A 111443-nucleotide genomic window follows, 5' to 3' on the forward strand; every position below is an offset into this window, starting at 1 on the left:
TCACGCTCGTCCCGGAACTGACCGGCAAGCTCTGAACCCCACTCGACCACAACGCCACGCTGGAGTGTTTCCCCGGGAAACACTCCAAATGGGTTAAAGGGGTAACGTCAGGCACTGGCTGAAATCGTCCAGCACGTATTCCGCAAAGGCCTCGCAATTGACGAAGCCGTGCTTGCGATAGAGCCCGAGTGCCGGTTCGAAGGCTGGGCCTTGGCCGGTTTCGAGGCTGACGCGGGCATAGCCGCGCTGCCGCGCAACCGAAAGCAGGCGTAGCAGCATGGCTTCGCCGATTTTCTTTCCCAACCAATCACTTGCGACACGCATGGACTTCAGTTCGCCATGCGTGGGATCGAGTTCGCGGATCGCGCCCATCCCGGCAAGCGCATTTCCGACCCACGCCGAATAGAAGGTAACGCCGGGCTGGCGCAGCTTTTCAACCGGGAGGGCGTGGACCTTGCAGGCAGGTGAGTTGGCATGCATGCCCGAGAGGTGGAAGGCGACAAGTTCGCGGATTGCCTCTCCGGAAAGATCGTCTTCGAGGATCCTGACGCGCTCCATTGGGCCCCTCCCTTCCAGTAACATTGACTTCTGAGCACGAATGGGCGCAGTCTCGCAATGCTTGAGATGAGCCGTGAATGGGTCGCCCCACCCAAGCACATCCGCACCACCGATCATCGGTGGGAGCGATAAAGGGGACGATGCCATGAAAAAGCTGATGATCCTGCCGGCGCTTGCGCTCGGCGTTGCCACGCCGTTGGCGGCGCAGGAATATCCGGTTGTGCCGGGAGATTACGTTACGGTCTCAATGATTTCGGTCGAGGATGGGCACGATCTCGAATATGCCAATCACCTCGCCGGAATGTGGCGCAAGGGCCAAGACTTTGCGGTCAAGCAGGGCTGGATCACCGGCTATGAAATCCAGACCAACGAGAACAAGCGGCCGGGTGAGCCCGACTTCTTCCTGATCACCCGATTCGCCAAGTTCGCCGAACCGGCGCAGGAAGATGCGCGGGAGAAGGCCTATAACGCGTTCATGGCGACTACAGCCGCGCAGATGCAGGCCGCATCGGGCGAACGTGCCAAGTACCGCAAGGTCATGGGTTCAATGCTGCTGCGCTCATGGAAATGGCGTAACTGATCCGAAAAGCGAGTCTCCGGCTTGTAGGCCGGGGGCTTGCGCTCAGGTGTGCTTGTCGGCCTTGCGACGCCCGAAGCGCATGCCGGTTTCAAGGCGTGCGCGCAGCTGGGCGTAATAGGCTTCGAGGAAAGCACGTTCGTCGCCCGCGCCTGCGTTCCAGCCGATCTTGCCGCAGATCGTGCGGGCCACATCACGCAGGGCTTCCTCGCGGTTCTCTCGCAGCACGCGCTCGAGCACCTGCAGTTCGTATTCTCCATAAACGGCAAGGTCGGCGTCGCTGAAGCGATACTGCACGCCGGTTGCCTGCGACAGGCCGCGCGCACCTTCGCCAACCGATAGCGCCTGTTCCAGCTTGCGCTTGGGCGCTTCGACCACCCAGGTTCCCGCGATCAGGTCCCCGCACCGGAGCCTGTCGCGATTGAAGAACGGAAACAGCGCAAAGAGCAGGAACCAGACGAGGCCCGCCCAGGCCGCCATCTCGGTATCGCCGCCTTCGACCGAGGCGACGACGATGAAGATCGCAGGCATGAACAGTTCGATATCGCGCACGAGGTTGCGGGCGATAACCGCTTCGGTGGTCAACCGCGCGCCATCCTTGCCACGCGCGCGGGCGGCGACGCGGATGCCGGTGATACGCTTGCCCGGCGTAGCGCCGCGCGGGCCGAGTTCGAAGAACAGGAACCAGGCGTTGCGAAACAGGAACAGCGCGATGATCCAGACGACTACCAGCGCCTGCACCGCGCGCCCGGCGGGGCTGTCATCATCATTGAAGTTGATGCCCACTGCATTGGCGACATAGGCAATGAGCAGCGTGGCGCCGATGATCGCGCCGACGATCATGGCCAGATCGAGGAAGAGTGCAGCGGCGCGCGCTCCGCGCGAGGCCAGGACGAATGGCAACGCCACGCCTTCAGGGGTGACGACCATACGGCGGCGGCGGTCCTGAAGCGCCTGCGGAGTACGGGGCGCGGACTTGGCGTCACGGCGGAAGGGCAGGCGTATCGCCATCAGCGGGCCTCACGCCGGAAGGCGAAGAAATAGCCGATCCACAGCACCAGCATGAAGCCTCCCACGGTGAGGCGCGATGGGGTGGAATCTATGAGCTGACGCCCGAAGCCTTCAAGCAGGGCGGCAAGGATCAGCATGAGGACCACGCCGGTCATGACCTGCGCGGCGCGGCGGCCGGCCGCGGCGGCGGCATCCATGACAGACATGTTGCCGGGGAAGGCCATGGCGCGCCCGATATGAATGCCGGCTGCGCCCGCCAGCAGGATCGCGAACAGCTCTGTCGTGCCGTGAATGGCGAGCCACCCGACAAAATCGAGCAGCAGGCCCTGTCCATGATATAGCCACAGCATCGCGCCAAGCAGTGCCGTGTTGTGAACCAGCAACAGCATGGTCGGCAGCCCGAAGGCAAAGCCCAGCGCGAAGCACATGATCGAGACTTGCGCGTTGTTGCTGAACAGGCCGGCGGCAAACACGCTCATCCCGCTCTGGTCCTGGTTGCCGAACAACGTTCCGTGCAAGACTTCGCGGCTCGCGCCCGGCACGCGGACATCGGCCATGCCGCCAGGGACCAGCGAATAGTACCATTCGGGGTTCGACGCCACGAGCAGCCAGCCGACCGCAGTGCCCGCAACCATCAATGCGAGCGCGATCAGCAGATCGATGCCGAGCCCGCGCACGCTGGCGCTCCATCCGCCGCCGATGAAGCCGCGAAACCATGACCACAACGAGGCGCGCGGGCCATAGACGAGGAACCAGGCACGCTGGGTCAGCGCTTCGAGATAGGCGACGAGCGCCGCGTCCAACGAGGTTTCGCGGGCGATCGAAAGGCTGGACGCGGCGGTGCGATAGAGCGCCGGAAGGGCGAGCAGGTCCTCATCCGAAACGCCGCGCGTGCGCCCGGCCTCCATGCGCTTGAGCACCGCTTCCAAGCGCTTCCAATCGGCTTCGCGTTCAAGCCGGAAGCGATCGGAACGCAGGGCGGCGTGTTCAGCCGCAACAGCGGCCTCCGTCGGCCGGGCAAACCAATTGCCGATCTTCTGGGCAATTCCTGTGGTGACAGCGTTCATCCGATGCGTCCCTCGCGCTTGATCGCGAGATAGGAATCGAGCAGCCGCGTGCCGATCTGGTCATGCGGCGCTTCTAGCACGCGCACACCGAGGTGGCGCAGGCGCTGGAGCACGATCGCGCGCTGCCTGGAAAGCGTGGAGGCGGTGACCGCTTCGGCGACGGATTGCATGTCGGTGACGGTGGCGGTTGCAAGGCCGGCGAGTTCGGCATCGGCCATGACCACGAACAGCACGAGGTGGCGCTCTACCAATCGGCCCACGTTCTCGACCATCAGCTCGGCGCTGGTGGGGTCGGAGAAATCAGAGAACAGCACGATCAGCGAACGGCGCTGCAGCCGTGCGGCGAGCGTGGACAGGGCGAGCGTGAAGTTGGGCTCGCCGGGATGGTAGTCGAGCCCGGCGGCGGCGCGCTGGAGGCGGACGAAATCGCGGCTGTCGGTGACGAACGGGGTGGCAACTTCCGGGCGCGCAGCGAAGCCGAACAGCGCGACGCGATCTTGCGCCTTGAGTGCGACATAGGCGGTGGTGAGTGCGGCGGTGACGGCGCGGTCGATCCGGGGCAGGCCGTCGATCGGTTCGCACATCGCCTGTCCGCAATCGAACGCGAAGACGATCTGGTTGTTGCGCTCGACCTCGTATTCCTTGGCGAAAAGGCGGGCGTGGCGGGCCGAGCTTTTCCAGTCGATCCGGCGGCGGTCCATGCCCGGTTCGTACTCGGCAAGTGCTTCGAATTCAGTGCCCTCGCCACGGATACGCCGCGCGATCAAGCCGAACTGGGCATCGCGCAGGAATATCTGCAGTGCCGGGCTGCGTACCGGGGCGATGTTCGGCCAGACCCGCACTTCGGCCTCAAGATCGCGGGTGGCCTGGCGGTGGGCGAGGCCGAGCGGGCCGCTCCAGCGCAGCCACAGGCGAGTGAGCTGGCCGGTGCCGCGGCGGGTGGGGGCGATCGTGGTGCTGCCACTCCATGCGCCGTCCGCGAAGGTGAGCGGCAGGGCAATACGGCCCCCCTCGGCAAGGCGAGAGTCGCATGCGATTGCCGCGTCGGGGCGGATGCCGTTGCGGACACGGGCGAGTGCGGCGACCACCGTCAAAGTGGCAGGTTCGCCGACCTCGCTATCGGACGGCGTGTGGATCTGTACGTCCTCGAGGGAGCCGGCGAAGAGGCCGTCGAGCAGGATCAGCACGAGCAGTGCGCCGCCCAGCGCAGGTGCGGCGATCCAGGCCGCAGGAGCGGCCGCGGCCAGGACCAGGGCCAGCGGGGCGAGGCCTGCAAAGAGCAGGACTGCACGGCCCGAGGGCAGGATGGCGGCAGGCTTGATCAACGGGGGGCTTCCGTGCCTTCTACCAGCGCAGCAACGATGGTCTCGACCTGCTTGCCTTCGATCTCGGCAGCGGGGCTGAGCATCAGGCGGTGGCGCAGGACGGCAGTGGCGAGCGCCTTGACGTCGTCGGGGATGACGTAATCACGACCATCGAGCGCGGCGCGTGCGCGGGCGGCCCCGGCCAGCAGCACGGCGGCGCGGGGGCTGGCTCCGACGACCAGATCGCCGCTTTCGCGCGTGGCGCGAACCAGGCGCACGATGTAGTCGACAATCGATTCAGCGAGCGTGATCGAGGCGATGGCGGACTGTGCGCGGCCAAGCTCTGCCGCAGTGGTCACGGAAACGACGCCGAGATCGGCGGGCTTGGGTGCGCCCTTGCCTTCGCCGTAGCGGGCAACGATGCGGGCTTCCTCCTCGATGGAAGGATAGCCGACGAGGAGCTTGAACAGGAAGCGGTCCAACTGGGCTTCGGGCAGCGGGTAGACGCCTTGGCTTTCGATCGGGTTCTGCGTGGCGACCACGGTAAAGCGTTCGGACAGGGCGTGGACCTCGCCGTCGAGGGTGACGCGGCGCTCCTGCATGGCTTCGAGCAGGGCAGCCTGCGTCTTGGGCGGGGTGCGGTTGATTTCGTCGGCCAGCAGCAGTTCGTGGAAGATGGGCCCGCGCGTGAGCGTGAACTGGCTGGTCTGGAAATTGAACAGGTTGGAGCCGAGGATGTCGCCGGGCATCAGATCGGGAGTGAACTGGATGCGCCCGAAATCAAGGCCGAGAGCGGCGGCAAAGGTCTGCGCGAGGAAGGTCTTCGCCGTGCCGGGAGGGCCTTCGAGCAGGACATGGCCGCCTGCGAACAGCGCGACGAGCAGGTGATCGAGCACCTCTTCCTGCCCTACGATCGCCTTGCCGACTTCGGCGCGGATCCGGCCGGATAGCGCGCCGAGCTCGGTCAGGGACATTTCGGGGGTCGTCTCGGTCACTTGAGGTGCCTTTCTATCTGCTGCAGCACTTGGGCGCGCTTCGTCAGTTCATGGGGCTTGCGGGCGTCGCGCAAGTGGCGAGCGGCCTGGGAAAACGGAGGGCCGGCGATGGCACGGCGGAGTTGCGCAGCGTCGATCAGGTGCTCGGTCTCCTGCGGGTCAAGGCCCTTGGGCAGGCCCAGCGCCAAGGCAATGCGTTCGCGCGTGGCATCGGCATAGGGCGCGGCGGCGAGGTGGACGCGGCCGGCGCGGCGGATGAGCCCCGCAGCGTTGGCGACCAGGGCGGCCTTGCCAAACGCGATTTCCTGCCCCTGCACCAGCGCCGGTCCGAAGCGATTGAGCGCGCGCCAGGCGATCGCCAGCGCGGCGAGCAAAAGGCAGATCGTGGCGGCAAGGAAAGGTGGCTCGAACGCGAGGGTCAGCAGATTGCGGCTGGCGCCGAAGCCGTTGAAGGTCATGTCGAAGACGATTGGTTGGCTGCGATCATCCGCCGTGGCGAGCACGAGATCGCGGGCAAGCATGGCGGTGTTGCGGTCGGCCAAGCCCCAGTTGTCGAGCAGGTCGGGCTCGAACACGAGGACGACAGGGTAGAGGTCTTCGTCGTCGCCGCCGTAACCAGGGTCGATCCCGGCAAAATTGTTGAGCGCGGGATAGTAGCCATCGTCATCGAGAAACGCCGCGAGCGTCTTGCCGCTGCCGGTGGTGAGTAGGGGGACGAGGCCCTTGCCGGAACCGGTTTCGATCTGGCGATCGTCAGGGAACTTGCCGCGGCGGTCACCAAGCTTCCAGCCACCTGCGGGAGGTGAGTCTTCATTGCCGATCTCGACCGTGACGTTGTCGGCAAAGCCCTTCCATTCAGGCGCCTGCGTGCCGACCATCTGCACCCAGCCGCGCTTGGCGGCCTTGGCGTTGACGCCCATCGCCAGCCACTTGGGGGTGACGACGATCGTCGGGCCCCAGTAGCGGTGGGCATCGACGATCCTGGCGATCTCCTTGCCATCGGCATCGACTGGCGGGGTGAGGATGAGCAGGCCCGGTGCGTTTTCCAGCGCGCGGCGGTTGCGCTGGCGCTGGACGTCAAGGCCTTCGGCTTCGAGCATCCGCGCAAGGCCTGCAAAGCCATTGAGGCCTTGCCCGCCGACATGCGCGCCGCCGTTGTTGCCATTGCCGCCGGTGCCGTTGCCAAGGAACCAGAGCAGCGCGACGAAGGCGAGCGCGCCGACCAGCAGCATCCCGGTCAGCGTGCCGCGCGAGAACGGGGTTGGTGCGGCATTGCTCATTGCGCAGCGACCGTCAGCGGCGCGATGGCAAAGCGGGAATAGGCTTCGCGCGCCGTGCTCCATTCGTCTGCCCCCAAGGGCCGCAGGGCATAGCGCGCGCGCTCGACCAGGCTGGCGATGGTGCCGAAGGCGGCGCGCGCTTCTCCGGGTAGCCCGGTGATGGTGCCGATTTCGCGCGCGGTGCTGGAGGGGGCCAGCCAATCGGGCCGGGCGCGGGCGATCTGGCCAACGCTGCGCTTGAGCAGGAGATGCGCGGCCTCGCCATAGAGGCCTTGCGCGGCAAGGCGGTCAGCGTCCTCGAGCAGGGCGAGCGCTTCTTCGCGCAGCGGCGCCCATTCAGGCTCTGCCACTCTCCGGTGGGTGCCACGTTCGCGCCACAGCGGCCAGAGCAGGCTCCATGCGATCCACAGCACGCCGAGCCCTGCGCCGACCAGCATCAGCATCTCGATCACGCTCCAGCTGCCGCCGAGCAGGCGCCCGAGCGGTGAGAGAAGCCATTCGAGGAAGCGGCCAAGCGCCTTGAGCCAGTCCGGCGTGACGGGCATGGGATCGGGCGGGACAGGTGCGAGCTGGATATCGCCCGATTCGCGGATCGAGCGCCATGCAGCCTCGGCTGCGGCCGCATCATTTGCTGGTACTGTTGCCGAAGCCGGTGCCGTCACCCGCGCAACCTTGCACGCGGCAGGCGACGGGGCAAGCACAAGTCACCGTCCTTTTGAATACTCTTACTGGCCGCGGATGCGTTCCAACGGGTAAGTCCCAAGTATTCGCAGGTTCTTGGCAAAGAAATCGAGCTCTTCGAGCGCGAGATCGACGGGGCGTTCACCCGGCGCGCCGACGATATCGGCATAGAATTCGGTGGCGGCAAAGCTCGCGCCGCGCTGATAGCTTTCCAGCTTGGTCATGTTGACGCCGTTTGTCGCAAAGCCGCCCAGCGCCTTGTAGAGCGCAGCCGGGATATTGCGCACTTCGAATACGAACGTCGTCATCGCCGGGCCGGAGATGGTGGCCGGATCGCGCGGGGTCCTGGACAGGATCACGAAGCGGGTGGTGTTGTCGTGCGCGTCCTCGACGTTGTCCTCGATCACCTTCAGGCCATAGAGTTCGGCGGCGATGCGCGGGGCAAGTGCGGCCACGGTCGGATCGCCCAGTTCGGCGACATAGGCAGCGGCCCCGGCGGTATCGGCATAGCTCATCGGCACGATGCCGCGGTCACGCAGATAGAATCGCGACTGGCCGAGCGCCTGCGGGTGACTGTATGCGGCGGTGAACGGACCATCGCCAAGCGCCATCAGGCTCGCATGGATCTCGAGGAAGTGTTCGCCGACAATCGAAAGGCCGCTCTCGGGCAGCAGGAAGTGGATGTCGGCTACGCGCCCGTGCTGCGAATTCTCGATCGGTATGATCGCGTGGGCCGCGCGGCCTTCCTTGACCGCGTCGAGCGCGTCTTCGAACGAGAAGCATGGCAGCGGCAGGCAATCGGGCAAGGCCTCGAGCGCGGCGCGGTGGGAGTTGGCGCCCGGCGCCCCCTGGAACGAAACGGCGCGCGCAGGATCGGCGGCTGCAGCGGCAGCCATGTTCTCGACAAGGGCAAGCGCGGGGGCGGGATAGCTCTGCATGATGGCTCGCGCGTTAAGCCGCTCTGTTCTTTCGGGCAAGGGAGATCGAATTTGCGGCGCAAACCATCTTGCGCTGCCGCATGGCCCTGACTAGAGGGACCCCGAACTCGCGCGGGTGTCGGCAAGGTGCTGACGTTGCGCCTATGGGGCTCGTAAATGGACGATCGTTTCAATACCATCGCCGGATGGACCTTGTTCGGGGGCATCGTGGCTCTGGGGCTCTCCAGCCTGTCGGCGCACTACTTCCTGGCCGACAAGGAGCACCGTCCGGAAAAGATGGGCTACGCGATCGAGGGCGTCGTCGAAGAAGGTGCCGAGGGTGGCGGGGCGGCTGAGCTGCCGCTGGCGAATCTCCTCGCTGCTGGTGACGTTGCCAAGGGCGAAGCCGTTTTTGCCAAGTGCAAGGCCTGCCACACCGCCGAGCAGGGCGGCGCCAATGGCATCGGTCCGAACCTCTATGGCATCGTCGGCAAGCCGGTCGGCAAGCATGCTGCGGGCTTTGCCTATTCGGCTGATCTCGCTGCCAAGGGCGGCAACTGGGATTTCGCCACGCTTGATGCCTGGTTGAAGAACCCCAAGGCCTTTGCCGCCGGCACCAAGATGTCATTCGCCGGTCTGCCCAAGGGTGAAGACCGCGCCAACGTGATTCTCTATCTCAACTCGCTCGGCTCGAACCTGCCGCTGCCTGCGCCTGAAGCCGTTCCGGCAGCTGGTGCTGCGCCTGCCGAAGGTGCTGCCGTTGCTCTGGTTGGCGATGCCGCCAAGGGCGAGGCAGTCTTTGCCAAGTGCAAGGCTTGCCACACCATCGATCAGGGCGGTGCCAACGGCATTGGTCCCAACCTGTTCGGCGTTCATGGTGAGGCCGTGGCTGGCGATCGCGGCGGTTATGCCTTCTCCGACGCGCTCAAGGGCAAGGGCGGCACCTGGGACGATGCCACGCTCGATGCCTGGCTGAAGAATCCCAAGGCCTTTGCCGCTGGCACCAAGATGACCTTCGCCGGCATTGCTGACGATCAGCAGCGTGCGGACGTGATCGCCTACCTGAAGTCGAAGAAGTAAACTTCGCTTTCAGACGAAATTCAAAAGGGCGTCCGGAGCGATCCGGGCGCCCTTTTGATGTCTTCGGTACCTATTGCGTTTGCGCATGAGCCGCGCAGAGTTGCGCTTTAGGAGAAACCGATGCGCCTGTTTACTGCATTGCCGCTTCTGCTCGTCATGACTCCGGCCGGTGCGGCGGAACCTCCCGCCGCCATGCAGGGCAACTGGACCGTTGATTTGTCAGCCAAGCCGGACGAGCCTTACACAAAACCGATGGTGCTACAGCTGCAGGCCGATGGCACGGTCAAGGGCAGCTTCTACGAGAGCGAAATACTGGCAGGACGCTGGAAGACCGACCGCGCGCGGACTTGCGTGAGCTTTCGCACCACCGATGGCGCCGGGCCCTATCACACGGCGGCGTGCCTGGTAGGCGATCACATAGAGGGCCAGACCTGGGCGGAGCATCGCAGCTTCCTGTTCAACTGGAACGCGAAGCGCTGACCGTCAGAGGTGGCAGGCCTCGGCCATGATCGCTGCATTTAGCGTCTCTGGCTCAACCGGGGCGTACTGATCGGCACTGTCGGCGGCAACGGCGTTGCGGGACAGGATCTCGCCGGACGTCGCGTAGTCCGTTGCCGCGGCAATGAGCACGCGCTTCGCGGCGCAGTCATAGCGGAACAGGATGATCTTGCGCCCGGTGGCCAAGCTCGCGGCGGGGGCAAAGTCGAAACCTGCCCAGACCTGACGGACGGCAAAGCTACGAGCCGGGCTGGGCGGCAGTTCGCGGACTGATTCGGGACGCACGAGCACTTCGGTGCGGTCCTCGGCCACGCCGATGACCTTCCAGTCGGCAGACCATCCTCTTGCTGCGATGTCTTCTGCCATTGCCCTGCCGGAGAAGCCGAGGAAGGCGAGAGGGAGCAGCAGGCTGCGGATGGAGGTCATCGGGTGGCTCCGGAGTGCTTCGGTTAAGGTGCTGATAACCATGCCCGCCAGGCGCGCCCAGCTAGGGGTTTGTCCTGAGTCCCGCGATGCGACAGCAGGCTAGTCGTCGGTTAACGCAGGCTCGCCCGCACGGCCCTTGAACCCTTGGGCAATCACGTACCACTCCGAGGAATCCTTGCGGCTCGAGGGCGGCTTGGCGTGCTTTACAGTCGTGAAGTTCTTCTTGAGGATCTTGAGGAGTTCGCCATCGGTGCCGCCGGCAAAGACCTTGGCGACGAACGCCCCGCCGGGGGCCAGGGTCTGGACGGCAAAGTCTACAGCCGTCTCGACCAGGCCCATCGTGCGCAGGTGGTCGGTCTGCTTGTGGCCAACGGTGTTGGCGGCCATGTCGGAGATCACGAGATCTGGGGGACCATCCAGCGCACCTTGCAGAGCTTCCGGCGCCTCATCGGCCATGAAGTCCATCTGGAAGATGGTCACGCCCTCGATCGGATCGGTGGGCAGGAGATCGATGCCAACGATCTTTGCCGCCGGCGACTTCTTGCGCACGACCTGGCTCCACCCGCCAGGCGCGATGCCGAGATCGACGACACGCTTCGAGCCTTTGAGCAGGCCGAACTTCTCATCGAGATCGATCAGCTTGAATGCCGCGCGGCTGCGCCAGCCTTCGGCCTTGGCCTGCTTCACGTAAGGGTCGTTGAGCTGGCGCGACAGCCAGCGCACCGATGAGGCCGAGCGGCCCTTGGCGCTCTTGAGCCGCTCGTTGGGATTCTTTCCGGAACGACTCATGCTGCTTCCGTTTTCCTGGGCCCGCGCGGATCGGCGCCGGTGGCCATGAGGCTGCGCAGGATGCCTTCGCGAATGCCGCGATCGGCAATGCCAAGGCGCTCTGCCGGCCAGATGTCGAGGATCGATTCGAGGATGGCACACCCGGCGACGACGAGGTCCGAGCGTTCGCGCCCGATGCAGGGCACGGCAATGCGCTCCGCCGGGGTCATCGTTGACAGACGGCGCGAGATGTCGCGCATGGAATCGGCCGGCACGATCAGGCCGTCGACTGCGCGGCGATCATACTGCGGCAGTTCGAGATGGAGTGATGCCAGCGTGGTGACGGTGCCGCTGGTGCCCAGCAGGCGGATGCTGCGCTCGCCCTGCGCTGCGTGCCGGATCGGCGTTACGCGGGCGGTGAAATCGGAAAAACCTTCGTCCACACGGCGGCGCATCTCGGCATAGGCGACCGCGCGGGCATGCGGATCGTCGGCAATCGCGCCGATGCTCTCGGTCAAAGAGACGACGCCCCATGGCACCGACTGCCAATCGAGGATGCGGGGCACGGTTTCGCCGGTTTCCACCAGCACCATCTCCGTCGACCCGCCGCCGATGTCGAAGATCATCGCCGGGCCGTTGCCCTGTTCGAGCAGAATGTGGCAGCCGAGCACGGCGAGGCGTGCCTCTTCCTGCGCGGTGATGATATTCAGGTGGATGCCGGTTTCGTTGCGAACGCGATCGATGAAGGCCTGTCCGTTGCTCGCACGGCGGCAGGCTTCGGTGGCAACCGAGCGGGCAAGATGCACGTTGCGCTTGCGCAGCTTGTCGGCACAGACGTGCAGGGCGCCAAGCGCGCGGTCCATGGCCTCGTCGGAAAGGCGCCCGGTCTGGGCCAGTCCCTCGCCCAGGCGGACCACGCGGCTGAAGGCGTCGATCACCACGAAATGCTCGCCCGAGGGCCTTGCGATCAGGAGACGGCAGTTATTGGTGCCCAGGTCGATCGCGGCATAGGCCTGGCGGTGATGGGGCAGCGGTTTCTGCCAGGTGCTTGCACCCTTCTGCCAGGTGCTTGCACGCTCAAACGCGGGCGGTGCGGGAGATTCCGCCACCACAGCCGGAGTTGCCGCGGCGATAGCCTCGTGCGTGCCGCCACCGCGTGCTGCGGGCGGACTGGTCTTGCCGGCCGACTTGGGTGGGACACCGCTCCCGGTCTTGCCGCGTGGCCGACGGGGCTTTTTCCTTTGCCCCTTCTTGCCGCCTGCCGTCTTCCCGTTGGCCGGCTGGCCGTCCGGTCGCGCGCCTTGCCCATTTGCCGGCGGAATGGAACCCGCCATGAATCGTATTCGCTTATGTTTTCCCGCGCCGCCTGATGCAGGCCGGGTACTTGATGCCAATGCTAGCGATGTGCCGCCCCGCCCGCAAGACCGGCACCAAAAATGCCCATTGAACCGCTTGACTTGGGCGCACTCGCCCCCTAGTTGCGCGCCTCACACTGCCCCGTCGTCTAATGGTAAGACTACGGATTCTGATTCCGTCTATCGAGGTTCGAATCCTCGCGGGGCATCCAGCTTTCCAGACTTTCTGCCTGCCATGAGCAGCCCCCAGGTGATCGCCAGGACGAAAACCTGCGCCTCGATGACCGCGGTGAGCCCCCGTGCAGTCGTTGTAAGCCCCTGTTCGCCAAGCAGGTTGCCAATCCTGTCGACATCGAGCTGCATGCCCGCAACTCCCAGCTCGAGAGCCTGGAGTGAGCCTGCCAGCAGAACTCCGCCGGAAAGGTAGATCAGGAGGCCCGCCGTCCCTCCCGCGCACAGTGCGGCGGCAAGCACGACACGTCGGCTTTGGCCGGTGCACGCGGCCCACGAGGCCAGACCTGCCGCAGAGCCAAGAATTGCGCCCTCAAAAGGTCCGGTGACGTAAAGGTCCGATACGCCGGACAGCAACCCCACGCCTTCCCGGCCCAAGAGGTTGCCCAGAGCGCCAGTCGCGAGGCCGCCCAGTGCGGCGCCGGCAACGATCAACCAATCGGCATTCTGGCGCCAAGCCACGGTGGCAGCCATTCCCGCGCCCAGACCTGCACCGGCGAGAAGACCGAGGACACCGATCATCGCGGACAGAACAAGCACCTGACCGCCACCGCCAGTCCCCGCGATGATGCCATAGCACAGCCCGGCGGCGGCTCCGGCCACGAGTCCCGACAAAGTGCAGGCCGCGGCGATACGCGACGCTCGCGCCATTGGTTCGGCAGCATCCGCTTGCTGCGGCATCGCAGCAATGAAGCGGTAGCCGTGTTTCGGCACTGTCTGAATGAAGCGGGGATTGGCCGCATTGTCTCCCAGCGCGCGGCGCAGGGTGCGGATACACTGTGTCAGCGCCTCGTCTGTAACCGGGATGCCCTGCCAGACCTCGTCCATGAAGCTGTCCTTGCTCACCAGTTCGCCCCGCCGCGCGACCAGCAGCGCGAGCGCATCGAAGTAGCGGCTGCCGAGCTCGACCGGTTTTCCGTGTTGCAGCAACTGCCGGTTCTCGCAGTCGAGCTCGAAGTCCCCGAAGCGCAGAATCTGTGCGTGTCTTCCCATTGCGTCCGGGTCTGCTGCCATACCGGAGCATTGGCAAGCGCTTGGCGTGTTGTCAGCAATTGCTCATCTTTTCCTCATGCCTTTCAGACCGCGCCGCCTCATCAATCGCCGCCATAAATGCGCAAGGAGGCTCGATCATGACCAACGCCCATACTTCGAAGACTGCCAATGGCTGGCGAATTGCCGGATGGGGCAGCCTCCTGGCACTGCTCCTCCTTCCCGCCCTGGCGATGCAGCTGACCCCGGAGGTGAATTGGACTGCCGGGGACTTCGTGTTCGCCGCACTGCTGCTAGGCTTCATCGGCGCCGTATGCGAACTTGCGGCCAGATATGCTCAGGCAGGAACACAGCGCGTGGGTTACATCCTCGCCGGTGTTGCAGCCTTCCTTACCGTCTGGTCGAACGCTGCCGTTGGCATCATTGGCGATGACAATTCCGTCAACGCGCTCTTTTTCCTCATGGTTGTTGTCGGGATGGCGGTGGCGGTGGCTTGTCGGTTCCGCCCCCGCGCCATGCGCTGGATAGCGTTGTGCCTTGCCGCAGGCCAGTATGCCGCCGGTGTCGTCGCCCTCAACCAGATGCCGGGGCACGCTGTCGAATGGGGCGTCCTGACGTTCTTTGCCTTGCTGTGGCTTGCAGTCGCCTGGTGCCATCATCGCGCTGAACTGGCCTAGCACCGCCGCATACAGCTTGCGGGGCCCACCAGCGCGGACCGGCGTGTGCGGCAATCTTTCCTTGCACGGTTCGGGGGTTGCGCTTTCCGGCATGGTGACCGACCTATGCAGGCATGACTGAAGAAGAAAAGCAGCACGAGCTGACCAAGCGCAAGTTCTACAAGGCCGAGCAGGAAGCCGGTTTCGTCGAGAACCACCCCAAGACCACCCCCCAGCAGCAGGACCCGGCCTACCGGCTGGCCTTCCGTGACACCGACTTCCTCCTGCGCGAGGAATTGCGACCGGTGCGGTTCCAGCTGGAACTGCTCAAGACCGAGATGCTGCTCGACGAAGCGGACATCGGATCGACGCTGGTTGTCTATGGGTCTGCGCGCATCCCTTCGCCCGACATGGTCGAAGCGGCGCTCGCGACGGCGACCACGCCCGAGCGCAAGGCGGTGATCGAGAGCCTTGTTGCCAAGGCCAAGTACTACGAAGAAGCGCGTAAGCTGGCCTTCACCGCCAGCAAGTGCGGGCTGGTGGAAGACGGCAAGCGCCAGTTCGTGATCTGCTCGGGCGGCGGGCCATCGATCATGGAAGCGGCCAATCGCGGGGCGCACGATGCTGGCGCCGAATCGATCGGGCTGAACATCGTCCTGCCGCACGAGCAGGCACCGAACAGCTATGTCACGCCGCACCTCTCGTTCCAGTTCCACTACTTCGCGCTGCGGAAGATGCACTTCCTGCTGCGGGCGCGGGCGGTGGCGGTGTTCCCGGGAGGCTTCGGCACTTTCGATGAGTTCTTCGAACTGCTGACCCTGATCCAGACCGGCAAGATGAAGCCGATCCCAATCCTGCTGTTCGGCGGTGATTACTGGAACCGCGTGGTGAACTTCCGTGCGCTTGCCGAGGAAGGCGTAATCAACTTCGAGGACCTGGAGCTGTTCATTCCGGTGGAGACAGCCGAGGAAGCCTGGGACCACATCGTCAAGTTCTACGATCTGGACTGCTGACCGATGATCCGGACCTCGCGGCTGCTGTTGCGACCGGTGCGCCCGCAGGAGGACCTTGCGGCGATGCACGCGATCATGCGGCAGCCGCGTGCCATGGCCTACTGGTCCACACCGCCGCACGACAGCGAGGCCGTGACAGCGGAATGGCTTGGCAACATGGCGGACATCCCTGACCTGGAGGGTGAGGATTTCATCGTCGAGCATCAGGGCCGCGTCATCGGCAAGGCGGGATTCTACCGCTTCCCCGACCTCGGCTACATGTTCGACCCGGACGTCTGGGGGCAGGGCTTCGCACGTGAGGCAGTGGGCGTGGTGATAGCGCGCGGCTTTACCGTCCATCACCTGCCGCGCATCCTTGCCGACGTCGATCCGCGCAACAAGGCTTCCATCCGGCTGCTCGAACGGCTCGGTTTTGCCGAGACACACCGCGCGGCGCGGACGTGGCTGGTCGGCGAGGAGTGGTGCGACAGCGTCTACTTCGCGCTAACGCGCGAGGATTGGGATCAGCGCACCGCCTGATGGCCGAGCGGGCCGTGGCCAGCGCCGAAGCCGGGCGCGGCCAGCAGGGCAGCGCGGACGAATTCTCTGGCGTCTTCCACCGCCTCTTCGAGCGACGCGCCGCTGGCGAGCAGCGTGGCGATGGCGCTCGACATCGTGCAGCCGGTGCCGTGGGTGTGGCGCGTCTCGATGCGCGGTGCGGTCCAGACGCGCTCGGACTGCCCTGGAATGACCAGGCGGTCGATCACTTCGGGACCGTCGGCGTCCCCGCCCTTGGCGATATAGGCAATGCCCCGCCCCTGCATCGCGGCATCGCCACCAAGCGCTGCGAGCTCAGGTACGTTCGGCGTTGTCAGCGTGGCGAGCGCCATCAGTCGTTCGAAGGCAGCAATTGTAGCTGCGTCAGCGAGCGCTGCACCGCTGGTGGAGATCATCACGGGGTCAAACACGATGGGCACGGACAGGCATTCGAGCCGGTCTGCTACCACGGTCGCAATCTGGGGTGAGCCGAGCATGCCGATCTTCACCGCATCTACGCCCAGATCGTTGAGGCAGGCGTCGATCTGCGCGGCGACCATGGCGGGATCGACCGGGAGGACGGCATGGACGCGGGTGGTGTCCTGCGCGGTCAGGGCGCAGATCGCGGTCATCGCATAGCCACCAAGCATGGTGATCGTCTTGATGTCGGCCTGGATGCCGGCGCCGCCGCCGGAATCCGAGCCTGCGATCGACAGGACGCGGGGTGGCCTCATCCCTTGAACTTGCGCTCCGTTGATGGCGGGTGCTTGGCGTGGAGCGCCTTCGCCCGCGTCGGGCGGTCCATAAGTTCACCGCCGCAGTTGGGGCAGCGATCGTCGAGCTCTTCGGCGCATTCGGCGCACCACGTGCATTCGAACGAGCAGATGAAGGCGCCGGGGGCTTCGGCCGGAAGATCCGCGCCGCAGCGTTCGCAATCGGGGCGCATTTCCAGCATCAGGCAGCCTTCCTGACGGCATCGCAGATCTGGTCGACCACAGCCTCGACTTCGCCGGCGTCGTCACCCTCGGCCATCACGCGAATGACCGGTTCGGTGCCGGATGGACGGATGACGAGGCGGCCCTTGCCGATCAGGCGCGCCTCGGCATCAGCGATCGCCTGCTTCACCGTCTTGTCGTCCAAGGGCTTGCCGCCAGCAAAGCGCACGTTCTTCAGCAATTGCGGGACCGGGTCGAACTGATGCAGCAGCTCGCTGGCCGGCTTGCCGCTTTCGACCAGCGCGGCCAGCACCTGCAGGGCCGCGACCGTGCCGTCACCAGTGGTGGCGTGATCGGTCAGGATCATGTGGCCGGACTGCTCGCCACCGACATTGAACCCGCCTTCGCGCATGCGTTCGAGCACGTAGCGGTCCCCCACTGCGGTGCGTTCGAGTGTCAGGCCCTTGCCATTGAGGCAGCGTTCGAGGCCGAGGTTGGACATGACAGTGGCCACCACGCCGCCGCCGCGCAGCTCTCCACGCGCGGCAAGCTGGGTGCCGATCAGTGCCATGATCTGGTCGCCGTCGACCGTCTGGCTTTTCTCGTCGACCACGATCAGGCGATCGGCGTCGCCGTCGAGGGCAATGCCGATATCGGCCCGCACTTCGCGAACCTTGGCCTTGATCGCATCAAGATGGGTGGAGCCGACCCCGGCATTGATGTTCTTGCCGTTGGGCTCGACGCCCATGGCGATGACTTCCGCGCCCAGTTCCCACAGCGCCGAGGGCGTGACGTGGTAGGCTGCGCCGTTTGCGCAATCGATCACGATGCGCAGGCCATCGAGCCGCACGTTGTCAGGCAAGCTGGCCTTGACCGCATGGATATAGCGGCCGCGCGCATCCTCGATACGACGGGCGCGCCCGACTTGCGTGGCGTCGGCGAGGGCAAGATCCTGGGCCAGCATGGCTTCGATGCTGAGTTCAGCATCGTCCGAAAGCTTGAAGCCGTCCGGCCCGAACAGCTTGATGCCGTTGTCCTCGAAAGGGTTGTGGCTGGCCGAGATCATCACGCCAAGGTCCGCCCGCATCGAGCGGGTGAGCATGGCGACCGCGGGCGTCGGCATCGGTCCGAGCAGGACGACATCCATGCCAACCGAAGTGAACCCGGCGACCATCGCGCTTTCCATCATGTAGCCGGACAGGCGCGTGTCCTTGCCGATCACGACGCGATGGCGGTGGTCGCCGCGCTGGAAGTACGTGCCTGCCGCCTGCCCGACCTTCATTGCGGTCGCGGCGGTCATCACTCCGGCGTTGGTCCGGCCCCGGATGCCATCGGTGCCGAAGAACTTGCGTGCCATGAAACGGCGTTTCCCTCTTTTTCGTGCGCCCGATCCCGGGCGGCATGCGTTGCCTTGCCGTGCAACCTAGCTAGAGTTGTCTCAAGATGACCTTACCGCCTTCTGAAAATTCGTCCATCACGCAACCGCCGATCCCGACGATCCGCGCAGGCTGGATCTTTGCCGCGCTTGTCGGAGGGCTTGCGTTGGGCCTTTCCCTGGCGTTTCTTGACCCGGCGCTGCTTGATCCCGTGCTGGTCGTGGCACAACCTGTCGGTACGCTGTGGCTGAACGCCTTACGCGCTACGATCGTGCCGCTCGTGGTTTCGCTGCTGTTCACCGGCATCGCACAGACGGTGGCCGCAGCGCGTGCGGGGGCGCTGGCAAGACGGGCGTTGCTGTTCTTCTTCGCGATCTTGGCCGGCGGAAGTGCAATGGCGGGACTGCTGATCCCGGCGATCCTTTCCGTTTTCCCGATGCCGACCGCCGCTGCAGCAGCCTTGCGGGCCAGCGTCGCGCAGATTCACGACAAGGCGACCGTGCCCGGCTTTGGCGCCTTCCTGCAATCGCTGGTGCCCACCAACGTGCTGCAATCGGCTGCCACGGACCAGATCCTGCCGGTCATCCTGTTTACCGCCGTGTTCGGCCTTGCCGCCACGCGCCTTGCCGAAACGCAACGGCGGTCGCTCGCGACATTCTTCGAGGCCGTCGCCAATGCGATGCTGGTGGTGATCGGCTGGGTGCTTCTGGCCGCTCCCCTCGGCGTGTTCTGCCTCAGCCTTTCGGTTGCGGCGCAGAGCGGGACTTCGGCCATCGGCGCGCTGGCGCACTACGTTGTGGTAGTGACGTCGGCCGGCACCGTGATCTTCCTTATGGCCTATGCCGTTGCCGTGTTCGGCGCGCGTCTGCGGCTGGGCGAGTTCGCCCGCGCTGTGCTGCCGGCGCAGGCTCTGGCACTTTCGACGCAGTCCTCTCTCGCAACGCTTCCCGCAATGTTGACGGTTTGCCGCAAGCTGGGCGTTCGGGACCAGACTTCAGACCTTGTGATGCCACTTGCCGTGGCGCTGTTCCGCGCGACCGGGCCAGCGATGAACTTCGCTGTCGCCATCTACGTTGCGCATTGGTTCGGCATGCCGATCACGCCTTCGATGCTGGTTGCGGGCTGCGTGGTGGCAACGCTGACGACACTGGGCGCGGTCAGCCTGCCCGGCGCAATCAGCTTCGTGACCTCAATCGGCCCCATCTCCATCGCGATGGGCATACCGGTGGAGCCACTCGCCATCCTGGTTGCCGTGGAAGTCCTGCCCGACCTCATGCGCACGCTCGGCAACGTGACGATGGACGTCGCGGTGACGGCGGCGGTCGACCGCGCACACAGTGAACCTGCGCGATAAGTGCAACTGCTGTTTCGATAATTTCAACGACCTTGGGGCGGGACGACTTCGCAACCAACGACTACCTCGCGCGTTGGTCTGCGACGCAGATTTCCAAGCAAGGACGTTGACTATCATGGCGATTACACTTCCCCCGCTTCCTTATGCCGATACCGCACTCGAGCCGAGCATCTCGGCGACGACGCTGCAGACGCACCACGGCAAGCATCACAAGGCCTACGTCGACAAGACCAATGCCGCGATCGAGGGCACGGACCTGGCGGACAAGAGCCTCGAGGAAGTCGTCGCCGCTGCCGAGGCAAAGGGCGACAAGGGCCTGTTCAACAATGCTGCGCAGAGCTGGAACCACGCCTTCTACTGGAATAGCCTGACACCGACCTCGTCCGAGCCGACCGGCGATCTTGCTGCAGCGATCGAAGGCAGCTTCGGCTCGCTCGACCGCCTGCGCGAGGAACTGGCGTCACAGGGCGCGGCACACTTTGCCTCGGGCTGGGTCTGGCTCGTGGCCCGCGGCGACAAGCTGGCTGTCGAACAGACGCATGACGCGGCGACCTTTGCCACCGGCGATGCCAAGCCGCTGCTGGTCATCGACCTGTGGGAGCACGCCTACTATCTCGACCACAAGAACCTGCGCCCCGAATATCTCAAGGCGGTGATCGAAAAGCATCTGAACTGGGAGTTTGCCGCGGAGAACCTCGGCCGCGATGGCACCTGGACCTATCCGGCCTGATTCGCATCCGCTTGCCCGTCCTCGTCGATACCGGCGAGGCGGGCAGGTTCGAAAAGAGCCTCGCCAAACAGGAAGCCGACGAGGTTCGGCCTGCCGATATGATCAAGCAGCGCGGCGATGGTCAGCAGGATCGGGACCGAAAGCAGTGCGCCGAGCACGCCCCAGATCCATGAAAAGTAGCTGATCGACAGCAGGATCGCGACGGGATTGAGGGTGAAGCGCGCGCCGAGGATCGACGGGGTCAGCACATTCGATTCGATAGCGTGGAGCACCAGGTAGGCAAGAACCGGCACCAGACCCACCGCCACGCTACTAGCCGTGCCGAGTCCCACCAGTGCCAGCAGTCCCATCATCACCAGTGGTCCCAGGTAGGGCAGAAAATTGAGCACGAAGGCAAGGCCGCCCCACATGACCGGCGCGGCGAGACCAAAGCCCCATGCTCCCAGCGCCACGACGACCCCGACGCCGAAGTTCACCTGTGCCACGGTAAGGATGTAGCTCGCGACACGCTCCTGCACATCGCGCAGGACCCGTGCGAGGCGGACTGAGGCGTTGAAGGAATGGCGATCCAGCAGGATGCGTCGCTTCATGCGAATGCGCGATTCGATCATGAAGAAGGTCATCAGCAGGGTAAGCAGGGTTTCCAGGATCACGCTCGGCGTGGCAAAGGCGACCTGTTCGATCACTGACGGACTGGCGACAACCACTTCGCGTGTGGCCGAATGCCCGGTGATCCGGGCAAGCTGCCGGTTCACATCGGCGATCCATGAAAGGTTTCCGCGAAGCTCGGCAAACCGTCCGGCAACCTGCCGGGCCAGGGCCGGGACCTGATCCACCATCACGAACGCGGGCTGCAGGATCAGCAGTAGCGCCATCAACACGACTGCGATCAGCGCGCAGATCGCGATGAAGGATGCCAGCATGTTTGGCAGGCCCAGACGGGTCAGTCGGTCGGCAAGCGGCGACATGACGATCGTGAAGATCATCGCCGTCACCGGAGGGAGAAAGACCACCGACCCGATGGAGAGCACGAACGGCAAGGCAAGGAACAGCCCCAGCCCCAGCAAAAGGACAATGGCCGATTGCAGCCGTGCACGACGATCCGCCGGATCGTCGACGTCCAGCGGTCTTTCCAGCATTTCTGACGGCTGTTGATTCACGCAAACGGGCCTGACGGAGGTTTCAGTGTTCCATCCACCGTTGTCAGGCGCTGATCAATAGCCTTGGCAGGAGGCCGCGTGAATTTGCAGGGGAGTGTTGCTGCTCCGACAGAGCAGTCCGTCAGGACTGGCTGCCGGCGTGTACGGTATGATCGAGTTCGCTCATGATTGCCGAGTGGGCCACCGCATCATCAGTGCTGCGGCGCGGGATTTGCCCATTCTCGATCATTTGCGACAGTGCTGCGCGGGCGCGACCAACGCGGCTCTTGATTGTACCCACGGCACAACCGCAAATCTGGGCGGCTTCCTCGTAACTGAAGCCGCCTGCGCCCACCAGCAGCAATGCCTCGCGCCGTTCGGGCGGAAGCGTGAGCAAGGCTCGGTGCATGTCCGAAAGGTGCATGGGCCCCTCCTGCGCGGCGGGGGCGACCAGGATCCGTTCAGCTACGGTTTCATCATAGTCGGCGCGGAAGCGGTTCCGGCGCATGTCGGTCAGGTAGGCATTGCGAAGGATCACGAAAGTCCATGCACGCATCGAGGTGCCCGGCTCGAACCGCTCCTGCGCGGCCCAGGCCTTGAGCAGCGTTTCCTGTACCAGATCATCGGCAAGATCCGGCCTGCCGCAAAGACCGCGCGCGAACGCGCGAAGGTGGGGGATGACGCCGGTCAGTTCGCGTTTGAACGTGACCGGATCGCTGGCGGGGCGAGGCGTCTTGTCGATGTCAACACCGGCAGCCTTCGGAGCAGCTTCAGCCATTGGACGGATCGTCCAGCTTGTTCAGCAGATCGGCAAAGGTGTCTGGCAGAGGTTCATCGAGTACGGAATCGTAAAGGCGCTTGAGCCCATCTGCCCATTCGGGCGGGCGCGGTTTTCCGCCTTTGCGGCGCTGCTGACCCGGATTCATTGGTTGTTCTTTCGACATTCGCTCTGTCAACGCCTCCCCCTCCAGGGATAAATCCAAAGTGTGACCGCAACGGCGCGGCAGATGCGCATTTCTGAATGCATCGCGCCCGTCCACTGAATTGCTTTCATCAGAAAGCGATCAAGGTAAACGGCAAAGCGCGCGACGCGAGGTTTTGATGTGGAACGATATTGGCTCCTGTCGGTTCCCGAGCTGATGCTTGCAGCGAAATTTTCGCTTCGCGGGCGTTTGGCTGTATCGGGGGAAGCGGGTTTCTTGGTGAAACCTGCAATGGAAGGGACAACGGGCGCGCGATGGAGAAATTGCTTGCCCAGAAAAAGCTGACGTCCAGATGGTACGAGCGCTTTCCCCGCGCCCTGCCCGTCGGTATTTTTGGCCTTACCATGGCAGTCACGGTCATTAGCGTCGCAGCCATCGAAACTGCCGAAGATCGTCGCCAAACCGCCACCACGGCGCAACTTGCCCAGTCCGTCGCGTCCGGTCTGGAGCGGCGGTCCAACGCCAATGCCGCCTATCTGCGTTCAAGTGCAGCGTTGTTCGCGACACAGCAGATGGTCGAGGCACCGCTGTTCCGTACCTTTATCCGCCAACTGCATCTTGATGGCCGATATGTCGGATCCGATGGGATCGGCTGGGCGATGAAGGTTAACAGCGCCGACGTACCGACGGTTGAAGCGATCATGCGGAACGGAGGGGTGAGCGATTTCGCGATCCGGCCACAGCCCGGTGCGGAACGACCGTTTGTGGTCCCTGTGATGTATCTTGAGCCGAATACCCTGCGCAATAGACGCGCAATCGGCTTCGATATGTTTTCCGAGACCGTGCGGCGTGCCGCGATGAAGTCAGCCGAGCGTGCCGGTCAGCCAACCGCTTCTGGTGCGGTCGTGCTCGAGCAGGAAGGTCACGAAGCGCGTCAGCCGGGCTTCCTCGTCTACATGCCGGTGTACACGCTGAACAGCGACCCGAGCCCGCGCGCCCTGCGCGGGTATGTGTATTCTCCCTACAATGCGCAGCGCTTCCTCGAATCGTCCATCGACGCCAACCACCTTGGGGGCGCTGGCGTGCGATTGTTCGATGAGGATGCATCCGGCAAAAGGCTGATGGCCGAGGTCGCGCCGGTCGGAGCATCAGGACGGATCATTCGCCAGGCGCTCGACATTGCCGGGCATCGCTTCATTCTGGAAATCGAGGCACCGACAACCCCGATGCTTTCGATCATGTCGGTCATGTCGCTGCTGTTCGGCCTGCTTGTTGCGACGCTGCTTCTCGTCCTCGCCCGCCTGCTGACTCAGCAGGCCGTGGAAGACCGCATCGCCCTCGCCTGGTTCGAGCAGCAGTCCTCGATCCGCAACTCGTTGACGCGCGAACTCAACCATCGCGTCAAGAACACTTTGGCCAACGTGCTTTCGATCATCTCGCTGACGCGTCGCCGTGCGACGAGCCTGCCGGAATTTGCCGACAGCCTGGAAATGCGCATTCGCGCGCTGTCTGCAACTCACGATTTGCTGACGCAGTCCGATTGGGGAACGACGCCGGTCATGGCTGTCGTAAGGGCCGAACTCGCGCCCTATGCGCAAGATGCCCAACGCCATCTCGTTATCTCAGGCCCTGACGTGGAACTCGCGCCGAACGATGCCTTGTCGCTGGGGCTTGCCATCCACGAACTGGCCACAAACGCGGCAAAGTACGGGGCGTTAAGTGTCGAGACCGGGCAAGTGTCGGTCACATGGGATATGGCCGGCGAGAACCTGGCGCGCATCGAATGGGTCGAGCGGGGAGGCCCTGCGATCGACACCACCGTTCGCCGCAAGCGCGGTTTCGGCACAGAACTGGTAGAGAAGATCGTTGCGCACGAATTGCGCAATCCGGTCGACCTGAAGTTCGAGGCCGAAGGCGTCCGCTGCAGCCTGCTCATTCCGGTCAGACGGCGCGGCGATTTCGCCATACGACAAGGGCGCGGCTGACACCGCGCCCTTGGCTTGGTCACTCGGCCAAAAGCCTTTCAGAGCGGACGACTTGATCCGAAGAACAGCGCCTGGCTGATCGCGGTGCGCACGGTCTGCTCCTGGAAGGGCTTGGTGATGAGGTAGGTCGGCTCCGGACGATCGCCGGTAAGCAGGCGCTCGGGATAGGCGGTAATGAAAATGACCGGCACGGACCCGATGCGCAGGATGTCGTCCACGGCGTCAAGGCCCGAGCTGCCATCGGCCAACTGGATGTCGGCAAGCACCAGGCCGGGCTGTTCGCGCTGGACGATCTCAAGCGCCTGGGTGCGTGTAGCCGCCATGCCGCAAACATCGTGGCCGAGCGAGCGGACGAGGTCCTCGAGCTGCATCGAGATGAGCGGCTCGTCCTCGATGATGAGAACCGACGTGGCAGATTCGCGGTCGATCTCGGCAACGGCATCCTGAACCAGCAGTTCGACATCAGCCGGCTCGCGACCCATGATGAAGGCTGCTTCCTCGATGCTGAAGTCTTCCAGCGTGGTCAGCAGCAAGGCCTGGCGATTGGCGGGCGTCATGGCCGCAAGCCGTTCCTGCGCAGCGGCTTCATGATCTCCGAGCAAGCCGCTCGACCGGTCCACCGTGTCAACATAGGCCGTCGACCACACCCGATTGAACGCATGATAGAGCTGCGGACGCCCTTCGCCGATCATCGCACGCAGGGAGTCGTCAGCAAGCGCCGCTTCCAGAGTTGCGCGCACGAACGAATCGCCCGCGCTCTGGCTTCCCGTCAATGCGCGCGCGTAGCGGCGCAGATAAGGGAGTTGATTGGCAACCTTGGCACCCAGAGTCATTCGCACCCCTTCCCGGATAGTAACGTGCGATCAAACGCACCATAACGTCATCCGGTTCCCGATCGGGAACAAGAGGAAAAATGCGCTTACCCCGCCTGCGATGCGGGCAGCGTCTGCAATGTGGTAACGACCCAATCGGCAAGAAGGTCCGGCGAAGTGGGTTTGCGGAACTGGATGGCAAATCCGTGGCTGTCCGGCACCGATCCGGAATCCAGCCCGGAAGTGATGGCCACTGCGCAGCCCGCTTCATACAGGCGCGATGCAAGTTCCAGCGAGTTGCCGTCGGGAAGCTGCAGATCCAGCAACGCGACTGCCGGCAGGCCTCTCGCCACAAGGTCCGTTGCCGCTTCAATGGTGGAGGCAACAGCCACCGTAAGTCCGCGTTCCATCAAGGAATCTTCGATGGCCATGGCGACGAGAAGGCTGTCTTCGACAACGAGGACAAGATCCTGACCGTGTCTGACGGCAGCTTCGTTTTTCGGTTCCATCCGGGAACCCTAAGGCACATCACGGGAACAAACCCTGTCTTTTGACATAGCAGGTCCGGCGGACTGATGATGAAAGGCTTGGGTATGGGCAGGGACGATGCAGACTACGGCGCCGGGCGGGAAGTCGGCGCAATGGTGCAGGATCAAGGTGGAGGAGGGGGGTACTTGATGCTGAACGGAGGACAGCCGTGCCTGGCGTGCCCGCTGGCTGATTGCGAGGCTTTGCATCAGCCCCCGGCAGATGTCCGCCAGTGGATTGCCGCGTTCCGCCACGGTGAAATGCGCTTCACCCGGGGCGAGCAGGTTTTTGCACAGGGGACGCGGCCGACGTTCCTCTATACCGTGCTCTCGGGGGTCCTCATGCGGACACGCCTGCTTGAGGATGGCCGGCGCCAGATCATCAATTTCATGTTCCCGGGTGACTTTCTCGGGCTGCAGGCGGCACTCGATGCGGAAATGAGCCACACTGTCGAGGCGCTGACCAATGCCACCTTGTGCACTTTCGTACGCGAGAAGTTCTTCGATCTGGTTGCCCAGCAGCCAAGACTGTCGTTTGACCTGACCTGGCTTGCGGCCCACGAGGAAGCGGCGCTGGAGGAACACCTCGTCTCGCTCGGCCAGCGCAACGCGCGCGAGCGGATGGCAGCTCTGGCTGTGTTTCTTGTCCAGCGCGGCATCGATACGGGAATTGCTCCGGGCGGTGTCCTGACGCTGACGATTACGCAGGGGCAGATTGCCGATATGCTGGGGCTGTCGCTGGTGCATACCAACCGCACCTTGCAGACTCTCAGGCGCATGGGGCTGGTCGACTGGACCCTTTCGACCATCAGCGTTCCCGATATTGCCGCGGCAAAAGCCTACGCAAAGATCGATGGCAGCACATTTTCTTCGCGGCCTTATATCTAGCGACTGATTTTAAACGGAAAAAATTTTTTGAAGCTTTGGAACCGCCTTCAGGGACGCTCGTTTAGGGTATGTCACCGCCGAGACCCCCCCTCCCGTCCAAGCGGCTGGTGATACGATCCCGAAAGGTCCCCGATGGAAACGTCGGGGACCTTTTTTTGGTTGATCGGCCCCGGCTGCGCTCCCCGCGCGGCTGGGGCTTTCGTTTCCGAGGGTTGGGAGGAATTCGCTCAACCGGACTTATTGGCCAGCCAGGGCGCTCCGGATGCGGCCCAGAATGCCACGTGGCCGTTCCTGCTGTATCAAGGATACCAGTGCGGCAGTGCTGAAGGGCTTGGGCAGGACGCGGCCAAGCCCTGCGGCTGTATCGGGGATGGCTTCAGGCGTCGCGGTGGTGAAGATGATCAGCGGCGAGTTCTCGCCCAATTGAATGGCCAGTTCTGCCAAGGCCCAGCCATCGCCCCTGTCTGCAAGGTGCACGTCGAGGACCAGGATCGATGGAACAGACTGTTCCAGCTGCGCCATTGCCTCCGCAACGCTGGCGCAAGTCGTTACCGGTGCTGCACCCGCTTCGCCAAGAGCGTCGGCGATGTCCATGGCAACCAGGCCATCGTCTTCCACAACCAGAGCAGGACCAAGCGCACGGCCAGACTTTCGTCGCGCCGTCTTCTTGTTGTCCTGTGTCGTAGTCGGCACCGTCTGTCGCACCCTGATCTGACCTGTCTCGATGAACGCGGGCAGCCAAGCAGCGTTCCACCGCCCGTCCCGCCCGCCATGTTGACGGGCGCGAACAGGCCGGCAGGCTCAGACTAGAGGCTTGTCGTAAATCACGTAAGTCTTGTTGACGTGGCTGTCGATCGCTTCGGCGATGGCGTTCATCCCCTGATTGTCGTCGAGAATCCAGCCGATCTCCCCGCGCGAGGCGCCGTAGTCGCGCACCGAGTTGAGGCGGATCGCCTCGATCATCATGAAGGCCAACTGGCTTGCCAGGCGCGAGGCCTGGAGGCGCTTGCGCACACCCATCAGCGGCACGCGCATGGTGCGCACCCGCGGCTTGCGCAGCCACAGCAGCAGCTTGGCCCAGTTGAACGGGAACAGCTTTCCGCCCATCGGCTTCAGCACTTCGTTGAGATCGGGCAGTGTCATCATGAAGGCCACCGGCTCGCCCTCGTACTCGGCGATCATGATCAGGTCTTCGCGCACGATCGGCTTGAACTTCTTGCCGGCATACTTGATCTCGGTGTCGGTAAACGGGACAAAGCCCCAGTTGTCCGACCAGGCATCGTTGAGGATGTCGAGGATCAGCGCGGCTTCTGCATCGAACTTCGACTTGTCGACATTGCGGATGCGGATCTTGGCGTTCTTCTCGCCCGATTGGACAATGCGCTGGATCAGCGGCGGGAAGCCCTTGGTGATGTCGAGCTCGTAGGTATTGAGCGTCTTGGCCGGCTGGTAGCCCAAGGCCTTGATATAATCGTCATAGCGCTGCGGCTGGTGGCCCATCATCACTGTTGGTGGATGATCAAAGCCCATGGTCAACTGGCCCGGCTCTTCCCAGATCGACATCGACAAGGGCGCTAGCACGCGGGTCATGCCCTTTTCGCGCAGCCAGCCTTCAGCGCGGCCGATCAGTGCCTGCGCGACGGCCTCGTCCTCGGCCTCGAGCAGGCCCCAGTTCCCCGTGCCCGGCCCCATGCCCTGCCTGGGATCCATGGCGATCGCCAGATGATCGATGTGGGCGGAGATACGACCCACAACAGCGCTGCCCCGGCGAGCAAGGAACAGTTGCACGTCGGCATGTTCGAAGAACGGGTTCTTGCCGGGCGTGATCAGCTCTTCGGCTTCCATCCGCAGCGGCGGTACCCAGTTGGAGTCACCGGCATTGAGGCGATACGCAAGGTCGACGAAGGCCTTTCGGTCAGCCTTGCCGGAAACCGGTGTGATGATTACTTCGCCTTGAGCCACGATCTTGCCTTTGTTTGCGGATATGGGGTCGTTGCCGATGGGACTGCGGTCCCGACCGGCGCATTGTCAAGCCGCAGGGCGCGGTGTGGGGACGCCCAGAGGCTATTGCTTGGTGCAAAAAAAGCCGGCCTGAGCCGGTAGATACGGGTCATACTGGAATTTGTGGCATGATTGCGACCGATACGCTTGAAACTCCCCGCGACGTGGCTCCTGCCGGTGCCGAAGCTGCCAAGCTTCCCCGCGGCCTGGCAGGCACGCCTGACGACAAGGAAATGCTCCGCTCCGCCGTCGAATTGACGCGCGATATCGCGACCGCGCGGCCCGAGATCTACTGGCCCGACATGCTGGGCTCTGCAGCCCTTGGTTACGCCGCGCTGGCCGGCGCGATCCTGATCGGCAATCCGCCCGTCGCCGCGCTGTCCGGCGTGGTCGCGGCGCTCGCGCTCTACCGCGCCTTGCTGTTCATCCACGAACTCACCCACATCCACAAGAACGCGCTGCCGGGCTTCCGCTTTGCGTGGAACCTGCTGGTCGGCATCCCGATGCTGACGCCCTCGCTCATGTACGAAGGCGTCCACACGCTGCACCATGCGCGCACGCGCTATGGCACGGTCGAGGACCCTGAGTACCTGCCGCTCGCGCTGATGAAACCGTGGTCGCTGCCGCTGTTCGCGCTGGTCGCCCTGCTGCTGCCGATAGGTCTGCTGATCCGCTCGGCAATCCTCGTGCCGCTGGGGGCGGTCATCCCGCCACTGCGCCGCCTGGTGTGGGAGCGTGCCTCTGCGCTCTCGATCAACCCGGAATTTCGCCGGCGTCCGCCCGAAGGCGAGTTTGCGCGGCAGGTGTTCTGGCAGGAACTGGGTGCATCGGCCTGGGCGCTGTTCGTGTTGTGGTGGAGTGCGACGCATTCTTGGCGTCCGCTGCTTATCGGCATTGCAGTGATCTCGCTGACCGCGCTGCTCAACCAGATCCGTACGCTGGTGGCGCATCTGTGGGAGAACGAGGGCGAGGCCATGACCGTGACCGGCCAGTACCTCGATTCCGTCAACGTACCCCCGCCCGCCTGGCTGGCGCCGCTGTGGGCGCCGGTTGGTCTGCGCTACCACGCGCTGCACCACTTGCTGCCCTCGATGCCCTATCACTCGCTGGCCGAAGCGCACCGCCGGATCGTGGCGCACCTCGGCACTGGCTCGACGTATGAGAAGGGCAATTACAACGGCCTGCTGCCGCTTGTCGGCAGGCTGGCGCGCAGCACGATGATGCCGCGCTGAGTGGAAAGGCCACGCTGCCTCAGGCGGCGCGGCGGTTCCACGGCATCAGGCCAAGCAGCCTGGCCATGCCGCACCAGCCGGTTGCCCCGGCCATGAACAGGCCCGCACCGACGAATGCCGAAAGCGCGACGAAGCCCTGCGCCACGGTGAGCGAAAGCGCCACGCCGGCAAGGATCAGCAGCCCTGCGATCATCTGGACCTGCCGCATGATCTCGAGTGGCGCCTTGGCATCGGTCTTCACCGGCAGGCCGGCCGAGCGCCAGCCGTCAATGCCCCCTTCCAGAAGGTAGCCGGGACAGTCGGACACGGCGGCGAGCCGATCGGCGTTGGCAGCGGTGCGCATGCCCGAACGGCAATGCCAGATCACCGCAGGATGGCCGGATACCGGCTCCAGCGCCGACAGCGGCATGTTGGCCGCGCCCGGAATGCTCTGCCGGCGATGTTCGTCGGCGTCGCGGATGTCGATGAGCCGGGCGCCCTCGTCGAGCAGCGCCTTGGCTTGTGCAGGGGTGATGGTTGGAAGCGTCATGGCCTCCATATATTAGATATTACGAAAATTAGCAATATCTAATTCTAAGGTCTATTCCTCGGTCCGGATCAGCACCGTCTCGCCGATGAGGAAGAACAGGACGAACGGTGCCCACGCGGCCAGCAGCGGCGGGTAAGCGCCGAAATTGCCCATGGCCAAGGCCGCGTTGTCGAATACGAAGTAGGCGAAGCCCAGCGCCATGCCGATCACCGCGCGCACGAAGAGGTGTCCTGATCGCGCCAGGCCAAATGCTGCCACGGCACCGAGAAGAGGCATGAGCAGCGCTGAAAGCGGCCCAGAAAGCTTGTGCCACCACTTGCCATCAAGCTCGGTGGTGCGAAAGCCTGCCTCTCGGATGGCGGCGAGCGAACCCGATAGCTGGGTCAACGATTCCGCGTCGGCATCGACCCGGCTGATCGTGACCTGGACCGGTTCCACCGTCTTGGCAAAGACCTCGTCGCGGCCGATCGACGTCTTTCGGGCAGATTGTACATCGAACACAACAGGATCGCGGAATTTCCAGCCCGGATTGGCATAGGCCGCCGAGGGCGAAGTGACGATTTCGGTCACCATCCCGGTTGGGTCGCGGCGATACCAGCTGACTCCATCCATCCGCATAGACTTGCCTTCGCCGGCAACCGAGCGGGCGAACAGGATGTTCGGACCGTCCTGTAGCCAGACATTGGATTTGATCGCCGATTCCTGCGGGATCGGCCCGTATTCCACGTTCTGCCAGGCTTTGAGCGTAGCAGTCGACCGTGTGACGATGCGTTCGTTGAAACCGAAGGTCACCGCGGAGGTGACCGCCGCAACGAGAAACAGTGGTGCCAGCACCTGATGCGCGGAAAGGCCCGCCGCCTTCATCGCGATGACCTCGCTGTTCTGGTTCAGCGTCATCAGCGTGATGATCGTGGCCAGCAGCACCGAATAGGGCAGGAACCGGCTTATGAGTTGCGGCATGCGCAAGGACACATACGTCAGCAGCTCGCCCTGTCCGTTTCCGGGCGCTGCCAGCACCTTGCCGCTCTCGCTCAACAGGTCGAGCATTTGCAGGACCAGTACCAGCATCAGCAGCACGGCGACAATGCGCACCGCAAACATCTTCGCGATGTATTTCGCCAGAGTGCGCGACGGGAAGAATTCAAGCTGCATGGGCGGCATCTTCCTCGACAAGGGCAGGCTCATCGCGCAGCCGCTTGCGCTCGAACAGCTTGCGGATCGAACGCGAAACCTTGGCAAAGCCGGTTTCGAGGGCACCGATTGGCTGGCCACCGGGAACGTAGGCGATCTTCCAGTACATCCACAGGATCAGGGCTGAAAAGACCACGAACGGCCCCCAAAGGGCGAGCACTGGGTCGATCCGGCCAAGGCTGGCCACGTCCTGCCCGTACTGGTTGACCTTGTGATAGGCGACCACGAGCACGATCGACAGGAATACGCCCAGTGCCGAAGTCGACCGCTTGGGCGGAACCGCCAGCGCCACTGCCAGAAGCGGCAGCAGGAACATCATCACGACCTCGACCAGCCGATAATTCAGGCTGGCCTTCGACTGATTGCGAATCTCTTCGGAATAACGGTCGTTCCAGCCGATCTGCAGCAACTCGGGGAGAAAATACTCGCGGTCGGCATCGCCGCGCTGGCGGAACTGCTCGATCCTCGGCAGGTCGATCGGCAGATCGTGGCTGGCAAAGGTCAGCACGCGCGGCGAGGCAATGCCCGGTCCGTCCTGCACGATCTGACCGTCGGTCAGGCGCAGGATCACCGTGTCCGGGCTTTCCTTGTTCGCAAAGAAGCGTCCCTCTCGCGCCGAGATCACCATGACCTGCCCATTCGAGGTCTGCAGGCGGGCGAAAATGCCGCGCAGGTCACGGCCTTCGTCGCGGCTCGAATCGACGCGCAAGGCGGTGCGGTCCTGCAGCGAATTGAACTCGCCGACCTTGATCGACGCGCCTAGTGCGCCCGAGCGCAGCTCGAACTGGAGCTGTTCGTAGTAATAGCGCGATAGCGGCTGGAGATAGCTGACGATCAGCAGGTTCAGCGCCGCAAGCCCGATCGCGAACATGTAGGGCACGCGCAGCAGGCGGGTATAGGACAACCCGACCGCACGCATCACGTCGAGTTCGGAACTCATCGCCAGCTTGCGGAAAGCGAACAGGATGCCGAGCATCAGGCCGAGCGGGATGGCAAGGCTGGCATATTCCGGCAGCAGGTTCGCCAGCATCTTGAACACGACACTGACCGGTCCGCCCTCTGTCGCCACGAAGTCGAACAGCTTCAGCATCTTGTCGAGGATGAGCAGAGACGCGGCGAGGACGAACACCGACAGCATCGGCACGAATACGAGCCGGGCAATGTAGCGATCGGTGGCGGTAAGGAACTTCACGTGGCGGGTGCTGGCGTCTTTTCGTGGATCGATATTCGGCGGGGCCTGGGCCTTGCCCGAGTGGCTGCCGACAGGTGAACCAGCCATGAGCTTTTACGGACTAGCGCTTCGCACGGCTTCGTGGAAGGGAAAACCGGCGCGACTTTCGCAAGTCATAACGAAAGTTATGGAATTGCCTCGCTGAAAGTCATAGAAATAATGCCAGTGCCAGTGAGGGAAAGTTCGAAGATGTCGCATGAGCAAACCGGTAGTGCGTGGTTCGCAGGCTTTGCCGGCGGTCAACCCGATCCGGAAAGGTTGAGCGCGCTGGCGCGCTGGTGCGAGCAACTCGCCCCCACCGAACAGCGCAAGGGATTCGAGCGGGTTCTTCTCGAGATTGCTTCGCCGCACACCGAGGAAGAAGGCGGACGCCTGAATGCCGCGTTCGACTGGATCGGAGTCCTTGCTGATTCCGGCGCGTTCGAATCGGCCGCGGTGGCGCTGATCCCGCGTGATGCCATCTTCACTGGCGGGCGCCTCAAGGACGGTTCGTTCGTCGCGCAGGTGATTCTCGATGGCGGCGTCGGCGCGCATTCGCGTGAGGCCCAGAGCCTGGCCATGGCTTGGATCGCGGCGCTGCTGCGTGCGTTCGCCCGCCAGGCTGTGGAAACCGGAGCCTTGACGGCACACTGACGGCCTTCGCGATCTGGCGCTTTGCGTCAGGTCAGCGGTGGCTTTACGCCTTTTCCAGCGTGCATTGCAGCGGATGCTGGTTCTGCCGGGCGAAGTCCATCACCTGGTTCACCTTTGTCTCGGCGATCTCGTAGGGATAGACGCCGCAAACACCCACGCCGCGCTGATGGACGTGGAGCATCACACGCGTTGCCTGTTCCAGATCCATGTGGAAGAAGCGCTTCAGGACCATCACCACGAATTCCATCGGGGTGTAATCATCGTTCAGCATCAGCACCTTGAACTGGCTGGGCTTCTTCGGCTTGGCGCGGGTCTTGGTAGCGATGCCGACCTGATCGTCTCCGCCCGGACCACGTGTGTCGTCACCCTCTGCACAGCGCAGCGGAACGGACAGGTCCGGTTGATCGAAAGGTTCGGCTCTCATGATGCCTCGAATATCGCACTCACCGGCCCGCTTCACAAGGGGCACGAAGGGGATGGTGGCACGAGGATGGCGAATTGTGGCGCTGATACGACAGCACGACAGCATCAGAACGGCAAAAGGGCCGGCGGGAGAACCCGACCGGCCCTTTATCTTGTGGCTGGCAGCGCGGTTGGCTGCCGGTCAGGCTCAGGCGGCCTTCTTGATCTTTTCGACCGCGAGGCTGACGCGGGTCGAGATCGGCTGGAAGGCCTCGTTCGCGAGCTTCAGCATGGCTTCGCTGTTCTTCGAGCTGGCGGCAACCGCAGCGTCGAAGTTCTTGCGGAGCAGGGCTGACTGCTTCTCGAAGAATTCGGTAGGCGACTTGACCGTGGTCAGTTCCTTGACGTCAGCGGTCATCGCTTCGAAGACCGACTTGGTCTCGGCAACATAGCCCTTGGTCATTTCCTGAAGGCCCGAAGCCAGGATCTTGGTCGATTCGACCACGGCTTCGACGTTGCCCTTGGCAAACTCGCCGGCGTCGCCAAAGGCGGCCTTGGCCTTGTCCTGAGCGTCCTTGAATGCAGCGGTCATCTTTTCGGTCATTTCGGTGGTGGTAGCCATTGCGAACAGTTCCTTTCTGGGCGCCGCATTCTTGAGGGCGGCGCTTGTTTTCTTCACGCTTGGAATGGCGGTGAAAGGACGCTTGGCTGCGGGCTTCACCGCGGCCGTCGGAGCGGCCACCACGGGTGGCTTGGCCGGACGGGCCTTGGGGGCAGGCTTGGGAGCCTGACGAACGGGCTTCGCCTTTGCGACCTGGGGCTTGCGTGCCTTCGGTGCAACCAGCTCTGCCACGGCAGGTGCTTCGACCGGAGCAGCTTCAGCATCCACGACCGGCTTGGCAGCGGGCTTGGCCTTGCGCGGCCGCGAAGCCTTGGGCTTCTCGGCGGCAACCGGCTCGACAACTTCGATCTCGGCAGTTCCGGCGACGGCTTCGGGCGCGTCGGCCAGCGCGACGGGCACGTCCACCACGGGGGCGGAGGTTTCCGGGCTTTCCTTCGTTTCTTCAACCATCCTGGCGACTCCTGCTTGCGCACGGGACGGGTTGAACCGTCTCTTGCTGCACTGCACAAAATAGGAGTCGACCGCAAAATGTCAAGAAAATTGTGCGGTGCACAAATTCCGTATTTGACCAATTACCAATGCCGCGCGCCGTTAACGCTCAGCGGCTGCGGACATAGCGTCCCGGCGCATCCTCGATAACGCGGTCGCCCTTGCCACCCGGAATGCGCTTGCCCTTGGCGGCCACGCGCTTGGGTGCCTGTTCGGCCATCCACTCGATCCAGTCCGGCCACCAGCTGCCCTTGGTCTCCGTGGCGCCGGCCACGAACTCCTCCAAGCTCGCTGGATCATTGGGATTGAGCCAATACTGGTACTTGCCCGCTTCGGGCGGGTTCACCACCCCGGCAATGTGTCCCGAACCGGCCAGCACGAACTTCCACTTTCCAGACAGATGGCGCGTCAGTTTCCACACGCTGTTCGGCGGCGCAATATGATCCTCGCGGCCCGCCTGGATATAGCATGGCGTTGCAATGCGGCGCAGATCGACCGGCGTATCATCGACCACCATTGCATCCGGAATGATCAGGCGGTTGTCGCGATAGAGGTCGCAAAGATAGGCCTGATGCCACCGCGAGGGCAGGTTGGTCGTATCTCCGTTCCAGTGCAGCAGATCGAACGCCGGATAGTCCTCGCCCAGCAGGTAGTTGTTGACGACGTAGTTCCAGATCAGGTCCGTGCCGCGCAGCGCGTTGAACGTGGCCGCCATGTAGCGCCCATCGAGGTACCCGTCGGTGGACAGGCTTTGCAGCATCTTCAACTGCCCGTCGTCGATAAAGTTCTTGAGATCGCCTGCGTCCTCGAAATCGACCTGCGCGGTAAAGAACGTGGCGCTGGCAACCTTGTCGGCCTCGCCCCTGCGCGCCAGCACGGCCAGCGTGGCCGCCAGCGTGGTGCCGGCCACGCAATAGCCGATGGTGTGGACCGCCGGAACCTTGAGCCGCTCGCGCACATGATCGATAGCCTCGATCTGGGCGCGAACGTAATCGTCCCACATCACATCGGCCATGGAAGCATCGGCCGACTTCCAGGAAACCACGAACACCGTCAGCCCCTGCGCCACGGCCCAGCGAATGAAGCTCTTCTGCGGGTTGAGGTCGAGAATGTAGAAGCGGTTGATCCACGGCGGGAAGATCAGAAGTGGCGTCTCGAACACCTCGTCGGTCGTCGGCGTGTACTGGATCAACTGGAACAGCGGCGTTTCGTGCACCACCTTGCCCGGCGTGACCGCGATATTGCGGCCCAGTTCGAACGCATCGGGATCGGTGTGGGTGAGCTGCCCCTTGCGCAAGTCGTCGAGCAGGTGTTCGACACCCTTGACCAGGTTCTCGCCCTTGGTCTCCATCGTCCGCTCGATCACCACAGGATTGGTCAGCGGGAAGTTGGCCGGTGAAAGCGCATCGGTCACCACCTTGGTGGCAAAGCGCAGCTGCTCCTTGCGCTCGGGGCTGAGCCCTTGGGCCTCGTCGGCCATCTGCTGCAGCTTTTCCGACAGGAGCAGATAGGTCTGGTGGATCAGCGCGAAAGCGGGCTGTTCGTGCCAGCGCTTGTCCTTGAACCGCCGGTCCTGCCGCGGCAGCTGAGGGGGCGCGGCATTGCCGGTTCCGGCCGAGACGAACTGTCCCATGACCGAGGACCACAGCGCCACGCTTTCGTTCCACAGCTTCGCCTGTGTTTCCGCGTGCGCGATGGGCAATTGCCCGGCCATGGCCATGAACGTCTGCGTCCACTTGCCAATGTCGCCCAGGCGGCCCAGCATCGGTTCGACCTGACCGGCCTGCTCGGCGCTGAAATCGAGCCACATCTTCTGCAGCTTGGCAGCGGACATCGCCCAGTGCTGAAGATCGGCCGGATCGGTCGTAACGGCTTCGGCGCCGGGCACCAGCGGCGCGAACATCGCGCGCATCGCTTCGCCCTGCTGGCGGAACAGGTCTTCGAACACGACTGAATCCGCTGGCGAATCACCCAGGTTCTTGTTCGTCATCTTCCGTTCCCTGCCGTTACGTCATGGCCTTGTCTCAGCAGTCTATACACGCCGTGTGACAGCTTGTTAGCCTGCAGATGCATCCGCCGATCACGATCATGCTTCCATCGACAGCAAGGTTTCCACAACTGGGCAATTGGCGTAAGGGCTGCGCTGCGGCGATCCTGCCGCGCCTTTTCGACGAGTATTCAACCGTGGATGAAGAATTCTACCGCATGAAGCGCCTGCCGCCCTACGTCATTGCCGAAGTCAACGGCATGCGGGCCGCCGCGCGCGCCGCCGGTAGGGACATCATCGACCTCGGCATGGGCAACCCCGATCTCCCCCCGCCCAACCACGTGATCGAGAAGCTGTGCGAAGTGGCGCGCAAGCCCGACGCCCATGGCTATTCGGCCTCGTCCGGCATTCCGGGCGTGCGCAAGGCGCAGGCCAACTACTATGGACGCCGCTTCAACGTCGATCTCGACCCCGAGACTGAAGTGGTGATGACGATGGGCTCGAAGGAGGGCCTCGCCAGCCTTGCCACCGCCATCACCGCGCCCGGCGATGTCGTGCTCGCGCCGAACCCGAGCTATCCGATCCACACCTTCGGCTTCATCATTGCCGGGGCCACCATCCGGTCCGTGCCGACCACGCCGGACGAGCGCTATTGGGATTCGCTCGATCGCGCGATGAAGTACTCGGTGCCGCGCCCGTCGATCCTGATCGTCAACTACCCGTCGAACCCGACGGCCGAGACGGTCGACCTTGCCTTCTATGAACGCCTCGTCGCCTGGGCGAAGGAAAACAAGGTCTGGATCCTGTCCGACCTCGCCTATTCCGAGCTCTATTACGACGGCAATCCGACCCGCTCGATCCTCGAAGTGCCGGGCGCAAAGGACGTGGCGGTGGAGTTCACCTCGATGTCCAAGACCTTCTCGATGGCCGGCTGGCGCGTGGGCTTTGCCGTGGGCAACGCACGCCTGATCGCTGCGCTCAAGCGGGTGAAGTCCTACCTCGATTATGGCGCCTTCACGCCGATCCAGGCCGCGACTTGCGCCGCGCTGAACGGGCCGCAGGACATCGTCGTCAAGAACCGCGAGCTATACCAGAAGCGCCGCGACGTGATGGTCGAAGCCTTTGGCCGCGCCGGGTGGGAAATTCCCAGCCCCAAGGCCTCGATGTTCGCCTGGGCCCCGCTGCCGCCCGCGCTCAAGCATCTCGGCAGCCTCGAATTCTCGAAGCAACTGCTCACCCACGCCGAAGTCGCGGTCGCCCCGGGCGTCGGTTACGGCGAGGATGGCGAGGGCTTCGTGCGCATCGCCATGGTCGAGAACGAACAGCGCCTCCGCCAGGCCGCGCGTAACATCAAGCGCTACCTGCAGTCGATGGGCGTCAATTCGTCGGCTGCCTGACGCGCGATTGATCAGCATGACGACGCGGCCCTCTCCGCCTTTGCGGACGGGGCCGTTGCCGTTTCGCGCGATCCGTCAAATCAGGAAGCTGGACCGGGAGCGAGCGCTCGGGCACCTTGGCCCCGACGAACCAGAAAACGGATGCCAGCAATGAACTTCCACGACCGCGTCACCGTCACCATCGAGGATCACGTCGCCCACGTGCTGCTTGATCGCGCCGACAAGATGAACGCGCTCGACGATGCCATGTTCGAAGCGATCATCGCAGCCGGGCACCATCTCGGCCATGAGCGCGGCGTGCGCGCGGTGGTGCTTTCTGGCGCAGGTCGATCGTTCTGTGCGGGGCTTGATCTTTCCAGCATGGGCAACACCAGCCGATGGAAGGACGATGGCGAGGGCGGTGGTCTCACTGCCCGCACCCACGGCAACGCCAACCGCGCCCAGCAGGCGGCCATGGTCTGGCGCAAGCTGCCGATGCCGGTGATCGCGGCTGTCCACGGCGTATGCTTCGGCGGTGGCCTGCAGGTGGCGAGCGGTGCGGACATCCGCTTCATCGCGCCCGATGCGCGGCTGGCGGTGATGGAAGTGAAGTGGGGCCTCGTCCCCGACATGGCCGGATACGCCCTGTGGCGCGGCAATGTGCGCGACGACGTGCTGCGCGAACTGACCTATACCCACCGCGAGTTCAGCGGCGAGGAAGCGGTGCAGTTCGGCTTTGCCACCCATGTCAGCGCCGACCCGCTGGCCGATGCCATGGCTCTTGCCCGCACGATCGCATCGAAAAGCCCCACTGCCGTGCGCGGCGCCAAGCTGCTGTCCAACCGCACGCCCGACATGACCGTGGACGAAGTGCTGATGGCCGAATCCGTGGCCCAGCACGAGCTGATGTTTTCGAAGAATCAGCTGGAAGCCGTGCGTGCGGGCATGGAAAAGCGCGCCGGAGAATTTGTCGATCCGTAACAGCCTGCTAGGCGGCGTGGACAAATTCCACAGCGCCACGGCTGGAGGCAAAAACCGCCAGTTCAAGGAGGCAAGGAAGCGCAATATCGGGAATATTGCGCGACGAGCCGACGCCGAAATGGCGGTTTTTGGTCCAGCCCCGCAGGGGTTGACCTGTAAAAGGCCTTGGCAGCGTTGCTCGGCCTTGAAAGAGACCCACTCTTCCTGCGTCCTCGCGCCTCGCTAAGGCCTTCTACAGGGCAACCGTGGCGTTGTGGAATTTGTCCACGCCGCCTAGGTCTCGTAGGATGAAGGCCATCCATGATCCGTCCGGTGCTCTTGCCTCCGGTCTCGCCGCCATCCGCCAGCAGTTCCAGGTGCCCGAAGGCTTCCCGCCCGAAGTCCTCGCTGCGGCCGCACTGGCGGCGGCAAGGACACCGGGGCAAGAGCACGTGGATCGCACCGACGAGCCCTTCGTCACGCTCGATCCGGCAACGTCCACCGATCTTGATCAGGCCTTCCATATCGAAGCATCCGGCAACGACCTGATCCTCCACTACGCCATTGCCGACGTGGCCTGGTTCGTGGTCGATGGCGATCCGGTCGACGCTGAGGCGTGGAAGCGCGGCGAAACGCAGTATCTCCCCGATGGCAAGGCCGGGCTCTACCCGCCTGCCCTGGCCGAACGCGCCGCGAGCCTCCTGCCCGATGGCCCGCGCCCGGCCGTCGTGTTCACCGTTCGCCTCGGCGCCAATGGCCAGGCGCGGCTCGATGCCGCCCGCCGCGCTATGATCCGCAGCCAGGCCAAGCTCGCCTACGACAGCGTTCGCCCCGACCAGCTCCCTGCCGACTTCGCCCGGTTTGCCGAACGCATGAACGCCGCCGAAGCTGCGCGCGGCGCCGCCCGCGTCGATCCGCCGGAGCAGGAAGTCGAAGCGCTCGGGGGTGGACGCTACGCCCTGTCCTTCCGCCCCTTGCTTGCTTCGGAACGGGCCAACGCCACGCTCTCGCTTGCCGCAAACCTCGCCATTGCCGAAGCGTTGCACCAAGCAGGGACCGGCCTGTTCCGCGTCATGGCAGGCCCGACAGCAGCGGCAATGGCGCGTCTGCGCAGCACGGCGGCCGGTCTTGGCCTCGACTGGCCGGAACATGTCGACCTCAAGGCCCTCGAACGCACGCTCGACCAGCGCAATCCCGACCACGCCGCATTCATGCTCGCGGTGCGGCGCGCAGGTGGCGGCGCTGGCTATGCCCCGTGGATACCTGGTGTCACGCCATGGCACGAAGCCATCTCCGCCACTTACGCCCACGCGACTGCGCCCTTGCGCCGCCTCGCTGACCGCTACGTGATTCGCGCCGTGCTTGCCATCGCCAACGGCAAGGCCGTCGAGCTGGAAGTCGAAGCTGCGTTCCAGCGCCTCCCTGCGGTCATGGCCAAGGCCGAAGCGCTCTCCGGCCAGATCGAACGCGCAGTCATCGACCTTGCCGAGACAGTCATGCTCCAGGGGCGCGAGGGTGAGACCTTCCGCGCCTGCGTGACCGACACGGACGGCGATTCGGCGCGCGTGCAGCTGCTCGACATGCCCGTAGTGGCCCGCGCCCGCATTGCCGGTGCTGCGCCGGGCCAGCGCGTGGACCTGAGCCTTGCCGGTGTCGACAGCAAGCAGCGCCGTCTCCAGTTCGCGCCGGTAAGCTGACCCCTGCACAAGAACCGCTTGCGGCAGCGCGATCTTCCGGCTAACCGCGCCGAACCACGCAGCTCCTGCGATCGAGGCCCGATGGCGGAGTGGTTACGCACCGGATTGCAAATCCGTTTACGCCGGTTCGATTCCGGCTCGGGCCTCCAATATTATCCCTGCAAATCAGCAGTTTATGTGGAGGCGCAGCGCTGCCGCGCATTGCTCTGTGTTGATGCTAAAAACCGCCGAATCCCGCCGATTCCGCGCCCTTCCGGCTGCTCCATGCAACATGGATGCAACATGGATTAGTGCCGTGCACAGTTCCGTTCTATGTGTTTCTCATCACGGCGGAGTTGTTTCCCTTTGACTTCTAACGAGCGCCTTGATTCAAGAGCGTAACGTCTAACGTAGTCGTTAAGGGGAACTGCATTGGCAATGGCTTTGCCGCAACTCGATCGCGTTGTGATCGATATCGTCAACAATGCCGAAGAAACTCTTGAGCAGCATCTTGATTGCGATGTGCTCTACTACTTTGGTGAATTGCGGCGGGGGCTAATTACACCGTTCCGTGAAGCGATTGAGCGGATGGCTGCGCAGCCCACAAAGAGAGAGGCACTGGGTGTGTGCATGACCACCCCTGGCGGTGAAGCAGAGGCGGTCGAGAAGATGGTGCAGATCGCTCGCCACCACTACGATCAAGTTTACGCGATTGTTCCTCAATCCGCCATGTCGGCAGGCACAATTTTTTGTATGGCTTGCGACCGTATCTACATGGACTACTCGTCGTCCTTGGGGCCTATTGATCCACAAGTGCCCGACCGAGAAAACAAGTTTCTTGTCCCTGCGCTCGGCTATCTCGACAAAGTTGGAGAACTGATCGCCAAGAGTGCCAATGGAACTATCTCACCTGCGGAATTTGCGATCCTCCAAGCGCAGGATTTGGCAATGATTCGGTTCTATGAACAGGCGAGGGACCTCTCCATAAGTCTCTTGAAGCAGTGGCTCACGCGATACAAATTCAAAGACTGGACAGTGCATCGGACGAACAATGTCGGAGCACAGGTCACGCAGGCGGAGAAAGAGCAACGTGCCGAGGAAATCGCCAAGCTGCTCTCTGATAACGGCCATTGGCATTCACATGGACGTATGATTGGTATAGAGACATTACGGCAAACGCTGAGACTGCAAATTGACGATTTTGGCGAGAATGCAGCGCTGAGGGACGGGATACGGCAGTACTGTGATACGTTGTCAGACTACCTTGCGCGCGCAAACGCGGCATTCTACGTGCACAACCGCAACATTTGAAGGGTATAACATGTCGATTGAGACCGCGCTCCTCGCAGCGCTCGATACCCCAACAAACAATGCGGCGGCCGATCAGATTGGTCGCTTTCGGGAGTTCGAGCGTAAGCTCAAAGAGTCTGGCTTTGAAATTCAACGGCAGACCTTCAATATCCCGCTCATGGGGCGGGTGACGTCGGGCCACCATCAAATTTGACAGATGGTAGGAGCAGATACAGCGTCAATTTTTCACGGTGATTTTACCCATTCGCAAGCCTACCCACCAGTCGCCCATATCCTAGGGCTGAGAATGGTTTTACAAAGTTTCTCTCCAACTCGGTGAGAAAACGTGACCCAGCACACATACTTTGTGCGTCACTGCCCCGCACGCCCTGTTTCCTCAAACAGGGGGAAAACCATGATTCGCTTTCAGGTCGCCGCCGCAATGGCGCTAGTTGCAACGCCGTGCCTTGCTCAAACAGCCGCAGTCACCACACCCACCCCAGCCACCGCCGTTGTGCTGGCACCCGCGCCGACAAATGTGCTGCGCGCCGGGACAGAAATTCCGCTCATTACCCGTGAGGAACTGACGACCAAGAAAAAGCAGGTGCGTGTCGGGCAGCGCGTGCAGCTTGAAGTCGCCAGCAATGTGACTGCCAATGGGCTTACGATCGTGCCAGTCGGAACCCCGGCAGTCGGCGAAGTGACTGAGGTGCGCAACAAGGGAATGTGGGGCAAGTCGGGCTACATCGCCGTGCGGCTGCTCTCGATGCGCCTCGGAGATCGTCAGGTGCGCCTTAGCGGTACGTTTGACGACAAGGGCGTCACCGGAACTGGAGGCGTCGTTGCGTCGATTGCTCTTGTACCGCTGGCTGGCTTTTTCACCACCGGCACCAGTGCTAATATTCCCGCAGGATCAGGGACCAAGGGCTTCCTTGAAGAGGATATTGCATTTGTCCCGCCCGCACCCGCCGTTGCTGTAACGCCCGCAGCCGTCACAGGGCCAGTGACCAACTAACCACTTTGAGCCGGAGGGGAGATCATGAAGCGCAGAGACCTTCTCTCCGGCATTTTCGCGGGCATTGTTGTCGGATTGCCTGTCGAAGCTGATGCTAGGCGCGGCAAAAGGCGTAGACGGTCAGGCCGAGGAATGTCTGGCGGCACGCCATCACGCGGGACCGCTGATGACGGCGAGTGCCCTTGCAACGGAGGCAAGGTATGCGTTGGCAAGCGAGGCGGACGTTACTGCATAACCAGTAGCGGGCGGAAACGGTACGGGGTTTGAATCAAGCAGTGTAACCCTGCGTTACAATTGAACGACCTCGCACATTTCGTCCCCGAAGTCATGCAGCGAAATGTCTTCCACGCCGTCAGCGCTTACCTTCGTGAGCAGAATTTCCCCGGCCACCGCGCAGTCAAAGGCGTCAAATTTGTGCCGCCGCTGAGCGTGCACTAGATCCATGAAGTCGGCGTGAGGATTGAACTGCGCGGGGTCAGGCAAGTTGCGCTTGATGTGCGCCCCCCAGACCTCCGTAGGCGGCACCATCGGCATGATGATCGTTCGTGCAGGATACCAGGTCCAAGGCTCCCGGCCCGAAGCCTCGCCGTCCTTCGCATGGGTAAACATCGAGAAGCCAAGAGGTCGCCCCAGCTGGCGTGAATAGTAGGCCGCAACCCAGCGCGAATAGTGCGCATCCTGATCAAGCCCCGCGCCTTCGTGAACCTCCCGAACGAAATCGCGGAAGGCATCCAGCGAGAACCCCTCAGACGAGCTAGCCCATGGGTTCAGGCGAAAGACATCAATGAGTGTATTGCCACTCCCGACGCACGCCAGGGCAATTGGAACGTCTGGTAGAACGATCGACTTGGGCAACTTACCGATGAGCCGGCCATCGGCTCCGAAAAAGCCAGAGTCGGTCACAATGTAAGCAGCGTCAGGCTGCACCAGCAGATTGGCAATGCTCACAGATAGCTCTCGCTTTCGCCAATGAAGTCGCGGCTTGCGGTCGCGGGTATGTATGCACTCTCGATGCCTTGCGCTTGTGCAGTCTGGGCCACCAGATTTGCAAAGCCTACAGGGTCGCGCTGGCGAAATTTGCTGGCTGTCGCGGCTCGCTCGATCTGGTCAAGGAACCCCGCAGTCTGCTGAGCCTCTTCGGCATCCCTGACACGCCGTTCGATGCGCGCCTGCGCCCGAGCCGTCTCAGGCGCTTGAGCCTTGCTTGCGAGCGCTGATGCACCGCCAAGGGCACCAGACATCACAAGAACGCCTAGCGCCGTCTGATAGGCCGCTGCAGGCCTCTCAGCGAAGTACTGGCCCCAAGTCTTGTCTGGGTTCGCAATGGCCGTGTCTACCGCATCCTGCGCGATCGTCGTGGCTTGTTCCGTCGCCATCTCCTTGACGAAGATCTCCGCGAGGAACTTGCTGGTCGCACCCTTGCCGAATCTGGACACGACTGCCCCCATGGGGATCGCCTCAAACCCGGCTTCGATGGTTCCCTCAAGCAAACCACCTGTAGTCGCTTCGTTCACGGTCCCGCCGCGCACGCGATACTTGCCGTAAGCCGTCGTTCCCACCTGCGCGCCCGCAATCGCCATAGCAGGGACCGGAGAGCGCGTCAGGATCGATGCACCTATTCCGGGTGCCATCTGTGCCAGCGAAGCAAAGCCGCCATAGATGCCGCGTGCAGTCTCAGACTTGAAAGCTGGCGTTGCTTTTTCGACGTTATCCTGCGCCTGAACAAAATCCGCTTTGAGCCGGTCGGAATATGCCTTTCCGCCCTGCATCCACTTCGGAGCTTCAACCCGGTCATCAATCATCATGGACAACGCGGTGTCCATTTGCTGCCAGCCCCCCACAAGGCTCTGCCAAACGCCCTTGGCACTGTTCCAGAGTGAAGGCTCGACAGGCTTCGGAGCGCTGATCGAATAGCCTCGAGAAAGGTCGCGTTCGGAGAAAGCATGGCCAAGCATGCCCAGTGCCTTCGTATCGTCAGCCGCCGCCGCCGCATCGCGAGGGTTCGCCTCTGCCCACGAACCAATGTGGGGGAACAGCCGCGTCATGTTCAGGAAGTTGGTAGCTTGGTCAGCAATCTGCAGAACCTGAAGCTTGGGATCAACCACAGCGGCAGGCAAGCCTCTTGCCCGCGCTATGCGGTTGGCCTGCGCAGCCTGGTCGGGGGCAGGGGATGCGCGCAGGGTCGCGCCGAGCATGCGCCCGCGCCGCCGCTGGATTATCGCGTCGAATTCGTTCCCGTCCGCCTCCGCCTTGATTGTGGTGACCGGCTCAGGTGCGGGCCGGAAGGTGTTGAAGGGGCGTTCACGCTTGCGGCGCACGATTTCATCGAAGGGGTTTTCACTCACCGTCCGGAAACTCCTTCGACGTAAAGCACTATGCGGTTGGCGTCCGTGACCGGGAGGCCATTGCGCCGGAGCGCGGCATCAATCTGACCGAGGGTCGCCTGCGGGATATCCGACACGGTAAGGTCATGGGCGGGAATGGACTTTTCGTTCGTGCCCCACAGCAGCCCCGGACGCTTGGCCACGACAGTGCGGGTTGCGAGCGAGAAGGCGTCTTCCAGTTCCTTGTCGGTTGGCATCCGCTTGCCCCCCGTGGCCTGAAGGATATTTGCCTGCATGAGGCCGAAGGTTTCGATGAAGTCTTCTTTGTTCTTGTCGCCAGTGAGGTGCATGTCGGGCGTCGCGAACGTGTTGATGTGACCCGCGATTGCCGAGCGGATGCTGACTTCGTTGCCACCGCGCTGAATCTTCGCCTGGTCCGCATCGAGGCGCGCCAGTTCCCCCGGCGTAAGGCGCGAGGCCGAGCGCGTCAGATCCAGACCCGCGAACTGCTCCGGCGCTTCGATGGCGAGACGCTGCAGCCGCAGGAATTCGGCACCGTTGGCCGCGACTGGCTTGGGAGCCGCGTTCGCCTTCGCCATGTCAGAGAAGGACGCGGTCGCATCGATGCTCATCCGGTCCCGAACAGCCTTGGGTATTTGATCGAGCGACTTGAAGTTGTCGCCCAGGCCGAGCACCACCTTCTTGGCCTGTTCGTCGGCTTCACGTTCCTCGCGAGCGTCGATCGAGTCCTTCCGCGAGAACTCCCGATCAACCCATTCCTTCGCACGCTGCTTCCGCTCAAACGACCAGTCAGGATTGTTGTCGATCGCGGCATAGGCCGAGCGCTTGTCCCACTCTCCCGCAGCCTGAGACGACGGCGCATTCTGTCCGATGAACTGCAGAGGGTCGACCGGCTTCCCATTCTGGCGGGCAACAACGTGCACGTGCGGACCGGTTGTGTGGCCAGTCATGCCTACAGGTCCAAGCTTGGTCCCTGAAGTCACACGATCGCCGCGCTGGACGCTGTGCGTGCCTAGGTGAGCGTAGCTAGTGGTCAGCCCGTTGCCATGGTCGACAATCACGAAGTTGCCCGATCGCGCATCCGAGCCGACCGCAACAACCACCCCATCGCCCATAGGTGTAACCGCCGAACCTTCAGGTGCAGCGAAGTCGACGCCGTTGTGAGAGCGGCCTTTGCCACGATCCACACCGTAGGTAGACGTTACCCGGCCATTTTGGACAGGCGCGCTATACTTGGCTCCCGGCTTGGCCGCAGGAACAGGACCGCCTTGCGATATCGCCCAGTCGGCATCGCCCGCCGCTTGTCTGGTTTCGATCGCACCCCGCAGCGTTGCCGAGACAGCCGTCTTGTCGGCCAGCGTCATCTTGCCAAGGTTCGCCCGACCGTAGTCTAGTGCCCCGTCGACATCGCCTTGAGCGTTGCGCTCTTCGACGATGCCGCGATGCACCGAGCTTTCGTATTCGTGTTCGGCTTCGCTGATCGATGCTTCGTCGCGACCGAGAAGCCGTTCCTTATCCCGGATGGCACCCCGACCGAGTTCGATCTGTGCATTGACGGCATCGATCGACAGCCACTGCCGCGCCGCTTCCTCGCGCGCTTTCGTGGCCTGGCTGATGTAGCTTTCTTCTGCAGCTTCCCGCGTCTGGGTGATTTCGTGCTGCGCCAATTCCGCTCTGTACGTGGCGAGGAAACCATCGGTGCGCGACTTGAGCAATTCGCGCGCACGTGGGCTGCGAGACTGCCCAAGCATTTGCTCGCGCGCTTTGAGAAGCTCCTCTTCCGCCGACTTGTAGGCCGCACCGGCATCGAAGCCCCGCGATGCTTTGGCCTTGGCCAGTATCTGCCCCGCTGCGTCCTGAAATGCGACCGCATTGGTTCCGGCGTCGGCCTTGTCCTGTTCGATCGCCAGCGCGTTCTTGACCTCCGCGTGACGCTGCAGGGCTTGCCCGACACCATCGAGGGCACGGGCAACCATCTCGCCGCCCGTCGGGCCTGAAGGGGCACGAAACCGCGCCTCTATCGGCGCAACACCCTGCGTAGTCGGGCTATAGACCGGAGCGCGGGGCATCAGAAGATAACCGGGTTGCTGAGGATCGTGCCCCTAGCGCTAGGCGTCAGCCGTGACACGTTCTGCCACTTCTTGGCGTCCTTCATCTGGCCGTATTGCGAAGCCCCGCCAAGGATTGTTGACCCCATGTCGAGTGCACCACCGATCAGCGCGCCGGTTGCCTGCGACCGCGCCATGTTGGCCTGAGCGGTGAAGTTCGACGCGCTGATGTCGCGGGACTTCACGGCACGGTCCCCCGCTGTGTAGATGCGCTGGACATCTTCGCGGCCAAGCATCTCGGTATCGGCGACCACGTCTGAAGCGGTCCCGAAATCTAGACCGACACCGTTTGCAGCGGCAGCGAGACGTTGCTGTCCCTGTACCTTCGAAATCTCACGATATCGGGCAAGGGCCGCAGTGCGGGTATTCGCCATCTCTTCTTGTGCCGCGTTGCGCTCCATGGCGGCGTTGCGGTCAGCAATCTTTGCCTGCGCACGCGCCTGCTGTGATGCCATGACCGCGCCGACACCAGTCGACACGGCAGACAAGCCCGCCGCCACCAAGGTTAGCGTCGCCGGGTCACACATTGGTCGCACCCCATCCCGAGGGGGGCAGCGCCACTGCCGAAACAGGGACGCTGCCGGGGGGAAGGGCTTGCTCTGCGGTTTCGAAGACACCGGAAATGTTGTTGCGCCGACGTTCATCTTCGACGCGCTCAGGCTGGGCCGTTCGGGCTTTCCATTCGGCCCGCTGATCCTCGTCGAGAGGCTCAAGCTTCCAGTCTGGCTTGCCGTCGTAGTCAACCTGCTGCTTCGGATACCAGAACGCCCCGTCGGGACGCTGCATGGTAACAAGAACCGTGTGCGTTGCCATGGCTCAAGCCTCCTTCGGTGCGAGGCGTGCGACATTGTCGCGAAGCTGCTCAGCGAACCGCTTTTCCAGTTCCGCCGCTGATCGTTCGCGGAATGCGCCGACCGTGCCCGAAAGCATCGAAGCGGGAACCTGATGATCTGCCATCGTGCAAGCTGCAATCCCGTAAGGCGACGGACCGTTCTGCAGATTGAGGTTGATGCCATCGAGAACAGTCGAGCCGCCATGCTTGTTGACGAATGCGTGCAGCACCTTGCGGATGTCGGCGGTTGCTTCCTGATGATCGGTGATCGCCTTGGCCAGCGCTTCGGCATGCTTGGCGACAGCATCGACCAGCGCGCCACGACGCTTGATGAAAGCCCCCACTTCAGACTGCAGGCTCTTGTGCGCCGCCGCCTTCGCTGCGCTTGCATTCTGCTGCCTTGCCACCTGTGCACCACGCTGCGCGGCTTCCAAATCGGCAAGCTTAGCCTTCATGGCCTCATAGTGGTCCTTGGCTTTCTTGGCATCGTCGGCACTTCCTGCGCCGGTCTGAGCCTTGAACGCCGCATGATCGCGCTCTGCTTCTGCGTAGCTGATGGCGCGCTCCAGATCGCGGCGCTGCGCCTGATAGTCCGTTTCAGTGAGAAGGGCAGTCATGGTATTCCCCCGATCGTCCACAGCCGGGCACCGCGCCAAGCCATTGAACATCCGAGGGATGTTGGGGCCGTTTTCCGCCTCTTTGAATCGCGGCTAGTCGATCGCCTTGAGGAACTTTCGAACGTCGGTCGCATTGCGCGAGGCTTGGCGGACGAGACGCCGCATCTCCTTCATCTCAGCCGTATACATCCCATGTTTCAGGGCGTTCTGATTGCCGCGCTTGGCACCCGGCGACTTGCCGCCATGTAGGTTGCAGCGACCATTTTTCATCGGTGCGCGACCACATGGCAGGCCTTTTCGGTTCTTTGCCCCGCAGGTTTTCTTGCCGTTCATGGGGTCGAATGCCCCTTGCGCGCACGCGACCGCCCCCCCTCCGGGGCAGCGACATTGCCAACCACAGCTTGTCCGCCCTCGTGAACATGGACGTGCTGCACGGTTACTTTCTGCTCACTAGTCTTGCCACGATATCGGCTCAGCGTTTCGACCAGCGTGGCAAAGGTGCGCGAGCATTTGTTGGCCTGGTTGATGTAGCCATCGCATTGCTGGACGTATTCCGTACTGTGGGCACGGGCAGTTGCGCGTAAGGCGAGACCGTTCATAGCCAATATCTGGTTCATGAGCATGCGCTCGATTTCGTCAGCAGCGCCGAGCGCATCTTCCTGAAGGACAAGCGCAACGCCCATGTCTTCAGGGCCGATCGTTTCCGCCACCTTTGTCGCCGTGCGCGGATCGACGGCGAGGCTATGCTCTGCGTTCCGCAATGCGAGCGAGGCGCGGGCTTTGTCTGCAGCCGTTAAAGGCGCAGCCGTTGCAATGGCGTTCGCCTCTTCAGGAGAGGCACCGACACCGATCAACGCCGCGATCTTCTCGCTGACCTCGGTCGGCAAAAGCGAGTTGGTTTCTACCTGCTCGGTCACTGGACGGTCCCTTCGTCTATTTGCCTCGCTGCCTCTGCAGCCAGGGCCACCTTCATGCAAAAGCGGTCCGGCTCGGACCGCTGCAGGCACAGGAGCTTGTATCGGCCCTTTGGTGTCAGGCGGTCAGCATCCGGCGCGCTCAGCGTATAGTCGGACACTTGACCATCGGCAGTCATGACCGCCGTGACGGTTCCGCCTATTGCCTGCCACTTGGTAAGCCACGACAGCGTTTCATTGACGACCAATTCGGCCACGCCTTCAAGTGGGTTGCTCATCGCCCAATGCCTCCGATGTCGTCGTCAAGTTCACCCGGTGCGAGCCGCGAAGAACGAGCAGCTCCGGTTCCACGCTCCTGCCGTGGTGCGCGCCGAGGTGCAGCGTCCTGCTGCTTGGGTTGCGAGACGTAGACGTTCCACGTCGGCTCCTCCGCCTCGCGATCGAGGAACGCGACGACTGAAGCCTTGCCCAGCCATCCCGAGAGGTAGCGATTACCGCTAGCGCTGGTGCGCTCGCGAAGGTCGAAGAGATGTACCTTACCGTCCTTCATAACTCACCCCTGAATTCCGTTGCGATCGTCCGCACCTTCAAATCCTCACCTGCGTCCCCGCACCACACCCCGCACCCCTATAGAGGTGGGGGTGCGGAGTGCGGGCATCCGTGCCTCCGCACCTGTCCGCACCAACCTTGCAAGGTGCGGAGATCATGCCGGGGAACCCACTTCGACGAACTTGCGAACCTCGCTTCGGTGGTCCTTCCGTTCCACCACGCGGAGCGCGCCGTTGCTGATCCACGTCCGCAGAAGGGATTTGATCCGCGCCTTGTCCGACACCTTTGAGAGGTCGAGGCCAACCGCCTCAGCAACCGCCTTGCCCACCCAATCGGTCGCTTGGCTGTTCTCGCGCCAGTCCGCCTCCGCGACCTTGCTCTGTACTGCACGCAGATGGTCGACAGTGATGTCTTCAAAGGGGTCGGGCAGCTTCGCAGGCACTGCGACACCCACACTGTCGCCGCCGTTTGGACCGTTGCCGAGACTTACCGACGCAAGATAAAACCAGTCTGCCTTTTCAGCCGGAGCGCGATTGTGCTTGTCATCGCCAACGCTGAAGTATCGCTTGCGCTCGCTGTCATCGAACCCAAGTTCCTGCGCCTTCTTTTCTTCCATACGGTTCAGGACAAGCGCTGAGCGAGTGGCATCTGTGAGCGCCACAGCGCCACGCGATGAATGAGCCGTTACGTTGCCCGCCCCTTGCTTACTGGTGTGGTGCACGAGCACGACGACACAGTTCGCATCGTGCGCAACCCTCGCCCAAGCCTTCGCAACCTTGTCGATAAGGGAGTTGGCGTTTTCTTCGATCGCATGGCTGGACACGAATGGATCGATCATCAGTACGTCGATGCCGCGCTTGATGATCTCAGCCGTGATTTGCTCATAGACCGGAGCAATCAACTTAAAGCCATCGCTTCCGTCGATTGCGGTACACAAGCCTGCGCCCTCCATCGCACAGTCGACAAAGAGACGGCCTTCCACGTCCTCCCGGCGTAGACCGTGATGCAAAGCCGCAGCCTGTATGGAACGCTCCATGTCTTCGAGGCCGTCCTCAAGGTTCCATATCCAGACCTTTTGGGGACCATCCCAGACCGTCTTTCCAAGCAGTTCCCGACCCGTCACCAGCGACATGGCGGCACCAGCCAAGAATGTGGTTTTGCCAACCCCGCCTGGCGCTACTGTTGCAGCAACCGTACGTCGCAGCAGCCAACGCCCAAAGACCCAAGGCCTAAGCGGGATGGTTTCTGGATCTCGCCATTGGTAAGGGGTCGCCTTGATTTGGGCTGGCAAGGTGGGGTCTGGCTCGATTGGCAACAGTGCCGCTTCCGCCAAGCTTTGCAGCTCGAAGCCGGAACCGCCGTTTTCTAGCCAATCCGACACATCGCCTTTGTCAGGCAATCCGGGCAAGGCAAGGCGCGCCACTTCTTTTGCAACGCGGCCAATAGCCTCCACACCAGCAATCGCGTGCGCAGCCCCGGCCTCGTCATTGTCCTGCAGAACCACGACCCGCCGCCCATGAAGGTGCTGACTGATGCAGTCTGCCACGGCATCGAACTTCCCGGCACCGCCTGGGTGAGTTGTCGCAACGAGGCCAAGGCTAGTCAGACGGTCAGCGTCCTTTTCGCCTTCACAGTAAAAGACGGGTTCGTCTGGATCTGCTGCGATCAGTTCGGGCAGGCGATACAGGACACGCTTTACGCCCTGCATGCAGCCCGTACGGCAGGCAAAGCCTCCCTGACCGTCTGGACCATGCTGAAGGAAGGTTTTGTCCTTGCCCCGCTGCTTTCGCTCCACACGAAAGACAGTGCGTCCGTCCTTGTCACGGTAATCGTAGAAGATCGACGAAGGCTTTTCGCCCTCTGGCTCCGAAGGGTCCTTGATACCTCTCTCTTCGAGCCATCGGAACGCGCTGGCATCATCCTTCGCGCCGCCCTTGTGCTTGATAAGTTCGAGCACACCACCACGCACAGAAGCCTCATAGTCCGAAAACCAGCCTTCGCGCGTGTTGACCTCTATCGAGCCGTGAGAGCCAAATCGAAACACACCGTCGCGGGGACGAGAAAACTTGTCGTTTGGCTTACCAAGCAACGCTTTCGCTACATCCTGCATCATCGGCGTAAGGTCTTGAGCGTGCACCGTCATGCCGCAGCGCCCCCACGCACTTCGACCTGAGGCCTCTGCACGATAGGCAAGCCCTGCCGAACATCACGCCGCACGAGCGCCTGCATCACGAGTTGCCACGTGCCGACATCGGTGGCCGTTGGCCCATCGTCGAGCAGATCGCGTCCGCCGACGAGTTCACCACGAAATCCGCCGTCGACGCGCACCACGACCCACGCACGGACCACGGGATGAGGGAAGGGCACAATGGAGCCGCTATGTCTCTTGGCGCTCATCCGACGCGCACCCCCATCATGGGCCGCAGGCGACGTGCTGCGAGCCTTGCGCCGAGTCTGCCGATCCTGTAGAATCTGGACTGTTCCGATGCCTGCCAGCTGAGAACAGCGCCCGCCTTGTGCGGGCGTTTTCGCTCCCGTATCACGCAGCAGCCTCCCGAGCGTTGATCCACGCATCGAGGTCAGAGCGGCTGTAACGAACACCGCGACCGCTCAGATACTTTCGAGTGAATACGGGGCCGTCACCCCTTGCGCGCATTGCGGCAAGAGTGCGTTCGTGGACGCCGATGTATCGGGCCGCTTCCGGCGCAGTCATCACTTCCATGGCTGAAACTCCAAGCTTCGGTTTCGCCATGTTGAGCATGATGACCACGCCGTTTGAATCGCGGCACGTTGTGGGATCGAGTTGGACAACAAGAGTCACGCGCCCACACTCTCCAGCCATGCCGCAGCGGTCGGACAAGGGATGAGGTCGGCGAGCGTGAAGCCCTCGGCGTTCAGATCCTCATCGATCGACGCAGGAGCCCACGGCGACTGCCACAGGCCCACTTGCCGGCCGGAATAGCGGCGGGCTTCATTCTTGATCTGATCGCGCTGCAACCGGCCTTCCATGAGTGCCAGGAACATTTCGCCAATGGTGTCGTCGCGAATGCTGCCGTCATTGATCCGGCGAGTTGCCGCCTTCAGCTCGTTGACGATCGCCAGCGCATCACGCCGCGCCATGCGCTGCTCGGCTTGCAAGGTTATGCCGTGCCCGCGCAAACGTGGATCGCCACGCAAGGGCTTCCTGAGTTTATTGGCAGTCACAGTACTGCACCCAAGGGCACGAGCGACCTGCTCGACCGTAGCGCCCTCTCGGAACATCTTGCGAGCCTTGCGGTGATGCTCTGGCGTCAAGCTGGGCGGCGCGATGATGTTTGGCTGCAGGCCCTGCTTCTGGCGCCAACGTGTAGCGCCTGACTGCGTGACGCCGAAGCGCCGCGCAATGTCAGTGTCGGACGCACCTTCGCTGTGCATCTTTCGCGCTTCGTCGCGATCGATCTTACCGGGCATGGCTGGCCTCCCGGCTCAGGCGCTCGACGTCACCTGCGATGGCCGACAGCACTTCGAATGAAGCCTTGGACCCATCGAAGAAGCAGTCTGCGCAGCCCATCCTCAACTTGACGGCCACAGCCTCCAAGGTCGGCGCAGGCGTTATGAAGAGGGCCTTGAGCGTGTCGTAGTGCACACTGGTGAGGGTGTCGTAGCCCTCTTCCCGCTCCAGTACGGCAGCGTAGGCCGCAGCCCCGGCATCATGCGCATCGAAGACAGGCTTCGCGTCCTCATTGTAAAACCGTTCTGCGATGTCGCGAGCTTCGCTCTCAACCTTGAGAGCAGCCTCCCAAATGCTTGCGTTGGTCGACATGATCATGCCTCCTTCGCAGCTAGCGAACGGATGAGGTTCATCACCGCAGGCTTGCCGCCACGGGCCTTGAGTTCCGCAAGCAAATCGTCGCAGCGCCCATCTTCTGGCCACATGATCCAAGGCGTACCTGCCTTGACCACCCATTCCCCACCGCAGCGCACAAAACGAGACAGCCACCGTTCGGCATTGAAGCTAGGCGACGGCTTATCTCCGGTCAGCCGAACCAGATCTGCAAAGAACGCCAGAACGTGCCGCGTCGGTGGCGTTGAATCCAAGTCGCAGAACAGGATATCGGCCTTCACACGCAACTGATCGAAGTCGTTCGCGGGTTCGAACATCACCGCGTTCTCCGCCTGCACCAGCGCGTCGGTGATGTAGTCGTTCGCTTCGTTGCTCTCGTCGGGTTCGGTGTGCATTCGCTCCAAAGCGAAGAGATAGCGGGCCAATGCGCGCTCGAATGCCGAAGGCTGCGCGTTTGTCTCGGGAGCAAGATCAGACATGGCTCAGGCCTCCCCGAACAGACGGCGGATGTCGTCGGACACCTGCTTGATTTGACCCGGGTTGATCGATGAGCCGTCCGCCTCCTCCTGAAGCCGGTCTAGCTTCCACAACACTGCCTGCATGCTGGGTGCGTTCATGCGAAACAGACTATCCTCGGTGTCCGTCAAGACATCGCAGAGTTGGTCGAGCGCGTCGCAGGCCGGGTCTTCAGCAGCTTTGGCGTCGAATTCCTGAACGGCCCGATCATATCGAGCCTTTCCCTCGTTCCATGCGCCCTGAAGTGGCCCGGCGCTATCTCCCGAGAGTAGGTACTCCCGAATGCTTTCGATGTTTTCGGGCGTCAGGACGCGCATGATCTGCGCCGCCATGGTGCGGTCTGCACGTTCAGATCCGGTCTGGAGCACACCAAGCCACAGCTGCCCGCCAGGCGTGAGGCAATAGCCACCGCCGCAAGCAGTGAAGAGAGCGATGAACGAGCGCGGCGAAAACGGGCGCTCAGTTTCGCGGGCAAAGTCCGCCCGATGCTGGAGTACAGCCATTTTGACAGTCCTTTTTAGTGAGTGGCGCGATCGTGCGCCTGTGGAACTTCTTGAGTTCCCCCACGCTTTGGCCTAGGACTGGTGCGTCGGCTCCTACACTGACACCCCAGCCCTCGCGCCTCACCGCGCGGGGGTTTTTGGTATCATGCCGCCTCCGAGCGGAATGCCGCTTCGAGTTCGGACTTGCGGAAGAAAAGCTTGCGGCCTTTCCGGATCGCCGGGAGCCGTCCGTTTTCAACCAGATTATAAACCGTGCGACGCGAAATTCCGCAGTAAGCGGCGGCTTCTGCAGCACCGGAAATCAAATCAGCGTTCAGCATGCCTGCTCCTTTCAGATACGAACAACAATGTATCCCTATTACGCCTTGTTCCGCTGGCGTGCAAGAGGTATAGACAACTTTGTATCTAAAAAAGGATGGCGAGTGCAGTTCCGTGAGGTTGAAAGCGTTCTGGCGCACCTGATTGGGGTTTTCCCAGACAAGCGCCCCCGCTTCCAAGCGCGGCTTAAGCAGCTGCAGCGATTGAAGTTCCCTGACGGCGTGAACGCGGGGAAGACCGCGCGCACAGATTATCGAGCAGAGCAGATTTTTAAGCTCGCCCTCGTTCTAGAGCTATTGCAAGCGGGCATCACTCCAGAACGGGCCATTAGCTTTGTCAAAACATGGTGGCTGAAGATTCGGCGCGGAATAGTGCAGGTACGCAACGAGCCAAGGCCCATTTCAATCGTGTTTTGGCCAAAGGACTTTGGTGGTCTAACCGATGCAGGGGACGATGAGAAACTCGCTTGGACTTCAAACGGCTGCGCCTTGATGACATTGGACGCGGCTGATGAGCGCGACTTACTGGAAACTGCAGCAGTTCTGACTGCCCAACCGCGCACCGTGATCATTAATCTGAGTCGCATTTGGCATGAAATAATTAACGGAGGAGCGCTGCCTGAATCGGGCGTTGCCGAGATTAATGCTGATGTCGCGGCATGGGAAAGCGATCCTTCCTTGATGGAAGGCGTCATCTAGATGGCAATCCGTAAGCGCACTTGGACTGCACCAGATGGCACTGAGAAGACGGCTTGGCTGGTCGATTACAAGGATCAGGCCGGGAAGCGCCGCGCTAAGCAGTTCGCGCGCAAAAAGGATGCAGAGGCGTGGTCGACCAATGCCGCGTCAGAAGTGCAGCGCGGAGTGCATACCCCCGATAGCACTTCGATCACCGTTGCCGCCGCAGCCGAGCAGTGGGTCAAGTCCGTTCGAGCCAATGGTAGAGAGCCGACGACCATTGCCGCCTATGATCAGCACGTCCGGCTGCACATCATCCCCAAATGTGGCGCGTTGAAACTCAGCCAGCTTACGGCCCCCAAGGTTCGCGCCATCTTGGACGAGTGGTTGCTGCATCTGTCCCGGCCAATGGCCTTGCGCGTGCTGCGATCCTTGAAGGCGATCATTGCTGAGGCGCAGGAACGCGGTCAGGTGGCTCAGAACGTCGCGCAGGCGATCAAGGCCAAGACGGCAACCAGAGAGAAGACGAAGGCCACACCTCCAACCAAAGCTGATTTGCGCGCAATCCTGAAAGCAGCAGAAGCGGCAGAAATGAAAGCGAGGGCGCTGATCGAACTCGCTATCTTTACCGGAATGCGTGCCTCCGAATTGCGCGGCTTGCCTTGGTCTGATGTAGACCTGAAGCGGGGCAGGGTGACGGTATCCCAACGCGCCGACGCACAAGGCCACATAGGCACGCCCAAGTCTGAAGCAGGCCACAGAACAATCGCGCTACCGCCCCGCGTTGTAACTGTTCTCAAGGCTTGGAAGCTGGCTTGTCCTGCTAGCAAGCTGGATCTGGTCATCCCGAACGCACGCGGCACACCAATGCCATACCGGACCATGATGGCCAATCTGGTTGACCCGATCCAGACAGCAGCCAAACTCACCACACGATACAGCATGCATTCGTTCCGACATGCGGCGGCCTCGCTCTGGATTGAGCAGAAATTGGACCCGAAGCGGATTCAGACGCTCATGGGACACAGCACAATTCAGATGACGTTCGATACCTACGGCCACCTGTTCGAGCAGGCCCGCAAAGACAGCGAAGATGCCGCCGCAATCGAGCGTGCACTATTTGCAGATGCAACATGAGTGCGACATGGAAGGCAAGAATGTCAGTTTCCGTAGCGTAAATATCGGATTGCAAATCCGTTTACGCCGGTTCGATTCCGGCTCGGGCCTCCACACTTGCCAGGGCTGCCGCTTCTTCAGTCTATCACCAGGTAATAGCCCGCGGCTTTGCTGGACGGATTCGTCAGCACGATCTCGAAGCGTCCGCTGAACAGCGGTGTCCACATGCATTCGCGGGTCCGTGCCTTGGCGGGCGGGCAGACTGGCCTGGCCTCACCGTCCAGTACCGTGAAATCGAGCGCGGCCTGTCCGGGCGTCGCCACGGAAACACGGGCGGATCGTCCCCCATCGAACAACTGCGGCAGGCGTACGGTTGCGCCCGGGTTGAGCATGCCCGCCTTGTATGCCGGCCCCAGCACGCGCCCGCGATAAGGCGGCGTATCGGGCATCACGGCCCTTGCGCGCCAGTTGGCCACCGGATCGGGCTCCCCGGGCATCGCGCGGGCTCCGAAGGAGTCTAGCGCGGCAAGGATCATGCCCAACTTCTGCGGATCGCCCTGCGAACTGTCCGCCTCGGCCAGAAGTGTAGCGACGGCTTCGGTCGGCCCTGAGGAATTGGTCAATACCACCCTCACTGGCACCTCACGGTCGGCACTCTGCGTCTTGGCAGCACGCCCGCCCAGCGCGGCGACGCAGGCAAGGACAGTCAGGGCAAAGGGTTTCATGGGGCAGGCTCCAGAATGAACTGCGCGCCGCGCGGGGCGTCGCCCAGCCTCAGGACAAGGCCGTGGCGTTCGGCAATGGCGCGTGAAAGGGCAAGGCCGAGGCCGTGGCCGGGTTTGTCGCCGGGCGCGGTCGCACGGGAGAAGCGTTCGAATACCCGGTCGCGCTGGTCGCGCGGAATCCCGGGGCCGTCGTCCTCGACGGTCACGCTTGGCCCCGGACGGAGGATCAGGCGCACACGCCCTCCTTCGGGCACGTACTTGATCGCGTTGTCGAGCAGGTTCGAAAGCAGCCGGGTGATCTGCATGCGCTCGCCCAGCATGGTCACGCCCGGCGCGATTGCGGTTTCCAGCGTCAGCCCGGCATCCTCGGCGCTGCCCTCGTAAAGGTCGGCAAGGCTCTCCGCCAGCGCGCTCATGTCGATCTCGGCAAGCCCTGCCAGATCGCCCCGGCGGCTTTCGGCAGAGGCGATGTCGAGCAGCGAATCAAGCATTGAAAGGATCGCCCGGATGTCCTCGCGCGATTGGCCGATCGGGCCGCCCGCGTTCTCGGGACGAGCCTGCATCGCTGCCCCCAGCCGATTGTCGAGGTGCATCAGCGGCGTCCGCACCTCGTGCGCGACATGCTCTGAAACCTGCTTGTAGGCCTTGAGCAATTGCGCCTGCCGGGCCAGCAGGCGTGCGCCGTGCCCCGCCACCTCGTCGATCTCGTCCCCCCCACGCTGACGGGCGGGAAAGCTCGCGGCGCGTCCGTCAGCCGCCGCGCCCAGTGCGGCGTTCACGGCATCCATGCGGCGGGCAAGATGCCTGGCGGTGATCCACGCAACGAAGGCCACCGCACCGACAATCGCCGCGCCAACCGCCAGGAACGCCGCCGAAAGAACCGCCAGCGCAGAGCGGTCGCGGTCATATTCGCGCGCTGCCAGCAATTGCAGGTCCGGGGCAAGCCTGGCTCCTTGCGCATAGACCTCGGTGCCATCGGCCAGCGTCACGAACCCCTCTTCGGAGCGCGCGGAGTTGATCTGCGGCCAGCGGCGCACGTCGCCCGCCAGCAGCCGCCCCGCACCATCGGCAACCATGTAATGCGAACGCCGCCCTTCAAGACTGACCACGGCCTGCCGGTCGGCCACCCGGCGCAGCAGTTCCTCGCGGCCGGCCGTTGCGTAGATATCGATCAGGCCGGCGAGGTCGGTCGAGACGGTGGCCGAAAGCGAGGCCCGCGCCTGGCGCTGCACGGTGATCGTGGTGACTGCGAACAGCACGCCCACGGCGATGACCGCGATCAGTATCGAGGCTGTCGTCAGCTGGCCAAAGATCGACCGTGCCCGGACGCGCGCTGGCTTCATTCGCCTCTCGTCAGCCGATAGCCCGCGCCCCAGATCGTCTCGAGCGCAGGCGCGGCAAAGCCGTCCTCGAGCTTGCGGCGCATGCGGCCGATGTTGACGTCGACGACATTGGTCTGGGGATCGAAGTTCATGTTCCATACGTCGCGCAGAAGCATTTCGCGCGTCACCGTTTCGCCCGCGTTTTCCATGAAATAGCGAAACAGCGCGAACTCGCGGGGCGAAAGCGCGATGTGCTTGCCCGAACGGAATGCAGTCCGCGCCTTCACGTGGCATTCGAACGCGCCGTAGATGATCACTGCGCCGTGAACCGCACCCGCTGCGCGGCGGTGCAGCGCGCGCAGCCGCGCTACCAGCTCCTGCGGCTCGTAAGGTTTGGCAAGATAATCGTCGACGCCCGCCTCCAGCCCTTCGATGCGGTTTTCGCTGCGACCCAGCGCCGAAAGCATCAGCACTGGCGTGCCCACGCCGGCTGAGCGCAGGCGCGAAACGATGGTCAGGCCGTCGAGATCGGGCAGCATGCGGTCAAGGATGATCACGTCGAAGTCCTCGGCCCCGGCGCGCTGCAGGCCTGCCGTGCCGGTCTGCTCCCATGCCATCCGGTCGCCATCGGCCAGCACCAGGTCCTGCACGGCCTGCGCGGCGCGTGGATCGTCTTCCACGTAGAGGATGTTGAGATTGCCCATCTTCGCTGCCCCCGATCCGGCATTTCCCCTGGCCGAACCGTCCGGCGCGATCATTTCACGCCGGACGGTGGCCTTGCAACCCTTCGTTTCGCGGGCGTTTCAGCGCATGTCCTCGACCGAGACCCAGCCCTTGGTGCCGAAGCTGTCCTGGACCTCGATGAACAGACCTTGCCGCTGACCGGTGGGTGTGAGAGCGGTCCCGGCGCGCACGGTACGAAGAGCTGCGGACTTGAGATCGGCCGCGGCAAAGATCCTGGTGTCGATTGCGGCGGTCGCGCTGGCGGGGGCCGCCGGTGCTGGCGCGGCAGCCGGAGCGAGCGATGCGAGGGCGGGGCCCTGGCCCGACAAGCCGTTGAAAGCCTTGACGAAAGCCTCGATCAGCATCTGCCCGTCCTTGCTTCCGGCATAGGCCGCACCGGTCGCACCGCTGGCCACCGCGCCGATGGTCCCGCCGCCATTTCCGAAGGAAATCGTGGTCTTCTTGACCTCGCCAGAGCCGGAGGCGACGGTCTGGCCATTGGCCGGGCTGATCAGGCGGATGCCGGCGGCGACCACCTTCTTCTTGCCGCCAAACCCGCCGAACATGCCGAGCATCGAGCCGGCGCCCGGAATGCTGCGCATCATTCCGCTTGCAGCGCCCGAGCGGACAAGGCCTTCCATGGCGACTCCCTTGGCCTTTTCAATGGCTTGGTCGACTTCTTCCTTGTCACCGGCGATGACGTTCATCAGGAACGTGGCGGGCTTGCCGCTGGCCGGATCGTGCAGGGAGAAGCAGCCGGATTCTCGGGCCATGGCGGCGATCAGCTCGCGCGGGGAGGACAGGCCGTACTTGGTCCAGCCTTGCGTATCGCCATCCACGAGCGCGATCGAGCCATAGCTCTTGTCGCACTTGGTGAGCGTGACCGGCGGCTCCTTTTCGGCCGCCAGGGCAGCGGTGGAAACCATTGAAAGCACGGCGAAAGTCAAGGTCCTGCGAAGCATCGGTCTTCCCCTAGAAGGGGGGCTGCACCCCCGTGCGGCCCCTTTCCAACTCTCGCGAACTCTGCGGCAACTCCCCCTCAACTCCCACACAACTGTCCCGTCACTCTCGTGACAAATGCCGTCATCTTCGTTGACGTGTTCAGGGTGCCTTCGGACCGAACGCGATGGCGCCTGCAACATTGCCGGTGGTCGTCTGGAGATAGTACCCGACGCCGGCATGCGTCGCCCCGACCCCGGCGAGGAAGCCTTCGATCGAGGCCCCGCTGGCACCGGTCAGCGTCATTTGTCCGGTGCCAGCACCGAATGCCGTTCCGCTGGCGCGAAGCGAGATCGAGGGGGTGGCCGTGCCGCCGCTGGTAGCCATGGTGACCGGCTGGCCTGACACCGTCAGTCCGGCCTCGAACCCGACCTTGGCGGTGGAGAAATCGACCGAGAGCTTCGCACTGTCGAGCGTCCCGACGACGGCGTTGGGTGTTGCCGGACGAGTGCTGCCGACGAGGGCGTAGTCGACCTTGCCGGAGGTCGGCGCATTGGTGGCAGGCTTGCCCCAGACCTGGGCGAGGCCGCCTGTTCCGAGCGTGGTGCTGGGCGTTCCGGCAAGGCCGGTGATGTTGCCATTGACCCAGCGCGACCAGGCAACGATTCCGGAGGCATTGCCACGGTCAGTGCTGGTCGCGCCGCTCTGCTCGAAGAAGCCATCAACCTTCGTGAGCCCGCCGTTGCTGTCGGTGGTGACGGGCGTTGCGTTTTCGAAGGTGGAGAAGCGTCCGCCGCCGAGATAGCCGACATACTTGACGATGCCGTCCGGCGCAGCCGCGGGCGTGGTGTTGCCGCTTCCCGTTCCAGCCCCCGCTCCAATCTTGAAGGCTGCCGCGCCGATGATGTTCCTGGCGTTTCCGGCGGTGCTGACGGCGGTGTAGGTCAGGGCAAGCTTGTCGGTGCTGCCGGCCCAGTTGCCGAAGGCGGCAAGGTAGCAAACGTTGCCATTGCACGAACCAGAGTGGTCGTCACCCGGGACGACGAAGCTGAAGCTCTGATTGGAGAAGACATTGAAGTTGCTGGTCGACTGGGTGATGTCGGCAAGGCCGCCGGTCGTGGTGAAATCGAAGGTATAGGCGCCGCCGCCAACCCCGCCGGTCGGCATCACGATCTTCGCCTCCATCGCGATCTTGGGCAGGGCGAGGCCGAAGTTGACCTTGAAGCTGCCGGTAAAGGTGCCGGGCGCGCCGGAGCCGTCGATCCAGGTCGGCTTGGTGGCAGCGAGGAGGTCGTAGGCGATCGTCCCGGTGGTCGGCGCCGCAAAGCCGGTCGGCGTGGCGCGGGTCAGCATGTAGTGGAAGCCCTGATCTGCCGTCAGGGTAAAGGGAGTTGCGCCGGTGTTGGTGCCATCGGACCAGCGACCGACAAGCACATCGGCATCTCCTGCGACGTCGCTGATCGTCATGGTGCCTGGCGTGCGGGTGAAGTTGCCAGCGCGGGTGTAGCTGGTGAGTCCGCCATTGCTATCGAGCGTGTAGGACAGGGCATCGAAACCCTGCTCGCTGCCCGCCAGCAGGGTGCTGCTCGAGAGGCGCAGGGTGGTTATGAAGTTTATGCGCGGGGACGTGCCGTTGAAGCCGCCGGTATAGCCAGTCAGCACATTCGATGCAGGAGCCTTTCCGAGATAGGCGAGCGTCGTTCCGGTCTGTCCGAAAACGGCGACGCCGTTGATCTGGGTGGAGCCGGGCAGGGACCTGTCCGACAGGCTGTAGGCAAAACCGGCATAAGCGGCGTTCTGGCCGAACAGGTTTCCGTTGAGCGTGGTGCCACAGGCCGAGACGCACCCGCCGCCGGAAGTGGAGGTGGTGGCAAGGTTCGCGTTGGTGCCGACGAAGGCGCGGTCCGTGCCGATCAGCAAACCGCCATTGGTCGGATCGGCGGCGCCGCCTGCGGTTTGGACATGCCAGCTGCGGCTCCCCGCGACTACATCCATGGCCACGCCGACCTTGGGCGCGGCGCCGAAGCTTACCGCGAGGCTGCCGGCGAATGTCCCGACTTCGCCTTCTGCCGCCCCGTAGTCAGTCGGTGCGGTGCCGCCGACGAGCCGATAGTCGACTTTCCCGCTGGCCGGGATCGTGGCCGATGGCGTGCCGACGATGAGGTGGTTGTTGAAGTTCACCGCATTGTTCGAGGTGTCCGACAAGTAGCGGGTCCAGGCGACGTCATCGCCGAAGCGGCCGTATTCCTTGGCGACGTTGACCGGGTTTGCCGCGTAGTTGAAATCGAGCGGACGGCCGTTCTGCGAAAACTGCAGGCGCTTGATCTTCCCCTCGGCAGTAATGTCGGCAGTGACGGGCGAGGTGATCAGCGTGGCTTCGGCGCTGGTGTTGTAGCCGACCTTGGCTGCGCTGGTGCCGGGCAGACCGGAAAACTGGTCGGGGTTGCCGCCATCCGCGAGGTAGACATAGTAGCTCTGGATGAAGGCCAGCGTCGCCCCGTCGAACAGGGCAGCCAGCACGCCGGCGTCGGTCAGCGCCTTGAGGTAGGCGAGAATCTGCGCCTGCGTAAGTGCCGTGTATTCCGAAGGCTTTCCGCCGCCTGCGAGGAAAGCGTAGTACGCTTCGAGCGCGGTGACATACGTCGCGTAGACAGGCAGCGCCGTGTAGCCATCGGGCGTGCCGCCGCCTGCAAGGAAGGCGTAGTAGGCGGTGAGAAATTCCGCCTGCGTGCCGAGCAACGTGGCAAGCTTGCCGCTGTCGATCAGCGCCTTGATGTACTGCTGCAGCAAGGCGAGGTCGGCCCCGGTATAGGCGCTCGGCACGCCGCCCGCCTGCAGGTAGTCGACATAGGTCGAAAGCGCATCGGCAAAGGCTTCGTAGTTCGGCGGGGTGGGCAGGCCGGTATAGAGGTCCGGGTTTCCACCATTGGCGAGATAGGCGAAGAACGCCGAATAGAAGCTGGCGAGTTGGCCAAGGAACGCCTCGTTCGCGTCCACTGCCGAAAGCGCGGCGAGATACTGGCGGATCTCGTCCTGCGTCAGTGCGGTGTAGGCAGACGGCAGCCCGCCGTTCTGCAGGAATTCGTAATAGGCCTGGAGCGCCGTGGCGTAGCCGGTGAAGACGTTGAACGGCAGGCCCTGCCAGCCATCGATCGTCCCGCCACCGGTCAAGTAGGCCAGGTACTGGGCATAGAACGTGGCCTGTGCGCCGAGGAACCGGTCAAGCGCGCCAGCAGCGGCAAGGGCATCGAGGTACTGACGCAGCACGGCGGGATCGAGCGCGGTATAGGCCGAGGGCACGCCACCCGCCGCGAGATAGGCCTGATAGCTGCTGAGTGCGGATGCATAACCGGCAAAGACATTGGCGGGCAGGCCCTGCCAGCCGTCGATGGTGCCGCCCTGCTTCAGGTAGGCGAGATACTGCGCGTAGAACGTCGCCTGTGCGCCGAGGACCTGTTCGAACAGGCCCGTGGCCTGCAGGGTTTCGAGATACTGGCGCAGTGCGGCAGGATCGGCGGCGCCGTACTGGCTCGGCAACTGGCCGCCCTGGAGGTAGGCGAAGTAGGCGGTCAGCGCGGTCTGGTACTGCTGGATAAAGGCGGTGCCGCCATTGGCGAGATAGGCCTGCAACAGCGCGCGGTCGGTTTCGGCAAGGCGCACAAGCAGGCCGGAATCGTTGAGGAAGCCCATATAGGCGTTGAGCGTCGCCTGGGTCGCGCCTGCAAACGCCAGCGGATCGCCGCCGCTGCGCAGATAGGCGAAGTAGGCGCTGGTCAGCGAAGTGTAGCGCGTGACGAACTGGTCGGCATTGCCGCCACCTAATACGAAGGCGAGATAGGCATCGACCAGCACGCGGTTCTGGCTCGACAGCGCGGCAAAGCCATCGGTGCGCGAGCGGTAGGAGATGAAGGCGTTGATATCGGCCAGCGAAGTGCCGCTGAACGAGGACGGCGCCGCACCCGAACGGACGAGGTCGAGGAACTGCACCATCAGCCCGGCATATACGGTGAGGAACTGCGCCTGGGTCTGGCCGCTGGCGAGGTAGTTCAGGTAGGCGCGGATCACGTCGGCCTGGGCCTGGTTGAAGGGCTGGCCGCCGTAGAGGCTTTCAAGCCGGGCGGCATAGGCGACGAGAACCGCAAGATCATTCGAAGGGAAAGTTTCGAGGCTGGGGTTGGCCACTGCCGCTTCGATACGCTGGCCTGACGAGACGATATCGCCCGAAGCGCCAGCTGCTGCGAGCGCTTCGCCGAGGACCACGGGCACCCCGTTCTCGGCAGCAGCGGCGGGACCGCCTTCGCTGATCGAGGCGACTTCCGGTTCGGGTGCCGGTGTTGATGCGGGCGCTGGTGCCGGAGTTGGCACGGGCGTCTGTGCCGCAAGCTGCGCTTGCCGCTGCGGGGTCATGCGCGGGGCGGGCGCGACGGGGGCCGATGTGGCAAGGCGCGGGTGGCCGTTGGCCACTTCCCATGCCTGCCCGGCGTTGAAGCGCCGCTCCTCGCGCCCGTTGGCAATGCTGGCAAGGCCGGTCAGAACGCGGCCCGTGGCCATCGTCTTGCCGCTGGCGTCGGTGGCAACCGAGAAGCTGCCCGACGAGCCTGCGCCCGCAATCTTGCCCGTTCCCTGACCGCCGAGGCGGACGAGTGTTTCGCTCATGCCCGCGCCGGTCACGGTGACGTTGCCCTTGAACAGATCGACCGAGCCATCGGGGCGCAGCCGGAATTCCGCGCCTTCGACGAACGAAAGCATCGCGCCGCTGGAGAGGCGGATCTGGGTGACGCCGGATTCTTGGGTCACGCGCTCGCCACGCAGGGCGGCGGCGGCAAGGTCGACATTGTCGGCAAAGACCACCTCTTGCGCGTGGGCGCGGGTGGCGAGTGCGAGGCTGGAGGCTCCGATCAGGAGGGCGGTGAGGGCTGAGGCTTTCATGGGGCTGGTCTCCCGGATCAGAATTCGAAGCGCGCGCCGGCCTGCACGGTCCAGCGTTCGTGATCGTAGAGGGCGATGTTCGACCAGTTGCGCGACCAGGCGGCCTTGGGCTGGAGGAACAGGCGCGGCAGGACGGCAATCTTGACGGCAGCGGTCACGTCGACACGCTCGTCATGGCGCTTGCGCATGAACAGCAGATCGGCGCGGTCATAGCGGCGCAAGTCGAACGCCACGCCACCAACCACCGCGACCTTGGGCGCGATCTGGATCTCGGCACCGGCGCTGGCTCCGGCGAACGTGTTGGATTCGGCATCGCCGGCCTGCGCGCGGGTTTCCTCGTGCCCGCCGATCAGGTTGACGGAGAACTGGCGGGCGGCGAGGCCGAGGCCCACGGCGAAGCGGTCAGCATCGCGCAAGGGGTCGCGGTCGTAATCGAAGCGGGTGTACTGCACCGAGGCGGACAGTGCCTTTCCGCCGCTCAGCATGTGGGTGTACTGGCCGATCGCGCCATAGGCGGTGCGGAAGCCCTTGTGGCCGAGCCAGTACTTCTGCACCTGCCCCGAAAGCGAGGCGACATCGCGGTTGGCGAAAGTGTGGGCAAAGCCTGCCGTCCCGGTGAGGCTGGCCTGATCGAAGGCGGCAGAGTCCAGATTGTCGCGGAAGTTGCCGAGGAGCGAGCCGAACACGCGGTCCTGCCGACTGATCGCGCTGACGCCCGAGATGCCGCCTGAGATGTCGTAGAACTTGTCCTTCTTGGCGCGGGCGTTGTTGCCCAGGGTGCCGGGGCCAAGCGCGGCAAACAGCGGGATGGTGATCGAGGTGAGCTGGGTGGCGGAGTTGATGTTGCTGTCGTGCCCGAAAGCGCTTTCCGCGAAGCCCGAAAGGTCGGAGCCGCCGCCCTTGATCTGCCTGTCGAACTGGCGGACGAAGCCGGTGAAGCGCTGGCGGACCGGGTCAGGGATGGTCGGATCGTCGACCACGGTGGCGAACTGGCTGCGGGCGGTGTCTATGTCACCGGCCAGGGCATAGGCGCGGGCGAGTTCGGCGCGGGCCGGGGCATTGTCGGGCTGGCGGGCAAGCACCCGCTGCAGGGCGACGATGGCTTCGCCATAGTACCCGGCGTCCGAAGCTGCCAGGCCGAGGGCGTAGTCGAACGCGGGGTCGCCGGCCTTCTGGCGCTCCTGCGCGGCAAGTGCGGCATAGCGGGCTTCGGCTTCGTTCGCCTGGCCGAACGCGGGCATTGGCAGCGCGGCAGCCACGGCCATGGCGCAGGCCGTCGCCCGCAGGAAAAGGTGCTTGGTCGCCATCGTACCCCTCGCGACTGGATGATGGCATTCCAGCTATCGCGGGGGGTGCGCGATGTCCGATGACAATGATCGTCACGGGGGTGACAAGGCCCGTAGGGTAGATCCCTGAGGCTTATCACATAGACACAGGCTATGCTTGCAGGCTAAGCCAGAGTCATGAGCAAGCCCCCTTCGCGCCTCCGCCTTGATCCCCGTGCTGTCGCCACGTTCTGGCGGGTGTGTGAGACCGGATCGATCAGTGGCGCGGCGCGGGCGCTGAATATCTCGCAGCCGTCAGTTTCGAACACGATCTCGCTGCTGGAGCAGCGGCTGGGGGTGACGCTGTTCGCGCGGTCGCGAAGCGGTATCGTGCTGACGCGCGAGGGCGAAGCTCTGCGCGAGCGGGCCGAGGCGATGGTGCGGCTGCTGGAGACGGCGGCAGTCGAGGTGGACCACGCTGCGCGCAACGTGGCCGGGCCGTTGCGGATCGGCGGGACGCCCGGCGCGCTGGTCAGCCTGTTGCCGCAGGCAGTGGCGCGGCTGGAGGAGCGCGTCGGTCCCTTCGCGCTGAGCGTGATCGAGCGGCCCGATCCCCAACTGACCGATCTTCTGCGCAAGGGTTCGCTCGACCTTGCCTTCGTGACGACCGAGATCGAAGCCTGTCCGCCGGATCTGGTTGAAGTGACGGCCTCGCGCGATTCCTTTGCCCTGATCGTGGGGCGGCGGCACGATGCCTTGGGCGACAGTGTTTCGCTGCGCGAGGTGGCCGACTTGCCGTGGGTCCTGCCCGAGGCGCAAGGCGCGTTCCGGCGCCAGGTCGATGCGCTGTTCCTGGCTGCCGGTGTGGCTGTGCCGCAGAACGTGATCCGCTGCGATTCGCTGCTGACGACCAAGGCCATCGTCCGCCATAGCGACCGCGTGACGATCCTGCCGCGTACGGTAGCGGCGGCAGAGCTGACCATCGGCGTGTTGCGGGCCATTGCGATCGGCGAGGCGACCTTCGAGCGCAGCGTGGGCGTGCGCTATCTGGCCGAGCGGGGACTGCCGCCGCTGGGGCGGGCGATGCTGGATGTCCTCGCCGAGGCATAGGCTGGGCCGATAACGGGGCGATAATCGGTTATTTTACCTGATGGCTTGCGCGGCGTAGGCCGGGCGGCAAAGCCTTGGGAGAAACCATGATCGATCGCCGTTCCGTTCTCGCCAGGGGCGTTGCTGCCCTTGCTGCAAGCGGTGCCTCGCTGTCTGCGAAGGCCACCCGCAAACCAGCCCCCAGCCCACGCTTTCCCGAGGGTTTCCTATGGGGCGCATCGACCGCGCCGCACCAGATCGAGGGTAACAATACCACGTCAGACCTGTGGTATCTCGAACACCAGCAGCCCACCGTCTTTGCCGAGCCTTCGGGCGATGCGGCCAACAGTTTCCTGTTGTGGGAGCGTGACCTCGACCTGGCCAAGTCGATCGGGCTCAACACCTATCGTTTCGGGGTGGAATGGGCGCGGATCGAGCCGGTCAAGGGGCGGTTCAGCACGGGCATGCTGGGGCACTATCGGCGGATCGTCGAAGGCTGCCGGGCGCGGGGACTCGCACCGGTCGTCACCTACAGCCACTTCAGCGCGCCCCTGTGGTTCAGCGCGCAAGGCGGCTGGACCAACCCCGAAAGCGCCGAGCTGTTCGCCCGCTACTGCACCCGCGTGACGCAGGCGATGGGCGAGCAGATGCACAGTGCGATCACGCTGAATGAGCCCAACATCTTGTTGCTGCTCAAGCCCATGCTTCCAAAGCCGGTGTGGGACATCCAGAAGCTGACGCTCGATACGGCGGCCAAGCGGCTCGGCGTGGAAAAAATGGTTTGCGGCAACGTGGCGGCTTATGAAGACCTGCCGGCACTGCAGGTCGGTCTGCTGGCCGCGCACAAGGCGGGCCGCGCGGCGATCAAGGCGGTGCGGCCGGACCTTCCGGTCGGCGTATCGCTGGCGATGCTGGACGATCAGGCGGTGGGCAAGAACTCAATCCGCGATCGCATGCGTAGCGAGCTTTACGGGTCGTGGCTTGAAGTGGCCAGGGCCGACGACTTCATCGGCGTGCAGAACTACGAGCGCGCCTTGTGGGGCGACAAGGGCAGGCTTCCTCCGCCCGAAGGCGGCATGCGCAATTTTTCAGGTACGGAAGTCTGGCCACCGTCACTGGCGGGCGCCGTGCGGTATGCCCATGCGGCGACGGGCGTGCCGGTGCTGGTCTCCGAGCACGGCGTCGGCATTGATGACGACGCGGTGCGCGCCGCGTTCATTCCGCCTTCGCTCGCGGGCCTCAAGCAGGCGATCGACGATGGCGTGCCGGTGATCGGTTACTGCCACTGGTCGCTGGTCGACAATTTCGAGTGGATCTTCGGCTACCGGCCCAAGTTCGGTCTCGCCAGCTATGACCCGGTGACGTTCGAGCGGAAGGCCAAGCCGAGCGCTGGCGTGCTGGGGGCGATCGCCAGGGCGAACGCGCTGGTTTGAAACGAAAGAGGTCCGAAACGAAGCGGGCGGCAGTTTGTCCTGCCGCCCGCCCCTTTTCGATGTCGCTTCGATCAGAACGCGATGCTGAGCGAGGCGCGGATCGAGTAATCGACGCCGCCCTGGATCTGTTCGGCACCGCCGGCCAGCTGCCAGGTGTAGTCCATGCCGCCCATCAGCAGGCGCGCTTCGGACGTCCAGCCTGACTTCATGCGGTCGGCCACCAGGCGGAACTGGTCGCCGTCCTCGAAGTTCGCCACCGTATCGCCGAGCGTTCCGGCGAGCCGTGCGCGGTAGCCGCCTTCCAGCTCAAGCGTGAGCGGGCGCTCGTCGCGGTTGACCTCGCCCGCGCTCCATGCGGCAGTGAGGCTTCCGGTGCCGGTCAGCAGGTCCGAGGTGCGCTTGGCGACGGACAGCGCGATCTGTTCGCTGCCGGTCTCGGTGTAGCCCTTTTCGCTCAGGCGGTAGTAATCGAACTTGGCCATCGGCTTGAGCGAGAGGTTGCCGCCGAGATCGGCACGGTAGGACACGCCGCCCTGGCCGCCTACGGTCCAGCCCTTCCACCGGCCATTGGCGGTGTACGTAAGAGCAGAGCCATTGACGGCGCCGGTGAACTGCCGCGTCGAATTCAGCGAGACACGGCCGCCCGAGGCCTTGGCAAAGGCGTAGAACGGACCGGAAGCGAGACGCCAGAACAGGCCAAGCTCGTAGTTGCTCGCATCGGTCTTCTGGTAGTCCGAGGTGGTGATGTCGCCCTTGGTATAAAGGAACGACAGGCCGAGATAGCCCGCGCCGATATCGCGCTCCAGCCCGGCCGACAGGCCCCAGCCCTTGACCTCGAACGCCGCCGTGCCGGTCTGGTCCTTGGTCCCGCGGAAGTAGACCGGTTCGAACCAGCCGCCGACTTCGCTGATGTCGAAGATCGAGCTGTCGTCCATCAGGTGGCGCGATGCGATCCGGCCCGAACGGGTGACGAAATCGAACACGCCACCGGCATAGTCGGGCAGGAGCTGATTGAACTGGCCCTGCAGCGCGGCAGCATCCTCCACTTGCAGGAAACTGCTGCCAAGGTTGGCCACGGCCGTGCCCTGCTTGTAGATCGCATCATAGGCGGCGGCCTGCGGCGCGGTCAGGCCAAGCTGCGCCGCGGTCTTGCGCGTCACGGCCAGCACCAGGGTCTCGCCGACGCGGTTGATCGCGCCGTTGAACAGGACCGGCAGCTGGGTGTTGGTTGCATCGAACACCGGCGCACCGGTCAGCGTGTCTGCCTTGAGGAAAGTGTAGTTGCCGACCGCCTTGTCGAGCGAAGTGATCGTGGCGGTGACCTTCGAGCCGGTGGCGAAGGTCGCGGTGTTGACGTCGATCAGGGAGGAGGTGCCCGTGCTGCCGTCGATATAGACGTTGAGCGCACCGCCCGAGTTCACGGTGAGGCTGTCAAATGAGAGGGTCGCCGCGCTGCTTGCGCCGAACCTGCCGCCGTTGACCGTGACGTCCAGTTGGCCAGCATTGGCAAGGGTACCCGAGAAGATCGAGGTCCCTCCAAGGGTGAGCGTTCCCGCGTTTCCGCCAATGTCCAGCTTGCCGATGAAGAAGGCGGTGTCACCCATCGTCATCGTGGCCGTGCCCGCGCCGAAATCGATGTTGCCGACATAGCCGCTGTCGCCCGAAAGCAGGACCGAATCGTTGCCCGCGCCGAGGAAGCTGTTGCCGAAGATCCGGCCCGAAGCCACGTCGAGCACGTCATTGCCGCTGCCGGTGTGGATGTTGCCGGTGATCGAGGTGTAGATCGTCGGGTTGGCGGAGTTGTAGCCGCTGGCGGCCTTCTCGGCGTCCTGCGCCTTCTTGTCGATCGCGTTGAGGTACTGCTTGATCGTCACGCCGCTGGTGTTGGCGGTCAGGTCGATCGCGCGCAGGTCATCGCCGCTTGTCCCCGAAACCGAGATGAACCCGGTGTTGTCGAGGCTGGTCAGCGTGCCCGACTTGTCCTGGATGGCATAGGCAGTGCCTTCGCCCGGCGAGGACAGCGTGGCCTTGATCGTGCCGCTGTTCGACAGGCTGGGCACGGTCGAGCCTTCGTTGATCAGGATGGCGACTGCCTTCTGGTCGACCGTCGTCGCGCTGACCGTGCCCGAGACGCCGATGCCGTTGGCCATGGTCACCGTGCCACCTTTGCCGCCGATCACGACCGCATAGGCATCGGTATTGCTGTAGACGGCATTGGCCGTGACGTTGCCGTCGAGCGCGAGCGAGAATTCGCCGTCGCGACCCTTGACCTTGCCGATCACGATGTCGCTCGCCGCGCCAACGAGGATGCCGGGGCTGTTGCCGACCGAGTTGATCGTGCCGGTGACTTCGGAGGCATCGGCCACGCCGTCGTTGTCCTCGTCGGTCTTGGTGCTGTCGAGGTCATAGGGGGCCGCGTCGAGCAGGATGCCGCCCGCGACGCTGCCGCCGATCTCCACTGCGGCCTTGCCGGTGCGCAAGTCGGTGCGGGAAAGCGTCTTCGTGGTGCCGGCGTCATTGGTGTAGGACGAGCTTTGCGAGATCGCGCCCTGTATGCGCACCGCGCCGCCGACATTGCCGCCAACGACAAGGCCCTGCGCGCCCGCGCCGACCACGGCAACGGTGCCTTCGACCGTCACGTTGCCCGACACGCCCCTGGTGCCGATGCCGACGCTGTTGTCGCCCAGTACCTTGATCGTGCCGGTATTGGAAACGCTGCCGGTGAGGTCAGACTTGGCGACCATGCCGCCCGAATTGAGGCCTTCGACGGTGATCGTGCCGGTGTTCTTGAGCGTTGCCGTGGTCGTCGCGCCTGCGCCGACCAGAATGCCATAGCGGTTGCTGGCCGAAGCGATCGGGCCATCGACGGTGCCGTTGTTGTCGGTATCGGCGCCGTTGAAGCTTTCGGTCACGGTTATCGTGCCGCCGTTGGTCACCGTGGTGTTGCGCCCGGCCTCGACGGTGATTCCGGTGTCGCCGTCCTTGCCGCCGGTGTTGGTGATGGTGCCGCCCGATGCGACGGTGGCGGTGTTGTTCGAATCGACCGTGACCGCGGTGCCGCCCGAGCCCAGCGTGATGGTGCCGCCACTGGCGACGGTGACGTTCCCGGCGGTCGAGGTCTTGAGCGGCGCGGTGGTGCTGGTGCTGACGGTGGTGTCGGCATGGGCCGCCTGAGGCGCCATGAGGACGAGAGCCAGAGAGGCTCCAGTCAGCGTCGACAGAATGGTTGTGCTGTGAAGACGGTCCATAAACCCCTCATGAATTCCGATAAAGATGGCCCGCGCCGGGGTGCGGTCGGCGCGGGCCGAGTGCCGGATGGCGAGGCAGGCCCCGCTGTCCGATCGACAGGTCGGAGGACTTGTGGCCGCAAAGCCGGTTGCCTCCGCGGGACCTAACGGAGCGCGCCGGCCAACCCTTCGCCGGGGCGTGCAAATAATTGCGACGAACCGTGTCTTAAGTTCCCGTAAATCTGTTGTTCACTTGGGAACTGGCAGGCAGGGTACGTGGAATCCCCTGCGCTTGGGCCGGGGATTGGTGCGAAACGGCGGGTATCCTTGACCTTCTACGGCGATCTGCGCTCGGAAGCGGTGTCGGCTGAGGACAGCCCGATTCCCGCTGCGGATCCGATCCATCGCGAGGCGCTGGATGACGCGGCCCTCATGCGCGAGGTTGCGCGCGGGTCGGTCGACGCCTTCACGCTGCTGGTCGATCGCCATTCGCCCGCGCTCTATCGCGTGGCCATGCGCATGCTGTCCGATGCGGCCGAGGCCGAGGACGTGCTGCAGGACTGCTTTGCCCGCCTGTGGCAGAACGCCCCGCGCTGGACGCCGACCGGCGCTGGCCTTGTCGGCTGGCTGCACCGCGTGACGATGAACCTGTGCTTCGATCGCAAGCGCCGCTTCCGCGTGGTTACGGTCGAGGCGTTGCCCGATCCGGCGGACGAAACGCCTCTCGCCGATCGCCGAATCGAGGCCGATCAGGCATCCCGGGCGGTGGCAGCCGCGCTGGCGGACTTGCCAGAGCGTTATCGCGCAGCATTGGTCCTTTGTTATTACGAAGGTTTTTCCAACGCCCTTGCAGCCGAGGTGCTTGATCTCAATATCAAGGCGATGGAATCGCTGCTGTTCAGGGCCCGCAGGCAGATGCGCACGCTGTTGGAAGCGCGCGACGTCGGTTGTGCCGATCTCGAGGCCCACGCGTGATGGCGCGCGAGGTTCCCGTCTCCCCCGCGAAGGCCAGCGCGGCGCTTGATGCGATGCTGAACAAGGCGCCGCGTCCTGCAATGCCGCCGGGGCTTGCGGCGCGGATCGTGGCACAGGCTACGGCGTTGCCGCAGCTTTCCGCCGAAGCCGCACCCCTCGCAGAGCCGTCGACGCCGCGCGAAACGGCGCAGGTGATTCCATTCACTGGCGCTGAAGCTCGCCCCGCTCGGGTGGCTGCGCCTTCGCGCGTGCGGTTTGCCGTCGGCGGCCTTGCCGCTGCTGCGGCAGCTATTGCCGCCGTCGTGCTGCTCGGCCAGCCAGCGCACAACCCGGTTCAACCGGGCGGGCCAACCACTGTGATGGCGCGGCAGCAACCCGCAGCCCAGCCCTCCGCAATCGCGGTGCCTGCGGCAGAAACTCCGGTGCAATTGGCGCAAGTCCCCCTGCCTCCGGCGGCGCGCGGAAGCGGTGCGGCGGCTGAAAAGAGGCCGGATGCACAGGAGTTGGTCCCGGTAGCGCCGCCCGTGGCAGTGCCCGAAGCGCAGCTTGCGTCGACCCCGGCGCAGCCCTCGCGCGAGACTGCCGGGCCTACTTCCGACCCTTCGCCCCGCCCGGCATTGCCGCGCGGTTTGATGGGACCGCCGGCACCGCAGCAGGGCTGGGGCTTTTCGGGCGGGGCGCCGGGCGCAGGCCTTCCGGGCGGGCAGGCGCTGCCCAGCCAGACAACGGGGTCCGCCCCGCCGCCACCTCCCCCGCCGGGCAACTAGCCGCAGCCTTGACGCTCGGCTAAGGGCTTGGCCATGCAACAAGAACCGATCCTCGTGCTGACCACTGGCGGCACCATCGACAAGGCCTATTTCGACGCATTGAGCGAATACCAGATCGTCGAGAGCGGAATCCCCGCGCTGATCGCCGAGGCGCGCGTGGCGCTGCCGTTCCGGGTGATGGAACTGATGCGCAAGGACAGCCTCGAACTGACCGACGCCGACCGCGCGCTGATTGCCGCCGCGGTGCGCGAGGCGCCCGAGCGCCATGTCGTCATTACCCATGGCACGGATACGATGACCGAAACGGCCAAGGCGCTCAGCGACATTGCCGGCAAGACCATCGTGCTGACGGGCGCCCTGTCACCGGCGCGCTTTGCCGAGACCGACGCGCACTTCAATCTCGGCATGGCCTTCGCCACGGCGCAGGTGGCGGCGCCCGGCGTGTGGATCGCGATGAGCGGCCAGGTGTTCGATGGCCTCAAGGTTCGCAAGGACCGCGCGGCCGGCAAGTTCGTGAGCGTCTGACCTCACGAACCTGCCCAGCCGGTCAAGCCGTAAGGAATTCCTTGGTATAGCGTTCGCGCAGGGTGCGCTTGTCGACCTTCTCGGTGCCGAGACGTGGGAGAGGTTCCGTCACTTCCCAGAAGCGCACCGGGATCTTGAATGGAGCGATGTGCGCCTTGAGGAATTCGCGCAGTTCCTCCTCGGTGGCCGAGCAGTCCTCCTTCGCAAGGTAAACGGCGGCGGGCACTTCGCCGAACTTCTCGTCGGGCAGGCCGAACACACTGGCTTCGGCGATGCAGGGGTGAGCGTAGATCGCGCTTTCCACCTCGATGCACGAGATATTCTCGCCACCGCGAATGATGATGTCCTTCTTGCGGTCGACGATGAACAGGTAGCCTTCCGGATCGAGGTAGCCGAGGTCGCCGGTGCGGAAGTAGCCATCGGGCATGATCGCTTCGCGCGTGGCCTTCTCGTTGTCCCAATAGCCGAGGAAATTGCAGATCGAGCGGATCGACACCTCGCCAACCTGGCCTTGCGGCAGCGGCTTGCCATCATCGTCGAGGATGGCGAGATCGACCAGCGGGCGCGAGGCCGTGCCGGTGCTGCCGGGCTTGGCGAGGTAGTTCTCGTTCAGGTTGCCGCAGCCGACGCCATTGGTCTCGGTCAGGCCATAGCCCAGCAACGGGAAGGCATGGGGCAGTGCCTTGCGGATGCGGTCGACGTGCTCGACCGGGCGCGGCGCGCCACCGGCGGCGAACGAGACGCAGGTCGAAAGATCGTACTTGTCGCGGTCCGGATGGGTGGCGATCTCGAAGCTCATCAGCGGTACGCCGACGAAGTAGGTCACCTTCTCGCGCTCGATCAGGCGCATTGCCTCCACTGCGTCCCACTTGGGCATCAGTACCAGCTTGCGACCCAGCGCGAAGGACTGGAGGAACACCGGCACTTCGCCGGTCACATGGAACAGCGGCACGTTTACCAGCGTTACCGGCTGCGAACCTTCTGCCGGGCCTTCGCCCCGCGCCGTCAGGATCGCCAGCATCGCCGCCGACTGGCAGACGTAGTTCATCGTGCCCTGCACGACACCGCGGTGATCGGAATAGGCGCCCTTGGCCATGCCGGTGGAGCCCGAGGTGAACAGCACCGTGGCCAGATCGTCTCCGGTAAGGTCGGGCAGGATGGTTTCCATTCCGCCACCGTTTGCGAGCAGCGCGGCAAGGCCCTCTTCGTAAGGGCAATCGTGGCCCATCGGCAGGAGCTGCGCGCCGTGCGCGTGACCTTCGAGCCGGGCGGCACGCGCAGCGTCGGCAATGACGAAGCGGCACTTCACCAGATCGATGCCGTGGGCCAGTTCCTCGCCCTGCCACCAGCCGTTGAGCAGGGTGGCGCAACCGCCTGCCATCAGCACGCCCATGTAGGCGATGACCCAGTTGGCCGAATTGCGTGCCGCCAGCCCGACGCGTTCGCCCTTCTGCAGCTTCAGCCCTTCGACCAGACCACCCGCGACATGGCGCGCCGCCTTGTAGACATCGGCAAAGCTCAGGCGGGTGTCACCATCGACGATGAAGGTCTTCTCACCCTGCGTCGCGCAGAAGTAGGCAAAGTAGGCCGGCAGGTGCGGCGGTGCGGCGGCGATCATCGGCAACTGCTGCCCGAACCGCTCGATGGGGACGGTGTGGAACATGCCACCTTCGGCAGTGAGCGCGCCAAAGGCGCTGTCCATGGCGAGGTCCAGCTCGGTCTTCATGTTACCCTTTCGTCTCCTCACCCTGACGCTGTCTTGTTTCGCGCCTTTTTCGGGTTTGCCTGCAACCTTTTCCCTGTGCCAATACGTTACCTCATCGGGCGCGTTTGACAGCACGAAAACGGGCCAACCAAAACATTCTGTCCTGAAAGTTCTAGGGAGTTCATCTCTTGCTGTCACTAGTGTCAACAGCAACCGCGCTTGCCGTAGCGTCGGCATCCGCAACTGCCGGACATGCGCCGATTCGCTGGGAGGATCTGGGCGTCGGGCCGATCGCGCTCGATCTCGGGTTCTTTGCGCTCAAATGGTATTCGCTGGCCTATCTTGCCGGGATCGTTCTGGGCTACTGGCACCTTTTGAAGATGCTGCGTCAGCCCGGTGCGCCGATGGCGCAGCGCCATGCCGACGACCTGTTCTTCTATGCAACGCTCGGCATCATCCTGGGCGGGCGGCTGGGCTATGCGATCTTCTATGCCCCCGAACTGCTGACGCATCCGGAGAACCTGATCAAGCTGTGGGAAGGCGGGATGAGCTTCCACGGCGGGTTGATCGGCACTGTGCTGGCGATCGCCTGGGTATCCTGGCGCGGCAAGCTCAACTTCGTGCGCGTGTGCGACTACATCTCGGTCTGCGTGCCGTTTGGCCTGCTGTTCGGCCGTCTGGCAAACTTCGCCAATGGCGAACTGTGGGGCCGCGAGGCCGGTCCCGGCGTGCCTTGGGCGATGGTTTTCCCCGGCGGCGGACCGGTCGCCCGTCACCCCAGCCAGCTCTACGAGGCCATCCTGGAAGGACTCGTGCTGGCGATCGTCCTGCTTGTGCTGTTCTGGAAGACCAGGGCACGCTGGCGGCCCGGCCTGCTCGTCGGCACCTTCACGCTGGGCTATGCCCTGTCGCGCTTCACCGTCGAGTTCTTCCGCGAGCCCGATGCCCAGCTGCTGGACCTTGCCATGCAGAGCGGCCTTTCGATGGGGCAGTGGCTGACCGTCCCGATGATGGCCGTGGGTCTGTTCTTCCTGCTGCGCGGCTTGATGCGCCAACCCGTGGCAACGGGCGGAGCGCTTCCGGCGTGAGTGCATCGCTGCTGGAGACCTTCGCCCGCCTGATCGCCAATACCGGTCCGATCAGCGTGGCGCACTACATGGCAGAATCCAACGCGCGCTATTACTCCAGCCGCGATCCTTTCGGAACGGCGGGCGATTTCATCACCGCGCCCGAAATCAGCCAGATGTTCGGCGAACTGATCGGCCTGTGGATGGCCGACATCTGGATTCGCGCCGGGCGGCCCGAGCCGATTCACTATGTCGAGCTTGGGCCGGGGCGCGGCACGCTGGCACGCGATGCGCTGGGCGCGGCGCGCCGCTATGGCCTGACGCCCCGCGTGCATTTCGTGGAGACGAGCACCGCGCTCAAGGCGCTGCAGCTCGAACTCCATCCCGCAGCCTTCTGGCATGCCGACCTGTCGACCTTGCCGACCGACGGCCCCCTGCTGATCATTGCCAACGAGTTCCTCGATGCGCTGCCGGTGCGTCAGCTTGTGCGCACGCCGGCTGGCTGGCGCGAACGCATGGTCGGCATTGCCGACGGGCGCCTGATCCCGGTCGCAGGGACGGCGCCGATGGATGCCGCCGTGCCGCAGGGGCGGCATGAAGCACCGGAAGGCACGATTCTCGAAACATCCCCGGCTTCGGCAGCGGTCGTCTACGAAGTGGCGGGCAGGCTGGCCGGGCAGGGCGGCGCCGCGCTGTTCATCGACTATGGCCATGCCGAACCCCGCACCGGCTCCTCGCTCCAGGCGGTGCGCGCGCATCGCAAGGTCGATGTCTTTTCCAATCCGGGCGACGCGGACCTGACCGCGCATGTCGATTTTTCGGCACTGGCTCCGATCGCGCTGTCGCGCGGAGTGCAATGGCTCGGCACGGTCGAACAGGGGCGCTGGCTGCGCGCGCTGGGGATCGATGCGCGGGCAGACGCGCTGGCGGCCTATGCGCCGCCCCATGCCGAGGCAATCCAGGCCGCGCGCGAACGGTTGACTGGCGAAGGGCAGATGGGTGTCCTGTTCAAGGTCATGGGACTCGCAGGGCCGCATTGGCCACAGGGCGCCGGATTCGCCTGAGGCGCCAACCGCGCCCCACCCATTGTCGCAAGCTTGAAATCGCCCGGAAATACAGGGCCTGATAAGGGCTGTTTCCCGCACCAAAATGCCTGTTGGCAAAGCCGTGGCTTTGCGTCTATCAGGCGCGCCAAGTGGGGGCCGGGGCCGTGCATTTGCGCGTGCCCGGTTCCCGTGCGGTTCCGGTGTTCATGTGGTTAGCCCCATGGGCAATTTCCAGAGCCGTTCCAAAGGGGCAAGTTGGACCGTGCGCGATCCGCGTGCGCGGCGGCAGCAGGCAGGGAATTTCAATGGCTGAACAGGCAAGCATCGACACTTCGGCACAGGCCGAAGAAGGCGTGCGCCGGCGCGATTTCATCAATATCGCGGCGGTGAGTTTTGCGGGGGTTGGCGGCGCTGCCGTGCTGGTCCCGCTGGTAAGTCAGATGGCGCCGTCGGCGGACGTCCTGGCGCAGAGCTCGACCGAAATCGACATTTCGGCGATCCAGCCGGGCCAGGCGATCAAGGCGGTGTTCCGCAAGCAGCCGGTGTTCATCCGCAACCTGACGCCGGAAGAAGTCTCTGCCGCCGACAAGGTGGATGCATCCTCGCTGCGCGATCCGCAGACGCTGGAAGAGCGCACCAAGGAAGGCAAGACCAACTGGCTCATCACCATGGGCGTCTGCACCCACCTCGGCTGCGTGCCGCTGGGCGCGGGCGAAGGTGAAGTGAAGGGCGAGTTTGGCGGCTATTTCTGCCCGTGCCACGGTTCGCACTATGATACCGCCGCACGCATCCGCAAGGGTCCGGCACCGAAGAACCTCGAGGTGCCCGAATATGCATTCATCTCCGACACTGTCGTGAAGATCGGCTGAGGACAGGCAACATGAGCTTTCCCTGGGCAAACGAATACAAGCCGGCCAATGGCCTGACGCAGTGGCTTGACGAGAAGCTGCCGCTGCCCCGCTTCGTCTACAACGCAGTCGGCGCTGGTTATCCGGTTCCGCGCAACCTGAACTACATGTGGAACTTCGGCGTTCTCGCCGGCTTCTGCCTCGTGCTTCAGATCGTGACCGGCGTCATCCTCGCGATGCACTATGCCGCGAACGCTGGCGTTGCCTTCGATAGCGTCGAGCACATCATGCGCGACGTGAACTGGGGCTGGATGCTGCGCTACGCGCACGCCAACGGCGCTTCGGCGTTCTTCGTCGTCGTCTATCTCCACATCTTCCGCGGCTTCTTCTACTCCTCGTACAAGGCCCCGCGCGAGATGATCTGGCTGCTCGGCGTCGTCATCTTCCTGCTGATGATGGCAACGGCGTTCATGGGCTACGTGCTGCCCTGGGGCCAGATGTCGTTCTGGGGTGCCAAGGTCATCACCGGCCTGTTCGGCGCGATCCCGGTCGTCGGCGAACCGCTGCAGGTGTGGCTGCTGGGCGGCTATGCGCCCGACAACGCTGCGCTCAACCGCTTCTTCAGCCTGCACTTCCTGCTGCCCTTCGTGATCGCGGGTGTCATCATCCTGCACATCTGGGCGTTGCACATCCCCGGCTCGTCGAACCCGACCGGCGTCGAAGTGAAGAGCGAAAGCGACACCGTTCCGTTCCACCCGTACTACACGGCGAAGGACGGCTTCGGTCTGGGCGTGTTCCTGCTGATCTACTGCGCTGTGCTGTTCTTCGCACCGAACGCGCTGGGTCACCCGGACAACTACATCCCGGCAAACCCGCTTTCGACGCCTGCGCACATCGTTCCGGAATGGTACTTCTGGCCGTTCTACGCGATCCTGCGCGCCTTCACCTATGACTTCTTCTTCATTCCGGCGAAGCTCATGGGCGTGCTGGCGATGTTCGGCGCGATCCTGGTGTGGTTCTTCCTGCCCTGGCTGGATACCTCGCCGGTGCGTTCGGGCCACTACCGTCCGCTGTTCCGCAAGTTCTTCTGGTTCGGCCTGATCCCGACCATGGCCGTGCTGTTCTACTGCGGTGGCGCTCCGGCTGCGGAACCCTACGTGATGCTCAGCCAGCTGGCATCGCTGTACTACTTCGCGCACTTCCTCATCATCCTGCCGATCGTCTCGTCGATCGAGAAGCCGGAACCGCTTCCGTTCTCGATCACCGAAGCCGTGCTCGGCAAGGATGAGAGCGCAGTGCTCAACGCCAACCCTGCGGCCGCCTGAGCCGGTACGAAGCGCAAGAGAAAGAGAACCCCATGGTCCGTCTTTTTGGCCCCCTAGTCGGCCTCTTCTTCGCCGTCGCACTGCTCTGGTCGTTCGGCAATGGCGCCTACTCGGCGATCTCGGAACCCGCTGCCCCCACGGCAGAGCACGAGTTCCACCTGCACCCCAAGGACGTGAAGTTCGCGTCTGACGGGGCGTTCGGCAAGTTCGACAAGCAGCAGCTGCAGCGCGGCTTCCAGGTCTACAAGGAAGTCTGCGCCACCTGTCACTCGCTCAAGCACGTCGCCTTCCGTGACCTCGCCGCCCTCGGCTACTCGGAAGCCGAAGTGAAGGCGATCGCCAAGGAGTGGGGCACCAAGCAGCCCACCTTCGATCCGAAGACCGGTGAGCGCGCAGAGCGTGACAACATCCCGTCGGACTACTTCCCGACCGTGTACTACGCCGGTCAGGGCAGCCCGCCCGATCTGTCGCTGATCACCAAGGCCCGTCACAACGGTGGTGCCTACGTCGCCTCGCTGCTGACCGGCTATCAGGAACAGCCTGCCGAGCTGCTCAAGAAGTTCCCGGATGCCAAGACTCCGGATGGCCTGTACTACAACCCGTACTTCGCCAACCTGAACCTCTCGATGCCGGCGCCGCTGACCGGCGAGGGTCAGGTGACCTATTCGGATGGCACCAAGGCAACCGTCGACCAGATGGCTCAGGACGTCTCGGCCTTCCTGATCTGGTCCGCCGAACCCAAGCTGGACAAGCGCAAGCAGACCGGATGGGCCGTCCTTGGCTTCCTGCTGGTCGCCACGGTCCTGGCATACCTCGCCAAGAAGAACGTCTGGGCCGACAAGAAGGGCGAATAAGCCTTTCAAGGCCTGACAGGCGAAACGAACGAGGCCACCGGAAACGGTGGCCTTTTTCGTGTGTCAGTCGGGCGTGCCATCGATCCTCAGCTCGCTCGCCCGCCGGAACAGTTCCAGCACCAGCGGATCGCTCTCGGTATTGCGGATGGCCACTTCGAAGCGGATCTTGCGGGCGGGAGGCGGCAGAACCTCGGCCAGTATGCCCGCCTCCAGCAGTGGCCGCACCATCGGCTCGGGCAGCACTGCCGCGCCGCCGCCACCGGTAACGATATCGATCAACGTGCGCACGTTGTTGCAGGTGCCGATCGAGCGCGGCGTGACGCGGTTGGCTTCGAGCGTCTCCATCGTCACGCCGTGCAGCGGCGAGAGATCCGGAATTGACCACACCGGCAAGGCATTGGCAAACCCGCCCGCCGCTGCCGTCCGCGCGCTCGCTGCCCAGACGAGGCCGACGGAACCGATAGGCGTGGTCCGAATGCCCGGGCTCGCCACCGGTCCCGCCAGGAAAGCAAGGTCGATCGTGCCGCCAAGCAGTTGCTGGAACATGCGCGCGGTCAGGTCCAGCTCCAGCTCCAGTGTCACTCCGGGCAAGTCCTGCTCGATAGCATGGACGAAGCCCGGCAAGCACGATGCTGCGGCAATCTCGCCCGAACCGATCCGCACGACACCGCTGGCACCCTCGAAGCCGGACGCCGTCAGCAGCGCCTTTTCGAACCCTGCCCACAGCGGCTCGCATTCCTGCACCAGCCGCCGCCCGCGCGCGGTCAACACCATGTTGCGCCCCTCTCGGCGGAAGATCGCGATGCCCAACTGCTCCTCGATCTCGCGCACGCGGGCGGATATGGCGGGCTGCGTGGTGTTCAGCCTCTCGGCCGCAGCGCGAAAGGTGCCGAGCCGCGCGATCCACAGCAGCGTTTCCAGGTGGTAGATCGCAATCCGTTTCATTGATCAGAGACTGTTATCGATTGTGATAAAAAACAATCGCTCTTTTCAATTTGTATCCTGTGCTAGCACCTCGGGCGAAAAGGAGACTCTGCCGATGTCGAAGAAGCTCTATGCCGATGCCACTGCTGCGCTCGATGGCCTGTTGCGCGATGGCTTGCTGATTGCTTGCGGCGGTTTCGGTCTTTGCGGCATTCCAGAGCGCTTGCTCGATGCCGTGCGCGATTCGGGCGTCAAGGACCTCACCTTCGCCTCGAACAATGCCGGAATCGACAACGAGGGCATCGGCAAGCTGCTGCGCACGCGGCAGGTCAGGAAGATGATCTCCAGCTATGTCGGCGAGAACAAGGAGTTCGAACGGCAGTACCTCTCGGGTGAACTCGAAGTCGAATTCTGCCCCCAAGGCACTCTGGCAGAGCGCATGCGCGCTGGTGGCGCCGGCATTCCCGGCTTCTACACCAAGACCGGCGTCGGCACGCTCGTGGCCGAGGGCAAGGAAACCAAGATTTTTGACGGACAGGAATATGTCCTCGAACGCGGCATTTTCGCCGACATCGCGCTGGTCAAGGCGTGGAAGGCAGACGAGACCGGCAACGTCGTGTTCCGCAAGACTGCACGCAACTTCAACGTGCCCGCTGCCACCTGCGGCAAGGTCTGCGTGGTCGAGGTCGAGGAAGTCGTGCCCGCAGGCTCGCTTGACCCGGACAGCATTCACCTTCCCGGCGTCTATGTGCAGCGCATGATCGTCGGCGCGCCTTACGACAAGAAGATCGAGTTCCGCACCGTGCGCGAGCGGGAGGCCGCGTGATCCGTCGCGCGCTGCCCCTGCTGGCGGCGCTGGCGGCAACGCAGCTTTCGGGCTGCGTCGCTGCCGCCATCGCGCCGCTGGCAGCAACCGGTGCGCTGGGGGCCAAGGCTGCCAAGGGAAAGGGCGGAGGCGAAGCCTCTGCCACGACGCCACGCCCCGAAGTCTCGATTGGCCAAGGGGTTTCCGCTGTCCCGCCGCTGCTGGCTCCGGCCGTTGCCGAGGCCGAGCCTGCCCCACCAATTCCGGTTCAGCCCCCTGCTGCTCAGCCCGCAGGGATGGCAGGCGCTCTGGCCGACAGCGCAGATCCCTATGCGGCGATGGCCGCCTATGTGCTGGCACAGGCGGAGGCCGGCAGGACTGGCAAGGTCCGCAAATCGGCCTTGCTCGACCAGCGCAGTCTGGTCGAGGTTCCCCGGATGCGAGCCTGCGCCGACCAGCGCAGCGCCGTGCTGATCGATCTCGATCCCGGCACGGGCACCTTCGATCTGGACGATCCGCCTGCGCCGGAACCAGGGCTTGCCAATCATCTCCGGCGCATTCGCGGCACCGGTACGGCAGTGGTCTGGGTCGCCTCGTTGCCGCAGACGCAGTCCAAGCGGCTTGGCACGACGCTCAAGGCGACCGGGTTGGACCCGCTCGGCATCGACAAGGTGATGCTCCTCTCAGGAGCCGAAACGCGCAAGCAGCAACTGCTTGACCGAGCCGACGCGGAGTGGTGCGTCCTGGCCATCGTGGGTGATCGCAAGGCCGATTTCGACGAGGTTTTCGATTATCTGCGCAATCCCGACGGTCCGGTCGGCATCGCGCTCGAACAATTCATCGGCGCAGGCTGGTTCCTGGCGCCGCCCCCCATCAAGTGATCCGACACGAAAGAGCTTAGACCGATGACCACGCATGACGGGCTGAAGACCGGCTGGACCCGCGACGAGATGGCAGCGCGCGCAGCGCGCGAACTGCAGGACGGATTCTACGTGAACCTCGGCATCGGCATCCCGACGCTGGTGGCCAACCACGTGCCAGCCGGCATGACCGTGACCTTGCAGTCCGAAAACGGCATGCTCGGCATCGGCCCCTTCCCCTACGCGGGGGAAGAGGACGCCGACCTGATCAACGCCGGCAAGCAGACCATCAGCGAGCTGCCGCACTCGGCCTATTTCGACAGTGCGCAGTCCTTCGCGATGATCCGCGGCGGCAAGATCGACCTGACCGTGCTGGGTGCGATGGAAGTGGCCGAAAATGGCGACATCGCCAACTGGATGATCCCGGGCAAGATGATCAAGGGCATGGGCGGCGCGATGGATCTCGTCGCAGGCGTCAAGAAGATCATCGTGGTCATGGAACACTGCGCCAAGAACGGCGACCCCAAGTTCATCCCCGCCTGCACCCTGCCACTTACCGGCAAGGGCGTGGTCGACATGATCGTCACCGACCTTGCGGTTTTCCAGCGGCCCGACCACAATTCCCCATTCAAGCTGATCGAATGTGCGCCGGGCGTATCGGCCGAGGAGGTCCGCGCCCGCTCGACGGCGCATTACGTCGAATGACAAGAGGAGTGTCCCGGTGAGCTATGTCCTGATCACGGCGAACCGGAATTATTCGAGCTGGTCATTGCGACCATGGCTGCTGATGAAGGCGCTCGGCATTGCCTTCACCGATCGGGTCGAGCCTTTCACCAAGCCCTCAAACTACGATGAGTTTCGTGCCTTCTCGCCTACCGGGCAGGTGCCGGTCCTGCTCGATGGCGCGCGGACCGTGTGGGATTCGCTGGGCATCGCGCTCTACCTGGCCGAGCGGCACGACGGCGTCTGGCCCGCCGATGAAGCGGCGCGCGCCTTCGCCATTTGCGCCGTGGCCGAAATGCACGGCGGCTTCTCGGCGCTGCGCAACGACTGCACGATGAATGTCGGGGTGCGGGTCACGCCTCGCCCGATGCGGCCTGCCCTCGTGCGTGACGTGGCGCGGGTGCGCGAGATCTTCGAGGAAGGGCTGGAGCGCTTTGGCGGCCCATGGCTCGCCGGCTCCGCCTTCACCGCGCTGGATGCCTTCTTCGCCCCCGTCGCCTTTCGCATCCGCACCTATGGCCTCGATGTCGGGCAAGGACAGGCCTGGGTCGATCACATGCTCGACCACCCGGCAATGCGGCAGTGGGAAGCGGAGGCACTGGACGAAGCGTGGCGCGAGGAAGGCCACGAGGCCGAGCTGGCCGAATGTGGCGAGATCATCGCGGACTATCGCAGGGCCTGACAGGCCACAGCTACCTTCCCACGAGTCAATTGCGCAAAAAGAAAGGCCGGTCCGAAGACCAGCCTTGGAAAGTTTGGGAGAGGATGCCTGAAAGGCCTCTCCTATGTGCGATTCCGAGCCCGATTCTGCAAGTGCGAAGGACGGATTTGCAGTTGCATGGCATGCAACTCAGTCGGCGACAATCCATCTCACCGTGTTGACGTGATAGCTGGGCACAGCGGTGCCCGACCGGTCCCTCGCAGGCTCGAAGCGGGCGCGCTTCATCAGCAGCTCGCACGTGAGCTCCTTGAACTCGGGCGATTGGGTGGCGACCTGAATCCGGCAGAGCGTCGGCGTCCCGCTTGCGTCGATCATCAGCCTGAAGCTGACGAGGGCCTGCTCGTTCTTGCGCAGCGCCTTCTTCGGATAGTCGGACGACTTCAGCCACTTGCTTGGAGACGTCAGAGGAGCAGGAAGGCTGGCGAGATTCTGTTGCTGGACCGGATCAAGCCCCCACAGCTTGACGAGATCCGCGGTGCAGGTCCTCATTCCAGCCAGTGCCGAAGTCATCGTTCCCAGTCTGAAGGTCAGGTCCTCCGACTTTCTCCTGATCCGCAACTCGCGAATTTTCGCAACTTCGGCTGCAGTCGCAGGCGGATGGGCCCCTTCAGAATCGCGGTTGAGCAAGTCGAGCGGCCCGAGCACCACGACCGGCTCGCCCGCCGTATTCGTGCCTCGCATCAGACCCACCTGCTTTTGCAGAGCCAGCTCCGGGCCGAAACCCATGTCGGCATCGCTGCCGGTCTTTCCCAGCCGCTCCGTGCCCTTCCCTGCCAAGGTTATGTGGTAGACGTCGCCCGGCGCGAACTGGTCGAGTATGACCATGATCTTGTCGCCCTCGGCACCGAACTCCCGGCCGAGGCGGCAGCTGTCATCGGCATAGTGCACGATCCATGCAGTGCGAGAGGACAGCATTTCGGGCGTGGAGGCGAGCAGCGGCCGCGGGATCGCTGCCATCGCGAAGATGGCGGCATACGTGCCCAGGGTCCGGGAAGTCTTATTCATGTACATTAGCTTAGTCATGAACAAGAGAAACAGAAAGCCCCGCTCTCGCAAGCGGGGCTATTAACCCATTTGGAGTGTTTCCCCGGGGAAACACTCCAGCGTGGCGTTGTGGTCGAGTGGGGTTCAGAGCTTGCCGGTCAGTTCCGGGACGAGCGTGAAGAGGTCGCCGACGAGGCCGATGTCGGCGACCTGGAAGATGGGCGCGTCTTCGTCCTTGTTGATGGCGATGATGGTCTTGCTGTCCTTCATGCCGGCAAGGTGCTGGATCGCGCCCGAGATGCCGACGGCGATGTAGACTTCGGGAGCCACGATCTTGCCGGTCTGGCCGACCTGATAGTCGTTGGGCACGTAGCCTGCGTCGACCGCGGCGCGGCTGGCGCCGATGCCGGCGTTCAGCTTGTCGGCGAGCGGGGTGATGATCTGCTCGAAAGTGGCAGCGTCCTTCAGCGCGCGGCCGCCCGAGACGATGATCTTGGCGCTGGTCAGTTCCGGGCGCTCGCTCTTGGCGATCTCGGCGCTGACGAAGGTCGACAACCCGCTGTCGCCGGTGGCGCTGACGGCTTCGACGCTGGCCGATCCGCCAGTGGCGGCAGCCTTGGCAAAGGCGGTGCCGCGCACGGTGATGACCAGCTTGGCGTCAGAGCTTTCGACCGTGGCGATGGCGTTGCCGGCGTAGATCGGACGGGTGAAGGTCTTGGGCCCTTCGACCGAGAGGATGTCCGAGACCTGCATCACGTCGAGCAGCGCGGCAATGCGCGGGGCGACGTTCTTGCCGGTGGTCGTGGCAGGGGCGACGAAGGCGTCGTAATCGGCCATCAGCCCGGCGACGAGCGGGGCGACGTTTTCAGCGAGCGCGTTGCCCAGCGATGCGTCGTCGGCCTTGAGCACACGGGCGACGCCGGCGATCTGCGCAGCAGCCTGTGCAGCAGCGTCGCAGTTCGATCCGGCAACCAGCGCAGTCACTTCGCCCAGTTGAGATGCGGCAGTGACGGCGGCGAGCGTGGCGTCCTTTACGGAAGCGTTGTCGTGTTCGACGAGAACGAGAACCTTGGACATCAGGCTACTCCCATTTCCTTGAGCTTGGCGACCAGCGTGTCGACATCGGGCACCTTGATGCCGGCTGAGCGCACCGGCGGTTCGCTGACCTTGAGCGTCTTGAGGCGCGGCGCGATGTCGACGCCGTAGTCGGCGGGCGACTTGGTGGCGAGCGGCTTGGACTTGGCCTTCATGATGTTGGGCAGCGAAGCATAGCGCGGCTCATTGAGGCGCAGGTCGGTGGTGACCACCGCGGGCAGCGCCAGCTTCACCGTCTGCAGGCCGCCGTCGATCTCGCGCTTGACCACCACGGCATCGCCCTCGACCGAGACTTCGTTGGCAAAGGTGCCCTGGGGCCGTCCCAGCAGCGCGGCGACCATCTGGCCGACCTGGTTGCTGTCATCGTCGATCGCCTGCTTGCCGGTGATGATCAGAGCAGGCTGCTCCTCATCGGCAATGCCCTTGATGATCTTGGCCACGGCCAGCGGCTCGACCTCGGTGCCGTCCTCGACCTGCACCAGCACCGCCCGGTCCGCACCCATCGCCAGCGCCGTGCGCAGCGTTTCCTGGCTCTTGGCAACGCCCACCGACACCGCCACGATCTCGCTCACCACGCCCTTTTCCTTCAGGCGAATGGCTTCCTCCACCGCGATCTCGTCAAACGGGTTCATGCTCATCTTCACGTTCGCAAGATCAACACCACTCCCATCCGCCTTCACACGTGGCTTCACGTTGTAGTCAATCACCCGCTTCACGCAGACCAGGGCTTTCATCGCCAGGCGTCCTTTCCTTGATTCCGTAGGCCTCGGCATAATTCGCGCTTACGTAAACGTCAACTACACATCTGGCCATGCATTGGTCGGCAGGGTTAGAGTGCTGGGCGGCGCAAAAAGTTCGCCGCCGAGAAGCCCTCGTCAGCGTGGCGTGTTCGAAAGGACGTGCGGCCGGCAAATGAAAAGGGGCGCCGGTTGCCCGACGCCCCCTAATCAAACCGCAGTCCGGTGAAAGGTCAGGCAACCTTCCGGACTTCAGCGACGATCTTCTTGGCGGCATCGCCGAGGTCGTTGGCGGGGACGATGGGCAGGCCGGAGTTGGCGAGGATGTCCTTGCCCTGCTGGACGTTGGTGCCTTCGAGGCGGACGACCAGCGGAACCTGCAGGTTCACTTCCTTGGCCGCGGCAACGATGCCGTCAGCGATGATGTCGCACTTCATGATCCCGCCGAAGATGTTGACGAGAATGCCCTTCACCGCCGGGTCCTTGAGGATGATCTTGAACGCCGCGGTGACCTTCTCGGTCGTCGCGCCGCCGCCCACGTCGAGGAAGTTGGCGGGGAATTCGCCGTTCAGCTTGATGATGTCCATCGTCGCCATGGCAAGGCCGGCGCCGTTGACCATGCAGCCGATGTTGCCGTCGAGCTTGATGTAGGCAAGGTCGTACTTGCTGGCTTCGATCTCGGCCGGGTCTTCCTCGGTTTCGTCGCGCAGCGCCATCACGTCGGGGTGGCGGTAGAGCGAGTTCGAATCGAAGCTCATCTTGGTGTCGAGGACGAGCAGGTTGCCGTCCTTCGTTTCCACCAGCGGGTTGATCTCGAGCATGTCGCAATCCAATGCCACGAAGGCGTTGTAGAGCTGCTCGGCGATCTTGCCGGCCTGCTTGTTGAGATCGCCGGTCAGCTTGAGCGCATAGCCGACGGCGCGACCGTGGTGCGGCATGAAGCCTTCGGCCGGGTCGATGGTGATCGTCGCGATCTTCTCAGGGGTCGAATGCGCGACCTCCTCGATGTCCATGCCGCCCTCGGTCGAGACGATCATCGCGACGCGGCTCGAAGCGCGGTCGACGACCATCGAGAGGTAGTATTCCTTCGCGATATCAACGCCATCGGTGATGTAGAGGCGATTGACCTGCTTGCCGGCCTCGCCGGTCTGCACCGTGACGAGCGTGTTGCCGAGCATTTCCTTTGCAAAGGCCTCGACTTCCTCGATGCTCTTGGCCAGGCGCACGCCGCCCTTGGCATCGGCAGGGAGTTCCTTGAACTTGCCCTTGCCGCGACCGCCGGCATGGATCTGCGCCTTGACCACATAGAGCGGCCCCGGAAGCTGCTTGGCCGCAGCAACCGCTTCCTCAACCGTCAGCGCCGCAATCCCAGCCGGAATGCCGACACCAAACTTCGCAAGCAGTTCCTTCGCCTGGTACTCATGGACGTTCATGCGTTATCCCCGTTTCGAACAGGCGCGCCGCACTGGCGCAAAGGTATACGCCGCCATTGGCGCTTGACTCGGAATGCCTTAAGCACAGAGCGGGGAGCTTGAAAAGGAGCGTAAATGCGAGACTCGAAGCTATTTTTGATAACGTCTCGCAATTGCACATTGTTAGGTTCCCCGCTGTGCACGGAGGCGCAGAATGATCGACTATGACCGCCTCCACCAGATCGTTCGCGCCGCCGGTGAAATGGCGCTGGGCCTGTGGCCGGGCCATGGCCACGCCCCCCAGGTGTGGGAAAAGACGCCGGGCAGCCCGGTTTGCGATGCAGACCTTGCGGTCGATGCCTTCCTGAAGCGTGAACTGGGCGCGCTCCTCCCTTCGGCCGGCTGGCTCTCCGAAGAAACGGTGGATCATCCCGAACGATTGGAACGCGGTCTGTGCTGGCTGGTCGATCCCGTGGACGGCACGCGCGACTTTGTGCGCGGGCGACCGGGCTGGTCGGTTTCGGTAGCGCTGGTGAGCGAGGGGCGGCCGCTGATCGGGGCGCTGAGCGCGCCTGCCCGGGGCGAATACTGGTCAGCAGTCGCGGGCCAAGGTGCAGAGCGGAATGGCAGCAAGCTTCAAGCCAGCACGCGCACCGTGCTGGCGGGATCGCGCGTGCCCGCCGACAGCCTGCCCAAGGCCGACGCCGATCTCGTGACCGTCGACAAGCCCAACTCTATCGCACTGCGCATCGCCATGGTCGGTGCCAACGAGGCGGATCTTCTGGCGACGCTGCGCTGGGGCTTCGAATGGGACATCGCCGCCGCCACGCTGATCGCCCGCGAGGCAGGCGCGGTCGTGTCCGACGCCTTCGGCAAACCGCTCGACTACAACAAGCGCGACCCGCGCGCGTTCGGGCTGCTGGTAACTGCCCCGGCGATCCATGCCGCTGCGGTTGAGCGGCTGGCGGAGCGTGCGGCGAAGCTGGCTTAATCGAAATCTTCCGTATCGATCGTCGGCAAAATCGCGCCGGCATAGCGATGGCCGGAGACCGTCTGCTGGTTGATCAGCGCGTCGACCTCGGCAGCGACGACAGCGGCGATTTCCCAGTCCCACCGCGCGATGTTCTCTTCGAGATGTGCAATCTTGCCGGTGCCGGGAATGGCAACGACATGTTCGCCACGTGAGAGGACCCAGGCGAGCGACAACTGCGCAGGAGTGACCCCTTCCCTCGCCGCAATTGCGTTGAATGAATCCACCAGCGCAAGATTCTTGTCCCAGTTCTCGCCGATGAAACGCGGCATGGCCTTGCGAATATCGCCATCGGGCAGCGCTTGCGGATCGCGCAGGCCATTGGCGAGCACGCCGCGTGCCACGGGCGAGAAGGCGACGAAAGCGGTACCGAGATCCTTGCACGCCTCGAGCACGGCGATTTCCGCCTGGCGCGTCCATGGCGAATATTCGGTCTGCATCGCGGCGATGGGGTGAACCGAAGCAGCACGGCGGAGGGTCTCGGCCGACATCTCGGACAAGCCGATGCCACCGATCTTTCCCTCCTTGACGAGGTCGGCCATCGCCCCGACCGATTCCTCGATCGGCACGTTCCTGTCGCGCCGGTGCATGTAGTAGAGATCGATGTGATCGGTCTGCAGCAGCTTGAGCGAGATCTCGAGTTCGCTGCGGATCGTATCGGGATGGCAATCAACGCCGCGCTTCTCGCCGCTGGCAAAAATGCCCATCTTCGAGGCGAGGAACACCTTGTCGCGACGGCCCTTCAGCGCGTTACCGACCTGCGTTTCATTGTGTCCCAGGCCATAGAGGCGGGCAGTGTCGAAATGGTCGTAGCCTATGTCGACCGCGTGCTGGAGCAGGCGGATGCCCTCTTCTTCGCTTGGGCGGCCAGCGTAGGCCCAGCTTAGCGACATGCAGCCGAGACCGATCGGGTTGGTCTCGCGTCCGTTGATCTTGCGGCGCTGAATGGGCATCGAACTGGTCTCCTTTGTCAGAGCCGATGCCAGTCTCGGCCCGCGCCGGTCAACGCCCAATCGTATGTTCCGCATAGCAAACGGCGCCGCCCAGGTGGGCGACGCCGCTGACATGTGCTTCAGTGCTTACTGGCCCGAGCGTGCCGCGTTCACATCGTCCTGACTGATGGGGACGATCTTGATCTCGACGCGGCGGTTGGCCTGACGGCCCTGCTCGGAATCATTCGAGGCGATCGGCTGCGATTCGCCGAAGCCCTGGCTGCGAATGCGGGCGTAACCCACGCCCCGCGAGATCAGGTAATCGGCAACGGCGCGGGCACGGCGTTCCGAAAGGGCCTGATTGTAGGCGTCCGAACCAGTCGAATCGGTGTGACCATACACGTCGATCAGCGAGTTCGGGTACTGGACCAGCGACTGGGCGACGCGATCGAGCGTTGCGGCAAAGCCGGGCTTCACGGTCGAGCTGTCGACGTCGAATGTCACGCCATTGGGCAGATTGACGAGAATGGCGTTGCCGCCATCGGTCTCGGTCACGTCAACGCCGGTGCCTGCGGTCTGTTCGCGCAGCTCCTTGATCTGCTTGTCCTTCTGGTAACCGATAACGCCACCGGCCACGCCACCGATGCCGGCGCCGACGATGCGTCCGGTCTTGCCGCCGATCAGCCCACCGAGCAGGGCGCCACCAAGCGCGCCGCCGATGCCGCCGATGGCCGTACGCGAAACCTTCTTTTCGCCGGTGTTGGGATCGGTGACGCAGGCCGACAGACTGACCAGCGAAACCGCGCACAGGCTCGACATAAGAACACGACGGATTTTCATTTCCTGTCCCCTTTTACCAGCATCCGGACACGAGCTTAGCGCCGCAATGCCGCTTTGACAGGGTGAAATACGCCCACTTCGACTGAACGGTTCCCGAACGGGAACTTGAGTTTCGCAATCATCAGGAACAATCCTCGCGCTATTCGCCTTTCCCCCTAAATCTGTTAGGGGCCTTTGCGTGACACCTTTTCCCTGGTCTGACGTCCTCGTGATCCTGGGCCTCGTTGTGCTCAATGGCCTGTTTTCCATGTCGGAACTGGCGATTGTCTCTGCACGACCTGCCCGCCTGAAAGTCGCCGCCGAAGAGGGCAGCAAGGGCGCGAAAGTTGCTTTGGCGCTGGCGGCTGACCCCGGCAAATTTTTATCGACAGTGCAGATCGGCATCACGCTGGTGGGCATCATCGCAGGTGCCTATTCGGGGTCGAGCCTTGGCGGACCGACAGCCGAGCGGCTTCAGGCCTGGGGATTCCCGGCGCAGTATGCCGACGACGCTGGCTTCGTCATCGTCATCGCCATCACCACGTACCTCAGCCTCGTTGTCGGCGAACTGGTGCCAAAGCAACTGGCGTTGCGCGCGGCGGAACCGATTGCCAAACTGGCGGCGCCGTCCATGGCGCTGATGTCGAAGATCACCGCGCCGTTCGTCTGGCTGCTGGACAATTCCTCCAGCGCGATCATCCGCCTGCTTGGCCTGAAGCAGGGCAGCGAGCAGGAAGTGACCGCCGAGGAACTCCACATGATCTTCGCCGAGGCCACGCGCTCGGGCGTGATCGAGGAGGACGAGCGGGCCATCATGACCGGGATCATGCGCCTTGCCGAACGGCCGGTGCGAGAAGTGATGACGCCGCGTACCGAGCTTCACTGGATCGAACGCAAGGCGAGCGAAGCCGAACTGCGCGAAGCGATCGACGATAGTCCCCACTCGCTGCTGCTGGTTGCGGACGGATCTGTCGATCGCATCGTCGGGGTGGTGAAGGTGCGCGACGTGTTCTCGACGCTGCTGCGCGGGCGCAAGGTGCAACTCGGGCGGCTGATGAAGAAGCCGGCGATCGTGCCTGACCAGCTCGACACGATGGATGCACTCGGCATGATCCAGCAAGCTGAAGTGGCGATCGCACTGGTCCATGACGAGTATGGCCACCTCGAAGGCATCGTCACGCCGGCAGACCTGCTGGCAGCGATTGCCGGGAACTTCGTCGGCCACGCCGATGCCGGCGACGAGCCCATGGTGGTCGAGCGCGAGGACGGATCGCTGCTGATCTCGGGCGCCCTGCCCGCCGATGCCCTGGCCGACCGGCTCGGGCTTGACCTGCCTGATGACCGCGAGTTTGCAACCACAGCCGGCTACTGCCTGTCAGTGCTCAAGAAGCTGCCCAACGAGGGCGAGCATTTCCACGACCAGGGATGGCGGTTCGAGGTGGTCGACATGGATGGCCGCAAGATCGACAAGCTGCTGGTGTGCCGGACCAAGGCCATGCCTGCGGTAGCGCCCGATGGCGACGGTTGAAGCTCACGTCGGATGCTTCGACAAGCTCAGCATGAGCGGGCTTATTTGAGACCATCGCGCCACACCTTCGACGTCCGCTCGTCCTGAGCCTGTCGAAGGATGCCAACGAAAAAAGGGGCGCCGCTGCGGACGCCCCTTTCTTGATCGGCTAACGCCTAAAGATCAGCGTGGCAGTTCGCTCACGCCCATCAGCGCCTGATCGACGGCGCGGGCGCACTGGCGGCCTTCGCGGATCGCCCAGACGACGAGGCTCTGACCGCGGCGCATGTCACCGCAGGCAAAGACGTTGTCGACGCTGGTCTTGTAGTCGACCACGTTGCCCTTGACGTTGCCACGCGGGTCGAGTTCGACGCCGGCCTGTTCGAGCAGGCCCTGCTTGCGCGGGCCGACGAAGCCCATGGCGAGCAGGATCAGGTCGGCCTTGAGCACGAACTCGCTGCCCGGCACTTCCTGCATCTGGCCATTGACCCATTCGACGCGGACGCATTCGAGTCCCGAGACGTCGTTCTCACCGACGACGCGCTTGGTCAGCACGGCGAACTCGCGCTCGCAGCCTTCCTCGTGGCTCGACGAAGTGCGCAGCTTGAGCGGCCAGTTCGGCCAGCTGAGCGCCTTGTCTTCCTTCTCGGGCGGCTTGGGCATGATTTCGAGCTGGGTGACCGAAGCGGCACCCTGGCGGTTCGAGGTTCCGACGCAGTCCGAACCGGTGTCACCGCCGCCGATCACGACGACGTGCTTGCCGGTGGCGGTGAGTGAGCCGCGCGGGGCAGCGCGCAGTTCGTCATCCCCGGCATTGCGCTTGTTCTGCTGGGTCAGGAACTCCATCGCCATGCGCACGCTGGGAAGTTCGGCGCCGGGGATGTTGAGGCCGCGCGGGTCTTCCGCGCCGCCTGCGAGCACCACGGCATCGAAGTTTTCCTGCAGGCTTGCGAAGGAAACGGTCACGCCCACTTCCACGCTGGTGCGGAACTGGACGCCTTCGGCCTCCATCTGCATCGCGCGGCGGTTGATGTGGGTCTTTTCCATCTTGAAGTCAGGGATGCCGTAGCGCAGCAACCCGCCAACACGGTCGTTCTTTTCGAACACCGTCACCGAGTGGCCGGCGCGGGCCAGCTGCTGGGCCGCGGCCATGCCTGCCGGGCCGGAACCGACGACAGCGACAGACCTGCCGGTCTTCTTGGCAGGCACCTGCGGCTCGATCCAGCCTTCCTTCCATCCGCGATCGACGATGGCGCATTCGATCGACTTGATGGTGACCGGCTGGTCCACGATGTTCAGCGTGCACGCCGCCTCGCACGGGGCGGGGCAGATGCGGCCGGTGAACTCGGGGAAGTTGTTGGTCGAGTGGAGATTGGTCAGCGCTTCGCGCCAGTCGTTCTCGTAGACCAGGTGGTTCCAGTCGGGGATCTGGTTGTTCACCGGACAGCCGTTGTGGCAGTACGGTATGCCGCAGTTCATGCAGCGCGATGCCTGGCCCTTGAGGCCGGCATCATCGTGCGGGATCACGAACTCGCGATAGTGCTTCAGGCGTTCGGCAGGCGCATCGTACTTGCGGTCCTGACGATCGATCTCGAGAAAGCCGGTTGCCTTACCCATTGTAATCTAACCCTTACTCAGCCGCGACCGAGGCGGCTTCGAGGCGCTCGGCCTCCATCTGACGGAGCGCCCGCGCATAGTCGCGCGGCATGACCTTGACGAACTTCGCGAGCGATTCACCCCAGTTGTCGAGGATCTCGCGAGCGCGCTTGCTGCCGGTGTAGAGATGGTGGCGTTCCACCAGCACCCGCAGGCGTTCGGCATCGTGACGCAGCATGTCGCCCATGCCGTAGTCGTAGACATCGATCCCGCGCTGCTGCGGACGGCCTGTACCATCGTCTTCGTCGCGCTCTGCCGAGATCGGCAGGACATCGACCATCGCGCCGTTGACGAGCTGTGCGAAGTTGCCGTCGACGTCGTAGACGTAAGCGACGCCGCCCGACATGCCTGCCGCAAAGTTGCGTCCGGTCTTGCCGAGGACGACGACGACGCCGCCGGTCATGTATTCGCAGCCGTGATCGCCAGTGCCTTCGACTACCGCGAGGGCGCCCGAGTTGCGCACCGCGAAGCGCTCACCGCCGACGCCGTTGAAGTAGGCCTCACCGGCGATCGCACCATAGAGCACGGTGTTGCCGACGATGATGTTCTCGGTCGGGTCACGATCGACATGGCTCGGCTGGCGGACGATCACGCGGCCGCCCGACAGGCCCTTGCCGACATAGTCGTTGGCATCGCCGACGAGATCGAGCGTCACGCCATGCGCGAGGAACGCGCCGAACGACTGCCCTGCCACACCCTTGAACGAGATGTGGATGGTGTTGTCCGGCAGGCCCTTGTGCCCGTACTTCTTGGCCACTTCGCCCGAGAGCATCGCGCCGACCGTGCGGTTGACGTTGATGACCTTGCGTTCGAGGCGGACCGGTTCACCCTTGTCAAAGGCCGGAGCGCTGGCAGCGATCAGGTCCTTGTCGAGCGCGGCTTCGAGACCGTGATCCTGCGTCTCGCTCCAGTTCAGAGTCGTGCCTTCGACCGGCTCCACCTTGTGCAGCAGCTTCGACAGATCGACGCCCTGTGCCTTCCAGTGCGACACGGCCTTCTTCACGTCGAGGCGGTCCACGCGGCCGACCATCTCGGCAACCGTGCGGAAGCCCATTTCGGCCATGATCGCGCGCAGCTCTTCGGCGACGAAGAAGAAGTAGTTGATCACGTGTTCAGGCTGGCCGGTGAACCGCGCACGCAGGACCGGGTCCTGGGTGGCGACGCCGACCGGGCAAGTGTTGAGATGGCACTTGCGCATCATGATGCAGCCCGCCGCGATCAGCGGCGCGGTGGCAAAGCCGAACTCGTCAGCGCCGAGCAGCGCGGCAACCGCGACGTCACGGCCCGTGCGCAGGCCACCATCAGCCTGCACGCAGATGCGGCTGCGCAGATTGTTGAGCAGCAGGGTCTGCTGGGTTTCGGCAAGGCCGATTTCCCATGGGCTGCCGGCGTGCGTCAGGGAGGTCAGCGGCGAAGCACCGGTGCCGCCTTCGTAGCCCGAGATCGTCACGTGGTCGGCGCGTGCCTTGGACACGCCCGCTGCCACGGTGCCGACGCCCACTTCGGACACCAGCTTGACCGAGATGCGCGCGCCGGTGTTCACGTTCTTGAGATCGTGAATGAGCTGCGCGAGATCTTCGATCGAGTAGATGTCGTGGTGCGGCGGCGGCGAGATCAGGCCGACGCCCGGGGTCGAGTGACGGGTCTTGCCGATGGTCTTGTCGACCTTGTCACCCGGCAGCTGGCCGCCTTCACCGGGCTTTGCGCCCTGCGCCATCTTGATCTGCACGTCGTCGGCATTGACGAGGTATTCCGCGGTGACACCGAAGCGGCCCGATGCGACCTGCTTGATCGCCGAGCGCATCGAATCGCCATTGGCGAGCGGCTTGAAGCGCGCGGGGTCCTCACCACCTTCGCCGGTGTTCGACTTGCCGCCGATGCGGTTCATCGCCACGGCGAGCGTGGTGTGCGCCTCCCACGAGATCGAGCCGTAGCTCATCGCGCCGGTGGCGAAGCGCTTGACGATTTCGGCAGCTGGTTCAACTTCTTCAAGCGGGACCGGCTGATCAGCCTTCTTCAACTCCATCAACCCGCGGATGGTGAGCATCCGTTCAGACTGGTCGTTGATCGACTCTGCGAACTCACGATACTTTTCAGGCGTGTTGCCACGAACCGCGTGCTGCAGGTTGGCGATGTTCGATGCCGTCCAGGCATGCTCTTCGCCGCGCAGGCGCAGCTGGTACATGCCACCCACATCGAGCATCTTCTTGTAGATCGGATTGTCGCCATAGGCCGTGGCGTGACGGCGCACGGTCTCTTCCGCGATTTCCTTGAGGCCAACGCCTTCGATCGTCGTGGCGGTGCCGGTGAAATAGGCATTCACGAAATCGGTCGACAGGCCGACGGCGTCGAAGATCTGGGCACCGCAGTAGGACTGGTAGGTCGAGATGCCCATCTTGGACATGACCTTGAGGATGCCCTTGCCGATGGCCTTGATATAGTTCTTCTTGACGTCCTTGGCCTCGAGCGGAAGCTCCTTGGCAACGCGGATCTGCTCCAGCGTTTCGAACGCCAGATAGGGGTTGATCGCTTCGGCGCCGTAGCCCGCAAGCACGCAGAAGTGGTGAACTTCGCGCGCTTCGCCCGTTTCGACGACGAGACCGGTCTGCATGCGCAGCCCCTGACGGACGAGGTGCTGGTGCACTGCAGCCGTTGCCAGCGCGGCCGGCATCGGAATGCGCGATTCACACTGGGCGCGGTCAGACAGGATCAGGATGTTCTTGTCGGCGAGAACGGCTTCGGTGGCCGCCCAGCACATTTCCTTGATCGCCATTTCGAGGCCATCGGCGCCGCTGGCGGCATCCCATGTCGTGTCGATGGTACCGGTACGGAAGGCACCGTCGAGCGCGGCTTCGACCGAGCGGATCTTGGCGACGTCCTCGTTGGTCAGGATCGGCTGGTCGACTTCGAGGCGCTTGTGGGTGCCGGCATCGCGGCCAAGCAGGTTCGGGCGCGGCCCGATCATGCTGACCAGCGACATGACCAGTTCCTCGCGGATCGGGTCGATCGGCGGGTTGGTCACCTGCGCGAAGTTCTGCTTGAAGTAATCAAACAGCAGGCGCGAGCGGTTCGAAAGCACTGCGATCGGCGTGTCGGTGCCCATCGATCCGATCGGATCATCACCAGCAATGCCCATCGGTTCGAGGAACTTGGTGACGTCTTCCTGCGTGTAGCCGAAAGCCTGCTGGCGATCGAGCAGCGAGGTGGTTTCCACCGGCAGCGCCGCCAGCTCGGGCTCGATCACGTCGAGCTCCTTGAGCTTGTACTGCGCCTGGTCGAGCCATTCTTCGTAAGGCTCGGCATTGGCCAGCTCGGCCTTGATTTCCTCGTCCTCGATGATCTTGCCCTGCTCCATGTCGATCAGGAGCATGCGGCCGGGCTGGAGGCGCCACTTGCGGACGATGTCCTCCTCGCGGAAGGGCAGCACACCGCTTTCCGAAGCCATGCAGATCAGGTCATCACGGGTGATCGAGAAGCGTGCGGGGCGCAGGCCGTTGCGATCGAGCGTGGCGCCGATCTGGCGTCCGTCGGTGAACGCGACGGCCGCAGGACCATCCCACGGTTCCATGAGCGCGGCGTGGTATTCGTAGAAGGCGCGACGCTTGGAATCCATCAGCGGGTTGCCGGCCCAAGCCTCGGGCACGAGCATCATGACGGCGTGGGCAAGGCTGTAGCCACCGGCGAGCAGCAGTTCGAGCGCGTTGTCGAGGCTTGCGGTGTCAGACTGGCCGTGCGGGATCAGCGGCCACATCTTGTCGAGATCCGGGCCGAGCAGCTCGGATTCCATGGTGCGGCGGCGCGCGTTCATCCAGTTCACGTTGCCGCGAACGGTGTTGATCTCACCGTTATGGGCGATGAAGCGGAACGGGTGTGCCAGCTTCCAGCTCGGGAAGGTGTTGGTGCTGAAGCGCTGGTGCACGAGGCCCAGGGCCGAAACGCAATCCGGATCGCGCAGATCGTCATAGAATGAGCCAACCTGCGTTGCCAGCAGCAGGCCCTTGTAGACAATCGTGCGGGTCGAGAAGCTCGGCATGTAGAGCTGCGTCACGCCAGGAAGATTGTGCTTCTCGGCCATGGCGGCGAGCGGGTTCTGCGTCTGCTTGCGGATGGCGAGCAGCTTGCGCTCGAAAGCGTCCTGATCCGGCGTGTTGGCACCGCGCTTGATGAAGCACTGGCGGATCACCGGCATCGATTCGACGACGGCCTTGCCGAGGCCGTCCTGCGTGGTCGGCACGTCGCGCCAGCCGATCAGTTCCTGGCCTTCCTTGGCGATGAACTTCTCGAAGAATTCGGTCACGAACAGGCGCGCGGCCTCTTCCTGCGGCAGGAAGCACATGGCCACGGCATAATCGCCCGGCTGCGGCAGGTCCTTGCCTTCGGAAGCGGCCCACTTGCGGAACAACTGGTCGGGGATCTGGATCAGGATGCCAGCGCCATCGCCCAGCAGCGGATCGGCGCCGACGGCACCGCGATGGTCAAGATTGTGCAGAATTTCCAGCGCCTGGTCCACAATCGCATGGCTTTTCTGGCCTTTGATGTGGGCAATAAAGCCCACGCCACAGGCGTCATGCTCATTACGCGGATCGTACAGGCCCTGAAGCGGCGGAAATCCCATCTCGATGATCGTCCTACATCCAATAAGGCAATGGCCAAAAAGGCAGCGGCGCGCGAATCACCCTCGCGGAAAAGCGACGAAAATTGCGCGAAGTGCCCCCATGACTGCAGGAAAGTTATTTTGCAACCGCGCAAGGGCATCAAGTGCGCGGTTAATGCCGTAAATACGGTTGCGACATGGCAGAAAGTGCGGCTCCGCCGCGTCTTCCTGCCCGAAAGTGCCGCGAGGGACGTGGAAAACTAGCCCTGCGCGGTCATCCGCTGAAGCGTTGCCAGAGCGGCGCGAAGTGCCCGATCGGCCTCTTCGGGATCAGCCAGCGCACCGGGCGCATCTGGTGACGCATCGGGCAGGACTTCTGCCGGAGTCGAGGGCGCCGCCTGTCCAGGTGCTGCCAGGGGCGAACCCTGGACCGGCAGGATCGAGGGCCGTTCGAACCGGCGCAAGCCACCCTGCAGCGCCGAAACCTGCCCGGGAAAGACCACGGTCGGTTCAACGTCTGCGGGGGCGGGCTCGTCCTCCAGCGCAAGGCCATCGTCGATGCGGGGCGAGTGCTGGCGGAGCGAGGCGGGCCCCATGTCGAGCAGCGAAGGATAGCGCTCTTCCGCGACCTCGGGCTCGGCCGGATCATCGGTGGCGGGTGCGGATGTTTCCGGTGCAGACGCAGCCGGTGCGCGCAGGAAGCGGGCGAGCTGCGCGACTCCCTCCTGCTCGTCGTCTTCGTCAAGCGGCGGCGTCAGTTCAACGGCAAGCGGACGCAGCCGGACGACTCGCAGATCGTCGCGGACTTCATCAACCCGTTCGGGCTGAGGGGCTGCCACGGTTTCGACGGGAACAGGGTTTTCCGGCACCACTGGAGCCGCATAGGCGGAGGCCTCAAGCGGCGCGGCATCCCGCACGGGGGGTGCATGGCGGGCAATCGCGACGGCAAGACGTTCCACAAGCTGGACCATGCCCAGACCATCAAGCGGCGCGCGCTCGATCGGGGTCACCTGCGCGGCAGGGGCCTGAAGCAGGGGCTTGGGTGCCAGAACAGAGGCAGCGGGGATCTGCTCTGTCGGCCGAGCGGAATCGTGTTCGACATCGCGAGTCGCAACAGACGGCGCTTCAACTTCCTGCGTGAAGGCGGCCGGAGGCGCAAAGGCTGCGAACTGCTCTTCATCCGAATCGGCAGGGGCGGAAAACGGCCCGGCCCCGACCGAGCCCTCGGCCGCGCCTGCAGCGGCTTCGAGCAGACCTTCCAGGGCGAGCGGATCTTCATCGCGGGCGACCGGGGGATAGGCTGGGGAAGCATTCTCCCACGGCAGATAGCCGGGGAGCGGCGCATCCTCGGCCGGAACCTGCGGCTGACCTTCGTCGGCCAGCGACAATGCGCGCCGACGCAACGGCGCCACCAGATCTTCGGCGGGCGCGTCAAGCGGCTCACCAAGGTCCTCGGCAGGGTTCAAGACACGGCGGGGTTCGTCGGAACGATCAGCAGTCTCGTCACTGCGCTGCCTGCGGGCAGCGGACATGTCACGGCGGCGCACCGGCGCGGCCTCTCTGGGTGCGAGCTTGCGCCCTGCCACAAAGCCGATGATTGCGCCCAGCAGCAGCAGGCCAAGCGCCAGCAGCACGCGCGCGGTAAAGCCGAGTGGTGGAGCGGCCGCAGGGACGATTGCGGGAATCCCCAGCGCGACGACCGGACCTTCGAGCAGGGAGGGTGCCACGGCAAAGCTGCCGAGGCCGAAGAACGCTGCGAACCACAGGGATGTCACGACCGGAAACATCGGATGCGCGGTGATGGGCTTTGGCTTGCGCTTTGTCGCGGTCACGTGGGCGTCGTCCTGTCTGTTTCGGTCATCCTGCCGCCACCGGCGTCGCAGCTCAGGCCGCGACTGATGGCAGTTCGTGATTCGGTAACAGGGCTTGGTAAACAGGTAGATAACGTCTGACGTTGCCAGCCCAGTCGTGGCGTTCACGGACGAACGCCTTGGCAACTTCGCGCCGGGTGTGCCATCCGTCGCGGGAGCCGAGCAGATCGGCAAGGGCCGTGGCAAGGCCGGCCGGATCGTCGGGCGGGAACAGGGTGCCGGTCCTGCCGTGCTCGATCAGTTCGCGATGCCCACCGACGTCCGAGGCGCTGACCAGCTTGCCTTGCGCCATGGCTTCAAGCGGCTTCAAGGGGCTGACGAGATCGGTCAGCCGCATCGCCTTCCGCGGATAGCAGACCACGTCGACCAAGGAGTAATAGCGATCCACCTCGTGATGCGGCACGCGGCCCACAAAGCGGATGGCGTCTGCTACCGCCGAGGCCTGCGCCTGCGCGCGCAAGTCCGCTTCGGCAGGGCCCCCGCCAACCATCAGCAGGCGCGCGTCAGGCACGCGAGCGACGATGGCCGGCATTGCCGCAATCAGGTCGTCGAGACCTTCGTAAGGGTAGAAGCTGCCGAGGAAGCCGATCACTGGCCCCTCTCCCAGCCCCAGTTCGTTTGCCAGCCCGGCATCGCGCGGCAGCGGTTCGCCGAACAGGTCGAGGTCGACGCCGTTGGGCATGATCGACAGTTTCTCCGGTGCAAAGCCGCGGGCGATCAGATCGGCCCGCAGGCCTTCGCAGATCGTCACGACGCGGTTGGCGCCACTGACGACATCGTTTTCCAGCACGCGCGTCAGCCAGTACCTGGCCGAGCCTTCGCGCCCCGTTCCATTGCCGACGGCGGCGTCCTCCCAGAACGCACGGATCTCATAGACGACCGGGATGCCGAGCTTGCGCCCGGCCCGGAGTGCCGCAAGGCCGCACAGCGCCGGCGAATGGGCGTGAAGCACATCTGGCCGCCATTCGCGCGCGATGGCGACGATGCGCTCGGCCAGCATTGCAACTTCGGACCATTCGCGCACCAGCGGGAGGCCGCCCGCCGTGCCGCCAGCGCGGTAAAAGGTCAGGCCATCGACGACTTCGGGATCGCTCGGCATGGGCGCCGTGTGGCGCTGCCCGGTCACGGCGCGGACCTCCAGCCCCATCGCCGCCTGCGCCTTGAGGATGGCGCGGGTGCGGAAGGTGTAGCCGCTGTGCATCGGCAGCGAATGATCGAGAACGTGGAGCACGCGTGTCATGGTCAACGCTCTGCCATGGAAGGCTTAACGCCGCGTCAACCTCGATCGGCTAGCGCAAGTCCTGCAATGATCGACAAGTTCACGATAATCCTGCCGCACGTGCTGATGGCGATCGCCATCTGGCGCCTGCTGCATCGTGACGATCTCAACGACGACCCTTCCCTGCCGAGCCGCAAGACGCCGTTCCGCAAAGGCCGCGAGCAGGCGCCGAGCGGTGGCGATGCTTGACCTGTTCCTGCTGTCCTGCGTGCTCGGCTTCATCGGCGCGGGCTTTCGCAAGCCGTTCATCTTCGTGCTGGCCTACAGCTACATCGACATCGTCGCGCCGCAGAAGGTCAGTTGGGGCATCCTCAGCCACATCCCGGTATCTCTGATCGCGTTCCTTTGCGCTTTCCTCTCGTGGTTCGTGGCCGAGGACAAGAACGGCATCCGCATCTCGCTGCGCCAGTTCCTGCTGCTGACCCTGCTGGTCTACTGCGGGCTGACGACGCAGGCCGCCGACTTCCCCGTGGAAGCGGCGGAGAAGTGGGCGTGGGTGTGGAAGGCGCTGCTGTGGGCGCTGTTCCTGCCCCTCACCCTGCGCACCCGCCTGAGAATCGAGGCGATCACGCTGATCCTGGCTCTGTCGATCGGAGTGATCGTGATCGGCGGCGGGATCAAGACTGCGGCAGGCGGCGGGGGCTACGGCGAATTGCGCCTGCTGGTGAACGACAATACCGGGCTCTACGAAGGTTCGATCATCTCGGCCGTCGCCATCGCGGTAATCCCGCTGGCGCTTTGGCTGTCGCGCTATGGCACGATCTTTCCGCCCGACTGGCGGGTGAAGATCTTTGCCTGGGCGCTGTGCTTTGCCTGCGCGCTGATGCCGATCGGCACGGGCGCGCGCACCGGCCTGGTCTGCGTCGTCGTTCTGGCGGCCATGATCCTGCGCACGGCCAAGCGACGCATGCTGATCGTCTCGGTCATGGCGGCCGGTGCCCTGATCGCGGTCCCGCTCCTGCCAAAGGAGTTCACGGACCGGATGAGCACGATCAGGAACCACCAGTCCGACCAATCCGCCTCGACGCGCGTGGCGGTATGGAAGTGGACGATCGAGTTCGCCAAGCGCCATCCTTTCGGCGGCGGGTTCGAGGCCTATCGCCAGAACAAGCTGACGTACGATACCGTCAAGGCCGACTACGCCGGCGACAACAATGCCGCGCTCGAATACCAGCCGATCGTCGAGCAAGGGCGCGCCTACCATTCGAGCTATTTCGAGATGCTGGGCGAGCAGGGCTACCCCGGCCTGGCGCTATGGCTGTCGCTGCACCTTCTGGGCGTATGGCAGATGGAATTGCTGCGACGACGCTATGGCAAGGAGACCTCCGAAGAGTTCCGCTGGGTCGCGCCGCTTGCCGAAGCGTTGCAGCAGGCGCAGGTCATCTACCTGGTCGGCTCCACCTTCGTCGGCATCGCGTTCCAGCCGTTCTGCTACATGCTGGTCGGCCTGCAATGCGGTCTGTGGGCCTATATCAAACGGGTGCGGACGGCACAGCCGCAGCCTTTCCGCAAGGCAACGCAGCAGCCTGCGCCGCGCCCCGCCACGGCTTAACCACACACTTAAACCCGCTTGCTCCGCGTCCGGCTTGTCGCCATTGTGCCTGCCGAGAGACATCAGCAGGAGAGCGCATCGCCATGACGACATTCCTTCCGCCCGAGGAAATCAAGGCTCGGATCGGCCAGGTGGTCGGCACGTCGAACTGGATCGAGATCACGCAGGAGCGCGTGAACAAGTTTGCCGAGGCGACCGGCGATTTCCAGTTCATCCACGTTGACCCGGAAAAGGCGAAGCTGACCCCGTTCGGTGGCCCCATTGCGCACGGCTTCCTGACGCTGTCGCTGATTCCGCTGCTGACGATGGAAAGCGATTGCCCGCGGCCCGAACATATCAAGATGGGCGTCAACTACGGCGGCAACCGCACGCGCTTCCTTGCGCCGGTGCGCGTCGGCAAGCGTGTGCGCGGCGTGTTCAAGCTGCTCGAGATGGACGAGAAGCGTCCCGGTCAGTGGCAGCAGACCATGGAGATCACCATCGAGATCGAGGGCGAGGCCAAGCCCGCGCTGCAGTGCGAGTGGATCACGCAGTTCTTTGTCTGAGGCCGGCCAGGCTGGCGGAGATTGCGCGCACCAGATGAAATAGCAGGTGCCGCGCAATTGCCGGGGCCTTGGCCAGACCAAGCCCGGGGCGCGCCTTGCAAGCCTGCCACAGCATCCCCAGCCGGGCATCCAGGCGGCTTGCCAGGCCGTGCTCAAGAAGCACCCGCGCCCGCAGTCCGGCATCGTCCACTGCGGCAAGTTCGCGCCGTATGATCTGGCCGACGAGGCGGTGGATCCTGAGCGCGCGCGTGTCAGTCAGGCTCCCCTCATGACGTCGATAGAGATAGAGGTCCTCATCTAGGGTGACAAAACGGAACCTGCGCGCTGCCCGCAGCCAGAAGTCGTAGTCCTCGACGCCGAACAGCGCAGTGTCATACCCCCCAAGCACTTCGGTCACTTTGGCCCGATAGAGAAACGCCGCGCCGATGCGGTTGCCGAACAGTATCTCGGAAGCTGGCCCGACCTTCTGAAAGCCAATGATGCGGCCCTGCCCGTCGATCACGCTGTAGTTGGCGTGGGCAATGGCCGCATCGGGGTTGGCATCAAGCGTCTGGACCAGGCGTTCCAGCATGTGGGGACGCGCGATGTTGTCGTCCGATGTCCAGGTATGCAATGGCCCGCGTGCAGCAGCGAAACCCGTGTTGAGAGCGCCCGGCAGGCCCTTGTTGGGCCGATTGGTGATGATGCGGATGCGCTCGTCGGCTGCGGCATGGCGCGTGAGGATAGCGGGCGTGCTGTCGGTGGAACCGTCGTCGACGCAGATCAGCTCGAAATCTGCAAAGGTCTGGTCGAGGACCGATTGTATCGCGTCATCGAGGAAGGCAGCGCCATTGTGCACCGGCAGCACGATGCTGACGCGGGGCGATGCTCCGCGTCCCGGTCCGCCGATAGAATGCGCTCCCTTGTCCACAAGGCCACCTCTGCCATTTCAAGGCATCCGCGATCTTGCCGGAAAGTTGCGCAATATTGCAGAGAAGTGGAAAGCCGACCTGTGCCGGATTGGCACGGTCGGCTTCGGGATTTGACGCTTCTTGCCGTTATTCAGGCGATGACGCTGAGCTTGCGGCCTTTCGCCTTCTTCTCGAACTGGGCGATCCACTGTTCGACCACCGGGGCGATCGACGAGCGCCAGCGCGAGCCGTTGAAGATGCCGTAATGGCCGACTTCGGGGGCGAGCAGATATTGCTTCATGTCCTCGGGCAGGTTCGGCGTGACCTTGAGAGCAGCCTTGGTCTGGCCGATGCCCGAAATGTCGTCGCGCTCGCCCTCGATGCACAGGATTGCGGTGTCGGTGATCGCGCCAAGGTCCACGGCCTGGCCACGGTGAATGAACTCGCCCTTGGGCAGTGCGTGGCGCTGGAACACGACATCCACCGTCTGCAGGTAGAACTCGGCGGGAAGATCGCAGACCGCGCGATATTCGTCGTAGAAGGCCTTGGTGGCTTCGGCGCTCTCGTCGGCCCCGGCGTTCATGTGCTGGAACAGCTTGTAGTGGCTCATCATGTGACTGCCGAGGTTCATCGACATGAAGCTGGCGAGCTGCACGAAGCCCGGATAGACGCGGCGTCCCTCACCCGGATAGTTGGTTGGCACGGTGGTGATCACGTTGTGCTTGAACCAGACATAGGGCTTGGTGATTGCGTGGTCGTTGACTGCAGTCGGGCTTTCGCGCGTGTCGATCGGCCCGCCCATCATCGTCAGGGTTACCGGGCGGCAGGGGTGCTTGCTGGCGCCCATGATCGCGGTGGCGGCGAAGGCCGGCACGGACGGCTGGCACACCGCCATCATGTGCGCACCTTCACCGATATGCTCGAGGAAGCCGGTCAGGTAATCGATGTAATCGTCGAGGTCGAAGGTGCCTTCGGCCAGCGGCACATACTTCGCATCGGCCCAGTCGGTGATGTAGACCACGCAGCGTTCGAGCATGCGTTCGACCGTGCCGCGCAGCAGCGTGGCGTAGTGCCCGCTCATCGGTGCGACGATCAGCAGGCGCGGCGCATTCTTGGGCAGGCCATCGTGGGTGAACATCTTGAGGTCACCGAACGGGCGCGTAACGACCGTTGTTTCCTTGACCGCATGGGCCGTGCCGTCGACATGGACGACCTTGATGCCGAACGCGGGCTTGCCGCGCGGCGCTGCTGCATGCGCGAACACATCGAGCGCGTTGGCGAGGGTCTGCGAGGGGCCGACGCCCGCCCACGGGTTGCGTGGATCGGTCAGCGCATCGGCCATCATCGAGGCCCAGGCGCTGCCCGCGTTCATCAGCGAGCGCTGAATTTCATAAGCCTTATAGAGCACTGCGAACACCTTCTGATTATGGCCTGCCCAAAGAGCGGGAGTCGTTTGTATACAGATTGCCGCGATTCGATTGTTTGTGCAACGCAACAAATATCCGGTCATGTTGCGGGTTCCCTAACCGCCCCCTTTCGGTAATCCCCGCCATCGGCTAGGCACGCGGCCATGGACGAGGAAACCAAGAGCCCGCCGACCGCTGCCGAGCCCGCCCCCAAGGCCAAGACCCTCGGGCCGCTGCGCATGATCTGGCGCGAGGCGCTGAAGTATCCCCGCCAACTGGCATTTGCAGCACTGGCGCTGCTGACGACCTCGGCAGCCACACTCGCCATTCCATCGGGCTTCCGCCTGATCATCGACAAAGGCTTTGCCGCTGGCGCCAATGTCGATGACCTGGGACGCTGGTTCCAGTATCTGCTGCTGATCGTGCTGGTTCTGGCGATCGGCACGGCTTGCCGCTTCTACTTTGTTTCCTGGCTGGGTGAGCGCGTGGTCGCCGACATCCGCCTGCGCGTGCAGCAGAATCTCTTGCGCCTGCCGCCGTCCTTCTTCGAGACCAACAGCCCGAAGGAAATCTCCTCGCGGATGACTTCGGACACCGCCATCATCGAACAAGTGGTAGGCACGACGGTTTCGGTCGCGTTGCGCAACACGATCACGGCCATCGGCGGCCTCGGTTACCTGTTCTACCTGGCGCCGAAACTGACGGCGATCCTCATGGTCGGCATCCCGCTGGTCGTCGGCCCGATCGTGTTCTTCGGGCGGCGCGTCCGCAATGTCTCCCGGTCGAGCCAGGATCGCGTGGCGGGCATCGGCGTGATCGTGGCCGAAGTCCTCGGCGCAATGAAGATCGTGCAGGCCTTTGGACAGGAGAAGCGCGAGCTCGAGCGTTTCGGCGAGCGCGTCGAGGCGACCTTCCAGACCGCGCTTCGCCGCATAAGCCTGCGCGCGGTGATGACCGCGATCGTCATCCTGCTGGTGTTCGGCGGGATCACCATGCTGGTGTGGGAAGGCGCCGTCGGCGTCGCACAGGGGACAATCAGCGGCGGCACCATCTTCGCCATCGTCATCACGGCAGGCCTTGTTGCCGGTGCGGCAGGGGCCTTGTCGGAAGTCTATGGCGATCTGCTGCGCGGGGCCGGCGCTGCCGGACGGCTCAATGAACTGCTTCGCGAGGAGCCGGAAATCTCGGCCCCCGCCCGCCCCACGGCCCTGCCCGTGCCGCCGCGCGGCCAGATCGCGTTCCAGAACGTGACCTTCCGCTATCCTTCGCGGCCCGAAGTCCTCGCCCTCGACGACTTCTCGTTGACGGTCGAGCCGGGTGAAACCGTCGCCATCGTCGGCCCGTCAGGCGCTGGCAAGTCGACCCTGTTCCTCCTCGCCCAGCGCTTCTACGATCCGCACGGCGGCATGATCCGCATCGACGGCGTGCCGCTGACCAGCGCCGACCCTGCCGAAATCCGCGCGCGCACCGCGCTCGTCCCGCAGGACGCCACGCTGTTCGCAGCTTCGGCGCGCGACAACCTGCGCTATGGCAACTGGCAGGCCAGCGACGAGGCCATCTGGGAAGCGGCCCGCGCGGCGAATGCCGAACAGTTCCTGCGCGATTTGCCGCAGGGCCTCGACACGTTCCTGGGCGAGGACGGCGCCCGCCTCTCTGGTGGCCAGCGCCAGCGCATCGCCATCGCCCGCGCCGTGCTGCGCAATTCGCCGATCCTGCTGCTCGATGAAGCGACCTCCGCGCTCGACGCCGAAAGCGAGCGGCTGGTCCAGGAAGCGCTCGACCGCCTGATGCAGGACCGCACCACGCTGGTCATCGCCCACCGTCTCGCCACGATCCGGGCGGCAGACCGCATCGTCGTCATGGATGCCGGCAAGATCGTGGAACAGGGCACCCATGCCAGCCTGACGGCGGCAGACGGGCTCTATGCGCGGCTTGCCCGCCTGCAGTTCGAAGGGCTTGCCGCCTAACACCTTGACTTGATGCTGCACTGCGGCAAACGCTTGGGACATCATGGACACGATCGTCACCGCCATCCTGCTCGGCATCGTCGAGGGCCTCACCGAGTTCCTGCCGGTCTCCTCGACCGGGCACCTCATCCTCGCCACCGAGCTGTTCGGCTATGACGCGCACCAGTGGGCGATGTTCAACGTCGTCATCCAGCTGGGCGCGATCCTTGCGGTGGTGGTGCAGTACTGGCGCACGTTCTGGGCCGTGGGCATGGGCCTGCTCAAGCTGAACCCCATGTCGCTGCGGTTCCTGCGCAATCTGCTGGCGGCGTTCGTTCCCTCTGCAATTCTCGGCCTTGCCCTGAAAGACTACATTGACGTGCTGCTGGGCAGCCCCTCCGTCGTCTGCTGGGCTCTCATCGTGGGCGGGGTGGCGATCCTGCTGATCGAACGCAGCGCGAAGACTGGCGAACTGACCGGGATTGGCGAACTGCCGCTGCGTCAGGCCCTCGGCGTGGGCGCCGCACAGTGCCTGGCCATGGTTCCCGGAGTCAGCCGGTCCGGCGCGACGATCATGGGCGCGCTCGCCATGGGCATCGAACGCCGCACTGCGGCCGAATTCAGCTTCTTCCTCGCCATCCCGACAATGCTGGGCGCCACCACGCTCGAACTGCTCGACAACCGCGATGCCCTGATGAACGGCACGATGGGTGTGGGCTGGACCGAGATTGCCATCGGTTTCGCCGTATCCTTCGTGGTCGCGCTCGCGGTTATCAGGATGTTCGTGGCATATGTCAGCAAGTCCGGCTTCAGGCCCTTTGCGTGGTACCGCATTGTGGCTGGCGCA

The 111443-nt window shown here is 63.9% G+C and carries 109 protein-coding genes and 2 tRNA genes (1 of these 111 running past the window's edge); 44 read left to right on the plus strand and 67 right to left on the minus strand.

Going from position 1 to position 111443, the window contains the following annotated elements:
- Positions 1 to 93 precede the first annotated feature (93 nt).
- A complete protein-coding gene (locus tag NJ75_RS18055) occupies positions 94 to 558 on the minus strand; it encodes a GNAT family N-acetyltransferase (protein WP_156135853.1) in 465 nt (154 codons plus the stop codon).
- A 145-nt stretch (positions 559 to 703) separates the two neighbouring features.
- On the opposite strand from NJ75_RS18055, the gene NJ75_RS18060 reads away from it, so the two are divergent.
- A complete protein-coding gene (locus NJ75_RS18060) occupies positions 704 to 1138 on the plus strand; it encodes a hypothetical protein (RefSeq protein WP_039337026.1) in 435 nt (144 codons plus the stop codon).
- Positions 1139 to 1180: 42 nt separating this feature from the next.
- Here the strand turns inward: NJ75_RS18060 and NJ75_RS18065 are convergent, their stop codons facing one another.
- The 7 genes from NJ75_RS18065 to NJ75_RS18095 form a co-directional block, all read right to left on the minus strand.
- On the minus strand, positions 1181 to 2146 hold the full coding sequence (locus NJ75_RS18065) for an RDD family protein (RefSeq protein ID WP_039337028.1): 966 nt from the start codon (positions 2144 to 2146) through the stop codon (positions 1181 to 1183).
- Positions 2146 to 3213 (minus strand): stage II sporulation protein M, encoded by a 1068-nt coding sequence (locus NJ75_RS18070; protein WP_039337030.1) that lies wholly within the window; start codon positions 3211 to 3213, stop codon positions 2146 to 2148. The genes NJ75_RS18065 and NJ75_RS18070 overlap by 1 nt, the downstream gene beginning before the upstream one ends.
- Positions 3210 to 4538, minus strand: a complete 1329-nt coding sequence (locus NJ75_RS18075) for a DUF58 domain-containing protein (RefSeq protein WP_039337032.1) — start codon at positions 4536 to 4538, stop codon at positions 3210 to 3212. The genes NJ75_RS18070 and NJ75_RS18075 overlap by 4 nt, the downstream gene beginning before the upstream one ends.
- Positions 4535 to 5491, minus strand: a complete 957-nt coding sequence (locus NJ75_RS18080) for an AAA family ATPase (RefSeq protein ID WP_039337255.1) — start codon at positions 5489 to 5491, stop codon at positions 4535 to 4537. Before NJ75_RS18080 ends, NJ75_RS18075 begins: the two co-directional genes overlap by 4 nt.
- A 17-nt stretch (positions 5492 to 5508) precedes the next feature.
- Positions 5509 to 6792: a hypothetical protein gene (locus tag NJ75_RS18085; RefSeq protein WP_039337033.1), complete on the minus strand. Its 1284-nt coding sequence runs from the start codon at positions 6790 to 6792 to the stop codon at positions 5509 to 5511.
- A complete protein-coding gene (locus tag NJ75_RS18090; protein WP_052242644.1) occupies positions 6789 to 7454 on the minus strand; it encodes a DUF4129 domain-containing protein in 666 nt (221 codons plus the stop codon). Before NJ75_RS18090 ends, NJ75_RS18085 begins: the two co-directional genes overlap by 4 nt.
- Positions 7455 to 7517: 63 nt before the next feature.
- A complete protein-coding gene (locus tag NJ75_RS18095; RefSeq protein WP_039337034.1) occupies positions 7518 to 8411 on the minus strand; it encodes a prephenate dehydratase in 894 nt (297 codons plus the stop codon).
- Positions 8412 to 8567: 156 nt separating this feature from the next.
- Between NJ75_RS18095 and NJ75_RS25445 the strand changes: the two genes are divergently transcribed.
- Positions 8568 to 9470, plus strand: coding sequence for a c-type cytochrome (locus tag NJ75_RS25445; RefSeq protein WP_082013457.1), 903 nt, complete (start codon positions 8568 to 8570; stop codon positions 9468 to 9470).
- A gap of 120 nt (positions 9471 to 9590) precedes the next feature.
- Entirely contained in the window at positions 9591 to 9950 is a 360-nt protein-coding gene (locus NJ75_RS18105) for a hypothetical protein (RefSeq protein ID WP_039337035.1), read from the plus strand.
- A 3-nt stretch (positions 9951 to 9953) separates the two neighbouring features.
- Here the strand turns inward: NJ75_RS18105 and NJ75_RS18110 are convergent, their stop codons facing one another.
- The 3 genes from NJ75_RS18110 to NJ75_RS18120 all read right to left on the minus strand — a co-directional run bounded on the left by NJ75_RS18110 (position 9954) and on the right by NJ75_RS18120 (position 12496).
- Complete coding sequence (locus NJ75_RS18110; protein WP_039337037.1) at positions 9954 to 10394, minus strand: surface-adhesin E family protein; 441 nt, start codon at positions 10392 to 10394, stop codon at positions 9954 to 9956.
- A 99-nt stretch (positions 10395 to 10493) separates the two neighbouring features.
- Entirely contained in the window at positions 10494 to 11183 is a 690-nt protein-coding gene (locus NJ75_RS18115) for an RlmE family RNA methyltransferase (protein WP_039337040.1), read from the minus strand.
- On the minus strand, positions 11180 to 12496 hold the full coding sequence (locus NJ75_RS18120; protein ID WP_039337042.1) for a Ppx/GppA phosphatase family protein: 1317 nt from the start codon (positions 12494 to 12496) through the stop codon (positions 11180 to 11182). The genes NJ75_RS18115 and NJ75_RS18120 overlap by 4 nt, the downstream gene beginning before the upstream one ends.
- Positions 12497 to 12655: 159 nt before the next feature.
- On the opposite strand from NJ75_RS18120, the gene NJ75_RS18125 reads away from it, so the two are divergent.
- Positions 12656 to 12729 (plus strand) — tRNA-Gln (locus NJ75_RS18125).
- On the opposite strand, the gene NJ75_RS23880 is transcribed toward NJ75_RS18125, so the two are convergent.
- Positions 12698 to 13741, minus strand: coding sequence for a winged helix-turn-helix domain-containing protein (locus tag NJ75_RS23880; protein ID WP_169745741.1), 1044 nt, complete (start codon positions 13739 to 13741; stop codon positions 12698 to 12700). The genes NJ75_RS18125 and NJ75_RS23880 overlap by 32 nt on opposite strands.
- Before the next feature lie 137 nt (positions 13742 to 13878).
- Between NJ75_RS23880 and NJ75_RS18140 the strand changes: the two genes are divergently transcribed.
- From NJ75_RS18140 to NJ75_RS18150, 3 genes are all read left to right on the plus strand, one after another.
- Complete coding sequence (locus NJ75_RS18140; RefSeq protein ID WP_052242627.1) at positions 13879 to 14415, plus strand: hypothetical protein; 537 nt, start codon at positions 13879 to 13881, stop codon at positions 14413 to 14415.
- Positions 14416 to 14528: 113 nt separating this feature from the next.
- Entirely contained in the window at positions 14529 to 15407 is an 879-nt protein-coding gene (locus NJ75_RS18145; protein ID WP_039337048.1) for an LOG family protein, read from the plus strand.
- A 3-nt stretch (positions 15408 to 15410) separates the two neighbouring features.
- Positions 15411 to 15926, plus strand: a complete 516-nt coding sequence (locus tag NJ75_RS18150) for a GNAT family N-acetyltransferase (protein WP_039337051.1) — start codon at positions 15411 to 15413, stop codon at positions 15924 to 15926.
- Here the strand turns inward: NJ75_RS18150 and thiD are convergent.
- Genes thiD through glmM form a run of 3 tightly spaced genes read right to left on the minus strand, consistent with a single transcriptional unit; the run spans position 15911 to position 18215 of the window.
- Positions 15911 to 16657 (minus strand): bifunctional hydroxymethylpyrimidine kinase/phosphomethylpyrimidine kinase, encoded by a 747-nt coding sequence (thiD, locus tag NJ75_RS18155; protein ID WP_039337053.1) that lies wholly within the window; start codon positions 16655 to 16657, stop codon positions 15911 to 15913. The two genes, NJ75_RS18150 and thiD, sit on opposite strands and share 16 nt — an antisense overlap.
- Positions 16654 to 16878, minus strand: a complete 225-nt coding sequence (locus NJ75_RS18160; protein ID WP_039337056.1) for a DUF1272 domain-containing protein — start codon at positions 16876 to 16878, stop codon at positions 16654 to 16656. The genes thiD and NJ75_RS18160 overlap by 4 nt, the downstream gene beginning before the upstream one ends.
- Positions 16878 to 18215 carry a phosphoglucosamine mutase gene (gene glmM, locus NJ75_RS18165; RefSeq protein ID WP_039337058.1) on the minus strand — a complete coding sequence of 446 codons (1338 nt, stop codon included), beginning with the start codon at positions 18213 to 18215 and terminating at the stop codon, positions 16878 to 16880. The genes NJ75_RS18160 and glmM overlap by 1 nt, the downstream gene beginning before the upstream one ends.
- 86 nt (positions 18216 to 18301) lie before the next feature.
- Here glmM and NJ75_RS18170 point away from each other — a divergent pair, with 86 nt between their 5' ends.
- Together NJ75_RS18170 and NJ75_RS18175 are read left to right on the plus strand one after the other, a co-directional pair.
- A complete protein-coding gene (locus tag NJ75_RS18170) occupies positions 18302 to 19588 on the plus strand; it encodes a dicarboxylate/amino acid:cation symporter (protein WP_039337060.1) in 1287 nt (428 codons plus the stop codon).
- Positions 19589 to 19703: 115 nt separating this feature from the next.
- Positions 19704 to 20318 (plus strand): superoxide dismutase, encoded by a 615-nt coding sequence (locus tag NJ75_RS18175; protein ID WP_039337062.1) that lies wholly within the window; start codon positions 19704 to 19706, stop codon positions 20316 to 20318.
- Here the strand turns inward: NJ75_RS18175 and NJ75_RS18180 are convergent.
- The 3 genes from NJ75_RS18180 to NJ75_RS25180 all read right to left on the minus strand — a co-directional run bounded on the left by NJ75_RS18180 (position 20306) and on the right by NJ75_RS25180 (position 22497).
- Positions 20306 to 21457 carry an AI-2E family transporter gene (locus NJ75_RS18180; protein WP_052242628.1) on the minus strand — a complete coding sequence of 384 codons (1152 nt, stop codon included), beginning with the start codon at positions 21455 to 21457 and terminating at the stop codon, positions 20306 to 20308. The two genes, NJ75_RS18175 and NJ75_RS18180, sit on opposite strands and share 13 nt — an antisense overlap.
- A 142-nt stretch (positions 21458 to 21599) precedes the next feature.
- Positions 21600 to 22235, minus strand: a complete 636-nt coding sequence (locus tag NJ75_RS18185) for a sigma-70 family RNA polymerase sigma factor (RefSeq protein ID WP_052242629.1) — start codon at positions 22233 to 22235, stop codon at positions 21600 to 21602.
- A complete protein-coding gene (locus tag NJ75_RS25180; protein ID WP_156135854.1) occupies positions 22228 to 22497 on the minus strand; it encodes a NepR family anti-sigma factor in 270 nt (89 codons plus the stop codon). The genes NJ75_RS18185 and NJ75_RS25180 overlap by 8 nt, the downstream gene beginning before the upstream one ends.
- A gap of 197 nt (positions 22498 to 22694) precedes the next feature.
- Between NJ75_RS25180 and NJ75_RS18190 the strand changes: the two genes are divergently transcribed.
- Positions 22695 to 24365: a CHASE domain-containing protein gene (locus NJ75_RS18190; protein WP_052242630.1), complete on the plus strand. Its 1671-nt coding sequence runs from the start codon at positions 22695 to 22697 to the stop codon at positions 24363 to 24365.
- 38 nt (positions 24366 to 24403) lie between these two features.
- Here NJ75_RS18190 and NJ75_RS18195 read toward each other — a convergent pair whose 3' ends face one another.
- Positions 24404 to 25198: a response regulator gene (locus NJ75_RS18195; protein WP_039337064.1), complete on the minus strand. Its 795-nt coding sequence runs from the start codon at positions 25196 to 25198 to the stop codon at positions 24404 to 24406.
- 86 nt (positions 25199 to 25284) lie between these two features.
- Complete coding sequence (locus tag NJ75_RS23465) at positions 25285 to 25686, minus strand: response regulator (RefSeq protein WP_052242631.1); 402 nt, start codon at positions 25684 to 25686, stop codon at positions 25285 to 25287.
- Between the two features lie 168 nt (positions 25687 to 25854).
- Here NJ75_RS23465 and NJ75_RS18205 point away from each other — a divergent pair, with 168 nt between their 5' ends.
- Entirely contained in the window at positions 25855 to 26592 is a 738-nt protein-coding gene (locus NJ75_RS18205) for a Crp/Fnr family transcriptional regulator (protein WP_052242632.1), read from the plus strand.
- 237 nt (positions 26593 to 26829) lie between these two features.
- On the opposite strand, the gene NJ75_RS18210 is transcribed toward NJ75_RS18205, so the two are convergent.
- Positions 26830 to 27285, minus strand: a complete 456-nt coding sequence (locus NJ75_RS18210) for a response regulator (protein ID WP_052242633.1) — start codon at positions 27283 to 27285, stop codon at positions 26830 to 26832.
- A 108-nt stretch (positions 27286 to 27393) separates the two neighbouring features.
- Positions 27394 to 28554: a hypothetical protein gene (locus tag NJ75_RS18215; protein WP_039337065.1), complete on the minus strand. Its 1161-nt coding sequence runs from the start codon at positions 28552 to 28554 to the stop codon at positions 27394 to 27396.
- 167 nt (positions 28555 to 28721) lie between these two features.
- Between NJ75_RS18215 and NJ75_RS18220 the strand changes: the two genes are divergently transcribed.
- Positions 28722 to 29825 (plus strand): fatty acid desaturase family protein, encoded by a 1104-nt coding sequence (locus tag NJ75_RS18220; protein ID WP_039337066.1) that lies wholly within the window; start codon positions 28722 to 28724, stop codon positions 29823 to 29825.
- A 19-nt stretch (positions 29826 to 29844) separates the two neighbouring features.
- Here NJ75_RS18220 and NJ75_RS18225 read toward each other — a convergent pair whose 3' ends face one another.
- From NJ75_RS18225 to lptF, 3 genes are read right to left on the minus strand one after another with little or no spacing between them, the layout of a single operon-like run.
- Positions 29845 to 30354, minus strand: a complete 510-nt coding sequence (locus tag NJ75_RS18225; RefSeq protein ID WP_039337275.1) for a rhodanese family protein — start codon at positions 30352 to 30354, stop codon at positions 29845 to 29847.
- Positions 30355 to 30405: 51 nt separating this feature from the next.
- Entirely contained in the window at positions 30406 to 31506 is a 1101-nt protein-coding gene (gene lptG / locus NJ75_RS18230; RefSeq protein ID WP_039337276.1) for an LPS export ABC transporter permease LptG, read from the minus strand.
- Positions 31496 to 32737 (minus strand): LPS export ABC transporter permease LptF, encoded by a 1242-nt coding sequence (gene lptF / locus NJ75_RS18235; protein ID WP_039337277.1) that lies wholly within the window; start codon positions 32735 to 32737, stop codon positions 31496 to 31498. Before lptF ends, lptG begins: the two co-directional genes overlap by 11 nt.
- A gap of 228 nt (positions 32738 to 32965) precedes the next feature.
- Between lptF and NJ75_RS18240 the strand changes: the two genes are divergently transcribed.
- Entirely contained in the window at positions 32966 to 33409 is a 444-nt protein-coding gene (locus NJ75_RS18240; protein WP_039337068.1) for a hypothetical protein, read from the plus strand.
- A 43-nt stretch (positions 33410 to 33452) separates the two neighbouring features.
- Here NJ75_RS18240 and clpS read toward each other — a convergent pair whose 3' ends face one another.
- From clpS to NJ75_RS18255, 3 genes are all read right to left on the minus strand, one after another.
- Positions 33453 to 33833, minus strand: coding sequence for an ATP-dependent Clp protease adapter ClpS (gene clpS, locus NJ75_RS18245; RefSeq protein ID WP_230487749.1), 381 nt, complete (start codon positions 33831 to 33833; stop codon positions 33453 to 33455).
- A gap of 186 nt (positions 33834 to 34019) precedes the next feature.
- The gene (locus tag NJ75_RS18250) at positions 34020 to 34883 is read right to left on the minus strand and encodes a phasin family protein (RefSeq protein WP_039337069.1); all 864 of its coding nucleotides are present in this window, start codon (positions 34881 to 34883) and stop codon (positions 34020 to 34022) included.
- Between the two features lie 148 nt (positions 34884 to 35031).
- Positions 35032 to 36912, minus strand: coding sequence for a PHA/PHB synthase family protein (locus tag NJ75_RS18255; RefSeq protein ID WP_039337070.1), 1881 nt, complete (start codon positions 36910 to 36912; stop codon positions 35032 to 35034).
- 194 nt (positions 36913 to 37106) lie between these two features.
- On the opposite strand from NJ75_RS18255, the gene NJ75_RS18260 reads away from it, so the two are divergent.
- The 7 genes from NJ75_RS18260 to NJ75_RS18290 all read left to right on the plus strand — a co-directional run bounded on the left by NJ75_RS18260 (position 37107) and on the right by NJ75_RS18290 (position 43226).
- Positions 37107 to 38306 (plus strand): LL-diaminopimelate aminotransferase, encoded by a 1200-nt coding sequence (locus NJ75_RS18260; protein WP_039337282.1) that lies wholly within the window; start codon positions 37107 to 37109, stop codon positions 38304 to 38306.
- A gap of 141 nt (positions 38307 to 38447) precedes the next feature.
- Complete coding sequence (locus NJ75_RS18265) at positions 38448 to 39266, plus strand: crotonase/enoyl-CoA hydratase family protein (RefSeq protein ID WP_039337071.1); 819 nt, start codon at positions 38448 to 38450, stop codon at positions 39264 to 39266.
- A gap of 287 nt (positions 39267 to 39553) precedes the next feature.
- Positions 39554 to 40942: an RNB domain-containing ribonuclease gene (locus NJ75_RS18270; RefSeq protein ID WP_039337072.1), complete on the plus strand. Its 1389-nt coding sequence runs from the start codon at positions 39554 to 39556 to the stop codon at positions 40940 to 40942.
- Positions 40943 to 41017: 75 nt separating this feature from the next.
- A tRNA-Cys gene (locus tag NJ75_RS18275) sits at positions 41018 to 41091 on the plus strand.
- Between the two features lie 268 nt (positions 41092 to 41359).
- On the plus strand, positions 41360 to 42232 hold the full coding sequence (locus NJ75_RS18280; protein WP_039337073.1) for an SDH family Clp fold serine proteinase: 873 nt from the start codon (positions 41360 to 41362) through the stop codon (positions 42230 to 42232).
- Between the two features lie 10 nt (positions 42233 to 42242).
- A complete protein-coding gene (locus tag NJ75_RS18285; protein WP_039337074.1) occupies positions 42243 to 42425 on the plus strand; it encodes a hypothetical protein in 183 nt (60 codons plus the stop codon).
- 201 nt (positions 42426 to 42626) lie between these two features.
- Complete coding sequence (locus NJ75_RS18290; protein WP_039337075.1) at positions 42627 to 43226, plus strand: hypothetical protein; 600 nt, start codon at positions 42627 to 42629, stop codon at positions 43224 to 43226.
- Between the two features lie 288 nt (positions 43227 to 43514).
- Here NJ75_RS18290 and NJ75_RS18295 read toward each other — a convergent pair whose 3' ends face one another.
- The 18 genes from NJ75_RS18295 to NJ75_RS23890 form a co-directional block, all read right to left on the minus strand.
- Positions 43515 to 44174 (minus strand): hypothetical protein, encoded by a 660-nt coding sequence (locus NJ75_RS18295; protein ID WP_039337076.1) that lies wholly within the window; start codon positions 44172 to 44174, stop codon positions 43515 to 43517.
- Entirely contained in the window at positions 44171 to 45571 is a 1401-nt protein-coding gene (locus tag NJ75_RS18300) for a hypothetical protein (protein ID WP_039337083.1), read from the minus strand. The genes NJ75_RS18295 and NJ75_RS18300 overlap by 4 nt, the downstream gene beginning before the upstream one ends.
- The gene (locus tag NJ75_RS23470; protein ID WP_082013461.1) at positions 45568 to 47640 is read right to left on the minus strand and encodes a M23 family metallopeptidase; all 2073 of its coding nucleotides are present in this window, start codon (positions 47638 to 47640) and stop codon (positions 45568 to 45570) included. Before NJ75_RS23470 ends, NJ75_RS18300 begins: the two co-directional genes overlap by 4 nt.
- A complete protein-coding gene (locus NJ75_RS18310; RefSeq protein ID WP_174544615.1) occupies positions 47640 to 48206 on the minus strand; it encodes a virion core protein, T7 gp14 family in 567 nt (188 codons plus the stop codon). The genes NJ75_RS23470 and NJ75_RS18310 overlap by 1 nt, the downstream gene beginning before the upstream one ends.
- A complete protein-coding gene (locus tag NJ75_RS18315; RefSeq protein ID WP_039337085.1) occupies positions 48199 to 48492 on the minus strand; it encodes a hypothetical protein in 294 nt (97 codons plus the stop codon). The genes NJ75_RS18310 and NJ75_RS18315 overlap by 8 nt, the downstream gene beginning before the upstream one ends.
- 3 nt (positions 48493 to 48495) lie before the next feature.
- Positions 48496 to 49128, minus strand: coding sequence for a hypothetical protein (locus NJ75_RS18320; protein ID WP_156135855.1), 633 nt, complete (start codon positions 49126 to 49128; stop codon positions 48496 to 48498).
- Between the two features lie 93 nt (positions 49129 to 49221).
- On the minus strand, positions 49222 to 49461 hold the full coding sequence (locus tag NJ75_RS18325; RefSeq protein ID WP_039337100.1) for an HGGxSTG domain-containing protein: 240 nt from the start codon (positions 49459 to 49461) through the stop codon (positions 49222 to 49224).
- Positions 49458 to 50045, minus strand: coding sequence for a hypothetical protein (locus NJ75_RS23475; RefSeq protein WP_052242635.1), 588 nt, complete (start codon positions 50043 to 50045; stop codon positions 49458 to 49460). The genes NJ75_RS18325 and NJ75_RS23475 overlap by 4 nt, the downstream gene beginning before the upstream one ends.
- Positions 50042 to 50320: a hypothetical protein gene (locus tag NJ75_RS18335; protein WP_039337109.1), complete on the minus strand. Its 279-nt coding sequence runs from the start codon at positions 50318 to 50320 to the stop codon at positions 50042 to 50044. The genes NJ75_RS23475 and NJ75_RS18335 overlap by 4 nt, the downstream gene beginning before the upstream one ends.
- Positions 50317 to 50592 (minus strand): hypothetical protein, encoded by a 276-nt coding sequence (locus tag NJ75_RS18340; protein ID WP_039337117.1) that lies wholly within the window; start codon positions 50590 to 50592, stop codon positions 50317 to 50319. The genes NJ75_RS18335 and NJ75_RS18340 overlap by 4 nt, the downstream gene beginning before the upstream one ends.
- Positions 50593 to 50745: 153 nt before the next feature.
- Positions 50746 to 52734, minus strand: coding sequence for an AAA family ATPase (locus NJ75_RS23480; RefSeq protein WP_082013462.1), 1989 nt, complete (start codon positions 52732 to 52734; stop codon positions 50746 to 50748).
- A complete protein-coding gene (locus NJ75_RS18350) occupies positions 52731 to 52988 on the minus strand; it encodes a hypothetical protein (RefSeq protein WP_156135856.1) in 258 nt (85 codons plus the stop codon). The genes NJ75_RS23480 and NJ75_RS18350 overlap by 4 nt, the downstream gene beginning before the upstream one ends.
- Positions 52989 to 53130: 142 nt before the next feature.
- Positions 53131 to 53412 (minus strand): helix-turn-helix transcriptional regulator, encoded by a 282-nt coding sequence (locus tag NJ75_RS18355; protein WP_211257959.1) that lies wholly within the window; start codon positions 53410 to 53412, stop codon positions 53131 to 53133.
- Positions 53409 to 54041 carry a hypothetical protein gene (locus NJ75_RS18360; protein WP_039337122.1) on the minus strand — a complete coding sequence of 211 codons (633 nt, stop codon included), beginning with the start codon at positions 54039 to 54041 and terminating at the stop codon, positions 53409 to 53411. Before NJ75_RS18360 ends, NJ75_RS18355 begins: the two co-directional genes overlap by 4 nt.
- Positions 54031 to 54393, minus strand: coding sequence for a hypothetical protein (locus tag NJ75_RS18365; protein ID WP_156135857.1), 363 nt, complete (start codon positions 54391 to 54393; stop codon positions 54031 to 54033). The genes NJ75_RS18360 and NJ75_RS18365 overlap by 11 nt, the downstream gene beginning before the upstream one ends.
- 2 nt (positions 54394 to 54395) lie before the next feature.
- Entirely contained in the window at positions 54396 to 54839 is a 444-nt protein-coding gene (locus NJ75_RS18370; RefSeq protein WP_156135858.1) for a hypothetical protein, read from the minus strand.
- Positions 54840 to 54896: 57 nt separating this feature from the next.
- Entirely contained in the window at positions 54897 to 55433 is a 537-nt protein-coding gene (locus NJ75_RS18375) for a hypothetical protein (protein ID WP_039337128.1), read from the minus strand.
- Positions 55434 to 55576: 143 nt separating this feature from the next.
- Entirely contained in the window at positions 55577 to 55753 is a 177-nt protein-coding gene (locus NJ75_RS23890; RefSeq protein WP_082013463.1) for a helix-turn-helix domain-containing protein, read from the minus strand.
- A gap of 27 nt (positions 55754 to 55780) precedes the next feature.
- Between NJ75_RS23890 and NJ75_RS18380 the strand changes: the two genes are divergently transcribed.
- Both NJ75_RS18380 and NJ75_RS18385 read left to right on the plus strand, forming a co-directional pair.
- Entirely contained in the window at positions 55781 to 56449 is a 669-nt protein-coding gene (locus NJ75_RS18380) for a hypothetical protein (RefSeq protein WP_156135859.1), read from the plus strand.
- The gene (locus NJ75_RS18385; protein WP_039337133.1) at positions 56450 to 57565 is read left to right on the plus strand and encodes a tyrosine-type recombinase/integrase; all 1116 of its coding nucleotides are present in this window, start codon (positions 56450 to 56452) and stop codon (positions 57563 to 57565) included.
- 116 nt (positions 57566 to 57681) lie between these two features.
- On the opposite strand, the gene NJ75_RS23485 is transcribed toward NJ75_RS18385, so the two are convergent.
- The 6 genes from NJ75_RS23485 to NJ75_RS18415 form a co-directional block, all read right to left on the minus strand.
- Positions 57682 to 58269 carry a hypothetical protein gene (locus tag NJ75_RS23485; protein WP_052242637.1) on the minus strand — a complete coding sequence of 196 codons (588 nt, stop codon included), beginning with the start codon at positions 58267 to 58269 and terminating at the stop codon, positions 57682 to 57684.
- A complete protein-coding gene (locus NJ75_RS18395; RefSeq protein ID WP_039337135.1) occupies positions 58266 to 59612 on the minus strand; it encodes a sensor histidine kinase in 1347 nt (448 codons plus the stop codon). Before NJ75_RS18395 ends, NJ75_RS23485 begins: the two co-directional genes overlap by 4 nt.
- Positions 59609 to 60295 (minus strand): response regulator transcription factor, encoded by a 687-nt coding sequence (locus NJ75_RS18400; RefSeq protein WP_039337291.1) that lies wholly within the window; start codon positions 60293 to 60295, stop codon positions 59609 to 59611. The genes NJ75_RS18395 and NJ75_RS18400 overlap by 4 nt, the downstream gene beginning before the upstream one ends.
- Positions 60296 to 60394: 99 nt before the next feature.
- Positions 60395 to 61276, minus strand: a complete 882-nt coding sequence (locus tag NJ75_RS18405) for an SH3 domain-containing protein (RefSeq protein WP_039337137.1) — start codon at positions 61274 to 61276, stop codon at positions 60395 to 60397.
- Between the two features lie 139 nt (positions 61277 to 61415).
- Entirely contained in the window at positions 61416 to 66182 is a 4767-nt protein-coding gene (locus NJ75_RS18410) for a hypothetical protein (protein WP_039337139.1), read from the minus strand.
- Between the two features lie 17 nt (positions 66183 to 66199).
- On the minus strand, positions 66200 to 67489 hold the full coding sequence (locus NJ75_RS18415; RefSeq protein ID WP_039337140.1) for a tetratricopeptide repeat protein: 1290 nt from the start codon (positions 67487 to 67489) through the stop codon (positions 66200 to 66202).
- A 156-nt stretch (positions 67490 to 67645) separates the two neighbouring features.
- Between NJ75_RS18415 and NJ75_RS18420 the strand changes: the two genes are divergently transcribed.
- Positions 67646 to 68557 carry a LysR family transcriptional regulator gene (locus NJ75_RS18420; RefSeq protein WP_039337142.1) on the plus strand — a complete coding sequence of 304 codons (912 nt, stop codon included), beginning with the start codon at positions 67646 to 67648 and terminating at the stop codon, positions 68555 to 68557.
- Between the two features lie 86 nt (positions 68558 to 68643).
- Positions 68644 to 69969, plus strand: coding sequence for a family 1 glycosylhydrolase (locus tag NJ75_RS18425; protein ID WP_039337144.1), 1326 nt, complete (start codon positions 68644 to 68646; stop codon positions 69967 to 69969).
- A gap of 71 nt (positions 69970 to 70040) precedes the next feature.
- On the opposite strand, the gene NJ75_RS18430 is transcribed toward NJ75_RS18425, so the two are convergent.
- Positions 70041 to 73217: a beta strand repeat-containing protein gene (locus NJ75_RS18430; RefSeq protein ID WP_052242638.1), complete on the minus strand. Its 3177-nt coding sequence runs from the start codon at positions 73215 to 73217 to the stop codon at positions 70041 to 70043.
- Between the two features lie 306 nt (positions 73218 to 73523).
- Between NJ75_RS18430 and NJ75_RS18435 the strand changes: the two genes are divergently transcribed.
- The 3 genes from NJ75_RS18435 to NJ75_RS18445 are packed head-to-tail and all read left to right on the plus strand — an operon-like array spanning position 73524 to position 75463.
- Positions 73524 to 74171 (plus strand): RNA polymerase sigma factor, encoded by a 648-nt coding sequence (locus tag NJ75_RS18435; protein ID WP_082013464.1) that lies wholly within the window; start codon positions 73524 to 73526, stop codon positions 74169 to 74171.
- Positions 74171 to 74938: a hypothetical protein gene (locus NJ75_RS18440; RefSeq protein WP_039337146.1), complete on the plus strand. Its 768-nt coding sequence runs from the start codon at positions 74171 to 74173 to the stop codon at positions 74936 to 74938. The genes NJ75_RS18435 and NJ75_RS18440 overlap by 1 nt, the downstream gene beginning before the upstream one ends.
- A gap of 33 nt (positions 74939 to 74971) precedes the next feature.
- A complete protein-coding gene (locus NJ75_RS18445; RefSeq protein ID WP_039337149.1) occupies positions 74972 to 75463 on the plus strand; it encodes an asparaginase domain-containing protein in 492 nt (163 codons plus the stop codon).
- A 22-nt stretch (positions 75464 to 75485) separates the two neighbouring features.
- Here the strand turns inward: NJ75_RS18445 and NJ75_RS18450 are convergent, their stop codons facing one another.
- Positions 75486 to 77189, minus strand: a complete 1704-nt coding sequence (locus tag NJ75_RS18450; RefSeq protein ID WP_039337151.1) for a class I adenylate-forming enzyme family protein — start codon at positions 77187 to 77189, stop codon at positions 75486 to 75488.
- Between the two features lie 167 nt (positions 77190 to 77356).
- Here NJ75_RS18450 and lgt point away from each other — a divergent pair, with 167 nt between their 5' ends.
- The 5 genes from lgt to NJ75_RS18475 all read left to right on the plus strand — a co-directional run bounded on the left by lgt (position 77357) and on the right by NJ75_RS18475 (position 82308).
- Positions 77357 to 78256: a prolipoprotein diacylglyceryl transferase gene (gene lgt, locus NJ75_RS18455; protein ID WP_039337153.1), complete on the plus strand. Its 900-nt coding sequence runs from the start codon at positions 77357 to 77359 to the stop codon at positions 78254 to 78256.
- Positions 78253 to 79299: a class I SAM-dependent methyltransferase gene (locus NJ75_RS18460; RefSeq protein ID WP_039337154.1), complete on the plus strand. Its 1047-nt coding sequence runs from the start codon at positions 78253 to 78255 to the stop codon at positions 79297 to 79299. Before lgt ends, NJ75_RS18460 begins: the two co-directional genes overlap by 4 nt.
- Before the next feature lie 287 nt (positions 79300 to 79586).
- The gene (gene petA, locus NJ75_RS18465; RefSeq protein ID WP_039337156.1) at positions 79587 to 80150 is read left to right on the plus strand and encodes a ubiquinol-cytochrome c reductase iron-sulfur subunit; all 564 of its coding nucleotides are present in this window, start codon (positions 79587 to 79589) and stop codon (positions 80148 to 80150) included.
- An 11-nt stretch (positions 80151 to 80161) separates the two neighbouring features.
- Positions 80162 to 81454 (plus strand): cytochrome b, encoded by a 1293-nt coding sequence (locus NJ75_RS18470; protein ID WP_039337158.1) that lies wholly within the window; start codon positions 80162 to 80164, stop codon positions 81452 to 81454.
- Between the two features lie 32 nt (positions 81455 to 81486).
- Positions 81487 to 82308, plus strand: coding sequence for a cytochrome c1 (locus tag NJ75_RS18475; protein WP_039337160.1), 822 nt, complete (start codon positions 81487 to 81489; stop codon positions 82306 to 82308).
- A 63-nt stretch (positions 82309 to 82371) separates the two neighbouring features.
- On the opposite strand, the gene NJ75_RS18480 is transcribed toward NJ75_RS18475, so the two are convergent.
- Positions 82372 to 83253 carry a LysR family transcriptional regulator gene (locus NJ75_RS18480; RefSeq protein ID WP_039337162.1) on the minus strand — a complete coding sequence of 294 codons (882 nt, stop codon included), beginning with the start codon at positions 83251 to 83253 and terminating at the stop codon, positions 82372 to 82374.
- A gap of 94 nt (positions 83254 to 83347) precedes the next feature.
- Between NJ75_RS18480 and NJ75_RS18485 the strand changes: the two genes are divergently transcribed.
- The 4 genes from NJ75_RS18485 to NJ75_RS18500 are packed head-to-tail and all read left to right on the plus strand — an operon-like array spanning position 83348 to position 86302.
- On the plus strand, positions 83348 to 84058 hold the full coding sequence (locus NJ75_RS18485; RefSeq protein WP_039337164.1) for a CoA transferase subunit A: 711 nt from the start codon (positions 83348 to 83350) through the stop codon (positions 84056 to 84058).
- Positions 84055 to 84918 carry a hypothetical protein gene (locus NJ75_RS18490; RefSeq protein ID WP_039337166.1) on the plus strand — a complete coding sequence of 288 codons (864 nt, stop codon included), beginning with the start codon at positions 84055 to 84057 and terminating at the stop codon, positions 84916 to 84918. The genes NJ75_RS18485 and NJ75_RS18490 overlap by 4 nt, the downstream gene beginning before the upstream one ends.
- Positions 84919 to 84942: 24 nt before the next feature.
- Positions 84943 to 85602 (plus strand): CoA transferase subunit B, encoded by a 660-nt coding sequence (locus NJ75_RS18495; protein WP_039337168.1) that lies wholly within the window; start codon positions 84943 to 84945, stop codon positions 85600 to 85602.
- Between the two features lie 16 nt (positions 85603 to 85618).
- Positions 85619 to 86302, plus strand: a complete 684-nt coding sequence (locus NJ75_RS18500; RefSeq protein WP_039337170.1) for a glutathione S-transferase family protein — start codon at positions 85619 to 85621, stop codon at positions 86300 to 86302.
- 168 nt (positions 86303 to 86470) lie between these two features.
- Here the strand turns inward: NJ75_RS18500 and NJ75_RS23490 are convergent, their stop codons facing one another.
- From NJ75_RS23490 to sucC, 4 genes are all read right to left on the minus strand, one after another.
- On the minus strand, positions 86471 to 87346 hold the full coding sequence (locus NJ75_RS23490; RefSeq protein WP_169745742.1) for an energy transducer TonB: 876 nt from the start codon (positions 87344 to 87346) through the stop codon (positions 86471 to 86473).
- A gap of 123 nt (positions 87347 to 87469) precedes the next feature.
- Complete coding sequence (locus NJ75_RS18510) at positions 87470 to 88402, minus strand: electron transfer flavoprotein subunit alpha/FixB family protein (protein WP_039337171.1); 933 nt, start codon at positions 88400 to 88402, stop codon at positions 87470 to 87472.
- Positions 88402 to 89154, minus strand: coding sequence for an electron transfer flavoprotein subunit beta/FixA family protein (locus NJ75_RS18515; RefSeq protein ID WP_039337173.1), 753 nt, complete (start codon positions 89152 to 89154; stop codon positions 88402 to 88404). Before NJ75_RS18515 ends, NJ75_RS18510 begins: the two co-directional genes overlap by 1 nt.
- Before the next feature lie 236 nt (positions 89155 to 89390).
- On the minus strand, positions 89391 to 90590 hold the full coding sequence (gene sucC / locus NJ75_RS18520; RefSeq protein WP_039337175.1) for an ADP-forming succinate--CoA ligase subunit beta: 1200 nt from the start codon (positions 90588 to 90590) through the stop codon (positions 89391 to 89393).
- Between the two features lie 193 nt (positions 90591 to 90783).
- Between sucC and NJ75_RS18525 the strand changes: the two genes are divergently transcribed.
- Entirely contained in the window at positions 90784 to 91560 is a 777-nt protein-coding gene (locus NJ75_RS18525) for a 3'(2'),5'-bisphosphate nucleotidase CysQ (protein ID WP_039337177.1), read from the plus strand.
- Here the strand turns inward: NJ75_RS18525 and NJ75_RS18530 are convergent.
- A complete protein-coding gene (locus NJ75_RS18530; RefSeq protein ID WP_039337179.1) occupies positions 91557 to 92552 on the minus strand; it encodes an aldo/keto reductase in 996 nt (331 codons plus the stop codon). The genes NJ75_RS18525 and NJ75_RS18530 overlap by 4 nt on opposite strands.
- 126 nt (positions 92553 to 92678) lie before the next feature.
- Entirely contained in the window at positions 92679 to 93371 is a 693-nt protein-coding gene (locus NJ75_RS18535; protein ID WP_039337182.1) for an OmpA family protein, read from the minus strand.
- A 178-nt stretch (positions 93372 to 93549) separates the two neighbouring features.
- On the opposite strand from NJ75_RS18535, the gene NJ75_RS18540 reads away from it, so the two are divergent.
- Positions 93550 to 94878: a hemolysin family protein gene (locus tag NJ75_RS18540; RefSeq protein ID WP_039337184.1), complete on the plus strand. Its 1329-nt coding sequence runs from the start codon at positions 93550 to 93552 to the stop codon at positions 94876 to 94878.
- Between the two features lie 162 nt (positions 94879 to 95040).
- Here the strand turns inward: NJ75_RS18540 and NJ75_RS18545 are convergent, their stop codons facing one another.
- Both NJ75_RS18545 and gltB read right to left on the minus strand, forming a co-directional pair.
- On the minus strand, positions 95041 to 96474 hold the full coding sequence (locus NJ75_RS18545; RefSeq protein ID WP_039337186.1) for a glutamate synthase subunit beta: 1434 nt from the start codon (positions 96472 to 96474) through the stop codon (positions 95041 to 95043).
- A 13-nt stretch (positions 96475 to 96487) separates the two neighbouring features.
- Entirely contained in the window at positions 96488 to 101068 is a 4581-nt protein-coding gene (gene gltB / locus NJ75_RS18550) for a glutamate synthase large subunit (RefSeq protein ID WP_236727190.1), read from the minus strand.
- On the opposite strand from gltB, the gene NJ75_RS25185 reads away from it, so the two are divergent.
- Entirely contained in the window at positions 100985 to 101371 is a 387-nt protein-coding gene (locus tag NJ75_RS25185; RefSeq protein WP_236727191.1) for a hypothetical protein, read from the plus strand. The genes gltB and NJ75_RS25185 overlap by 84 nt on opposite strands.
- Here the strand turns inward: NJ75_RS25185 and NJ75_RS18555 are convergent.
- Entirely contained in the window at positions 101368 to 102939 is a 1572-nt protein-coding gene (locus tag NJ75_RS18555; RefSeq protein WP_039337189.1) for a hypothetical protein, read from the minus strand. The two genes, NJ75_RS25185 and NJ75_RS18555, sit on opposite strands and share 4 nt — an antisense overlap.
- Positions 102940 to 102991: 52 nt before the next feature.
- The gene (locus NJ75_RS18560; protein WP_039337191.1) at positions 102992 to 104218 is read right to left on the minus strand and encodes a TIGR04063 family PEP-CTERM/XrtA system glycosyltransferase; all 1227 of its coding nucleotides are present in this window, start codon (positions 104216 to 104218) and stop codon (positions 102992 to 102994) included.
- A gap of 66 nt (positions 104219 to 104284) precedes the next feature.
- Between NJ75_RS18560 and NJ75_RS24460 the strand changes: the two genes are divergently transcribed.
- The 3 genes from NJ75_RS24460 to NJ75_RS18570 all read left to right on the plus strand — a co-directional run bounded on the left by NJ75_RS24460 (position 104285) and on the right by NJ75_RS18570 (position 106354).
- Positions 104285 to 104446 (plus strand): hypothetical protein, encoded by a 162-nt coding sequence (locus NJ75_RS24460; protein ID WP_156135860.1) that lies wholly within the window; start codon positions 104285 to 104287, stop codon positions 104444 to 104446.
- Positions 104439 to 105809 (plus strand): putative O-glycosylation ligase, exosortase A system-associated, encoded by a 1371-nt coding sequence (locus NJ75_RS18565; protein ID WP_039337193.1) that lies wholly within the window; start codon positions 104439 to 104441, stop codon positions 105807 to 105809. Before NJ75_RS24460 ends, NJ75_RS18565 begins: the two co-directional genes overlap by 8 nt.
- A gap of 83 nt (positions 105810 to 105892) precedes the next feature.
- On the plus strand, positions 105893 to 106354 hold the full coding sequence (locus tag NJ75_RS18570; protein ID WP_039337195.1) for a MaoC family dehydratase: 462 nt from the start codon (positions 105893 to 105895) through the stop codon (positions 106352 to 106354).
- Here the strand turns inward: NJ75_RS18570 and NJ75_RS18575 are convergent.
- Both NJ75_RS18575 and NJ75_RS18580 read right to left on the minus strand, forming a co-directional pair.
- Complete coding sequence (locus NJ75_RS18575; RefSeq protein WP_052242640.1) at positions 106335 to 107264, minus strand: glycosyltransferase family 2 protein; 930 nt, start codon at positions 107262 to 107264, stop codon at positions 106335 to 106337. The two genes, NJ75_RS18570 and NJ75_RS18575, sit on opposite strands and share 20 nt — an antisense overlap.
- Before the next feature lie 131 nt (positions 107265 to 107395).
- Positions 107396 to 108652 carry a polyhydroxyalkanoate depolymerase gene (locus NJ75_RS18580; RefSeq protein ID WP_039337300.1) on the minus strand — a complete coding sequence of 419 codons (1257 nt, stop codon included), beginning with the start codon at positions 108650 to 108652 and terminating at the stop codon, positions 107396 to 107398.
- 162 nt (positions 108653 to 108814) lie between these two features.
- Here NJ75_RS18580 and NJ75_RS18585 point away from each other — a divergent pair, with 162 nt between their 5' ends.
- Together NJ75_RS18585 and NJ75_RS18590 are read left to right on the plus strand one after the other, a co-directional pair.
- Positions 108815 to 110617, plus strand: coding sequence for an ABC transporter transmembrane domain-containing protein (locus NJ75_RS18585; protein WP_039337197.1), 1803 nt, complete (start codon positions 108815 to 108817; stop codon positions 110615 to 110617).
- Between the two features lie 43 nt (positions 110618 to 110660).
- On the plus strand, positions 110661 to 111443 hold the 5' portion of the coding sequence (locus NJ75_RS18590; protein WP_039337199.1) for an undecaprenyl-diphosphate phosphatase. 30 nt of this gene lie beyond the right edge of the window; only the first 783 of its 813 coding nucleotides appear in the window; its start codon is at positions 110661 to 110663; its stop codon lies beyond the right edge, outside the window.

It is taken from the genome of Novosphingobium subterraneum (assembly GCF_000807925.1).
Classification (GTDB): Bacteria; Pseudomonadota; Alphaproteobacteria; order Sphingomonadales; family Sphingomonadaceae; genus Novosphingobium; species Novosphingobium subterraneum.

Bases quoted from the DNA above. Each gene is read 5' to 3' on its own strand.
- NJ75_RS18055 (WP_156135853.1), bottom strand. From the start codon at position 558: ATGGAGCGCGTCAGGATCCTCGAAGACGATCTTTCCGGAGAGGCAATC.
- NJ75_RS18060 (WP_039337026.1), top strand. From the start codon at position 704: ATGAAAAAGCTGATGATCCTGCCGGCGCTTGCGCTCGGCGTTGCCACG.
- NJ75_RS18065 (WP_039337028.1), bottom strand. From the start codon at position 2,146: ATGGCGATACGCCTGCCCTTCCGCCGTGACGCCAAGTCCGCGCCCCGT.
- NJ75_RS18070 (WP_039337030.1), bottom strand. From the start codon at position 3,213: ATGAACGCTGTCACCACAGGAATTGCCCAGAAGATCGGCAATTGGTTT.
- NJ75_RS18080 (WP_039337255.1), bottom strand. From the start codon at position 5,491: ATGTCCCTGACCGAGCTCGGCGCGCTATCCGGCCGGATCCGCGCCGAA.
- NJ75_RS18085 (WP_039337033.1), bottom strand. From the start codon at position 6,792: ATGAGCAATGCCGCACCAACCCCGTTCTCGCGCGGCACGCTGACCGGG.
- NJ75_RS18095 (WP_039337034.1), bottom strand. From the start codon at position 8,411: ATGCAGAGCTATCCCGCCCCCGCGCTTGCCCTTGTCGAGAACATGGCT.
- NJ75_RS25445 (WP_082013457.1), top strand. From the start codon at position 8,568: ATGGACGATCGTTTCAATACCATCGCCGGATGGACCTTGTTCGGGGGC.
- NJ75_RS18105 (WP_039337035.1), top strand. From the start codon at position 9,591: ATGCGCCTGTTTACTGCATTGCCGCTTCTGCTCGTCATGACTCCGGCC.
- NJ75_RS18110 (WP_039337037.1), bottom strand. From the start codon at position 10,394: ATGACCTCCATCCGCAGCCTGCTGCTCCCTCTCGCCTTCCTCGGCTTC.
- NJ75_RS18115 (WP_039337040.1), bottom strand. From the start codon at position 11,183: ATGAGTCGTTCCGGAAAGAATCCCAACGAGCGGCTCAAGAGCGCCAAG.
- NJ75_RS18120 (WP_039337042.1), bottom strand. From the start codon at position 12,496: ATGGCGGGTTCCATTCCGCCGGCAAATGGGCAAGGCGCGCGACCGGAC.
- NJ75_RS23880 (WP_169745741.1), bottom strand. From the start codon at position 13,741: ATGGGAAGACACGCACAGATTCTGCGCTTCGGGGACTTCGAGCTCGAC.
- NJ75_RS18140 (WP_052242627.1), top strand. From the start codon at position 13,879: ATGACCAACGCCCATACTTCGAAGACTGCCAATGGCTGGCGAATTGCC.
- NJ75_RS18145 (WP_039337048.1), top strand. From the start codon at position 14,529: ATGACTGAAGAAGAAAAGCAGCACGAGCTGACCAAGCGCAAGTTCTAC.
- NJ75_RS18150 (WP_039337051.1), top strand. From the start codon at position 15,411: ATGATCCGGACCTCGCGGCTGCTGTTGCGACCGGTGCGCCCGCAGGAG.
- thiD (WP_039337053.1), bottom strand. From the start codon at position 16,657: ATGAGGCCACCCCGCGTCCTGTCGATCGCAGGCTCGGATTCCGGCGGC.
- NJ75_RS18160 (WP_039337056.1), bottom strand. From the start codon at position 16,878: ATGCTGGAAATGCGCCCCGATTGCGAACGCTGCGGCGCGGATCTTCCG.
- glmM (WP_039337058.1), bottom strand. From the start codon at position 18,215: ATGGCACGCAAGTTCTTCGGCACCGATGGCATCCGGGGCCGGACCAAC.
- NJ75_RS18170 (WP_039337060.1), top strand. From the start codon at position 18,302: ATGACCTTACCGCCTTCTGAAAATTCGTCCATCACGCAACCGCCGATC.
- NJ75_RS18175 (WP_039337062.1), top strand. From the start codon at position 19,704: ATGGCGATTACACTTCCCCCGCTTCCTTATGCCGATACCGCACTCGAG.
- NJ75_RS18180 (WP_052242628.1), bottom strand. From the start codon at position 21,457: ATGCTGGAAAGACCGCTGGACGTCGACGATCCGGCGGATCGTCGTGCA.
- NJ75_RS18185 (WP_052242629.1), bottom strand. From the start codon at position 22,235: ATGGCTGAAGCTGCTCCGAAGGCTGCCGGTGTTGACATCGACAAGACG.
- NJ75_RS18190 (WP_052242630.1), top strand. From the start codon at position 22,695: ATGGAGAAATTGCTTGCCCAGAAAAAGCTGACGTCCAGATGGTACGAG.
- NJ75_RS18195 (WP_039337064.1), bottom strand. From the start codon at position 25,198: ATGACTCTGGGTGCCAAGGTTGCCAATCAACTCCCTTATCTGCGCCGC.
- NJ75_RS23465 (WP_052242631.1), bottom strand. From the start codon at position 25,686: ATGGAACCGAAAAACGAAGCTGCCGTCAGACACGGTCAGGATCTTGTC.
- NJ75_RS18205 (WP_052242632.1), top strand. From the start codon at position 25,855: ATGCTGAACGGAGGACAGCCGTGCCTGGCGTGCCCGCTGGCTGATTGC.
- NJ75_RS18220 (WP_039337066.1), top strand. From the start codon at position 28,722: ATGATTGCGACCGATACGCTTGAAACTCCCCGCGACGTGGCTCCTGCC.
- NJ75_RS18225 (WP_039337275.1), bottom strand. From the start codon at position 30,354: ATGACGCTTCCAACCATCACCCCTGCACAAGCCAAGGCGCTGCTCGAC.
- lptG (WP_039337276.1), bottom strand. From the start codon at position 31,506: ATGCAGCTTGAATTCTTCCCGTCGCGCACTCTGGCGAAATACATCGCG.
- NJ75_RS18240 (WP_039337068.1), top strand. From the start codon at position 32,966: ATGTCGCATGAGCAAACCGGTAGTGCGTGGTTCGCAGGCTTTGCCGGC.
- clpS (WP_230487749.1), bottom strand. From the start codon at position 33,833: ATGAGAGCCGAACCTTTCGATCAACCGGACCTGTCCGTTCCGCTGCGC.
- NJ75_RS18250 (WP_039337069.1), bottom strand. From the start codon at position 34,883: ATGGTTGAAGAAACGAAGGAAAGCCCGGAAACCTCCGCCCCCGTGGTG.
- NJ75_RS18255 (WP_039337070.1), bottom strand. From the start codon at position 36,912: ATGACGAACAAGAACCTGGGTGATTCGCCAGCGGATTCAGTCGTGTTC.
- NJ75_RS18265 (WP_039337071.1), top strand. From the start codon at position 38,448: ATGCCAGCAATGAACTTCCACGACCGCGTCACCGTCACCATCGAGGAT.
- NJ75_RS18270 (WP_039337072.1), top strand. From the start codon at position 39,554: ATGAAGGCCATCCATGATCCGTCCGGTGCTCTTGCCTCCGGTCTCGCC.
- NJ75_RS18280 (WP_039337073.1), top strand. From the start codon at position 41,360: ATGGCTTTGCCGCAACTCGATCGCGTTGTGATCGATATCGTCAACAAT.
- NJ75_RS18285 (WP_039337074.1), top strand. From the start codon at position 42,243: ATGTCGATTGAGACCGCGCTCCTCGCAGCGCTCGATACCCCAACAAAC.
- NJ75_RS18290 (WP_039337075.1), top strand. From the start codon at position 42,627: ATGATTCGCTTTCAGGTCGCCGCCGCAATGGCGCTAGTTGCAACGCCG.
- NJ75_RS23470 (WP_082013461.1), bottom strand. From the start codon at position 47,640: ATGCCCCGCGCTCCGGTCTATAGCCCGACTACGCAGGGTGTTGCGCCG.
- NJ75_RS18310 (WP_174544615.1), bottom strand. From the start codon at position 48,206: ATGTGTGACCCGGCGACGCTAACCTTGGTGGCGGCGGGCTTGTCTGCC.
- NJ75_RS18315 (WP_039337085.1), bottom strand. From the start codon at position 48,492: ATGGCAACGCACACGGTTCTTGTTACCATGCAGCGTCCCGACGGGGCG.
- NJ75_RS18320 (WP_156135855.1), bottom strand. From the start codon at position 49,128: ATGACTGCCCTTCTCACTGAAACGGACTATCAGGCGCAGCGCCGCGAT.
- NJ75_RS18325 (WP_039337100.1), bottom strand. From the start codon at position 49,461: ATGAACGGCAAGAAAACCTGCGGGGCAAAGAACCGAAAAGGCCTGCCA.
- NJ75_RS18335 (WP_039337109.1), bottom strand. From the start codon at position 50,320: ATGAGCAACCCACTTGAAGGCGTGGCCGAATTGGTCGTCAATGAAACG.
- NJ75_RS18340 (WP_039337117.1), bottom strand. From the start codon at position 50,592: ATGAAGGACGGTAAGGTACATCTCTTCGACCTTCGCGAGCGCACCAGC.
- NJ75_RS23480 (WP_082013462.1), bottom strand. From the start codon at position 52,734: ATGACGGTGCACGCTCAAGACCTTACGCCGATGATGCAGGATGTAGCG.
- NJ75_RS18350 (WP_156135856.1), bottom strand. From the start codon at position 52,988: ATGAGCGCCAAGAGACATAGCGGCTCCATTGTGCCCTTCCCTCATCCC.
- NJ75_RS18360 (WP_039337122.1), bottom strand. From the start codon at position 54,041: ATGCCCGGTAAGATCGATCGCGACGAAGCGCGAAAGATGCACAGCGAA.
- NJ75_RS18365 (WP_156135857.1), bottom strand. From the start codon at position 54,393: ATGTCGACCAACGCAAGCATTTGGGAGGCTGCTCTCAAGGTTGAGAGC.
- NJ75_RS18375 (WP_039337128.1), bottom strand. From the start codon at position 55,433: ATGGCTGTACTCCAGCATCGGGCGGACTTTGCCCGCGAAACTGAGCGC.
- NJ75_RS23890 (WP_082013463.1), bottom strand. From the start codon at position 55,753: ATGCTGAACGCTGATTTGATTTCCGGTGCTGCAGAAGCCGCCGCTTAC.
- NJ75_RS18380 (WP_156135859.1), top strand. From the start codon at position 55,781: ATGTATCCCTATTACGCCTTGTTCCGCTGGCGTGCAAGAGGTATAGAC.
- NJ75_RS18385 (WP_039337133.1), top strand. From the start codon at position 56,450: ATGGCAATCCGTAAGCGCACTTGGACTGCACCAGATGGCACTGAGAAG.
- NJ75_RS23485 (WP_052242637.1), bottom strand. From the start codon at position 58,269: ATGAAACCCTTTGCCCTGACTGTCCTTGCCTGCGTCGCCGCGCTGGGC.
- NJ75_RS18395 (WP_039337135.1), bottom strand. From the start codon at position 59,612: ATGAAGCCAGCGCGCGTCCGGGCACGGTCGATCTTTGGCCAGCTGACG.
- NJ75_RS18400 (WP_039337291.1), bottom strand. From the start codon at position 60,295: ATGGGCAATCTCAACATCCTCTACGTGGAAGACGATCCACGCGCCGCG.
- NJ75_RS18405 (WP_039337137.1), bottom strand. From the start codon at position 61,276: ATGCTTCGCAGGACCTTGACTTTCGCCGTGCTTTCAATGGTTTCCACC.
- NJ75_RS18410 (WP_039337139.1), bottom strand. From the start codon at position 66,182: ATGAAAGCCTCAGCCCTCACCGCCCTCCTGATCGGAGCCTCCAGCCTC.
- NJ75_RS18415 (WP_039337140.1), bottom strand. From the start codon at position 67,489: ATGGCGACCAAGCACCTTTTCCTGCGGGCGACGGCCTGCGCCATGGCC.
- NJ75_RS18420 (WP_039337142.1), top strand. From the start codon at position 67,646: ATGAGCAAGCCCCCTTCGCGCCTCCGCCTTGATCCCCGTGCTGTCGCC.
- NJ75_RS18425 (WP_039337144.1), top strand. From the start codon at position 68,644: ATGATCGATCGCCGTTCCGTTCTCGCCAGGGGCGTTGCTGCCCTTGCT.
- NJ75_RS18430 (WP_052242638.1), bottom strand. From the start codon at position 73,217: ATGGACCGTCTTCACAGCACAACCATTCTGTCGACGCTGACTGGAGCC.
- NJ75_RS18440 (WP_039337146.1), top strand. From the start codon at position 74,171: ATGGCGCGCGAGGTTCCCGTCTCCCCCGCGAAGGCCAGCGCGGCGCTT.
- NJ75_RS18445 (WP_039337149.1), top strand. From the start codon at position 74,972: ATGCAACAAGAACCGATCCTCGTGCTGACCACTGGCGGCACCATCGAC.
- NJ75_RS18450 (WP_039337151.1), bottom strand. From the start codon at position 77,189: ATGAAGACCGAGCTGGACCTCGCCATGGACAGCGCCTTTGGCGCGCTC.
- petA (WP_039337156.1), top strand. From the start codon at position 79,587: ATGGCTGAACAGGCAAGCATCGACACTTCGGCACAGGCCGAAGAAGGC.
- NJ75_RS18470 (WP_039337158.1), top strand. From the start codon at position 80,162: ATGAGCTTTCCCTGGGCAAACGAATACAAGCCGGCCAATGGCCTGACG.
- NJ75_RS18475 (WP_039337160.1), top strand. From the start codon at position 81,487: ATGGTCCGTCTTTTTGGCCCCCTAGTCGGCCTCTTCTTCGCCGTCGCA.
- NJ75_RS18480 (WP_039337162.1), bottom strand. From the start codon at position 83,253: ATGAAACGGATTGCGATCTACCACCTGGAAACGCTGCTGTGGATCGCG.
- NJ75_RS18485 (WP_039337164.1), top strand. From the start codon at position 83,348: ATGTCGAAGAAGCTCTATGCCGATGCCACTGCTGCGCTCGATGGCCTG.
- NJ75_RS18495 (WP_039337168.1), top strand. From the start codon at position 84,943: ATGACCACGCATGACGGGCTGAAGACCGGCTGGACCCGCGACGAGATG.
- NJ75_RS23490 (WP_169745742.1), bottom strand. From the start codon at position 87,346: ATGAATAAGACTTCCCGGACCCTGGGCACGTATGCCGCCATCTTCGCG.
- NJ75_RS18510 (WP_039337171.1), bottom strand. From the start codon at position 88,402: ATGTCCAAGGTTCTCGTTCTCGTCGAACACGACAACGCTTCCGTAAAG.
- NJ75_RS18515 (WP_039337173.1), bottom strand. From the start codon at position 89,154: ATGAAAGCCCTGGTCTGCGTGAAGCGGGTGATTGACTACAACGTGAAG.
- sucC (WP_039337175.1), bottom strand. From the start codon at position 90,590: ATGAACGTCCATGAGTACCAGGCGAAGGAACTGCTTGCGAAGTTTGGT.
- NJ75_RS18525 (WP_039337177.1), top strand. From the start codon at position 90,784: ATGATCGACTATGACCGCCTCCACCAGATCGTTCGCGCCGCCGGTGAA.
- NJ75_RS18530 (WP_039337179.1), bottom strand. From the start codon at position 92,552: ATGCCCATTCAGCGCCGCAAGATCAACGGACGCGAGACCAACCCGATC.
- NJ75_RS18535 (WP_039337182.1), bottom strand. From the start codon at position 93,371: ATGAAAATCCGTCGTGTTCTTATGTCGAGCCTGTGCGCGGTTTCGCTG.
- NJ75_RS18545 (WP_039337186.1), bottom strand. From the start codon at position 96,474: ATGGGTAAGGCAACCGGCTTTCTCGAGATCGATCGTCAGGACCGCAAG.
- NJ75_RS25185 (WP_236727191.1), top strand. From the start codon at position 100,985: ATGGTCAAGATTGTGCAGAATTTCCAGCGCCTGGTCCACAATCGCATG.
- NJ75_RS18560 (WP_039337191.1), bottom strand. From the start codon at position 104,218: ATGACACGCGTGCTCCACGTTCTCGATCATTCGCTGCCGATGCACAGC.
- NJ75_RS24460 (WP_156135860.1), top strand. From the start codon at position 104,285: ATGATCGACAAGTTCACGATAATCCTGCCGCACGTGCTGATGGCGATC.
- NJ75_RS18565 (WP_039337193.1), top strand. From the start codon at position 104,439: ATGCTTGACCTGTTCCTGCTGTCCTGCGTGCTCGGCTTCATCGGCGCG.
- NJ75_RS18570 (WP_039337195.1), top strand. From the start codon at position 105,893: ATGACGACATTCCTTCCGCCCGAGGAAATCAAGGCTCGGATCGGCCAG.
- NJ75_RS18585 (WP_039337197.1), top strand. From the start codon at position 108,815: ATGGACGAGGAAACCAAGAGCCCGCCGACCGCTGCCGAGCCCGCCCCC.